The sequence below is a fragment of the Streptomyces sp. NPDC001985 genome (assembly GCF_040296845.1).
GTDB lineage: Bacteria > Actinomycetota > Actinomycetes > Streptomycetales > Streptomycetaceae > Streptomyces.
Window position 1 is genome coordinate 1 of the sequence record NZ_JBEOYB010000003.1, and the last position, 114,551, is coordinate 114,551.

Consider the following 114,551-nt stretch of genomic DNA (forward strand, 5'->3'; position numbering starts at 1 on the left):
CCCCTCCTCCACCACATGGTCAACGCCCACCTCCACGGCCGCAAAACCCACCAAGGCTTCTACCCCTACCCCTAAACCACACCCCACACAAACACACACCACAGAAAGCAAAAGCCACCGGAACAACAACCGGAAAAGAATCCGGAAAAGAAGGAGAAAGAGAATGACCCATCACCCCCCGCCCACCATCAACCACTACCTCACCGACACCTACCCCGGACTCGCCCTCGACGACAACGACGACATCTACGAACTCGGCGTGGCCAACTCCCTCTTCACCGTCCGGCTGATCACCCACATCGAAAAGGCCTACGAAATCACGATCCCGAACGATGAACTCCGTCCCGACAATTTCCGTACCATCACCGCCATCAACGAACTGATCCAACGGCTCACGCAGACGACCTCCCCATGACCGACCCCACCAGCGCGCAGAACGTCCGGCACACCACCCGCACCCAGGTCGAAGCCCATATCGCTCCCCATGCGACCGAATTCGACAGGAACCAGCGTGTTCCGCCCGACGTTCTCCAGCTCATCGGGGAGTTCGGCTGGTGGGGGGCGATTCTGCCCATCGCGCGCGGTGGTGCGGGGGTGGGCATGGAAGGGCTGGGTGTTCTGCACGAGGAAGTCGGCCGTGGGTGCTCGTCCGTGCGGAGTCTGCTCACCGCGCACACCATGGTGGTCTCGGCCGTCGCGCGCTGGGGCACTCCTGAGCAGCGGGAGCGCTGGCTTCCGGGGCTCGCTGCCGGGAGCACGACCGGGGCGTTGTGTCTCACCGAGACCGGGGCCGGGTCGAATCCGGCAGGGCTCAGGACCACCGCCACCCCGCGGTCTGCGGCCGGACACACCCTGCACGGGACCAAGCGCTGGGTGACCGGCGGACAGACGGCGGGGGTGCTGCTGGTGCTCGCCCGGACTCCGGCCGGCGTGACCGGCTTTCTCGTCGAGCCGTCGCACGCGACGGTTCATGTGCAGCCGCTCACCGGCCTTCTCGGCACCCGTGCCGCCATGCACGCCGATATCTCCTTCGACCACACACCCGTCTCCCCCGACGCGCTTCTCGGACCCGACGGGTTCGCCCTTCACACCGTCGTTCCCGCCGCCCTCGACATCGGCCGCTTCAGTGTGGCGTCCGGGACCACCGGGATTCTTCAGGCGTGCCTGGAGGCCTCGATCGCCCACACCGCCGATTCCCCTCTGAGGGAACATCAGCTCATCCAGCAGATGATCACCCGGATGGTCACGGACACCCAGGCGGCCAGGCTTCTCTGCGCCCGTGCCGGGCAGCTCAAGGACACCGACGATCCGCACCATCAGCAGGCCACGTGGATGGCGAAGTACTTCGCCGCTTCGGCGGCCTCGCAGGCCGCCGCCAACACCGTGCAGATCCATGGGGCACAGGGGTGCAGCCCCGCCCATTCCGCTCAGCGGCACTACCGCGACACGAAGATCATGGAGATCATCGAGGGCACCACCCAGCTCCACGAGATCACCATCGCCCAGGATGCCTACCAGTACCTCGGCGGAACACCGCGACCGTGAGACGGTGAGTCCGCCGCCCGGGCGGATCTGCGGCGTACGGACCGATCCCGGGCGTGGTGGAGCGTGGGTTCCCTCCCTCCCGGCCCGGGTCCGTACCGCCGGGGGCCGGTACGGACGGCCCGTCCCACTCGTCCCCCTCTCCGGCAGCCGGGCGACACCGGCATTCGGCCGTTCAGCGAGCCGTGGGCACGCGGGTCCGCGATTTCAGCCGGGGCGGAGACGGAACCCGGGTGCGGAGGCCCGGCGTCGGCGGGCAGGCGGGTCGGAGGGTGGGCGCAGGTCCGGCCGGTGTTCCCTCCTCTCGGGCCGTCGCCGCGTACCGGGAGGCAGGGCACGGCCATCAGCCGCGGAGCGGAATCCGGGATGTCCACCGGTCGGCAGGACAGGCAGGGCAGGCGGGACGGGAGGAGACAGAAGGGGTGGAGGGGGCTCCTGGGGCATCGGAGGGACGGCCGGAACAGATCCCCGGAGACAACGGGGTTGAACGGCTCGCGCTCGGGCCGCCGTGCAGTCGGTCAACGTCCTGAAGAGACAACCGAGCGACACCCGAGCGACACCCGAGCGGCATCCGAGCGACACCCGGGAAACACCCGGGAAACCCCCGAGCGGTAGCCGAGCGGCAGCCGAGAAATCTCCGGGAATCCTCCGGGAACCACCAGAGAGCCGGCTCGGAGACCCGGGAGTCCCCCTTCGCTTCAGAGGAGAAGACAGCAGATGCGTATCCGCGGACCCCTCGCATTCCTCGCCACAGCCGCCACCCTGCTGGGGTTGATGGCCGGCGGCTCGGCCGGCGCAACGGCCGCACCCGCCGACGCCCGGGGCACGGCGGCCAGTGCGGAGCCCACCTACTACGTCTCGCTGGGCGACTCGCTGGCCAGCGGCTTCCAGCCGGACGTGCAGCGGGACACCGACCAGGCCTATACGGACAAACTCTTCACCCAGTTGAAGAAGACGGATGCCAATCTGCGTCATATCAAGCTGGGTTGCACGGGCGAGACCACCGCGACGATGATCAATCGCGGTATCTGCGACTACAAGGACAGCGCCAACAAGACGGTGTCCCAGCTCGGCAAGGCGGTGGACTTCCTCAAGCAGAACGGCACCCGGGTGAAGTTCGTCTCGCTGAACATCGGCGGGAACGACATCGGTACGTGCTTCGTCAACGGCGCCATCGATGTGAGCTGCACCCTGCGGGCGCTCAAGACCCTCGACACCAACCTCGGCAGAATCACCAGTGCGATCAACACGGCGTCCAGCACGCAGACCCATCTCGCGGGTGCCAACTCCGTCAACCCCTTCCTGGTGACCTGGCTCACCGGAGCGCAGGGGCAGATCATCGCGCAGCAGTCGGCGGGTGTGCAGCAGGCCTTCAACGAGATCGTGGCCAAGCACTACCGGAACACGCACTTCACCCTGGCGGACTTCGCCACCGCCTATGAGTCCTTCGCCTTCACCCCCGACGTGGATGTCGCCGGTGTGGGGAAGGTTCCGACCAATGTGGCGCGCATCTGCCAGCTGACCTTCGTCTGCGGCGCGCTCCAGGACATCCACCCCAACCCCACCGGCCATCAGGTACTGGCGGATGCGATGAGGCCGGCTCTCTAGCGGCGTCCCTCTCCTCCCTCTCCGTACCAGCGCATTCCACGACGACCACGACGACCCATCCGGCGCGGCGCGCCGGATGGGTCGTCGTGCGCAGGTCGGGGCCCTCGCCCGGGCGCTACACCGAAAGATGTAGCGCCTCTTCGTCTGCGGTCATGACGTGGGTGGTCCGGCGGGGAGAAACGATGAAGACATGACCGAGACCATGACCTCCCCGACGACGACCGCGGGACCGCCGCCCCGCCGCCTGGCACTGCTGGACGTGCTGCGCGGGGCCGCGATTCTGGGCACTCTGATGACCAACGTCTGGATCTTCACCGGTCCCGGCGCGGAGTGGGGGGTACTGAGCGGCGAGGCGCAGCCGTCCTTCGACTCCTTCGCCGGCGCGGCCGAGGGTGTCGCACGGCTGCTGGCGAACGGCAAGTTCCTCTCGCTGCTCACGATTCTCTTCGGGGTGGGCCTGGCCATTCAGTACGGATCGGCGGTCCGGCGCGGTGAGCCGTGGCCGGGGCGCTACCGGTGGCGGGCCCTGCTTCTGTTCGCCGAGGGGACGGTGCACTTCGTGCTGGTCTTCGCGTGGGATGTGCTGATGGGGTACGCGGTGACCGCGCTCCTGGTCGCGTGGCTGCTGGCCCGTTCGCAGGTGGTGCAGAACCGGGTGATGTGGTGGGCGCTGGGGCTGCATCTGGCCCTGATCGGCCTGCTGACGGCGGCTCTGGCCGGGACCGGGGAACAGGGTGGCGGGTCGGTCTCGCGCGAGGTGACCGATCTGTACGCGTACGGGAGTTGGGGCGAGCAGATCGCCTTCCGGCTGGAGAACGCCCTCGCGCTCCGGCTGGAGCCGGTGCTCACCTTCTTCCTGCTGGTCTTCCTGTTCCTTCTCGGGGTGCGGCTCTTCCGGGCCGGGGCGTTCGGCGCCGAGCCCGTGGGGCGCCGTATCCGCGCCCGTCTGCTGGCGTGGGGGCTGGGTCTCGGGCTGCCGCTCAGTGTCGCCGCCTCGCTCGCCGGGCCGGAGCTGTTCCTGCTGGACCGGTACGTGGCCGGTCCGCTGACCGCGCTCGGCTACATCGGGCTGATCGGCGTTCTGGTGGACCGGATACGGCGGCCGGGGCCGCTGATGAACGGTCTCACCTCGGTCGGCAGGACCGCTCTGTCGGGGTATGTCCTTCAGAATGTGCTGTGTGTGCTGGTGTCGTACGGCTTCGGGCTCGGGCTGGCGCACCGGCTGGACGACTCGTGGCGGCCCTGGTGGGTGATGGGGCTGTGGCTGGTGGTGTGCGCGGTCCTGATGGCGGGTTCCGCACTGTGGCTGCGGCGCTTCCGGACGGGCCCACTGGAGTCCGTGCAGAGGTGGGCGCTGCGGCGCTGAGCGCACTCCCCCGCCGCTGTCCCGTCCCTCCCTCCTCCCTCCTCCCTCCTGCGTGCCGGTCCGGCGCCCGGAACCGAACCGTGGTTCCGGGCGTCGGACCGTCGTCACGGGCGGCGGAGAACCGTCACGTACGGCAGAGATCCGAGAGCGGACAGTGGTGGGGGAGACATGCGGGGAAGCAGAGTGGCCGGGTCGGCGGCGGCGGTCGTCATCGCGGTCGTGGCGGTCGGGTGCGACACCGGGCGGGGGGCGGGAGGCGGCGGCGCGAACGGGAGAGCCCCGGAGGGCCTCGTGGTCGCCGGGGAGCCGCCCGCCTCCCCGTACGGCGGCCCGCTGCTGGTACGGCACGGCAACGGCGGCCGGGAGATCGACAACGACACCCCGGAGGGTATGAGGCTCCTCTCGGGGGCGGCCGGCCGGGCGCTGGAGTGCGAGGGGGCCATCTATTCGGGCGGAGGCGGCGACACCTGGAGCGAGGGGGACGGCGGGGCGACCCCGGAGGAGGGGCTCGCGGCGTTCTTCGACATGCAACAGCCCGACCTGCCCCGGTACGGCTATCGCGTGGAGGCCGAGGCCGACGGACGCGTGCTGTACTCCTTCGATGTGAAGGGCAGGACCAGGATCGCCGTGGTGGTGGCCGAGGACCAGCCGGGGCGCCCGGGCTGGGGCCCGGACACCAGCGCCTCCTGCGATCCGGCGGAGCTTCCGGCCGCCTTCACCGACACCCGGGGCTATGAGATCTGGACCGACACCGACGGCAGACGGGTCCCGGTCACCAGGGTGACCGGATACTCCGGTGCCGAGCACTGCGCGTGGGAGAAGGCCCACTTCGTGGAGTTGGACGCGACCACGGACCGCGCCTCGTACGCCCGGGACCCGGAGGGGGTGCTGCCGGCGTCGATGCTCACCTCGCGGTACGACGGAAGCGCGGCCCTGCCCGATGACGCGCGGGACACGCGCTACCGGCTCGGCGACCGGGAGCTGTGGCTGGCGGCCGACGGGTCGAGGGCGTACGTGCGCACCCCCGCGGGCGTGGAGGCGTGGCCCGAGGTCAAGGACGGGATGGCCTGCGCGTGAACGGGCGGGGGAAGCGCGCGCCGGCCGTCGGCGGTGGGTGCGGTGGTGTGCGGCGCGTCAGCGTCCGGGAGGGGTGTCGTCCGTATCGGTGACGGCCGGGCCGGGCGCGGGTGCGGGCGTCCGGTGGTCCGTATCGTGCTCGCATGGCACGGGTACAGGTGCGGGTTTTCGAGTGCGACTGGCCGGGCTGTACGGCGGTGCTGCGCACCCCGTACACCACGGAGCGCAGGGCGAAGGCGTATGTGTGGAAGCGGGGGTGGCTGTGGACCGCGGACGAGTCCGAGATGCATTTCTGCGGCACCGCGCCGGCTCCGGGCCGCCGGGCCGGGCACGCGCAGCTGATTCTCGCCGAGCACCGGCCTTCGCTGACCCGGCTCACGGCCCCCTGTTCCGGTTGGTACGTGGCCTGTTGGTGCGGCTGGCCCGGGGCCGGTGAGCAGTTCGGGTTCCCGGCGGCGACGGCCGGCGAGGCGCGGGCGCGCTGGGCGAGACATCTCGTCCTGCCCTGCCGCTCGTCGCCCCGCCGTCCGCGGGACCACTCCGCCGTCCTGCCCGGGGGTCCGCCGTAGCACCCCGGCGGTGCCGGCCGGCCCGGGACCGCCGCGGCGGAGGTTCGCGTGCGCCTCTCCGTTCGGTGGGCCGCTCGGACGTACATTTCGCCCCGGGTCGGGGGATTTGGCCGAACTACGCGTAGACGGTTAGGTGCCCGAGGCATGTAATGAAGCGGCACATCGGACTCCCACCTCTGAGAGGCCCCCGTTGTCGGACACCGTCGCCTTCCCCCAGAGCCGCGCCTGCCCCTACACCCCTCCCACGGCCTACGAACCCCTGCGCGCGGCGGGGCCGATCAGCCGCGTATCGCTCTACGACGGCCGCTCGGTGTGGGCGGTCACCGGCCACGCGCTCGCGCGAGAGCTGCTGACCGATCCCCGGCTGTCCAGCGACCGGGAGCACCGGTCCTTCCCGGTCACCAATCCTCGTATCGCCGCCATCGGCCCGCGCCGGGTCGCGCTGCTCGGGGTCGACGATCCCGAGCACAACGCCCAGCGCCGGATGCTCATCCCCGGCTTCAGCCTCAAGCGGGTGGCCGCGCTCCGGCCGGCGATCCAGCGGACGGTGGACCGGCTGCTGGACGAGCTGGTGGAGAAGGGGCCGCCCGCCGAAATGGTGGGCGCCTTCGCCCTGCCGGTGCCGTCGATGGTGATCTGCGACCTCCTCGGAGTCCCCTACGCGGACCACGACTTCTTCGAGGAGCAGTCCCGCATCCTGCTGCGCGGCCGGTCCGGCGAGGACAGCGTGCGGGCACGGGACCGGCTGGACGCGTACATGGGCGGGCTGATCGACGAACGGGCCGCCGGCCCCTGCGACGGCGACGGGCTGCTCGACGAGCTGATCCGGCGCGGGCGGGCGGCGGGCCCGCTGGACCGCGAGGAACTGATCAGCCTGGCCATCATCCTGCTCATCGCGGGACATGAGACCACCGCGAACATGATCTCCCTGGGGGTCTTCACCCTGCTCCAGCATCCGGAGCGACTCGCCGAACTCCGGGCGGACGAGTCGCTGATGCCGGCGGCGATCGAGGAGCTGATGCGGTTTCTGTCGATCGCGGACGGCATGCTGCGGGTGGCGGTCGAGGACATCGAGGTCGAGGGCGGGGGGACGATCCGGGCGGACGACGGGGTCGTGTTCGCGACCTCGATGATCAACCGGGACGCCGACGCGTTCCCGGCGCCGGACGCCCTGGACTGGAGCCGCGCGGCGCGCCACCACATCGGCTTCGGCTACGGAGTGCACCAGTGCCTGGGGCAGAATCTGGCCCGTGCCGAGATGGAGATCGCCCTGCGGTCGCTGTTCGCGCGGCTGCCGGGGCTGCGGCTGACCGTCCCCGCCGACCAGGTCCCGTTCAAACCCGGCGACACCCTGCAGGGCATGCTGGAATTGCCGGTCGCCTGGTGACCGGCGGCGCGGCGGAGAGCCGGGAGGGTCTGCGCGTCGAGGTGGACAGGGAGGTCTGCATCGGGGCGGGCATGTGCGCGCTCACCGCGCCCGAGGTGTTCACCCAGGACGACGACGGGCTGAGCGAACTGCTCCCGTCCTGGACGGCGGCGCGCCAGGAGCACCGGGTGCGGGAGGCGGTACGGCTGTGTCCGGTGCGGGCGATCACCGTGACCGGCCGGGCGCCGTGACCGGGCCTGACCACCCTCCGGGCCGTGGTCTGGGGACGGGCCTCGTCGCCCTCCGGGCCGTGGCCTGCGGACCGGCCGCCGTGGCCCCTCCGGGCCGGGGGATCGGCGCCCGGGGAGAGGTCGTCCGTCCCCGAGCCGCCGGGTCCGGTGCCGCCGGAGGCGCGCGCGGCCGCTTCCTCCCGCCGGGCACGAGGGGGGACCCGGCCGCGGCGCGGCCGTTCGGCGGGGCCGGCTACAGGAATTCGCCGTGCCGGGTCTGCGGGCGGCGGGGGAAGGCGCCCTGTTCGGGGGGTCTGCGGAGCTGGATGGTCCGGTCCGGCTCGGACAGGGGTGCGCGGACGGGGGTCTGGGGCTTGACCGGGTGGTCACCGGCCGGGCGGCGGTCGGCCGGTGGCGGGGGCGGGGGAACGGTGTGCCGGTGCCGCGCGGTGACCTGGCGCGGCGGCCGGACCATGGTGATGAGCCGGACCAGTTGCTGGAAGCAGGCGAGCGCGGCGATGGACGGCAGCGCGGCGGCGGCCGCGGCGGTGAGGGTCCGGGGCGCCTGGGTGATGCAGAGCAGTGTGGCGACCGTGGAGAAGATGAGGACCACGGACCAGGAGTGCACGGCCCGGCGGCGGTGGAGCGAGGCCCGCAGGATGGAGAGGGAGGCGACGATCCAGGGGCCGTAGACCAGCAGCGGCCACCAGTGGATCAGGGTCTGGGGCAGCCGGGGGTCGGCGATGCTCCGCAGCGGGTCCAGGGCCACCATCCCGCCGAGCACGCTGACCATGGAGACGATGACGGCGGCGAGCGCGGCGATCGAGAAACTGATCGCCCGCGCGAGCAGGAACTTGGGACCCCGGTTGGGCGGCCGGCGCCGCCGGCGGTGCGGGGCCGGTGGTCTGGGGGGTGCCTCGGCGGGCGGCCCGAGGAGCCCCGTGCGCAGGGGCACGTCCATTGGTTCCGGTTTCCGGCCGTGTCCGGGGAGTCCGTCGAATTCATGGACTCCGGAGTTCTGGAGCAGTTGCTCCAGCTCTTCGGTGGGGTCCCACACCCCGTCGAGAGTCTCCATGACCGGCGGGCCCATCGGCTGATATGCGGCGACGGATTCCACCGGGGAGGGCACATACGTTTCCTCCCAGGGAACGTAACCGTGCTGATCGGGGTGGGGGGCCGGTGAACCGTAGGGGTCGTACTCCTCATACATGGACGATATTCCCCGTCCATTCGTCACGGCTGGCGGCGGACGGCGCGTACCCGGTGCCGGAGCGCCGGGCGAACTCGTCCTGAAGCCGGCCGATGGTCGTCAGCAGGTCCTCCACCACGGAGGACGAGTATCTGAGTTCGACACAGCGGCCCCCGTACTGGAGCGAGGCGTGACCGCCGTCCGGCACGGAACGGTCCATGCCGGGGACAAATGCCCACTGTCCCATCCTCACCGCGTCGGGGGCGATCGCACGGCGGGAGGCCGCCATGGCCGGGCTCTTTGTTGTCGTCATATTCCGAATAACGACGGTGCGGGCACCCCTGATGTGGAGCAATTGGGCGACATAATTAGGCCGCATGGGCGTTTCATCCGTGAATTCCATCGCCTTTTACGACGAACGCGGCGGTGCTGGACACCGGGTGACGGGGGTTCATGGGCGTCCGGGGGCGATGGCCGGCCGCCCGCGCGCGGAGGCGTGGACGTGGCGCCGCGCAGGGCGGATCGTGGTGCGCGTCACCGGTCCGCGCACCGCCACAGGAGGATGAGCATGACCAGTTCCGGCACCAGCGCCCCCGTGCCGCTCGGCAGCGACGGCGGCCCGGATCTGTACGAGCAGGTCGACCGGCTCCGTGCGGCGGGGCCCGCCGTCCGTGTCGGGCTGCCCGAAGGGGTGACGGCCTGGTCCGTCTCCCGGGGGGACGTGGTCAGAAGGCTGCTGACGCATCGGGGGGTCTCCCGGGACGCGCGGGCGGCCGTGCCCGGGTACCGGCCTGGGCGGGTGTCCTGGCTCTTCCCGTGGGTGGACACCGAGTCCATGTTCACCTCCGAGGGCGGCGACCACACCCGGCTGCGGAGGCTGATCGGCCCCGCGTTCTCACCCCGCCGGATCGAGGCGATGCGGCCGGGGGTCACCGCCGTCGTGGACGGTCTGCTCGACGCGCTGGAGGAGCGGCCGGGCGATGAACCGGTGGATCTGCGGGCCCTGTTCAGCTATCCGGTGCCGACCCGGGTGATCTGTGATCTCTTCGGGGTACCGGAGGATCAGCGCCCCGAGGTGCTGCGGGTCTTCGAGCGGGTGGCGGCGACGGGGGTCAGCGAGGAGGACGCCGCGGCCGTCCGTGACGGGCTGATGGCCACGATGAAGGCGCTGGTCGCGTTCCGGCGCCGGGAGCCCGGTGAGGACATGACCTCCCTGCTGCTCGCGGCCCGGGAGGACGGTGCGGACCGGCTCAGCGAGCAGGAGCTGGTCTCCACGCTGATTCTGATGCTCGGAGCCGGGAGCCAGACCACGATCGCCCTCATCGGCCAGGCCGTGCGGGCGCTGCTGACGGATCGCCGGCAGCTCGATGCCGTACGCGCCGATCCGGGGCGGTGGGGCGATGCGATCGAGGAGACCCTGCGGCTGCACGCGGCGGTGATGCATCTGCCGCTGCGGTGGGTGACGGAGGACATCGACCTCGGCGAGGGGGTGGTGCTGCGGCCCGGTGACGCGGTGCTCGTGGCCTTCGGGGCGCACGGCCGCGATCCCGGTGTCCACCGGGACGCGGACGCCTTCGACCTGGACCGCGCGGACAAGGAGCATCTGGCGTTCGGGCACGGGGTGCACTACTGCCTCGGGGCCCCTCTGGCGCGTCTGGAGGCCGGGGTGGCGCTGCCCGCCCTGTTCGCGCGGTTCCCGGGGATCGCCCTCGCGGGCGATCCCCGGTCGCTCGGGTTCCAGCGCTCGTTCATCGCCAATGACGTCGCCGCCCTGCCGGTGCTGCTGAACCACCGGGGGACGGGGAGGGGCTGAGCGCCGGGCCCGCCGTGTCAGCGCTTGCGCCCGACCCCGCCCAGGGCGATGACCTCGTCCCGGGGGGTGTCCTCGGCGGGGTCGGGGCGCCAGCGGTCCAGCGGTACGACCCCCGGCTCCAGCAGCTCCAGGCCGTCGAAGAACCCGGCGATCTCCTCGGGGCTGCGCAGATGGTAGGGGGCCGCGCCGCTGTCGTTGTAGCGGCGGGTGGCGGCGGCGTTGGCCTCGTTGGTGTCGACGCTGTCGTTGAACACCAGATAGCTGCCCGACGGCAGCGCGTCCATCAGCGCCCGCACGGTCGACCGCGCCTCGCCGTGGTCGGCGATGTGCCCGACGACCTGCATCAGGGTGAGGGCGACGGGCCGGGACAGGTCCAGGGTCCGCGCCGCCTGTTCGACGATGGCCGCGGGGTCGCCCAGGTCGGCGTCGATGTAGTCGGTGGCGCCTTCCGGGGTTCCCACCAGCAGGGCCCTGGCGTGGGCCAGGACCAGCGGGTCGTTGTCCACGTAGACGATGCGCGAGGAGGGGGCCGCCCGCTGGGCGATCTGGTGGGTGTTGTTGGCGGTGGGCAGGCCGGTGCCGACGTCCAGGAACTGCCGGATGCCCTCCTCCCGGGCCAGATGGTCGACGGCCCGGACGAGGAAGGCCCGTGAGTCGCGGGCGAGATCGACGACGCCGGGGAAGAACGCGCGGAACTCCTCCCCCACCTTCTGGTCGACGGGGTAGTTGTCCTTGCCGCCCAGCCAGTAGTTCCAGATCCGGGCCGAGTGCGGCAGGGAGGTGTCGAGCCCGGACTCCTGCCGCTTGCCGGATATGTCGCCGTTCACGCGTTCTGCCTCCTGGTGTGTGGTGCTCCAGTATCCCGTACGGCCCACCAGGCGGTCACCGGCCCCCGGGCGAACGCCGGTTGGCGGCCCGTGCCCCGGGTTCCCGGGGCACGGCGGCGCGGGTTCAGACCTCCAGGGTGGTGGTCAGGCGCGCGTCGTCGAGCGCGTGTGCCGCGTGGACCTCGTACGGACCGGGGACGAACTCCCAGGAGTGGCCGGACTCGTCCCAGATCTCGAAGGCGCGGCGGGACAGGACGATCTCGGCCTCGGCGGTCTCCCCCGGCGCGGCCTCGACGGAGGCGAAGCCCGCCAGCCAGCGGAGCGGACGCTCGTGCGGGCCCCCGGGGGCGGGCGCGAGATAGATCTGCACCGTCTCCCGGCCGGTCCGGGAACCGGTGTTGCGCACTCGCACCCGGACGGCGCCGGGGCGGGCCTCCAGGGATTCGTACGCCCAGGTGGTGTAGCCGAGGCCGTGGCCGAAGGGGTACGCGGGGACGGTACCGGCCCGGTCGTAGCCGCGGTAGCCGATGAAGAGGCCCTCGCTGTAGGGCAGTGCGCCGTCGGACGGGACGACCCGTGTGACGGGTGCGTCGTCGAGGGCGGCGGGCCAGGTGGTGGGGAGCCGGCCGCCGGGCTCCCGGGCGCCGAGCAGGACATCGGCGAGCGCGGCGCCGCCCTCCTGGCCGGGGAACCAGGTCAGCAGGATCGCCGCGACCTCCTCGCGCCAGGGCAGTTCCACCGGGGAGCCGGCGTTGACGACCACGACGGTGTCCGGGTTGGCGGCGGCGACCGCGCGCACCAGGTCGTTCTGGCGGCCGGGGAGCGACAGACCGGCGCGGTCGAAGCCCTCGGACTCCACGCTCTCGGTGGTGGCGACGACCACGACGGCGGTGTCGGCCGCGCGGGCGGCCTCGACGGCCTCCGCGATCAGCTCGTCGGCGTCACGGCGGGGTTCGGCGTGCAGCAGGGAGAAGACGACGGCGGGCATCGGTGTCCCGACGGTGCTGTCGATCACATGGCGCAGCGAGACCGTGGTGGGCTCGCCCCGGGTGAGGGGGACGCGGGCGCGCTCCCGCGGGGCGCCGAAGAAGGCGCCGAAGGGGTCGGATTCGTCGCCCATCGGCTGGGCGCCGTCCCACAGGACCCGGTCGCCGACGGTGAGCCGGAAGGCGCCGATGCCCCGGGTGCCGAAGGTGTGCTCGCCGCTCTCGCGGGGGATGTACCGGCCCCGGATCTCCACGGAGTGCAGGGTCTCGTGGGTGACTCCGGCGGGGAGGTCGGCGCTGATCCACTGGACGTGGCCGCCGGGCAGGGTGGCCTCGCCGATGGTCCGGCCGGCGCGGTCGCGGCAGATCGCGGTGAGGGTGAAGCCGGTTCCGGCGGGGCCGAGTTCGTCGTGGGGGTCGGCGCCGACCGCGTAGGTGAGGTCCGCGGGGGGCAGTACGGCGGCGAGGCCGGCGAGCGGGGAGACGACCCGCTCGGGGAAGACGGTGGCGGAGCCGCCGCCGAGGACGCGGGCGTCGCGGGCGGCGGCGCCGATGAGGGCGATCCGGCCGGTGCGGGCGGGGTCGAGGGGCAGCGCGGCGGCGCGGCCGGGCACGGCCGTGTTCCGGAGCAGGACGAAGGAGCGGTGGGCGATCTCGCGGGCCAGGGCCTGGCCGTCGATGCGGGCGGGGGGTTCGGTGACGGCCGGTTCCGCCCCGTCGAGCAGGCCGGCGCGGGCGGCGAGGAGCAGGACCCGGCGCACGGCGGTGTCCACGTCGGACTCCTGGACCAGGCCGTCGCGGACGGCGGCGGCCAGCGCCTCGCCGTAGACGGTGCGCGGGCCGGGCATGGCGACGTCGAGTCCGCCGGTGAGGGCACCGGCGGTGGAGCGGGCGGCGAGCCAGTCGGAGACGATGAAGCCGTCGAAGCCCCATTCGCCGCGCAGCACGGCGTTCTGGAGATAGCGGTGCTCCGTCATGGTGGAGCCGTTGACCTGGTTGTAGGCGGCCATGATGCCCCAGGGGTGGGCGTTCCTCACGATGGCCTCGAACGGCGCCAGATACAGCTCGCGCAGGGGGCGCGGGGCGATGAGGTTGTCGACGGTGAAGCGGTCGGTCTCGGCGTCGTTGCCGGTGAAGTGTTTGACGGTGGTGCCCACTCCCCCGTCCTGGACACCGAGGACATAGCCGGTGCCGATCTCGCCGGTGAGGTACGGGTCCTCCGAGTAGCACTCGAAGTGGCGCCCGCCGAGGGGGGAGCGGTGCAGATTGACGGTGGGCGCGAGCAGGACGTGGACCCCCTTGCGGCGGGCCTCCTGGGCGAGGAGCCGTCCGGTCCGGCGGGCCAGGGCGGGGTCCCAGGCGGCGGCGAGCGCGGTGGGGGACGGCAGGGCGATCGAGGGGTCGTCGGCGCTCCACCGGGTGCCCCGGACACCGACCGGACCGTCCGACATGACCAGGGACGCGAGTCCGATCTCCGGGAGGGCCGGGAGGGACCACATGTCCTGCCCGGCGAGGAGCGCGGCCTTGGCGTCGAGGCCGAGTTTCCCGAGGGCGGTCTCGACGGCTTCGGCGTGGTCGGGCGCGGGGGCGGGTGCGGGGGTGTCGGCCACGGCCGTGTCTCCTTCTGCGGGTGCGGGAACGGTGTCGTGGTGCCATGGTGGCCCGATTACCTGTAGACCGGTAGGGTTTGTTATCTGTCTGTAATATTTCCGATGACGTACGGTCCTTTCGGCAGGGAGTCGCGGGTGCGAGGGAGAGGGACCGAGGGTGATGGCCAGGGCCAGAAGCGGGGAGCGGCGTGCGGAGATTCTCCGCGCCGCCCTCGAAGTGATCGCGGAGCGCGGCTACCGGGGCGCGTCGCTGGGCGCGGTCGCCGAGCGGGTCGGCCTCACCCAGCAGGGCCTGCTGCACTACTTCCCCACCAAGGAGGCGCTGCTCGTCGCCGTTCTGGAGGAGCGCGACCAGTGGGACACCGGCGCCGCCGCGCGCTCCCCGGGCGCCTGGCGGCTGGAGCTGCTCGCCTCCCTCGTGGAGTACAACGCGATGCGGGGCGGCATCGTGCAGACCTTCTCGGCGCTGCTGGGCGAGAGCGTCACGGACGGCCATCCCGCCCGGGAGTACTTCACCCGCCGGTACGGCCAGGTGCGCGAGCAGATGGCCCAGGTGCTGCGCGCGGAGTACGGCGAGGAGCTGGCCGGCGGCCTCACCCCGGAGCAGGCGGCTCCCCTGCTGACGGCGGTGATGGACGGGCTCCAGTACCAGTGGCTGCTGGACCCGGAGGCCGTCGACATGCCGGACGCGTTCCGCGACTTCCTCGCGCTGCTGCGCCCGCGCGGCTGACCGCGCGGCGGCCCCGTCCCGTACGCCCGGGGTGTCGGTCCACCACGGCGGGCGCACCGGCATGGGACGCTCGGCGGGTGCCGCCCGGGGCGGCGCGGCGCCCGACGCAGGAGGCCCGGTGGATGTCAGTACGTTCTACGCGCTCTTCTCGGCCACCTGTTTCACCCTGGTCGGCCTCTGGTGGAACGTGGTGCAGAACCATGAGGAGTGGCTGCGCGAACCGGCCCGGCGGCGCGTGGTGGGCGGGGTCTACCTCTCCTTTCTGCTGCCCGCGCTGATGGGGCTGTTCGCGCAGGTGGGAGGGGTCGGGACACCGGGGATCTGGCGGGCCAGCTTCGTGGTGATCTCGGTGGTGGGCTGTCTGTCGACGCTGCGGCTGCTGGGGATGGGGTCCCGGGAGGGTGCCTTCCCCTCGCTGGTACTGCCCCAGCTGGGTGCGGCGGCCGTCTATCTGCTGATCGCGGTGGTGGGGCTGGCGCCCGGGATCGCGGGCGCCATCGGCCTCAGGCCGATCCAGGCCGAGGCGATCCTGCTGAGCCTGCTGGTGCTGCTCGGCCACGGGCTGGTGTGGCGGTTCATGGCGGGAGCGGGGCGGCCCGCCGGAACGGCTCCGTAGCCGCGGGCGGCGGTCTCCGGGCCGCCGCGCCGGCCGTTGGGGCGCCCCCCGGCCGGTGCCCGCGGGGGAAGGCCCCGAGGGCCCCGAGGACCCCGCGGACACCGGGCGGCCGGGCGGGGGCTCAGCCGGCCGGCTCTCCCACATAGGCGCGCAGATGCTGGGCCGTGAGTGTCTCCGCGTCCGCGACGAGCTGGGCGGGCGTCCCGGTGAACACCACCTGTCCTCCGTCGTGGCCACCGCCGGGACCGAGGTCGATCAGCCAGTCGGCGTGGGCCATCACGGCCTGGTGGTGCTCGATGACGACGACCGTGTTGCCCTCGTCGACCAGCCGGTCGAGCAGGGCGAGGAGCTTGTCCACATCGGCCATGTGGAGTCCGGTGGTCGGCTCGTCGAGGATGTAGACCGAGGACTTCTCGGCCATGTGGATCGCCAGCTTGAGGCGCTGCCGCTCGCCGCCGGAGAGCGTGTTCAGCGGCTGACCGAGCCGCAGATAGCTCAGCCCGACATCGGTGAGCCGCCCGAGGATGGTGTGCGCCTGCCCGGTCGGGAAGAAGGCGTGCGCCTCCGCCACCGACATCCCGAGGACCTCGCTGATGTTCCTGCCGCGCAGCAGATGGGTGAGCACCTCGGAGGTGAACCGCTTCCCCTCGCACTCCTCGCACGGGGAGGCGACACCCGACATCATCGCGAGGTCGGTGTAGACGAGCCCCAGCCCGTTGCACTTCGGGCAGGCACCCTCGGAGTTGGCGCTGAAGAGGGCGGCCTTCACGCCGTTGGCCTTGGCGAAGGCGGTACGGATCGGATTGAGCAGTCCGGTGTACGTGGCCGGGTTGGAGCGGCGCGAGCCCCGGATCGGGGACTGGTCGGCGACGACCACGCCCTCCCGGTCGGCGAGGTAGCCGTGGATCAGCGAGCTCTTGCCCGATCCCGCGACTCCGGTGACGACGGTGAGCACCCCGGTGGGGATGTCCACGCTGACGTCCCGGAGGTTGTGCAGATCGGCGTCCTTGATGGAGAGCTGCCCCCGGTGCGGGCGCACCCGCTCCCGCAGCCGGGCCCGGTGCTCCAGATGGCGGCCGGTGAGCGTGCCGGAGGCACGGAGTCCGGCGACGGTGCCGCTGAAGCAGATCTCGCCGCCGCCCTCGCCCGCGCCGGGCCCGAGGTCCACGACATGGTCGGCGATGGCGATCACCTCGGGCTTGTGCTCGACCACGAGCACGGTGTTGCCCTTGTCGCGCAGGAGCAGCAGGAGGTCGTTCATGCGCTGGATGTCGTGCGGGTGCAGCCCGATGGTCGGCTCGTCGAAGACGTAGGTCACATCGGTGAGGCTGGAACCGAGGTGGCGCACCATCTTGACGCGCTGGGCCTCGCCGCCGGAGAGGGTGGAGGCGGGCCGGTCGAGGCTGAGATAGCCGAGCCCGATCTCGGTCAGGGACTCCAGGAGGTGCCGGAGGCCGGCGAGCAGCGGGGCGACACCGGGGTCGTCGACACCGCGGACGAACTCGGCGAGATCGCTGATCTGCATCGCCGAGCACTCGGCGATGTTGACTCCATTGACGCGGGAGGAGAGGGCGGCCCGGGTGAGGCGGGTGCCCTCGCACTCGGGGCAGCGGGTGAAGACGACGGCACGGTCGACGAAGGCCCGGATGTGCGGCTGAAGCGCCTCGCGGTCCTTGACGAGCCAGGTCCGCTGGAGTTTGGCCGCCAGCCCTTCGTAGGTGAGGTTGCTGGTGCCGACCTTGACCTTGACCGGCGGCTTGTGGAGGAGGTCCTCCCACTCCTGGGGGGTGAAGTCACGGAGCCTGCGGTCGGGGTCGTGGAAGCCGGCGGAGACCATCACCGACCAGGGCCAGGAGTCCACGGCGTATCCGGGGACGGTGATCGCGCCCTCGTTGAGCGACTTGTCGCGGTCGACCAGCTGGTCGATGTCGATCTCGGAGGCCTCGCCGAGCCCCTCGCAGCGGGGGCACATGCCCTCGGGCAGATTGAAGCTGAAGGCGCCGGAGGTGCCGATGTGCGGGGTTCCGAGGCGGCTGAAGACGATCCTCAGCATGGTGTACGCGTCGGTGGCGGTGCCCACCGTGGAGCGGGAGTTGGCGCCCATCCGCTCCTGGTCCACGACGATCGCCGCGCTCAGATTGTGCAGCCCGTCGACATCGGGACGGCCCAGGCTCGGCATGAACGACTGGATGAAGGCGGTATAGGTCTCGTTGATCAGTCGCTGGGACTCCGCGGCGATGGTCCCGAAGACCAGGCTCGACTTGCCCGAGCCGGAGACCCCGGTGAAGACGGTGAGGCGGCGCTTGGGCAGATCGATGTCGATGTTCCGCAGATTGTTCTCCCGGGCTCCCCGGACTTGGATCACGGTGTGGCCGTCGGCGGGTATCGACGGCCGGCCGGGTTCGGCAGGGGTCATTCGGAAATCCCTTTTCCTTGATCGTCGCAGGTGGTGCTCTTCACCGGGGGCCGGGGCGGCACGGCGGCGGTCCGAGCTGGTGCGCGGCCCCCTCTCCCCCGGCGTCCATCTTCGCTCACCTGCGGCTTCGCCGACCCCGATTCGCCTGGTCCGGACCTATTGACGTGCTGGTCTAGTCCTTTTAATCTCTGCGTCACCTCCGCGGATTCGGTTCCGGGTGTGCGCACACCCGGGGACCAACACGCTCCACCCCCACGCATGTCGAGCGAGGCAGATCACCCCCAGCGCCCCCGGGCGACTGGGCCCCCCACCAGGAGGATCAGACCGTGCTGTCCCCCATCCGTACCAGAGCGACGCTGTTCGCGGCAGGCGCGGCCGTCGCCGCGCTGCTGACCGGCTCGCTCTCCGCGGGCGTCTCCCAGGCCGCCCCCGCGCCCCAGGCCGCGGTCCCGCATGAGTCCTGTCGCCCCGACGGTCTCTACGCGACGCCCGGCGTCGACGTCCCGTACTGCTCGGTCTACGACACCGAGGGCCGCGAGAAGATGGGCGCCGACCACCAGCGCCGCATCATCGGCTACTTCGCCAGCTGGCGCACCGGCAAGGACGGCCGGCCCGCCTACCTCGCCTCCGACATCCCGTGGGACAAGATCACCCACATCAACTACGCGTTCGGGGCCATCGACGGGGCGAACAAGCTGTCCGTCGGCAAGGACGGCCCGAACAACCCCTCCACCGGGATGACCTTCCCCGGCGTCCCCGGGGCCGAGATGGACCCGGCGGTGCCCTACAAGGGCCATTTCAATCTGCTGACGAAGTACAAGAAGCAGTACCCGAACGTGAAGACGCTGATCTCCGTCGGCGGCTGGTCGGACACCGGTGGCTACACCGATGACAACGGCAAGCGGGTGGACTCGGGCGGCTTCTACTCGATGACCACCAACCCCGACGGCTCGGTCAACCACGCCGGCATCAACACCTTCGCCGACTCGGCCGTCGAGTTCATGAAGAAGTACGGCTTCAACGGCGTCGACGTCGACTACGAGTACCCGACCACGATGAAGGACGCCGGCAACCCGCTCGACTGGCAGATCGCCAACGGGCGGCGCGCGGGTCTGGTCAAGAGCTACTCCGTGCTGATGAAGACGCTCCGCGAGAAGCTCGACCGCGCGGGTGCCGCCGACAACAAGCACTACCTGCTCACCGTGGCCGCGCCCTCCTCGGGGTATCTGCTGCGCGGCATGGAGACGTTCCAGATCCAGAAGTACCTGGACTACGTCAACATCATGTCGTACGACCTGCACGGCACCTGGAACGAGCACGTCGGCCCCAACGCCGCCCTCTTCGACGACGGCAAGGACTCCGAGCTGGCCGGGGCGGGTGTGTACTCCACCGCCCAGTACGGCGGCATCGGCTATCTCAACACCGACTGGGCCTACCACTACTTCCGCGGCTCGATGCCGGCCGGCCGCATCAACATCGGTCTGCCGTACTACTCGCGCGGCTGGAAGAACGTCCAGGGCGGCACCGACGGGCTGTGGGGCAAGTCGGCCGCCACGAGCTGCCCCGCCGGGTCGGGACTGACCAAGTGCGGTGACGGCGCGGTCGGGATCGACAACATCTGGCACGAGACCGACACCACGGGCCGGGAGGCCCCGGCGGGCTTCAACCCGATGTGGCACGCCAAGAACCTGGAGAAGGGGATCGTCGGGGACTACGTCACCAAGTTCGGTCTCCCCGCGAACACCCGGCTGACCGGCACCTACGCCCGCAAGTACGACTCGACGCTGGTCGCGCCGTGGCTGTGGAACGCGGAGAAGAAGGTCTTCCTCTCCACCGAGGACGAGCAGTCCATCGCCGCCAAGGCCGACTATGTGGTGTCCAAGGGCATCGGCGGCACCATGATCTGGGAGCTGGCCGGCGACTACCGCTGGAACGCGGCCAAGGGCCAGTACGAGCCCGGCGACACGCTGACCACGCTGATGTACGACAAGTACAAGGCCGCCGCCGGCTACGGCAACAAGAAGTCGAACATCGCGCTGCCCGCCGAGGCGGTCAATGTGGACGTCGACTTCGGGCAGTTCGCCCTCGGCGACTCCAACTACCCGATCAGCCCCAAGCTGAAGATCACCAACAACACCAAGACGGCTCTGCCCGGCGGCACGGAGTTCCAGTTCGACTACGCGACCTCCGCCCCCGGCAACGCCAAGGACCAGTCCGGCTTCGGCACCTCGATCATCCGCAGCGACCACACCGGTCCCAATGTGGGCGGTCTCAAGGGCGACTTCCACCGGGCCTCGCTGAAGCTGCCGGCCTGGCAGTCGCTGGCCCCGGGCGCCTCCGTCGAGCTGGACTTCGTCTACTACTCGCCGACCTCGACCCCCTCCAACTGGACGGTGACCTTCGGCGGCAAGTCGTACGCCATCGCCGCCGACCTGGCGCGCGGGGTGAAGCTGGTCGAGCCGGGCGACGGCGGCCCGGGTGGACCGGGCGGTCCCGGTGGCACCTGCACCGCGCCGGCGTGGAGCGCGGCCGGGGAGTTCGGCACCGGAGTGACCGTCTCGCACAAGTCCCGCAACTGGAAGGCCAAGTGGTGGACGAAGGGCGACGAGCCCGGCACCACCGGCCAGTGGGGTGTCTGGCAGGACCTCGGTCCCTGCTGATCCGGACAACCTCGGAGCACCCTCTGAGCCCCCGTTCTGAACACATGTTCTGAACACCCTCTGAGCACCTTCTGAACCCGAAGGCCCCCGGCGGCGGTGTCCCTGGCCTTGCCGCCGCCGGGGGCCTTCGTCATGCCCGGGCTCCCCCAGGGCCGGAGGGTGCCGGTCGGGCGGGGCGGTGCTCCCAGCCGCGCGCGGTCCGGGTCAGCTCGTGGAAGCCGTGCGCGGTCAGCGCGGCGATCTCACCGCCCTCAGCGCCCGCGTCGCTCTCGTCCGCGTAGGCGAGGACCCGGTCGCAGCCGCAGAGAGCCAGCCAGCGGCCCGCCTCGCCGAGGAGCCAGCCGAGGAGTCCCGGGTGCGGGTCGTCGGGCAGGACGAGATCGGCGATGTCGGCGACACCGCCGGAGCGGGCGTGCCGCTCGGGGCGCTCCAGGGTGGTGTCCAGCTCGACATGGGCGACGGGCTCGCCGGCGAGCCGGGCGGTGAGCCGGGTGCCCAGGTCACCGAGGGTCCGGTGGAGGGTCAGCCCGGGCAGCGGGGCCGGACCGGGCGCGGGCAGCTCCGCGACCGCGGCGATCAGCAGGATCTCGGTGTGCCCGGTGTGGACGAAACCGGCGCGCTCCAGCACGGCCCGCACATGGGGCCACTGCTCGGGGACTCCGGTGACACCGGGAGCGGGCAGCTGTCCGTCGGTGTGGCGGGCGCGGACATGCCAGCGGGTGAGCTGGGCGAGGCAGGCGGCCATCAGCAGATCGGCGGGGTGTTCGCCGTCCGGTCCGGCGAAGGCGCCGGGGTTGTGCACGAACCAGGCGATGTGGCCGGTGTCCCGGTAGTCCTCGCCGACATCGGGGTCGTTGCGGTAGCGCAGCAGATGGGCCGCGCCGACGATCTGCTGCCGGTGCTCGGCGACGAGGGTGGTGCGCTCGGCGATCCAGGGGTCGGTGATGTACTCGTCGGGGCAGCGCTCGAGGCTGCTGAGGACGGTGTTGACCGAGACGGTCGCGCCGGGCACGACCGCCGCGGCGTGCGCGTTGACCAGGGTGGTGAGCTGGTCGCGGTCCTCGCGGTGGAAGGGGCGCACCTGCGGATACGCGGACATGACAGTGCCTCCGTGGGAATACGGTTTGAGGGAGGCCGCCATGAGGTGCGGTATGCCGGAGACCCTAACATCCCCGGACACGTCCCCGCGTCCGGAAACCGGGAGGGGCGGGAGACGGCGTGACTAGGGTGAGGCTGTCGTACGCTCCCGGGCGGTGTGCCGCCGCGGGGGGCCCGCAGGTCTGGCCGAGAGGTGACGCATGAGCGTGATGAGTCCGGAGATCCGGGAGCGGGTCACGGGGGCCCATATCTGGTTTGTCGCGACCGTCAGTCCGGACGGCGCGCCGCATGTGAGTCCGATGTGGCTCGGCACCATGGGCGATCTGCTGCTGTTCAACACCGCCGTCGGCCGGGTCAAGGAACGGAATCTCCGCCATGACCCGCGGGTGTATCTCTCCCACGCGGCGAAGGACGACCCGTACGACCGGGTGCAGATTCGGGGGCGGGCGGTCCGGTTCGTGGAGGGGCCGGAGGCGGACCGGGACATCGATCTGCTGGCGCAGAGGTACCTCGGGACCGAGCGGTTCGAGATGCGGGTGCGGGGCGAGCGGCGGGTGAGTGTGCTGATCGAGCCGGAGCGGGTGCGCCGGATCGTCGGGGTGGAGAGCTTCCCGGCGGGGGTGCTGCCACCGGAGCCGGGGGCCGTCTGAGAGCGCGGCGCCCGCCCGGGACCGGTGGCGCGCGCCGGACCGCCCCCGGTCACGCGGTGCGGCCCGGGTGCCGCCGTCGAGGCCGGGTCCGGCGGCGAAGCGCCGGACCTGGCGCACCGTCTCGGCCGCCGCCGTGCCTCCGCGCAGGCCGATCCGGTCCGGCGGCGGGCGCCCGGGCCCTCCTCGCCGGGGCCGCCGGGGCCGGCCCTCACCCCGCCCGGGTGAATTCGCCGCCGGCCCCCGCGCATCAGGTGTGCCCGGCCCGGCGGGCGGGCAGGGCAGGGCTGTGGCGCCGCCGGGCCCCGCGTACGGTGCCGGGGCGGGGGCGGCCGGGACGGTGAGTGGACTGGTGACGGAGACCGGACAGACGGAGACCGGACAGACGGAATCCGGGCGGATGGCGGACGGGCCGGGGGCGGCCCGCGGGGCCCGTATCCGGACCGAGGGGGCGGGGCTGCGGCTGCGCGGCGGCCGGCAGGCGCTGCGCGGGATCACCCTGGACGTGGCCCCGGGGCGGATCACGGGAATCGCGGGCGGCAGCGGCGCGGGCAAGACCCTGCTGCTGGAAACGCTCGCCGGGCTGCGCCGGCCGACCGGCGGCCTGGTGCGCCACGACGGGCTCGAACCGGCCGCCGCGGCCGTGCCGTTCGGCTTCGTCCCGCAGGACGACATCCTCCACCGGGGCCTCGGCCTGCGGCGCAGTCTGGAGTACGCGGCCCGGCTGCGCGGCGCCCCGCCGGAGGCCGTCGGCCGGGTGCTGGGGGAACTGGCGCTCACCCCGGTCGCCGGACAGCCCGTGGGCACGCTCAGCGGCGGTGAGCGCAAACGGGCCGGGATCGCGGTGGAGCTGCTGGCCCGCCCCCGGGTGCTGTTCCTGGACGAACCGACCTCCGGACTCGACCCGGCGACCGGCGGCCGGCTGATGACCACCCTCGCCACACTCGCGGCCTCCGGCGTGACGGTGGTGCTGACCACCCACTCCCCCGCCGATCTGGCCCGTTGCGACCAGGTCGTCTTCCTCGCCCCGGACGGCTCCCGGGCCCACGCGGGGCCGCCCGCCGAGGTGCTGAGCCACTTCGGGGCGGCCGACTTCACCGAGGTGTACGCGGCGGTGGCGGAGCGCCCGGCGCCCGTTCCGGCGGTGGAGCCGGCGCCCCTGCCCCGGGTGCCCGCACGGCGGCGCCCCGGTCCCCGTCCCGGCCCCGGCGCGTTCGCCCAGTGGCTGCTGCTCACCCGGCGCTCCGCCGAACTGCTGCGGCGCGACCGGCTGTCGGCGGCGATCATGGTGGGCTCACCGGTGATGATCGTGGCGATGTTCGCGCTGCTGTTCCGGCCGGGGGTCTTCGATCCCGCGCGGCCCAGCCCTTCGTCCACGGCGATGGTGCTGTTCTGGATCGCGTTCGGCGCGTTCTTCTTCGGACTCGCCTACGGCCTGCTCCAGATCTGCGCCGAACTCGCCGTGGTCCGCCGGGAGCGCCTCACCACCCTGCGGCTCGGCCCCTATCTCGCCGCCAAGGTCACCCTGCTGCTCCCGGTGCTGGCGCTCGCCGACGCGCTGCTGCTCGCCGTGCTGCGCGCCGGGGACCGGCTGCCCGAGGCGGCGCCCGGGGTCTACGGGTCGCTCTTCGTCACCAGCGCTCTCGCGTCGGCCGCCGGTCTCGCGCTGGGGCTGCTCACCTCGGCGGCGGTCTCGGACCCGGGGCAGGCGGCGCTGACGCTGCCGCTGCTCTGCTTCCCGCAGGTGCTGTTCTCGGGGGCGTTCGTACCGGCGCCGCTGATGGCGTCGGCCGGTCAGTGGATCAGCGCGGCGATGACCAATCGCTGGGCGTTCGAGGCGCTGGGCGCCGCGGTGGATCTGGAGGGGCTCTGGGCCCGGGGAGCCTCCCCGCTGGGCCCGCCGCTGCTCTCCTCGTACGGGGACACCTTCGGCCATGCCCCCTGGACGCGCTGGCTGCTGCTCTGCGGTTTCACGGTGCTCTTCCTGGCGGCGGCGTGGTGGCTGCTCCGGCGGCGGTGCCCCACCCCGCACCGGCCGCTCACCGGCGGAGCGGGCGGGCGCTGAACTCCCGCGCCCGGCCGCTCCTCCGGTCCGTCAGCAGCTGGTGCGCGGGACCAGGCCGTCCGGGAGGGGCTCCCGGTCGCGGTAGGCGCTCTCCAGGAACCCCAGCAGCGCGTCCACGTCCCGGGGGCTGGAGGAGAGGCCCACCGATACCCGGACGGCGCCGCCCGACGGCAGGCCGAGCCGGGTGAGATAGTCCTCCATGGTCACCACCGTGCGGTCCCGGCCGGTGAGCCGCAGGGCCGGTGAGCCGATCGCGAAGGCCGCCTCGCCCGCGCCCGGATTGCAGAAGCAGCCCGTCCGCAGGGAGATCCGGGCGGCGGTGCTGTCCCGGGCGACCACCCGCTCGTCGACGATCCGGCCGCGGGCGTCCAGCACGTTCAGGGCCACGGTGCCGCCGCGCCGGTGGGGGGTGCGGGGCCCGTACAGCCGTACCAGCGGGCGGCCGTCGCTGTGGCGCAGCCGGGTGAGGCCCGTGAGCAGCCGGCCGGTGAGCCGGGCGACATGGCCGTGGATGGCGTCGACACCGACGGACTCGACCCAGTCGAGCCCGGTGCAGATCTCCGGGATGGCGTGGAAGTTGACCGTGCCGTCCTCGAACGCGGCCCCGCCGTCGGCGAGCCGGTGCCACTGGCCCTGGGCACTGACGACCTGGATGGTGCCGCCGGAGAACCAGGGCCGCCGCAGCAGTTCCAGCGCGCTGGTGCGGGCGATGAGACAGCCCACGCCGGTGGGGTAGCCGAACACCTTGTACCAGCTCAGTACGGTGAAGTCGGCGGGCCAGCGGCTGAGCCGCAGCCGGTTGGTGGCGGCGTACGCGGCGGCGTCGAGCAGCACGTGCCAGCCGCGCTCCCGGGCCCGGGGAATCCACTCCAGGGGGTGCTGGACCCCGGTGAAGTTGCTCTGTGCCGGGTAGGCGAAGAGGCCCCGCCCTCCTCTGCGGCCCCGCAGCGCCTGTCCGAGGTCGTCGTCGGCGACCCTCAGCTCGGGACCGGCGAGGGGGATGTAGGTGGTGGGGGCGCGCCGGGCGCGGGCGAACTCCCGCAGGCCGTTGACGGAGTTGTGGTTGTCGAGGGTGAGCAGCAGCTCCGCGCTCCGGCGCCGGAAGGGGTAGCCCTCACCGACGAGCCGGCAGGCGGCGGTGGCGTTGGCGGTGAAGACGACGGTGTACTCGGCCGGATCGGCGTCGGCGAAGTCCAGCACCCGTTCCCTGGCCCGCTCCACCAGGGCGGTGGTGGGGGTGGAGGCGGGGCTGTCGGTGTGCGGGTTGCCGTAGACGCCCCGGGCGAGCCGGTCGGCCTGGGCGCGCAGTTGCCGCCGGGCGGGCAGGCCGGACCCGGTGTGGTCGAGATATATGTGGCCGGTCTCGTCGAGGTAGCCGTACTCGGTGGCGCGTATGCGCGCGAACTCCGAGGCGGTGTCGGGGCGGTTCCCGGGTGTCGGTCGGTCGTCGGTCTCGGTGACGTTCTCGGTCATTCCATCCCCTGTCCGGCTCCCCGGCTCCCAGGATGCGGCCGGGCACACCGGGTCGGCAAGAACGCCGGGGCACGGAACGCCGCGCCACGGCCGGTGGTGACCGGCCCGGCCGCCACCCGCCGCCGGGCCGGGCGGGTCCCCGGAGCGGGGCCGCGGCATGCGGCCATCAGGGCGGTCCGGGGGTGTCCGGCGCGGAGGTTCCCCCGGGGCGGCCGGTCGCCGGGTCACGATGGGCGCGGCGGACAAGCAAGGGAGATTCCGTGGCGGAGAAGACCATGCGGGCTGTCGTCCTCGACGAGCCCGGCCCACCGGAGAATCTCCGGCTCCGGGACCTGCCGGTCCCGGAGCCGGAGCCGGGGTGGGTGCGGATCAGGGTGAGGGCGTTCGGCCTCAACCGCTCCGAGCTGCACACCCGGCTGGGGCTTGCCGAGGGGGTGACCCTGCCCCGGGTCCTCGGCATCGAGGCGACGGGCACGGTGGACGCCGACCCCGACGGGGTGCTGCGGCCGGGGCAGCAGGTCATGACGGTGATGGGGGGCATGGGGCGCACCTTCGACGGCGGCTACGCCGAGTACACCGTCGTACCGCGCGCCCAGGTGATCCCCTTCGCGTCCGATCTGCCGTGGGAGACGCTGGGCGCGGTGCCGGAGACTCTCCAGACCGCCTACGGCTCGCTGACCACCGGGCTGGATCTGCGGTCGGGGCAGACCCTGCTGATCCGGGGCGGGACCTCCGCGCTGGGTCTGGCCACCGCCGCGCTCGCAAAGGACATCGGAGCGGTGGTGCTGGCGACCACCCGCTCCGCGAAGCGGGCCGGTGCGCTCGCGGAGCACGGTGTCGACCATCCGCTGGTGGACGACGGCACCATCGCGCCGCGGGTGCGCGAGATCGTCCCCGAGGGAGTGGACGCCGCGCTGGAGCTGGTCGGGACACCGACGCTGCCGGACACTCTGGCGTCCACCCGGGTGCACGGCACGGTCTGTTTCACCGGCATGCTCTCCAACCAGTGGATCGTCCACGAGTTCTACCCGATCGAGTATCTGCCGCGCGGGGTCCGGCTGACCGCCTACGGCGGCGGCTCCGCCGATCTGCCCCCGGAGGTCCTCCAGCAGTCGCTGGACCGGATCGCGGCCGGGCGGCTGTCCCTCGGGCCGGTCCATGTCTACGCCCTGGACGAGATCACGGCCGCTCACCGGGATCTGGAGGAGGGCCGGAGGGCGGGCAAGCTCGTCGTCCGGATCTGAGGTCGGGTCTTCGGCCGCCGGTGGCACCGGCGGACCGGAGCGCGTCGGCGAGGGCGCCGCGCTGCTCGGCGGTCATCGCGCCGAAGAACGCCACCAGGGCACCGGCCGGCTCGTCGCTCCGGGACCAGGCCTCGTGCATCAGTTCCGCCGTGTGGCGGGCGCGGGTCGAGACGGGCGTGTACCGGTAGGCCCGGCCGTCGAGTTCCCGGCGCAGCAGGCCCTTGCGGTGCACCTTGTCCATCACGGTCATGACGGTGGTGTAGGCGATGGGGCGCTCCCGCTGGAGGTCCACCATGACCTCTCTGACCGTCACCGGCCGGTTCCACCGCCAGAGCCGGGTCATCACCGCGTCTTCGAGTTCTCCTAATTGGCCTCTCACGGGACCAGCCTAGGAGCGTGCCGGAGCGCGGGGGAAGCGGCCTCCCCCGGCGCGGCCGGCCCGGTGTCAGTTCCGCCGCGCCTCCAGGATCATGGGGACGTGGTCGGGGTGGGCCATCGCCGACGCCGCCTCGCGGGTGGTGTGGCCGGGAACCGGGCGCAGCCGCCAGCGGGCCAGGACGGTCGCGAGGGCGATGGTCGCCTCGGTCCAGGCGAAGGCCTCCCCGATGCACTTGCGGTTGCCCGCGCCGAAGGGGACGAACGCCTCGCGCGGAATCCTCTCGCGCCGGCCGGGGAGCCAGCGGTCGGGGTCGAAGACGTCGGGGTCCGGGTAAAGAGCCGGGTCGCGGTGGACGGCGTACAGGCTGAAGGCGATCTCGGCACCGGCGGGGAGGCGGTAGCCGCCGAGTTCGACCGGTTCGGTCGTGCGGCGCATCAGCAGGGTGACGCCGTGCAGCCGGATGGCCTCGTCCAGCACCCGCCGGATCGTGGTCAGCCGGGGAACGTCGTCGTAGGTGACGGGGCGGGTGCCGACGACCTCGTCGATCTCGGCCAGCACCTGGCGCTCGACCTCGGGGTGGCGGGCGAGTTCGTGGAAGGCCCAGCTGAGAGTGGAGGCGGTGGTCTCGGTTCCGGCGAAGAGGATCGTGACGAGTTCGTCCCCGATCTCCTGGTCGGTGAGTCCGGCGCCGGTGTCCTCGTCCCGGACGTCGAGCAGCAGCGATACCAGGTCGTGCCGTCCGCTCCAGCCCTCGCGCCGGGTGGTGGCCACCACCTCGTCGATGATGCCCCGCATGCTCGCCCTGGCCCGGTCGAAATCCCGGTTCGGCCGGATCGGCAGTCCGTCGAGGAACTTCGGGGAGGCCGCCCGTACCAGGACGTTCTTCAGGATGACGGGCAGGTCGCGGCGGACCGCGTCGACGGCGGGGCGCCCGAAGTCGCCGGAGAACATCGTCTCGCTGAGGGTGGCGATGGTGTAGTCGCTCATGGCCTCCTCGACGGCGACGCGCTGGCCGTCCGACCACGACGCGGTGAGCGCGGTGGCGTGCCGGCTCATCACCTCGGTGTAGCCGGCGATCCGGGTCCGGTGGAAGATCGGCTGGATCAGCCGGCGGTGGCTGCGGTGGTGTTCGCCGTTCGCGTTCGCGAGGCCGTTGCCGAAGAGCGGGCGGACCCGGTCGTAGAGCCGGCCCTTCTCGAAGGAACGGGACTGGGCGACGGTGACCTGGTGGATGAGTTCGGCGCTGGTGGCGACGTACACGGGCAGGGTGCCGAGGCCGACCCGGACCAGGGGTCCGGTCCGCCGGAGCGAGGTGAGGAAGCCGAGCGGGTCCCGCCAGAGCTTCAGGGCGTGGCCGAGAATCGGCAGCGCGCCGGGGGCGCCGGGTATCTGCTGCAAGCCAGCGGACAACTCGTGTACTCCTCTTCTGCTTCGGCCTGCCATCCGATCGCGGCGAGGTGTACGACGGCGCACGGCACACGATACGGCTGCACTACTACGCCGCATAGTACTCACCGGAATGCGCCATTCCCAGAGTCTGCCGTCTCTACTTCTGCCCCGGGGGAGCGGAAGAATGCCGGATGCCGGCGGGATCGTCTCCCCCCGGCATCCGTGGTGCGGTACGCGGTCGCGTCAGCGCCGGCGCGCCTTCCACCAGGGGCGCCGCCCGGACGCCGGTGCGGACGCGGGGGCGGGGCGGGAGTGCGCCGCGGGCAGCGGCTGCGCGCCGGCCGGGCTCTGCTGCTCGGCCTCGGCGGCCGGGCAGACCGGCTCGAACCGCACGGGCAGGGAGCCGACGCGCTCGCTCAGCCAGGCGGCGCTGGTGTCGAGGTCGCCGTGGGAGACGGCGAGTTCGAGTCCGGGCAGCATGGTGAGGAGGGTGTCGATGCCGGTGTCGGCGATGGCGCGGCCGATGTCCTGGCCCGGGCACTCGTGGGGGCCGCTGCTGAAGGAGAGGTGCGAGCGGTTGCCGTGGACGGGGGCCGAGAGGTCGGGCCGGATCTCCGGGTCGGTGTTGCCGGCGGCGAGGCCGAGCATCAACAGGTCGCCCGCCCTGATCTGGCGTCCGCCGAGCACGGTGTCGCCGATGGCCCAGCGCCCGGGGATCGTGGAGAGCGGCGGGGCGTCCCACAGCACCTGCTCCAGGGCGTCGGGCAGGGTCATCTGACCGCCCGAGAGGCTGGCGCGGAAGCGCCGGTCGGTGAGGACCAGCCGCAGGGTGTTGGCGATCAGATTGACGGTCGTCTCATTGGCGGCGACGAGGACCAGCCGCAGATGCTCGACCACCTCGTCCTCGGTGAGGGCCGACTCATGGCCTATCAGCCTGCTCGCGAGATCCCGGCCGGGGCGCTCCGCCTTGCGCCGCACCAGGTTGCGCAGGGTCTCCACCACGAAGTCATTGCTGGCCAGGGCGGTTTCGGTGCCCTTCATCAGGTCGAGGGACGCCTCGACCAGACGGGGCCCGTTCTCCTCGGGCATGCCGAGGAGCTGGGTCATCACCAGCATCGGCAGCTTCTCGGCGTAATCGCGGATGAGGTCGGCCTCACCGGTGGCGGCGAAGGCGTCCACCAGCTGACGCGTGTGCCGGGTGACATAGCGGCGCACCCCGTGGCGGTTGAACTGCGAGAGCCCGTCGGTGACGGCGATCCGGAGCCTGGCGTGCTCGTCGCCGTCGGTGAAGACGCACACCGGCTTCCAGGCGAGCATCGGCATCAGCGGGGAGTCCTGTGCCACCCGCCCCTGCTGGAACATCGTCCAGACGCGGGAGTCCCGGGTGAACAGCGACGGCGTACGCATCACTTCGAGGTTCTCCCGGTGTCCGAGCACCAGCCAGGCGGGCAGGTCGCCGTGGAGCAGCACCGGCGCGACCGGACCGTACTCCCGGCGCAGCATCTCGTACAGCCCCCGGGGATTGCCCTCCGCCACGGGCCCGTAGAGCCGGTGCAGCCCGTCGGGGCCCAGATTGTGCGCGGGGCAGCCGGGGGGCGGCACGGTGGCGTGGGCATCGCGGTGGACGTCTGGGCGCGGGGTGGTCACAAGGCCTCCGAAGCCATGGTGAGGAGCGCCGCGCGGGCGGACGCGGTCACGGAGGTTCCCGGCGGGGCGCTCACGAACAACTCTTCCGGCATCGGACCGCGGAGCCCGCACACCCTGCTGCGGTCCTACAAGATCCTGAGCCGCACGCAGCATATCCCTGTTCCGTTTCGGCCGGACACGCCGTCAGTCCGCTCCTCTGACCGACCGGTTGGGCCCGGACGGCCGCCGGGGGGCCGGCGGCCGGGACGGGCGGACACCCATGTCGGGCGAATCACCCGCTGTGACGGAATCCTCGCTCTCCGCACCGTCGGCTGGTGGCCGGGGCAGCCCTCGCGCCGGACGCGCGCCGCCGCCACCGGCGGACCGGTCCCGGGGAGCGGGACGATGTCACACTTCCGGTTCTCCCGCGCACTACAGATCCCCGGTGCCGCGCAGGGTGTGCGGCGGGGTGTCAGGAGGCTTCTGTGGATGTGGTGGTGTCAGGAGCGGCGGTGGTCGTGGTGCTCGGCGCCGTCTGGCGGATGGCGGAGTCCGCGCGCCGGGCTCTGAAGCGGCTGGTGGAGGAGGCCGTCATGGAGAAGCTCACGGAGCCGGACCGTGCGGAGCGCCGTGCCCCGGCGGCTGTCGGCCTCCGTGTCACCGGCCCGTTCGGCGGAGCAGGGGTGAGCCCTCATGGAGGACGCGGCGGGCGCTGAACTGCAGCTGACCGGTGTGCCGGTGCCGCCGTCACCGCAGCGCCCGGTGCCGGAGGGCGCGCCCTCCGGTATCGGTCTGGCGCAGGAGCTGCACGAGGCCGAGTACCCGGGTCTGGTCCGTTTTCTGCTGCTGAGCGGGGCGTCGTGGAACGAGGCGCAGGACGCGGCCCAGGACGCCTTCACGCAGATGTGCCGGCCCGGTGTCCACATCGCGCACCCCAAGGCGTGGCTGCGGACGGTGGCCTGGCGTTCGTGGCTGCGCCAGCAGGTGCGGCCCGAGGACCCGTGCGCGGAGGTCCCGGATGTGCGTTCGCCGCACTGGCAGACCCCGGCCCACGCGGCGGAGCTGAGCGCGGAGCAGCAGCGGGTGATCGAGCTGCTGCTGGCTCTGCCGGCCAAGCAGCGGGCCGCGATGGCGTGGAATCTGGACGGGTTCACCGCCCAGGAGAGCGCCGGGGCGATGGGGATCACCCCGGAGGCGGTGCGCCAGAACCTGGCGCGGGCCCGGGCCTCGCTCAAGGCGAGCCTCCGCCGGGGGCATCCGGGCGGGCCCGGGGAGCGGGAGGGGGACGGATGAGCGGGGCGGACGGGGGCGGTGACCGGCTCGACGCGCTGCTGGCGGACGCGCACCGGCAGGTGGGCATCGCGGTCTACGACTCGCTGATGAGCCAGGGGGGTCCGCCGGAGCCGTGCGATCCCGATCTGGCGCTGAGCCGGCTGCTGGCGGCGGCCCACCGGCGGACGCTGGCCGCCGTGGTGCGGCGGGCGGACCGGGTGCGCGAGGAGGTCCGGGTGCGCCGGGGCCCCTCGGCGGGGTGCGGGAGTGTGCTGATGCGGCATCCGGCGGCGGTCCGGCTCAAGTACCGCGAGGAGACCCTGCGGATGGCGCGGGCCTACTGGCCCCGGGAGCTGGAGGTGACGGTCCGCCGTGCGCTGGAGGCCGTGCTGGAGCTGGTCGCGCGGCTGGAGGAGGGACGGGTTCCCGAGGAGTCGGGCGCGGTGCCGGCGCGGGTGGCGGCGGCGCTCGGGGACGTGCTCTCCCTGCCGCAGGCACCGCCGCGGCCGCCCGCGCTGACGGGGTACGACTATCCGGAGGTGGCCCGGGCGCGGCTGGCGGCACGGGCCGGGCGGCTCATGGACGCGGCCCGGGGGGCGCGGGGGCTGCTGGAGGCGGAGCTGCTGCCCCGGCTCGGTGACGGCCCGGTCCCCTGGACGGGCGCGCTGGAGGTCGCGCGGGATCTCGCCGACGATCTGGAGGCGGCGGGGCAGTCGGCGCAGTCGCTGCTGGCGGCGGTGGTGGAGACGGAGGAGGCGGGTGATGACTTCCGGGGGGCGGATCTGTCCGCCGTGGCCCTGGAGGGGGTCCGGCTGGAGGGCATCCGCTGGGACGCGGGCACGGTCTGGCCGCCGGGGTGGGAGCGGCGGATCTGGCGGGTCTCGCTGGCCACCGGCGACGGTCCCGGTGTGCTGGTGGTGGGGCCGGAGCCGCACGACAGCGCGGTCGCGGCCGATATCTGACGGACCGCCGGCGGCCCGGGCCGCACGGTCTCAGCCGCCGGACGGCGGGGCCGTGGGGGCAGGGGGGCGCTCGTCGCCGAAGCCGGCCCCGGAGCCGGCGGGAGCGGAGTTCAGCACCCAGAGCCCGGCGAGGACGGCCAGGGTGAAGACGACGGCGACGAGGAGGGTGAGGGTCAGCCGTCGTCTGCGCTCGCGGCGGTGCCACTCCCCCCGTGCGGCGCGGTAGGCGCCGGGGGCGGGGTGCACCTGTCCGGCGAGGGCCTCCATGGCCTCGCGCAACTGCCGTTCGGTGCCGTGGCCGTGGACCGGCTCGGTGTCCTGGCCGTTCACCGGCGGTGCTCCAGCACCTGGGTGAGCGCGGCGATTCCGCGTGCGGTGTGGGTCTTGACCGAGCCGGTGGAGATTCCCATGGCCGTGGCTATCTCGCTTTCCTTGAGCCCCATCCAGTGGCGCAGCACGAGAGCCTCGCGCTGCCGGGGCGGCAACTGCCGCAGGGCGGTGATCAGGGCCCGCTGGTCGTCGTGGAGCAGAGCGGTGTGCTCGGCGGACGCCGTCCACTCGGCGGGCGGGGCTCCGGCGTGCTTGCGGACGATCTGGAGGTGGCGTATCCGCATCCGGGTCAGATTGCAGACGACGGAGCGCAGATAGGACTCGGCCCGGTCGGCGTCGCGCAGCTTCCGCCATTTGCGGTAGATCTCGTAGTAGGCCTCGGCGACGATGTTCTCGGGGTCGTCGGCGCCGAGCAGCGCGGCGAGCCGGAGCATCGAGGTGTAGTGCAGCTCGAAGAGACGGGCGAGCGCCGCTTCCCGCTCCGGCTCGGCGGGGCCGGTGTCCGTGCCGGGCCCCGGCCCGCCGGCCGCGGGCGCGCCCCCCTCCGGCTGTGGCGCCGGCGGGGCGAGGGTGGAGGTGGCGCGTGGTGTCCGTCTCATGGGGAGCTGGTTCCCGTCTCGGGCCGGGGTGTCGGATGGGGTCGCGCGGCGAGCGAGGTGGTGTCGGGACCGCCGGGTGTGCCGCACCGGCGCAGAACGGCGGTGCCCGCGGCGGCGACGGCCAGATTGAGCAGCAGGGCGGCGAGCCCGGCGTACATCTCCACGGAACGGCCGCCGAAGCCGAGGGGCACGACCGGGGAGAAGCCCTCCCGGACCACCAGGACCGTACCGGACACCATGCCCGCCGCCCAGCCCGTGAGCAGGGCCCGGTGGTGGAGCCGGCGGGTGTAGAGGCCGATGACGACGGCGGGGAGTATCTGGAGTATCCAGACCCCGCCGAGGAGCTGGAGGTTGACGGCGGCCTGGTCGCGCAGTCCGAGGACGAAGACGACCGCGCCGGCCTTGGCGGTGAGGGAGACCGCCCGGGCGACCCGTACCTGCCGCTTGGGGGTGGCGGTGGGGTGGAAGTACTCGACATACACGTTCCGCACGAAGGAGGTGGCCGCCGCGACCGACATCACCGCCGCGGGGACCAGCGCCCCCACGGTGATCGCCCCGAGGACGAGGCCCGCGAGCGGGGCGGGCATCAACTGGTCCACCAGCATCGGCACGGCGGACTCGGCGCCTCCGTCGGGGGTGCGTATCCCGGCGGCGACGGCGGCGATCCCGAGGAGCCCGAAGAGGGCGAGCACCGCCGTCCAGGCCGGCAGCGCCACACAGGCCCGGCGCAGGGCCGCGGGCCCGGAGGCGGCGAAGGCGGCGGTCAGGACGTGGGGGTAGAGCAGCAGGGCGAGCGCGGAGCCGAGGGCGAGGGTGGCGAAGGCGAACTGCTGGTCGTCGGCGAGCACCAGGGAGGCATCGGGGCCGCCGGGGTCCGCGAGCCGGACGGCGGCGGCGTCGAAGACCGCTCCGGGGCCGCCGAACCGCTCCAGGACCAGCCAGATCGCGGCGAGCACCGAGCAGAAGACGGCGACGCCCTTGAAGCCGGAGATGACGGCCGGGGCGCGCAGCCCGTGGCGGTAGGTGGCGATGGCGAGCCCGGCGAAGAGGACGGCCATGGCGGCGTCGCCGGTGAGCCAGGGGGAGGGGTCGGCACCGCCGGCCCGGAGCACGGCGCGGATGCCGAGGAGTTGGAGCGCGAGATACGGCATCGTCGCGAGGATGCCGGTGAGGGCGACGGCCAGGGCGAGCGCGGGTGAGCCGTAGCGGGCCCGGACGAAGTCGGCGACGGTGATGTGGCCGTCCGCGCGGGCCACGGCCCAGAGCCTGGGCAGCAGGACGAAGGCCAGCGGGCAGACGATCACCGTGTAGGGGACGGCGAAGAAGGCGGGCGCGCCATTGCCGTAGGCGAGCGCGGGTACGGCGGTGAAGGTGTACGCCGTGAACATGGTTCCGCCCAGCAGCAGCCAGGTCCAGCCGGGGCCCAGGCTCCGGCCGGCCAGCGCCCAGCCGTCCAGCGCCGGGAGGGCGTCGCCGGTGCGGAAGCGGCGGGCCCGTGCCGCGAGCAGCGAGGCAGCGCCGATGACGGCGAGGAACGCCGCGACTGCGGCTCCTTCGGTCATGCCTCACCGTCCGTGCTGCGCACCGGGCGCACATCACGCGCCGGTGGTCCCGGGTCTCGTTCTCGTCCCTCCGGGGAGGGTGGGCGGGAGCGGGCGGAAATCTTCCCGGCGTCCCGTGTCAACCAAACCGCGGAGATCGGCAACTCTTCCACAGACCAGCGGGAATCAGGGAACAGACGGGGACAGCAGTGGAGGAATCGATGGCCGCGGACGATCGCGGGACGGCATCCGGTACGGGACGAACCGTCCGCCGGGTGGCGGCCGGTGTCGCTCTGGCCGTGCCGGTGGCCGCCCTGCTGTGGGTGCCCTGGTACGCGCGGGAGGGGCCCCGGCTCGCGGGGGTGCCGTTCTTCTACTGGTACCAGCTCGCCTGGGTGCCCGGCGCGAGTCTCGCCCTGTTCGCGGCCCGGCTGCTGACCCGGCCCGCCCGGAGCCGTCCGCCCGAGCCCTGATCCGGCCCGGCCCCGGCCCGTACCGCACCCCGCCCCGTACCGACCGTTGTCCGATCCATCCACCGCCAACCGCCAAGGAGCCAGCGTGTCCCGGTCCTCCGCGCCCCTCTCACGGGCCCATCCGAAATCGATCCTCCTGTGGACGGCCGTCGCCCTGACCGGCGCGGTCTGCTGGGGTGTGCTGGCCCTGGCCCGGGGTGAGGAGATCTCCGCCGTCTGGCTGGTCGGCGCCGCTCTCGGGTCGTACGCCATCGCCTACCGCTTCTACTCGCGGTTCATCGCGAACCGGGTGCTCAAGCCCGATGACACCCGCGCGACCCCGGCCGAGCGGCTGGACGACGGGGTCGACTACCAGCCCACCGACCGCCGGGTGCTGCTCGGGCACCACTTCGCCGCCATCGCGGGCGCCGGGCCCCTGGTCGGTCCCGTGCTCGCGGTGCAGATGGGCTATCTGCCGGGCACGATCTGGATCGTCTTCGGTGTCATCTTCGCCGGCGCGGTGCAGGACATGGTCGTTCTCTTCCTCTCGATGCGCCGGGACGGCAAGAGCCTCGGGCAGATGGCCCGGGAGGAGATCGGCAAGGTCGGCGGCGCGGCGGCGCTCATCGCCGTCTTCATCATCATGATCATCCTCCTCGCGGTGCTGGCGCTGGTCGTGGTGAACGCGCTCGCGCACTCGCCGTGGGGCACCTTCTCGGTGGCCATGACGATCCCGATCGCCCTGTTCATGGGCTTCTATCTGCATGTCCTGCGGCCCGGAAAGGTCCTGGAGACCAGTCTGATCGGTGTCGTCCTGCTGCTGCTGGCGATCGTGGGCGGCGGCTGGGTCCAGAACTCCTCCCTGGCCGACACCTTCACCCTCAGCCCGACGACCCTGGTCTTCTGTCTCGTCGTCTACGGGTTCATCGCCTCGGTGCTGCCGGTGTGGATGCTGCTCGCGCCGCGCGACTACCTCTCCACCTTCATGAAGATCGGCACCATCGTGCTGCTGGCGCTCGGGGTGCTGTTCGCGGCGCCCGTGCTCCAGGCCGACGCGATCACCTCGTTCGCCTCCTCGGGAGACGGACCGGTCTTCGCGGGGTCGCTCTTCCCGTTCCTCTTCATCACCATCGCCTGCGGCGCGCTCTCCGGCTTCCACGCCCTGGTCTCCTCCGGCACCACGCCGAAGCTGATCGAGAAGGAGTCGCAGGTCCGGATGATCGGCTACGGGGCGATGCTCATGGAGTCGTTCGTCGCCGTGATGGCGCTGATCGCCGCCTCCGTGCTCGACCCCGGGCTGTACTACGCGATGAACTCCCCGGCCGGACTGCTCGGCTCCAGCGTCGAATCCGCCTCCCAGGCCGTCGCCAACCTCGGCTTCACCATCTCGCCCGAGGAGCTGACGGCGGCGGCCAAGGCGGTGGAGGAGAGCACCCTGGTCGCCAGGACCGGCGGTGCGCCGACCCTGGCCGTCGGGATGGCGCAGATCTTCTCCGATGTCATCGGCGGCGAGGGGATGAAGGCGTTCTGGTACCACTTCGCCATCATGTTCGAGGCACTCTTCATTCTGACCACCGTCGACGCCGGCACCCGGGTGGGGCGGTTCATGCTCCAGGACATGCTGGGCAATGTGTGGAAGCCGCTCGGCCGGGTCAACTGGAAGCCGGGCATCTGGCTGGCGAGCGCGCTGGTGGTCTCCGGGTGGGGCTACTTCCTCTACGCCGGAGCCACCGACCCGCTCGGCGGGATCAACCAGCTCTTCCCGCTCTTCGGCATCGCCAACCAGCTGCTCGCGGCGGTCGCCCTCACGGTGGCCACCACCCTGCTCGTCAAGTCGGGCCGGTTCCGCTGGGCCTGGGTGACCGGCGCTCCGCTCGCCTTCATCGTCGCCATCACCTTCACGGCGAGCTGGCAGAAGGTCTTCTCGCCCGACCCCCGGGTCGGCTTCTTCGCCCAGCGGGACAGGTTCGCGGACGCCATCGACGCGGGCACGGTGCTGCCGCCCGCCAAGAACATGGACGACATGCACACCATCGTCACCAACTCGACCGTGGACGGTGTGCTGATCATCGTGTTCGTGGTGCTGGTGGCGACCGTCATCGCCAACGCGGCCGTGGTGTGCGTGCGCGCCCGCCGCTCCCCCACTCCCCCGGCGACGAGCGAGACCCCCTATGTGGAGTCCACGCTCAACGCACCGAAGGCGGAGCCGCTGGCGGGGGTACGGGAGTGAGCGGCGCGGTCGCGTCCGGGGCGGCGGCGGTCCTGCGGGGGCTGCGCGCGGTCCACTGGTATCTGCGCGAACTCACCGGGGAGAGCGCCTACGACCGGCACTGCGAGCGCCACCTCCGCATGCATCCGGAGCTGCCGCCACCGTCGCCGCGCGAGTTCCAGCGGCTGCGCACCCGGCAGCTGGAGGAGCATCCGCAGTCCCGCTGCTGCTGACCGGGGCCCGCGCGCGGGCGTGCCGCCGCAGGACCGCGGTGGCACGCCCGCGCGGGGTCAGGGAGGGCCGGCGGCCCGTCCGTACCGCTGTTCGGCGGCGCGTACGGCCTCGGGCAGCAACGCGCGGAAGGTCGCCGCGCCCAGGGCGCTGAGCACGTCGGATTCGGCGGTCACGGTCTCCATCAGGCGCGGCATCGCCGACATCAGCCGCCGGTACAGCTCGGAACGCGACGGCCGGGGAGCGCCGGTGCCGCTCCACACGAGGAGGGGAAGGGTCCCGGCGCGCGGCAGCGCGTCGTAGGAGGCGAGGCGGTCGCGGAGCGGACCGTCCTCCAGTGCCCAGGTGTCGATGAGCAGGATTTCCGGCCCGGGGAACGGCGGGGCGTGCTCGTCGAAGGGTTCGACCGAGACCTCGCGGCCGAGCGAGCCGATCAGTTCCCGGGCCGTCTCCACCAGCGGGCGTCCCGACTCCGGGAAGAAGGGGTTCCAGTCGTGGGCGTGGGGGCCGTAGTGGCGGCCGTCCCGCCCCTCCGGCAGGTTCCAGACACTCGGGGCGACCACGGTGATCCGTACCGGACGCGCCCCGCCGGGGGGCTCAGCGAAGGCGTTCGGCACCCGCCCGTCGCCGGCCGGGCCGGCGGGGGCGACCTCGACGGACCCGGCGACGGAGACGATGCGCAGGGCCAGCCGGTGGACGGCCGCTTCGTACTGCTCCAGGAAGGCGCGCCGCGTGACCAGACCGTAGAGGCCGTCGGCGGCGTAGCGGTCGCCGATGGCCCGGTGGTCGAAGCCGAGCCGCTCGGCCGCCGCCGGCAGTCGGCCGGACGGGACCGGGACCCAGAGCGCGGGCACGATCGCCTCGCTGCCCCGACTGCTCCTGGTTCCCTTCCGGGCGGTCCGCCGGGCGAAGGCGGCCCACTCCCGGCCGCACAGCTCGCTGGCGAAGTACCGCGGGGAGTAGAGCGGGACGAGGACCCGGCAGCGGGCCAGCGCCTCGGCCGGCGGCTCCGCACGGTCCGCGCCGGGCTCCGGTCCTCGTTCCATCACCCCGGGCCGCATCCCGTCGGGCAGGTCGGCGACGGCCGCCACATGGGCGCAGAGATCCATGAACAGCCGCTCCACCCAGAGATTCGGGTCCGGGCCGCCGGCCCCGGGCGCGGGGGTGCGGGCGTAGCTCAGAAAGAAGTACGGGCGTTCGGGGCCGGTGTCCCGCACCGTCGCGGGCACCGGTTCCGGGAGGGGTGCGCGCCCGGCGGCGGCGGCCGGCGGCGGTGCGGGTTCCGCCACCGGCATCCCCAGCCTCCGCAGGGTCTCCGCCGACGCCGAGGCGAAGGGCGCGATCCCCGGGGCGACGGCCGACTCCCCCCGCTCGTCGGGGACCAGCGCGGGGAGACCGGCCGGGCCGGGGGCGCGCTCGGCGATGAAGCGGCTGACCGCGTCGTGGGTGCGCCGGGCGTCCCGGACGCCGAGGCGGTGGGCCAGCAGCTCCCGTACCCCCGGGCGGAACTCCAGCACGGGTCCGCCGCTGTCCGCCGGGCCCGCCCCGGTGATCTCCAGAAGGCCGCCGACGACGACCGTCGCGGCGTCGGCGGCCGTGGCGTCGGGGACGAGTTCCTGGCGGACCAGATGGAGCAGTCCCGTGGTCAGCCGGGGGTAGAGCGAGCAGAGCACGGCGAGCCGGAGGGCCGCGGGCGAGGCGCGGTGGAGGAAGGACTCGATCAGCCCGGCCGCGTCCGAGACCGCGGGCGGCGGCTGCGCGGGCCGCACCGCCGTCCCGGCAACCGGTACGAGCACGGCCTGACAGCCCGCCGGGTCCCCGCGCATCAGGGTGCGCGCCCAGCGCTCCACCGAGCGCGGCGAGAGTCCGATGACCGGGACGGGCAGCCACCGTGACCCGGGGCCGGACGGCTCCGGCTCCAGCAGCGGCGGTGTCGCGAAGGGGAGCCGGCCGTTGCGCGCGCCGGGGCCGGGCGGCGGGGCGACCCTGACCGCCGGGAGGTCGAGCCCGCAGTGGCGCCAGATGCCCGGCGGCAGCGGGTTGAGGAGGACGGTGGGCCCGGCGGTGGCCCATCGGTGGACCCGGGGCCACAGCCCGCCGTCGCCGGGGACGCAGTCCGAGACGACGAGCGTCAGCCGTCGGGGACGGTGGGGCGCGCCGGCGCCGGCGGGCTCCACCGTGTCGGTCCGCTGGACGCGCAGCGTCCGGAAGACCCCCGTCCGGGCCAGTACGGAGAGCAGTTCGCCGATGGTTTCGTCCCAGACCCTCATGGTGGGCGAGCGGTCGAGGGCGACGGTGAGATCGAACCAGCGCTCGGGGGCGGGCCGGAACGCGGGAACGAGTTCCCCGCCGCGCGCGTAGTCGGCGATGGTGGTGCCGATGTCGAGCCGCAGCTCCCGGCCGTCGCGCCAGGGGCGGCCGAGCGGCCTGAGAGCGGTGGCGATGCGCCGGGAACGGGGCAGCGCGGAGCCGGCCGGCACCTGCAGCCGGCGGGCGGGGACACGGGGCCCGCCGGGCTCGGCGACCGCGGGGAAGAGACGGCGGGCCGCGGGCCGCTCCCGGCCGGCCGGCTCGTCGGCGCCGGGGGCGGGCGCGCCGGCGGCGGCGCGGTCCGGGTCCGGTGGGGCGGCCGGGGGCGCGGGCGGGCGGCGGGCCGCCAGCCAGAGCAGTTCGGCGACGGCGACACCGTCCAGGTCCCGGCCGAGCCCGCCGAGCGCCCCGACCACGGTGGTCAGGGCGGACGGACGGGCCGGCGCCGCCTCGTCCGCCCGGTCGCCGTCAGGCACCGGAGAGGTCCCGCATCAGCAGGGCGATCAGCTGCTCGCGCTCCTGTCCGGAGGCGGGAGCGCCGTGGAGCAGATGGAGGGTGCCCAGCAGTTGGTCGACGGCGACGCTCTGGCCGGCGGCGACCCGCCGGACGAAGTCGTCGACCAGCTCCGCCTCCGGCCCCGACGCGCCCACCTCCAGCCGGAGATGGGCCCGGACCACCCGGCGGATCAGCTCCGCCGTCGGCCTCGGCATGGTGAAGCGGACACAGCGGCGCAGAAACGGGGCGGGCAGTTCCTGTTCGCCGTTGCTGGTCATCACGGTGAAGGGGAACTCGGTGCACTGGACGTGCCCCCGGTGCACCGATCCGCGCCGATCGCTGTCCCAGAGCCGCACCTCGGCCCGGTCCCCGCCCTCCCGGAGCAGCTCGGGGATGCGGAACTCACCCCGTTCCAGTACGTCGAGGAGATCGCCGGGGAGATCGAGGTCGGCCTTGTCGATCTCGTCGATGAGCAGGGCGCGCGGGCGCCCGGCGGGGAGCAGCGCGGTGCCGAGCTGGCCCAGGGTGAGGAAGTCGGCGATGTCGTCGGACCCCGTGGCGGGCGCGGCGGTGTCCGTGCGGGCCCGCTCCTGCTGGAGGCGGTGGGCGTGGATGCGGCCGAGCGCGTCGTACCGGTAGAGGGCGTCCGCCAGGGTGCTGCGGGAGGTGATGTGCCAGCGCAGCACCGGGCCGAGGTCCAGTTCCTCCGCGACCTGCTCGATCACGGTGGACTTGCCGGTTCCGGGGCCGCCGGTGATGAGCAGCGGGCGGCGCAGGGCCAGCGCCGCGTTCACGGCGGCGGCCAGGCCCTCGGGCGGCTGGAACGTATCGGCCGGGGAGTCCCGGGGGAAGGTCCGCCAGGGCGGTGGCTCGGGCAGCTCGGTCCCCGGTCGGGCGACTCCGTCGCCCCGGTAGTGGGCTTCCACCGTCATGCGCCCCCTTCGTCGGCCGCCGGCGCGCCCCCGGTGGGCGTCGAGCGGAAGTACCAGCAGAAACGGAGCCATTCCCGGTCGTCCCAGACGGCCCGCAGTTCGGCGAGATCGCCCGCGTCCGCGCCGCGCCAGCTCTCGCGGTAGGCGTGGAGCAGCGCTCCCGGCATGGCCCACCAGCGGGTGTCGAGACAGCCGTGGCGCTCCTCGGGGAAGCCGAGGTCGGTGCGGGGCCAGAGCAGGACCGGGGTGTAGGCGAGCAGGATCTCCAGCAGCCGGGGGTCGCCGCCCGGGTGCTGGGTCAGACCGATGCCCCGGGTGTAGCGGCCGGTGCGCAGCCGGCCGCGGAGCAGCTGCCGGTCGGCGAGGTCCTCGTGGGCCAGCCAGTCGACGGGCGCGCCCGACGCGGCGCCGGAGATCGTCTCCCAGCGTTCGGCGACGGTGGTGTCGACGCTGCGCAGCACGGCGTCGGGGGTGAGTCTGCTGCTCCAGTGGAGCCGGACGTCGAACCGCACTCCGAGGAGGAGCGCGGTGCCGGCCTCCTCGGGCCGCCACTCCAGCAGCAGGGCTCCGGGGACGGCGATGTCGAGGCGTTTCAGCGGCAGCAGGAGGGTTCTGGCGAGGTCCTCGGCCCAGAGGGCGGCCGCTTCGAGCGCGGCCTCGGCGCCCGGCCGGTCGGCCGGTTCGGCGGGGAACTGCTCGTGGTGGAGGACGGAGCCGTCCAGCAGCAGCCAGGCGTCGAGGGTCTCGGGCCACTCGCCGGCGAGGGAGGAGTGGAGGCTGACGACGAGGCCGAGCCGCTGCTCGTCGCCGCGGGCGGTGGCGTACCGGATGGCGTCGTTGACCTGGGCCGGTGCCTGGATGAGCCGGCCCCAGCCGAGGAGTTCGGGGTCGTCGGGGCGCTTGCCGCAGTGCAGGCCGAGGAGGGCGGTGAACCGGGCGAGGGCCGCGCGGCCGTCGGGCTCGGACGCGGGGTGGTTGAAGGCCAGTTCGTCGACGATCGCCACATCGGTGACGGCGGTCCCGGGCGCGGGGACGCGCTGTTCGGCGGCGAGCAGGGTGTGCAGGGCGTGCCGGAGGGCCTCGGTGGTGAGGCCGGCGCCGGTCCAGGAGCGGATGAAGGTGACGGTGCGCAGGGCGAGGAGGAGGCTGTCGAGGGCGCGCAGGGCGCGTTCGCGGGCGGGGCCCGCCGGGCGGGTGAGCACCTCGTCGCGGCAGCGCTCGGCGGCCGGCACGCCGGTGTCGGGCAGGGGCGGCGGCGGGTCCAGGGCGGCGAGGGCCTCGGTGAGTTCCTCGTGGGCGAGGGGGCCGCCGAGGCCGCCGGGGAGGGGTTCGCCGGCGCGGGTGTTGCGGGCGAACCACAGGGGTTCGCCGGCGGTGCCGTCGTAGTCCAGGCCGGTGACGCTCTGTCCGGTCAGGGTGGCGCGGAGCGCGGAGCGCAGGTCGGCGGTGGTGAGGGTGGGGCCGCGGCCGGGGATGCCGGAGCGCAGCAGGGCGGTCAGGCCCCGGGAGAAGGCCAGGTCGACGGCTTCCTCGTGGAGGGAGGCCCCCATGAGCAGGGCGATGCGGGTGTTGCCGAGGGTGGTGCCGGAGGTGAGGTCCTGGGCGGCGGGGAGGGCGCCGGCCGCGTGGCAGGTGTCGACGATGCCGAGGACTCCGGGGATCGCGGGGTGGTCGAGGGCGGTGGTGAGCAGGTCGGTGACTTTCACGGAGCGGTGTCTGAGGTCGTCGTGGGAGTCGGCGGCCATGAGGTGGAGGGTGCCGCTGCCGCCGGGGGTGAGCCCGTGGCCGAGGAAGGCCAGGACGAGGACCGCGCCGCGTTCGGCCGCGTACTGGATCGCCCGTTCGGCGGCGGCGGTGATCTCGGCGCTGGTGAGGTGGTCGCCGGTGAGGAGGGTGGTGGTCCCGTCCGGGAGGCCGGGCCGGCAGTCCCCCACCGAGGGGTCGGTGAGGACGGCGCCGAGTGCGGCGGCGGCCTTCTCCAGCCGGACCAGACGGCCCATGGAGGTGCACTGCGGTGCGATGACCAGGACGTGGCGCTCGGGGTGTCCGTGTCTCATGCCGTCCCGCCGCCCCGCTCAGCCGGGGCCGGTGGCGGAGTCCGTCAGCGCTTCGGCGACGGGTCCCGCGACATCGGGCCGGGCGAGGTAGGTGGTGGCGGAGTGGACCCACAGGCCGTCGGCGTCGGTGCGGGTGCTGACCGGCAGCACCCCGGTGGGGCCGGGCCTCAGCTCCCGCTCCAGACGGGGGCGGACGGCGATGAGGTCGTCGCGGTCCCAGAAGTTGAGCCAGCGGTGGACGCTGTCGGGCACGGACGGGGGCTGGGGCAGCAGCCGGGGCCAGACGACGGTGCGCATGGCGATCGGGGAGCCGAGGGTGGCGAAGAGCGGGACGGGCGCGGGGTGTTCGTGGAGGGTCTCCAGGGCCACGACGGTGCCGAGGGAGTGGGAGACGACGAGGGCGGGCCCCTCGCCCAGGGCTTCGGCGACGCGGGCGCGGGCACGCCGGTGGAGGGCGCGGCCGGTGGCGTCCTCCTCGCCCCGGGCCAGATAGCGGGCGACCTGGGCGAGGTGGTGGACCATCAGCCTGGGGGTGATCCAGCGGGCGGCCGGGCCCCAGGGGCGCAGCGAGAGCACGGTGGTGGCCACGTTGAGGGCGCGGCGCACGAGGGCGGGTCCGCCCTGGCTCTGGGCGCGGGGCTGTGCCTGGGCCCGGGCGTGGTCGAGCAGCGCGCGTTCGCGGGGGTCGTCGGTCGCCTCGGCGAGGGCGTCGACCCAGGCGATGAGGAGTTCGGCGAGGAGGGCCGCGCCGGGGTCGGCGGGGCCGGCGGGGAGGTGGCCGCCGCCCTGGCCCTGGGCCTGGTCGCGGCGGAAGAGGTCGCCGTAGTGCGCGAAGACGGTGTCGATGCCCCGGCCCCCGGTGAGTTCGGCCGCGAGGCGGCTGTGTCCGGCGGCGCGCATGCCCGTGGCGAGGGCCGCCGTCCACTCGGCTCGCTCCCGGGCGGGGTCGCGCGGCGGGCCGATGCCGTGGACGAGAACGAGCCTCGGTCGCATCCGCCGTCCTCCCCCCGGTCCCCGGCACTGCGCTGACGAGCAGATTAGCAACGGGAGGCGCGGCGCGGGGCCTGATCGTCGGGAAGGCCGGACGGCGGCGGAGGGACGGGGTGTGCCCACCCGGTGGGCGGGCACACCGTCACGGCCGGCGGCCGGTCAGCACGTCTTGGAGTCGACCCGGCTGGAGTTGTAGGCGCAGGTGTCCGCCGTGGAGCCGGAGGCCTTCTTCAGCGTGGCCGTGTCCCTGTCGTTGTTCCAGACGTAGGCGCCGCGGCCCTGGTAGCGGGTGGCCGCGGTGTTCTTGCCCTTGCCGGTGCGTATCGTCACCGTCTTGCCCTTGCCCAGGGTGTAGGCGCCGAAGGTGTACTTGTGGTTCGCCTTGTCGGTGAGGGTCCAGCCCTTGAGGCTGACGGCCGACTTGGTGGTGTTGCGGATCTGGACGTACTCGCCGTTCAGGCTGGAGTTGCTGCGGTTGTCCTTGCCCGGGCTGTCGTAGTGGATCTTGTACAGATGGACGGAGCCCTTGGCGGCCTGCGCGGGCGAGGGCAGCAGAACGGCACCGCCGAGACAGGCCGCGACGGCGGCGGCGGCGAGGGTACGCGTGTGGCGCATGAGCATCCTTCACAGATCAGGGCCGGGCACCCCCCACATGTGGGCCCGGCACGAGATCCGCAGCTTATGCCCAAAACACATTCCGTGAAGGAATCTCGCAGAGTGTGGATGATCCGCGAAGCTCCGTATCGCCCGGTCCCCCGGGCGCCTCTCTCATGCCGTCATGGGGACTCCCCGGGTGCGCCGAGCCAGCGCGCGACCGCCGCGGCGATCGGCTGTCCGGTCTCCAGCTCGACGAAGCCGAACTGGCCGCCCTGGTTGCACTCCAGGAACCACCAGGTCCCCTCGGTGTCCTCGGCGAAGTCGAAGGCGCCGTACGCGAGGCCCGCCGCGCGCCGGTACTGCTCGACGGCCCGCTGGACGCGGGGCGGGACCTCGACCGGCTCCCAGGTGTGGCCGGTGTCGCCGAACCGCCCGTCGACCTGCCCCGGCCCGGCGGCCTTCCGCGCCGCGAACGACTCCTCCCCGACCGCGGTGAGCCGGATGTCCGCGCGCTTGGCCACATACCGCTGGAGCAGCGTGGGACCGGCCGCCACATCCGAGAAGTCGGCGTCCGGCGGTACGAGCGTGGTGGGCAGCGCCATCGGCGGGTCGCCCGGCGGCCGGCCCGACACGGCCTTGACCACCACCTGCCGGTACTGGTCGGCGAACTGCTGGGCCACCTTCGGATAGGTGGTGATCACCGTGGCGGGCACGGGAAAGCCGCTCCGGTGGGCGAGGCGGAGCTGCCACGGCTTGAGCCGCGCCCTGGCCGCGGCGCACCGGTCGTTCATCCAGCGCGCCGCGGTGCAGTCGAGCATTCCGTACAGCGCCTGCCCGGTCTCGGCGGAGAGCCAGGCGGACGGTTCGGGGGCGTGCGCGGCCGGTTCGCCCGGCCGGCGCACCCAGATGGAGCGCAGGCCGTCCATGCTCACCACGCGCCCCCCCGTGGAGAGATAGCCGCGGAAGTCGCCCCGGACGTACTCCGCGGAGAGCGCGCTCTCGCCGGGGAGGTCGCCGGGGTCGAACCGGACCAGGGGGACGCCCTGCTCATGGAGTTGCGCCACCACCATGTCCGCGGTCACATCCTGCTCACAGGTCAGGATCAGCACCGTCATCGTGCGCGGCGTTCTCAGTCGTCGAAGTGGGTGGCGGAACCGGCTGTGGAGGTCGTGGTGCCGACCGCCGCCAGCAGAGCCCGGTCCATGATGGCGGGGCGCCCGTCGGCCAGCACATTGAGCTGGAGCGAGGCGTCGTACGAGTACTGGTCGATCACAGGCGCCAACTCGGCCGGACGTGCGTAGTTCCACGCGAACGGTTTCATGCTTTCTCCCTGGCCCACACGGGACTGTCTGGGGCCACTGTGTGGCCACACGAGAGCAATACGCGGAGTTGATGTAGTTGATTCATCACATACCGTCATGCTGCTGAAAAGAACGTGCCAGCCGGACGTCCCCGATCCGAGCAGCCGTATATCCGCACCGCTAACACATCCGCACACGCGGGTCGTTGACGTTTTACTGACACCTATGGAGACGCTCGAAACACGGAATCCGTGCACTCCCGCGGTAAGTGATGTCGGTCACCATCAGCCCCAGGCGTCCCACTGATCACTCTGGTACCGACGTTCACCCAGCACCTCCCATCACGCGGTGAACACGGCGTGATACCGCGTTCCTTGTCGGTGAGCCCGGCCGGCGCCCCGTCGAACGGGACACGGATACCGGGGGTCGTGGCCGTCACCGGAAGAACCCGGCAGGATCGGCACACTCAAAGAAATCGTACGAGGAAAGGCTGTGAATACCCATGACGAACGACCTCCCACCGGTCGCCGGCGTGCCCGTTCCGGACACCAAGCTCGCACAGGAGGCAACCGAGCTGGTACGAGACACGACGGGTTCCCTCATCTACGACCATTCACGCCGGGTTTACTTCTTCGGTGCCCTCCAGGGCCGCGCGCGGGGACTCTCGTTCGACCCCGAGCTGCTCTACATCGGGGCGATGTTCCACGACCTCGGCCTCGGCGAGCGCTTCCACGGCAGTGGACGGCGCTTCGAGGTGGACGGCGCGGACGAGGCCCGGCGCTTTCTGGCCGCCCGGGGCGTGCCCGAGGACAGCGTCCGCCGGGTGTGGACCGCCATCGCCCTGCACACCACCCCCGGTATTCCCGAGTTCATGGAGCCGGAAGTGGCGCTGGTCACCGCGGGAGTCGAGTACGACGTGCTCGGAATCGGGTTCGACGCCATCTCCGACACGGACCGTGCGGCAATCGTCACGCTCCATCCGCGCCCAGACTTCAAGCGGCGCATCCTGGAGGCGTTCACCGAGGGAATCCGCCCCAAGCCCGCGACCACATTCGGCAATGTGAAGGCGGATGTGCTCCAGCACTATGTCCCCGGTTTCGAACGAGGGGATTTCGTACGGACGATCCTGGACTCGCCCTGGCCCGAATGACGCACCGGGGGCGGGCCCGGCCGTTCATCGCTCGGTACGGCAACCGCCGTGGGCGGTCATCCCTCCGTGAGCCGTTCCAGAGTGGCCGAGAATCCCTCCCAGGCCAGAGCGGTGTCCGGGCCCTCGGCATGCGATGAGCGGAACCAGCCGAGAAAGGCGGTGACATCCTCCAGATCCCAGCGCAGTCGGTAGAGCGCGAGCGCGGCCGGATCGGGGGTGCGGCCGGTCTTTTCCGTCCAGCGGGCGTGATCGGCCGGTTCCCGGGCGACGAGCCACAGATCCCGCTCGGGCACCGCGAGACCCACGGTGTCCCAGTCCAGCAGCCGCGCCTCCTCCCCCTGCCACAGCAGATTGCCGGGGTGCGGCTCACCGTGGGTCACCACCGGCTCCGCGCCGCCCTCCCGGACCCGGCGCACCAGCCGGTCGAACTCCTCCAGCGGGGCCCGCAGCCCTCCGTCCGCGAGGAGTTCCCTGGCGGGCTCGGAGAACGGGCCACCGCTCCAGGGGCGTCCGGTCTCCCGCAGGGCCCTCTCCAGCCGGGCGCGCCCCGGCAGCTCGGGCCGGAGGACGGGCACGGCGGCCGGGGGCCGGGCGGTGTGCAGGGCCGCGAGCGTCTCCAGGGCGCGGACGCGCCGGGGCTCCGGCAACTCCTCGCCGAACCGGCCGGCGGAGCCCTCCAGATACGGGAAGACGCTGATGGCGTGGCGTCCGTCCGGGAGCGGGCGGAGCGACTCGCCGGCGGCCGTGCGCAGCGGCGCCACCACGAAGCCGAGGCCCGGGCGCCCGCCCAGCGCGACGGCCGTCTCCAGGGCACGGCCGAGCCCGCGCCGGGCGGCCTCGGTGCCGGTGCCGCAGTGCTCCTTGTCGGCGAGGTCGGCGACGGTCACGAACCAGCGGCCGGCGCCGCTCGCGATCCAGTGGTGGTCGCCGAAGCCGACCGGGGCGTAATCGAGGGTGCCGGGCTCGATGTCCCAGGCGCGCAGCGCGTCGCGCACCACCGTGTCGTCGATGGTGCCGGGCCGTTCTCTCATGGAACGGAACCCAATCATCCGCGGCGGGGGCGGCGCATCCGGTTATCGCGGTGGCCGCCGGACCCCGGCCGCCGCGCCGGCGGCGGTGGCCAGGACCACCCCGGCCACCGTCAGCAGGACCACGGGCGCGGCGACCTCCCGGCGCAGCAGCCACGCGCCGAGGAGGCCGCCGGCGAACATCGTGGCGACGGCCGCGGCCCGCCGGAGCCGGGCGGCGGTGTCCGGGGCCACCCGGGCGGTCCGTCCCGGCGGTGCCAGCAGGGCGGTGAGCGAGCGGGTCGCGACGGTGGTGGTCAGATCCGGCACCCCGGCGCGCAGGGTGGTGGCATTGCGCAGCCCCATCGCGGCGGCGACCACGGCGGTGACCGCCCCGTGGGCGCCGGACGCCGGCCCGGCCAGCAGCAGGGCCGCGAGCGCCAGGAGCGCCGCCTCGGTGCGGAGCGCCACGGTGAACCAGCGTCCGCCGCGCCGTTCGACGGCGGCCTCCAGCCGGGCGCCGAGCACCGCGCCCACCGTGAAGCCGGCCAGTGAGCCGGCCGGGGCGAGGAGGGAGAGTCCCTCCTCGCCGGCGACCGCGAAGCCGAGGAAGAGCAGATTCCCGGTCTGCACGGCGGTGAAGACCGGGCCCAGGACGAGGAAGCTCACCGCTTCGACCATCCCGGTGGTCAGGGTCAGCACCACCATCGCCACCGTCGGTGCCACCTGGGGCGTCGGCGCCACGGCTCAGCTCCTTCCGGGACCCCCTCCCGCACCCTATCGGCGGACTCCGTCCGTCATCGGCCGTCCGCCGCCGGTGTCGCGGGGGCGCCGAGGAAGTGGAAGCCGGGCCTGGGGTGCATCAGGAAGTCGTGGTGCGAGATGTTCCAGGCGTACGCCCCCGCCATCGCGAACACCACCCGGTCGCCCGCCCGCAGACCGTCCGGCACGGGGACGGAGCGGGCGAGGAGGTCCTTGGGCGTGCACAGCTGCCCGACGAGGGTGACCGGGCCGCCCCCGGTCCCCGGCCGGGGCCAGGGATGGTCCCACTCCTCGACGGGCAGGACGGCGCAGGGCTGGTCGTGGCCCTTGGTGGCGGGGGTGCGCAGATGATGGGTGCCGCCGCGGACCACCGCGAAGTCCTCGCCGTGGCTCCGCTTGGCGTCCAGCACCTCGGTGGCGTACCAGCCGCAGTGGACGGTGAGCGCCCGGCCCGGTTCGACGCGCAGCACCGTGCCGGGGTGGGCCGCGGCGATCCGGGCGAGACCGGAGCCGTAGCCGGCCCAGTCGAAGCGGGCCTCGGGGCGGGTGTAGTCGACGGACATCCCGCCGCCCAGGTTCACCTCGCGCAGCCGGACGCCGTGCCGGGCGGCGAGCGCCGCCGACCAGCCGGTCACGGACGCCGCGACGGCGAGGTGCTGCGGAGCGGTGAGTCCGCTGGCGAGGTGGGCGTGGACACCGAGGAACTCCAGCCGGGGCAGGCTCGGGCCGGTGAGCCGGCCGACCAGCGCGTCCGCGTCGGCGGGGTCGATGCCGAAGGGGGCGGGCCGCCCGCCCATGGCCAGGGCGCTGCCCCGGAGCAGCGCGCCGTCGACGGCGAGGTTGAAGCGGAGCAGCACCCGGGCGCGGGTGCCGAGGCGGTCGGCGAGGGCGGCGAGCACCGCGAGTTCATGGGCGCTCTCCACATGGAAGCGGTCCACGCCCAGCCGCAGCGCGGCCTCGATCTCGGCGGGTGTCTTGCCGGGTCCGGAGAGGGCCAGCGGACGGCCGGGCACCGCGCCGGCCACATGGGCGAGTTCACCGCCGGACGAGACCTCGTAGCCGTCGACATGGGGGGAGAGCGCGGTGAGGATCTCCGGTTCCGGGTTGGCCTTGGCCGCGTAGTACAGCTCGACCCGCTCCGGCAGGGCGGCCCGGACCGCGCGGGCGTGCTCGTCCAGGGCGGTGAGGTCGTACAGATAGGCGGGGAGCCGGCCGGGGGGCAGCGAGCGGGCGAGCCGGTGCACGGCGGGCGGGATCAACGGGGGCTCCGATCGGCTTCGGCGCGGGTCACCTGGGTGAGGACGTCCTCCGCGAGCGGGGAGGGCAGCCGGACGTATCCGGCGTGACGGTCGGCCGAGCGGTCCCAGCGGGCGAGCAGATTGGCCTTGGCGGGCAGCGGCACCCCGGCGAGCAGGGCCCGGAGCCGGGGCGGCCGGCCCGAGGACTCCGCGTACTCCTCGATGGTGCGGCGCACCGCGCTCCAGAGGGCGGGCTCGTGCCGGGGGTGCAGATCGGCGAGGGCGGCCAGCAGTTCGGCGATGTGGTTGACGAGCAGGCAGTAGACGACCCGGTCCCAGCCGTGCCGGGCGTCGTAGGCCAGCGGGCCCGCGACATCGGGGGGCAGCGAGGCGAGCGCCTCCTCGTGGTGGTCGGGCACCAGCTTGGTGCCCTCCAGGTCGCGAAAGAGGACCTGGGCGGGGAGCCCGTCGGCGCCGACGCAGACGATGACGTTCTGGAGGTGGGGTTCGAGGACCAGGCCGTGGTCGAAGTAGGCGGCGAGCACGGGCGGCACCAGCAGGCCGAGGTACCGCCGCCACCAGTCGAGCGCGGCCTCGGGCCCCTGCCCGGCGAGCCGGGAGACATGGCCGGGGCCGGTGGGGTACTCGTCGGCGACGGCCGCGGCCAGCAGCGGGGTGGTGCCCGGGGCGAGCTGTCCGCCGAGCCCTTCGCGCACGATCACCCCGAAGCCCTCCAGGACCCCGATGTCGGGGTGCCCGCCGGGGCCGGGGAGGGCGATGCTGCGGTAGGCGGGCTCGCGGAGCATCCCGGCGCCGGGAAAGCGGGCGGCGAGATCGGCGAGCGCGGGCGCCAGAATCCGGGTGAGGGCGACGGCGCCGGAGAGTTCGTAGTGGGCGTTCTTCCGGACGCAGTTGGTGATCCGGACATTGAGGCTGAACTTGAGGAAGGTGTCGCCGTCGTAGAGGGTGCGGACCGAGGCCGTCGGGGTGAAGATCCGGTTCCCGGCGCCCAGGTCGAGGAGGTCGCCCCGCTCCAGGGCCGCGCGCACGACGGGACGGTCGCGCAACTGCTCGTACTGCCAGGGGTGGGCGGGCAGCAGCCGGTACCCCTCGGGCACCGGCCGCATCCGGTCCAGGGGCGCGTCCGCGCCGGGTTCGGCGCACTCCCGGGCGATGAGGTGCTCCCGGACGGCGAGCAGCCGCAGCGGGAAGGCGGCGCGGGCCTCCGGCGCGTACGCGGACCAGGTGGCCGGGTCCGAGCTGTGGGCCTTGGGGGTGGGGTGGAAGCGGTGCCCGAGGACGAGGGACTGCTCGGACGCGAGATAGGCGGCGAGCGGGCCGGCCCCTTCCCGGGCGGGGCCCCCGTGGGCGGCGAGGGCCGCGGAGACCCCCTGGTGGCTGGCGGCGACCTGGGGCAGGAACTCGTCGTTCCGGGCCCCGGTCCGCAGCGACAGCTCCGTATGGGTGTAGGCGGCGAGCTGCCGCCAGTCCACCTCGGCCCAGCCGTGTCCGCGCCGTTCGGTGACCGGGCCGGTGAAGCGGTGGGAGCCCAGGAGCGAGGTGCGGCGCAGACCGATCCGGAGCAGCACGCCGCGCCGGGGCAGCCGGAGCATCAGATGGCCGCCGCCGACCGCGGTCTGGTGCTCGGGGGCCGAGACCTCCCGGAGCAGGCAGTTGAGGAGGGTGTGGGCGACGGCCTCGTCGGCCGTGGGGAGCCGGGAGGGCGGGCCCGCGGGGCCGGCGGGGCGGTCGGGGATGGTGCTGGTCATCGACTCCTCCTTCCCGGTGCCAGATAGTTGGGGCCGGTGCCGTAGTGCTTGTTGATGTCCTCTGCCCCTGATCTCTCCTTGGCGAGCAGCGTGCCCGCCGTGACCATGGCCTTGATGGGCAGCTCCGCCGCGTCCAGGACATGGGTGCGCAGCAGGGCGCCGCGCTCGGGTGCGAGCCGGCCGGCGGCCTCGTCGAGCCGGTTGCGCACCAGGGTGAGCAGCCGGCCGAGGGGCGCGTATCCGTGGCGGGCGAGCCCGAAGGCGAGCGCGCCCGCGCACAGATGGACCGTGATGGTGGTGAAGAGGTCGAGGACGGGTCCGTCGCCGTCGTGGAGTATCCGCCGGTCGTCGAAGGAGACGGCCCGGGGGCCGAGGGTGTCGCCGAGGCGGGTGGTGTTGACGCGGGGTCCGTCGTTGTCCTTGAGGAGCAGCCGCAGCCGAGTGCGCCCGCCGGGCCGGTCCAGCAGCAGGGAGATGTTCTGCTGGTGGGACTCCAGGGCGATGCCGTAGCCGAACAGGGTGGTCTGCCAGTCGAGGAGCAGGGTCAGCAGCGCGTCGAACAGGACGGCCGGATCGCCGCCGTGGAAGCGGTCGGCGAGGTGGGAGACGACGGGCCTGCCGTCGGGGGCGGGGGCGAGGAGGGCGGCGAGGGGGACGACGGCGGTGCCGTCGAGTCCGGCCGGCAGCCGGCGCAGCAGCACGGCGAGGAGGTCGTGCCCGGCGTGCGCGTACCGCGTCTCGTCCGCGTGCAGGACGGTGTCCCGGAAGCGGGGCTCGCGGGCGATGACCCGTTCCAGCAGCCGCTGGCCGGCCGCGCCGTCGGCGAGCGTGCCGGGCTTGACGGTGCGCCGGTTGAGCCGGCCGAGGGTGGAGGTGGCGAGGGGCAGTTTGAGGTGGACGGCGGGGTCGGCGGTGAGGGCGACGGTCCGCATCGACAGCGTGGGTACGGCGTCGGGCCCCGGTGCCGGGACGAGTTCGGCCGCGCGGTCGAGCCCGGTGGCGCGCAGCGCCTCGCGCAGGGCGTCCCCGGCGGTGAGCGGGTGGACGGGCAGCGCGATCCGGTCCTCGTCCGGGGCGGGGAGCGAGGGCACCAGGGCGGGGTCCCAGCCCCGGGCGGTGACGGCGTCCCGGGGCAGCAGGAGCAGACGCAGCGGGAAGCGGGGGTGGAACTCGGGCGCGTGGGCCCTGAGGTCGTCCTCGGTGAGGCCGGGCCTGCTGTGCGCGGTGGGGTAGACGGGGTGGTCGATGCGGGCGGCGAGGGTGTCGAAGGCGAGCGCGGCGGCCGGGCCCGTCCAGCGGGCCGGGTCGGCGCCGTAGCGGCTGGTGAGGCCGGTGGTGATGGGTTCGTGGGTGGCGGTGTGCAGCCGCCGGGCCGCCAGTTCCCGCCGGCACTCGGCGGCGAAGGCCTCGAAGCCGGTCTGGTCGCGGGGGTCGGCGAGTTCGCCGAGGGCGGCCAGTATCGCGCCGGCCGTGGTCAGCTCCGTGCCGTCGGACTCACGGCGCAGCAGGGGCAGCCGGGCCTCGGTGTCGCACTGGAATCCGGGGTCGGTGCGGCGGACGGGCAGCAGCCAGGCGTCCTCTTCCGGTGCGCCGGTGCCGAGGCGCAGCCAGGTGCCGTCGGGCCGCTCGTGGGGAGTGCTGCGGCTGCGCAGCCCGACGACATCCTCCCGCAGCAGGGTGCTGAGCACCGTGAGCAGCAGGCGGGTCTCATGGTCGGTGCGGGTCACCGTCACGGTGTGATCTCCCAGCTCAGCCCGGCGAGAAAGTCGTCCACTGCCTGGTCCACGGACTCCTGGTCCGGGCCGGTGGCGCGGACGATGCCGAGGAAGTCGCGGTTGGTGTGGTGGAGGTCGTGGCGCTCGCCGAGGGAGCGCGCCGGACGGTAGGTGAGTTTCACACCGTCGATTGTGAGATCGGCGGGTCCGGGCGCTGCGCTCAGGGTGCCCGCTCGGTCGGCCAGGGGGTAGGCGAGACGGGCCGCGACACCGGTGCGGACGGGCAGATCGGCCGGAAGCGGCTCACCGAGATGGGTGCGCAGGATGTGGTCGAACAGAGGGATGCCGAGGAGTTCCGCGAGAAGGAGATCGCACTGGTCGCCGATGGCGCGGTAGTTGACCTCGATCAGCCGCACCCGGCCCTCGTGGACGACGAACTCGGTGTGGCAGGCCCCGAATCCGACGCCGAGGGCGTCGAGCCGCTCCAGCACCTGGGCCAGGACGGGTGCGGGGTGGGCGGGGACGAACGCCATGCGTTCCTCGATGAAGTACGGCAGCGGGGAGAGCTCGGTGTGGAAGCCGCCGAGGACGTGCAGGCCGCGGCCGTCGCCGAGGGTCTCCAGGGTGTACAGCTCGCCGGGCAGATACTCCTCGGCGACCAGCGCGGCGCCGGGGCGGCGGGCGCGGACGCGGGCGCACTGCCGGACGAGTTCGCCGCGGTCCCCGACATGGACCACGTCCTCGCTGGCCACTCCCTCGCGGGGCTTGACCACACAGGGGATCGGGGGGTCGAGGGCGAGGATCTCCGCCGGGTCCCGGTGGCCCGCCAGCTCCACCGCGCGCACCCGGTCCGCGGGGAGGTGCCGGCGCATCTGGGCCTTGTCCTTGGTGCGCAGGGCCGCCTGCCAGCTCTTGGCGGGGAGGCCGAAGTACGCGGCGGCCAGCGCGGCCGGGGTCTGGAGGTGGTCGCTGTTGCTGAAGACGGCGTCCGGGGGGCGGTGCGCGGAGATCAGGGTGATGACCGCGTGGAAGTCGCGCACATCGCACGGGAGTATCTCGATGTCCGGGAGGATGTCCCGGTAGCGGTCGCGGTGCGCCCGGGGCTGGTCCGTCAGCAGGGTGACGGTGAGTCCGAGCCGTCGGGCGGCGGGAAGGAAGCCCTCGGTGACCGAATCGGTGGGATTGAGGGCGAGCACATACATCTGCATGGGTGAAATACTTCCGCGCGCACATTCACTGGGCAGGGGACAGGCAGGAACAGGACAGGGCCGACCGAGGCGGCCCGGCAGCGGCGCCCGCGACGAACTCCCAGGTCGCAGCGGTTGTGGTCGCTCCGGGTTACCCCGTCCGGAGCTTAGGTTAGGTGAGCCTAATAAAGCCAATTCACCTCACCACCGCCCCAGTTAACGATCTGGTCCGAAGATGTGGTTAAGGTGAGCCTTACCTTCTCCCCCCTCGCACTTTCCCTTTGAGGAGTACCCGTGACTCTGGCCCCGGCGCCTGCACCTGCCGGAGCTGCCCTCAGCTGCTCCACGCTGCTCGCCTCCGCCTACCACCGGCTCGCCCGGCTGTGCGCGGCCCTCGACGTGGTGGTGGCGGAGCCTCATACGCCCGCCGCCCAGGGCTGGGTCGACGGCGCGGAGCTGGCCTGCCGTCCCGAGCTGCTCGACGGCTTCCTCGCCGCCGAGGCCGGCCGCATCCAGAGCCGCTACGACCACACCGCACGGCCCGATGTCGTCGCCTCGCGGGCACTGCACGGCTTTCTCTGGTCGGCCTCGCTGCTGATCAGCGGCCCCTGGTATCTGGAGCGACGGGTTCCGCGGCTCCGTCCGGACCAGGTCAGAATCAGCCGTACGAGTGAGTCCTACGCGGTCGTGCCGGGCGCCTTCTCCTGTCTGCCCGACGATCCGGCGGCGGGGCTGCCGGGGGTGCGGGTCGTCGCCGGCGAGGAGGCGCTCCGCGCGGAGCTGCGCGCGGCGGTCGCCGACCATGTGCGGCCGGTGCTGGCGGCGATCGGCCCCCGGCTGCGGCGCGGACCCCGGGCGCTGTGGGGCATGGTCACCGACGATCTCGTCTCGGGGATCTGGTATCTGGGCCGGATGCTCGGCGACGAGGAGCGGGCCGTCCGGGAGGCCGGGGAGCTGCTGCCGGGCGCCGTGAGCCCCTACCCGGGCGGGGCCGCCTTCCGCGGGCTGGTGGACCGGGACGGCCGGTCCCACCCCACCCGCACCCGGATGGGCTGCTGCCTCTTCTACACGATCCGCCCGGCCGAGGCCTGCGCGACCTGCCCGCGCACGGGGGACGCCGAGCGGTTGCGGCGGCTGGAGGGGACCGCTCCGTGAACCGCCCCGGCGGACGGCCCGCGCCGCGCTCGGCGCGCGGCGTCAACCCGGGGCGGGGGGCCGTCACCCCGCGAACCGGGGCTTCGGCGGCGTTGGCGGCACGCCGCCGGGGCCGGTCGGCTACCGTCGTAACGGCCGGCCGAGCGGCGGGCCGGGCCAGTTCGGCTGATTAGCGTGCTGCGGGCGGCGACCGGGTCCAGCATCCTGGAGTGAGATGCCGTTCCGGCCGAGCCGCTGGCAACGGGAGGCAACGGTGGGTTTGGTCCAGGCGCCCGACCGCGACGGAAAGCTCGCCTACGACGAGTGGGGCGACGCACAGGGCTACCCGGTGTTCCTGCTGCACGGCACGCCCGGCAGCCGGCTCGGGCCCCGGCCCCGCACCTTCCATCTGCACAACCTCGGAATCCGTCTCATCGCCTACGACCGCCCCGGGTACGGCGACTCCGACCGGCACGCCGGCCGGAATGTCGCCGACGCGGCCCGTGATGTCACCGCCATCGCGGACGCGCTGGGGCTGCGGCGGTACTCGGTGGTGGGGCGCTCCGGCGGCGGTCCGCACGCGCTGGCCTGCGCGGCGCTCGCGCCCGAGCGGGTGGCGAGCGCCGCCGCCGTGGTCACCATCGCTCCCCCGGACGCCGAGGGGCTGGACTGGCTGGCCGGCATGGCCGAGTCCAATGTGATGACGTACACCCTGATGGCCGAGTCCCCCGATCTCTCGCGCGTCGGCGCGCTCCTCGCGCGCAGCGCCGACGCCATCCGCAGGAACCCCTCCTCGCTGCTGAACTCGCTCACCACCGAGATGCCCGTGGTGGACCGCAGGGTGGTGGAGGACGCCGGAATCCGCGATCTGCTGCTCCTCAACTACCTCTCCGCGGTCGGCGGGAGCGCCGAGCCGTCACCGGGCGGACCGGACGGGCCGCCGCGGCCCATGGGCTGGGTCGACGATCTGGTCTCCTTCCGCACTCCCTGGGGGTTCCGGCCGCAGAGCATCGACGGGGTGCCCGTGCTGCTCTGGCACGGGGAGCACGATGTGTTCGCGCCCGTGAGCCACTTCCACTGGCTCGCGGGCCGCATCCCGGGAGCCAGCGCGGTGCTCCAGCCCTCCGCCGCCCACTTCGCCGCCCTTCCGGCGCTGCCGCCGATCCTGGCCTGGGTCCGCGACAACGCCCGTACGCACACGGTCTGACCCCCTCCGGTCCACCGGCCGAGGGGGTCTCAGATGGGGTGCGGTTCGAGTTCCAGCGCGCTCCACCGCCACTCCTGGAGCGCCGCCGTCCTCGGGTGCTCGGTGCCGAGCCGTTTGACCATCTCGGCCAGGACCCCGTCCCGCATGGTCTCGGCGGCCCCGTGGTCGCCGAGATCGCGCAGCACGATCGCGAGGTTGCCCGCGCACACCAGCGTCGACGGATGGTTGGAGCGCAGCACCTCGCGCAACTGGTCGAAGGCCGACTCGTAGGTGCGCCGCGCCGCGTCGGGCCGGCCCCCCAGCGCCTGGGCGCTGCCGAGGTTGACCCGGCAGGCCAGTACGTGCGGATGGCTCTCGCCGAGCAGTTCGGTGTACGCGGTCACGGACCGTTCGAGGAGGGCCTCCCCCTCGGCCTGGTCGCCGGCGCGCAGCAGATGGACGGCGTAGTTGACCGCGCAGGCGATGGTGGAGGGGTGCCGGGCCCCGAGGCTGCGGCCGAGTCCGCCGAGCACCCCGCGCAGCAGTTCGAGACCCTCGTCGTCCTTCTCCAGGGCCATCAGATCGGCGGCGAGGTTCATCTCGATCAGCAGCCGCTCCGGGGAGTCTCCGGCGTCGCTGTCGGGCATGTGCTTGAGCACATGCCGGGTGAACTGCTCCGCCTCCCCCGGCCGTCCGGCGCCGCGCAGCGATCCGGCCAGGCCCTTGACGGTGTTGAGCACGGTCGGCGCGCCCTCGGTCAGTTCGACATTGCGCAGACAGCGTTCGTGGGCGCGCTTGAGCAGATTGACGGAGGCCGCGTAGTCGCCGCAGTCGCGCAGATCGCGGCCGAGGTTGACGGCGGACTCGATGGTCAGCGGATGGTCGGGGAGGAGGATCTCCTCCCTGGTCTCCAGGGTGCGGCGGTCCAGGTCACGGGCCCCGTAGTAGTCGCCTGACGCGCGCAGGGACACGGCGAGGTTGTTGGCGACGTTCAGGGTGCGCGGATGGTCCTCGCCGTAGACCTCGCTGTAGCGGCGATGGGTCTCCCGGTCGTACTGGAGTGCCTCGGCGAAGCGGCCGAGGCCGCGCAGATCGGCGGCGATGCTGCTGGTGGTCATCAGGACATGCTGGTCGTCCTTGTCGCCGAGGACGTCGAGCTGGCGCTCCAGCACCGCCGAGTTCAGGGCGAGCGACTCCTCGTACCGGCCCTGGGCGCGCAGGATGTTGCCGATCTGGAAGCGCATGTGGAGCGTCCACCGCTCGTCGGGGTCGCCGGCGGCGCTCCAGCCGGAGACACAGCGCTCGCTCAGCTCCAGGGCCTGGGTCAGCTCGCCCCGGCGGCGCAGCTGGCGCACCCGGTCCACGAGCAGCTCGCGGACGCCGTCGTCGGCGGTGACCATCGACCAGGGGGTGCCCAGGTGCGGCCAGATGATGCGGTACTGGTCCCAGGTGCTCGGGTCCTCGGGGTCGTCCTTGCCGGGCCGGGCGGCGATCAGCGCCCGGTAGACCATGTGGCGGGCGCTCTCCTGCTCCTGGGGGCTCATCCGGTTGCGCATGGAGCGCTGGATCAGCCGGTGCACCTGGACGCAGCGGGCCTTGCGGTCGACGCGGAGCAGGGCGAAGCGGCTCAGCTCCTGGTAGGCGCGGGAGACGGTCCGTCCGCCGCCGAGGGAGCGGGCGATCTCCACGCCCTGGAGCAGATCCATGGAGATGGGCTCGGGGCCGAAGTAGGAGCAGAGCTGGAGCAGCCGTACGGCGGGCGGGTAGTTCTCCCTGAGCCGGCCGATCGCGAAGTCCCAGGTGCCGCCGGTGGCCTTGGTGAGATCGGCGACCTCGTCGCCGTCGTGGGGCGCGCCGCTGCCCGCGGTGGGCTTCTGGAGGAGGCGGATGTACTCGCGGGCGTTGAGACCGGTCTGTTTGATCCCGGCGGCGGCCTGTTCGACGGCGATGGGCAGATCGCCGAGTTCGGCGGCGAGCTGGTCGGCCTCGTCGGGTCCGATGTCGGGCAGCCGGCGGCGCAGATGGCTGACGCTCTCGGAGCGGGTGAAGACCCCGACCTCGATCGTCTCGGCGTGGCGGCCCCAGCCCTCGGACCGCTGGCTGGTGACGATGATGTGGCCGGAGCGCCCCCGGGCGAGGAAGTCGGTGAGCCGGTCGGCCTCGTCGGCGTTGTCCAGGATCAGCAGCCAGCGGTGGTACGGCTCGCCCCGGTCGAGGGCGTCGCGGACCGCACGGGCCGCGTCGGTGGGGTTCTTGCGCTCGGGCAGTCCCAGTTCGGGGGCCATCGCGGCGTACTGCTCCACCGCGAGGTTGAGCTGTTCGGCCTGGATGTGCCAGACGACGTCGTAGTCCCCCTTGAAGCGGTGGGCGAACTCCTGCGCCAGCAGGGTCTTGCCCACGCCGCCCATCCCGCGCAGCAGGATCGTCTGGTTCCCGTTGCGCAGGCCCTCCCGGATGGCGTCGAGCAGTTCGGTGCGCCCGGTGAAGGAGGTGGTGCGCAGCGGGACCGACCAGACGGGCGGCTCGGCCCCGGGGTAGCGGGGGGCGCTGCGGTCGGCGCCGGTGTAGTGGGTGCGGGCGCGCGGCTCCGGGGTCACCTCGAAGACGCGCAGCAGGGCCTCCCGGGCGGAGTCCTCGGTGGGGCAGCGGGTGAGGTCGACCAGTTGCTCGGTGAAGGGGGCGCTCAGGGCGATCTCCTCGACGCGCACGGGCACCAGATTGCGGCGGTTGCCCAGCCGGTCGGGGGAGAAGACGGTCTCCCAGGTGGTGCGGAAGCGGGAGGAGCGCAGATAGGCGGCGGAGAGCACGGCGAGGGTGTGCGAGGTGGCCTCGACACCGCGCTCGGTCTCGGTCTTCAGCCGGCCGCCCTCGCCGGTGGCCTCCTGGGCGAGATGGACCCGGAAGTCGGCGGCCTCCAGCACGGAGCGAATCCACTCGGCCCAGGTGCGGTCCTGCGGGACATGGCTGATGTAGACGTCGGAGACGTCGAGCGGCCGGCGCCGGGTGAAGAGGTCGAGATAGCGCTGCCGGGTGTGCTCCTCCATGTGCGGCATGGCGGTGACGGCGCCGTCGGAGACGACGGCGGTGAGCCGTTCGTAGGCGGCGAGCAGGGAGGAGTGGCTCCCGGGGGTGTCGCGGAAGGGCGCGAGCAGTTCCTCGTAGGAGTACGCGGGGCGGTACGGGATCTCGACCCGGCCCCAGTAGTCGTGCGGGGCGATGGTGCTGTGCCGCTCCAGGAGCCGGCCGAACCGCAGCCGGATCTGGGCGCGGGCCGCGTCGAGCCGGTCGGCCTGGCCGTTGGTGTCCTCGACCCTCATGGGCACGGGGAGGATGCGGATGCTGCGGTTGCCGTACATCGCCTCGATCCGCTCGGCGACCGCGGCGGCTCCGTCGATGCTCTGGCTGCTGGGGGTGAAACAGGCGACCAGCGTATGCGGCAGATTGACCGTACAGATGTCCGAGATATCGCTGAGACCGGTACGACTGTCGATCAGCACATCATCATAATTCTGCACGAACTCCCGTTTGAGCGCCTCGATGAATTGGGTGGCGCTCCGGCCCTCCATGAACGGTTTCCAGTCGAACTGGGAGAAGGCGCTCAGATATCCCTTGTTCTTCGTGCCCGCCGGGACGAAATCGAGCCGTCCGTTCCGCGGGAATTCCCAGACCACCGGAATCACGCAGTGGTTGAAACGGGCCCGCTCGGCGACCCAGGCGTCGTCCACGGTCGGCCCGTCGCCGCTCCAGGCCGGGCCGCCGTGCACCTCCTCCAGCCGCAACTGCTCCAGCAGGCCCTGGTTGAAGCGGCTCACCAGGTCGAGGACGCCGGGCGTGGTGGCCAGCCGGTCCCGGTCCAGAAAGGGGTGGAGGAAGCGGTCGAGCCCGGGGGCGTCGAGATCCCAGTCGACCACGAGGACGCGCCGGCCCGACGACGCCAGAATCCAGGCGGTGTTGGCGAGCGCCATGGTGCGGCCCGTACCGCCCTTGTACGAATAGAACGTGATGATCCTGCCCGCGTTCTCGCCGGTCATGGCCTTGCCTCCGCGCCGCTTTCGTCGGTGCCGAGTCCGTCTTCGCCGGCCCCCGGCCCTCTCCCCCGGCCCGTGCTCCGCGGGGGCGATTGCGGCTGAATGTATCGCAGATATCTCATGTAGGCGGACTCGGCCAACTCCCCGAACCACAGGGCGAATGCGTCCGCCGTGACCAGGCCGCGAACGGCCGACTGCTGCCCGATTCTCCCCTCTCTCAGATAGCGGGGAAAAGTGGATTCCAGCAGTCCGCGGAGCCGTTCGGCGTGCTCCTTGGTCTGGGGGTCGTCGTCGGCGAGTGCGGTGAGGACAGCGGTCCAGGGCCGGCTCGCCGCGTCGAACGCCCGGGCGTCACGGGCCACCCCGGCGTCCTGGAGCGCCCAGGGGTCGACGATCAGAATCCAGGGCGCGGCCGGGGTGCCGCTCCCGCCCAGTTCGTCCAGGGCCTTGTCGAACGAGACCACCTCCGGGTCGAAGCCGAGGTTCCGGGCGAGTTCGGTGACCTGCTCGGCCACCGGACCGCCCGCCACCGGGCCGTACGGACTCCAGTCGAGGGGGCGCGGGCCGTAGCGGGCGGGCTCGCGTCCGATCGGCAGCCGCTCCTCGGACGGGGCGAGCACGGTGATCCGCAGCGGCGGGCTGGGCGGCAGCGTGGCGAAGGCGTCCGGCAGCCGGGCGAGGTCCGAGGGGGCCAGCTCGCCCGGCGCCCAGGACTCGGGGACGGAGTCCACGATCCGCCCGGCCAGCCACTCGATCACCTGGAGGGCCTGGTTCTCCTCCAGGTCGAGCAGTTGGTGCAGCCCCATGGCCGCGTAGCCGTCCTCCGCGTCGCCGGCGGTCTCCGGCAGGGCGGGGGTCTCCTGCACGGCCTCCGGCACCGAGGCCGCCGGATAGGGCGTCCACAGCACGGGCACGATCCGGGGACCGGGCGCCGGGGCCGCCCTGCGGGTGACCGCGGTCCACTGCCGGCCGCACTGGGAGTCGGTGAAGTACCGCTTGGAGTAGAGCGGGACGAACACCCGGCAGCCGGCGAGCGCCTCGGTCACCTCCTCCCCCGTGGTGCCGGGCAGTTCGACGAAGCCGGCCGAGACCCCGGCGACCCGGGCCCGGGCGGCGACCCGGTTGCGCAGCTTCATGTAGAAGTCGAAGACCAGCCGGTCGGGGTCGGGCCCGCTGCGCCGGTCACCGGGGATGCGGGCGTAGCTCAGGAAGAAGAGCGGCATCTCAGGGTCCCTCCTCGAAGACATTGCGGAGGTCTTCGAACAGCGCGGTGTCGCAGGCTTCGAGACGGGCCTGCTGGGCGACCTTGACGATCGTCTGGGCGATGCCCCACACCGCTCTGCGGTACTGGATGGCGTAGCCCGCCTCCCGCAGCCCGTACAGGCCCATCTTGAGATACGAGGCCCCGAGGTCGGGGTGGATGTACTGGACGGCCTGGGCGACCGGCGGCATGTCGAGATGCGCGGGGCTCAGCCAGAGCACGGGGACGATCGCGTTGACCGTGTACGGCCGGGTCAGATGCTGACGGGCCTGCCGCCGGGCGAAGGCGTCCCACTCCTTGCCGCACCACTCCCGGGAGAAGTACCGCTTGGTGTAGACGGGGACGAAGACCTGACAGGTCGCCAGGGCCTCCTTGAGATGGCGCTCCCAGTCGGCGCCGATGCCCATGCGCCGGTCCAGGAAACCCGGCGGCTCGGTGCCGTCGTGGTCGGTGAGCTGCATGATGTGACGGCATAACTCCCGGTGGAAATCGACCAGGTCCTGGTCGGGGTGGTCCCGGCTGCGCTCCTCCTCCCTGGAGGGGATGCGGGCGTAGCTGAGGAAGAAGTACGGGTCCCGGCTCACGGCCAGCGCCTGCGAAGAGGCAAAAGGATGGGTCATGGCATCGCCTCCCCCGCGATCACCACTCGCCGGTCCGGTGACACACGGTCGCCGGGCCGACGCTGAGAAGTCCATTGGAGCGCGAAAGGCGCGACGGGTACTAGTGGTTGGAGCCCGCGAGTTGCCGTGCGGGCCGGTTCCCGCTGCGCGGGGCCGGTGTGCTCCGGCGCGCGCCCCCGTGGGCCCGGTGGCCGGGCGGCGGCCCGCCCCGCCTTCCGCCCGGCTCACCCGGCCCCTCCGGCCGCCGGGACGCCCCGGCGCATGCCCCGCAGCAGTCGCTCGCCCACCGCGGTGGCGGCGCCGGACCGGTCCAGGGTGTCCAGCGCGCCGAGCACCGCGCCGTGCCAGTACGCCGCCCGCCGGGCCGCCGCCGGGCCGCTGAAACCGGCCGGACCCGACCGGGCGCCGCCGGTGCGGGCGAGGGCGCGGTGGGCGCCGGCCAGGGCCAGATGGACGTACGCCTCCTCCAGTACGGTCTCCAGCGGCTGGGGCCGGCTCCGCCAGGCGACCCGGCACCGGCCGGCGCCGGGCGCGAGCAGGTCGTACAGATCCGCCAGCGCGGCGAGCTTCATCCGCTGGAGCTGCTGGATCAGCAGCAGGGCGAACGCCTCGGAGGTGGGTGGCAGTGCCAGGGCCGGCGCCCCAAAGGTGTGCCGGGACATCCGGACGGCGGCGGGTCCCGGCGGCCCCGGCAGCGGGACCAGGCAGCGCAGCCCGGCGGCGAGTTCCCCGGCCTGCCGGGGGTGGCTCTCGCGCAGCACGCGCCAGGCGGCGCGGAAGGCGCTCTGCCAGGCGCGGTGCCGCGCGCGGGTGAGCCGGGGCACGGGCACCGGATACGGAGCGGTGTCCTCCAGCGCCACCCGTATCCCCTCGGCCGCCAGATACCGGAGCGGCTGCCAGCGGAACGGGGCGGGGAGGGCGTCCAGCGGGGTGCCGTCGACGGTGATCCGGCCGTGCTCGGTCGCGATGGCAAGGGAACCGGCCGCGGCGCCGGTGACCAGCCGGCCCAGGCCCGGGAGGTGGACGCTGCCCCCGCGCAGCGGGACGGTCAGGCGCAGCGGGGCTCCGGTGCGCGCGGCGGCGGACAGGGCGATCTCCGCCGGGCGCCCGGGGTCCGCGGCGCCGCTCTCGCAGACGCCGAGGGCCCAGGGACGCACTCCGGGGTCGGTGAGCGCGATGTCCAGGGCGGCCGGGGAGAGTCCGAGCACCGCCCGCCAGCCCGCCGCCTCCGCCTCCGCCTCGGTGGTCCTCTCGGTCGGGGTCTCCGGTCCGGCCGTCCCCGGGGCGGCGGCGCGGTGCGCGGCGGCGAGCAGGACCCGGCGCACCCCGTGCTGGGCCCGGGCCAGCGCGGCGACGGCGTCCGCTCCGCCGGCCCCGGCGGCGAGGGAGTCGAAGTGGGCGGGGCTCAGTCCGTGCACGGGGGTGCGGGCGTCGGACCGTTCGACGTGACGGATGAGTTTCAGCAGGTCGGCACAGTAGACCGAGGGGTGGTCGAAGCCGCCCGGCCGGCCGGGGGCGGGGGTGCGGAAGCGGTGGGCGTACAGGCCGCCGCCGCAGACGTCGACGGCGGGACAGGCCCGGCACTGCGCCGAGAGGCCGTCGAGGCCCTGTCGCTGGGCCAGGATGCCGGGGTGACCGGCCGCCCGGTCGAAGCTGTCACGGGCCACGTGGAAACCGGTCGCGGGGGCTCCCTCGGCGACGGTCTTCAGCCAGTCGGCCTGTTCGATCGCGCCATCGGTCTCCACGACGAGGAGGTCCGAGCTGCCCAGTCCCAGGGCCTCGGTCAGGCTCGTACCGCCGTGGGTGAGCCGGGTGATCGATTCGAACAGCCGGATGCGGACCGGCCGTCCGTCCGCGGTCCACCGCCGGTGGACGGCGATCAGCCAGTCCGCGTAGTCGGTGGGGCCGTGCGGGCGGGGCGGCGGCCGGTCCCAGGTGGCGTGCGGCAGCAGGAAGTCGATCCCGGGCGGGTCGAGACCGGAGAGCGAACGGTAGACAGCGACCGGGTCGTTGGCCACGTCGACGGTGCACAGCAGCCCGCCGAAGGCGCGCCGGTGCGCGGGCGCCCCCAGCCGCCGCACGGCGGCGACCACCTGGTCGTGGCTGCCCGATCCGTCGGCTCTGACGCGGTGCCGGTCGTTGGCGTCCCGGTCGCCGTCCAGGGAGACACCGGTGACGATGCGCTCCTCGGCGAGCATGGCGCAGAACGCGTCGTCCAGCCGCAGCCCGTTGGTCTGCATCCGCAGGTCGAGGTCGCAGACGCCGTCGAGCGCCGAGCGCAGTTCCCGGGCGAACCCGCGCAGTCTCTCCCGGCCCGCCAGCAGGGGTTCCCCGCCGTGCAGGACCACGTGGAGGCGGGGCAGTCCGTGCGCCGCCGCGTGCTCGGCCATCCGCGCGGCGGCGAGGGCGAAGGTGCGCGGTGACATCGTCACCGGGCGGCTCCGCCAGCTCTGGTCCGCGTGCCGGTAGACATAGCAGTGGTCACAGGCGAGATCGCACCGGCTGTGCACCTTGACCACGAACTGCCGGAAGGGTCGCGGGGCCGTGGGCACATGAGCTCCAGGGGCCTACGGCGCGGGCCGGACCGATCCCGAGGACTGGAAGGCGGAGGGGGTTTCTCGCGCCGAACCCGCCCGCGCCAGTACGGCGCAGCGATCCTCCTCGGGCACCCGGTCGAGTGGTGTGTCGCGGTGGTCGGGGAGCAGACCACGGATCGTCGGCGGCGGCTCTGGGCTGTCCATGGGGCCCTCCTCGGCTGCGCGGCTCCGGTCGGCCCTGTCATCGTGACGCCGGCGCCGGCGCCCGGACAAGGCGCATACCGGCCAGGCCGGCCGCTGCCGGGCGCCTCCTCCCCAGGCGCCGGGGGCGGGGCTGGGGAAGGATGGTGCCGGGCCGTACCCGTCCCCGGCGGCCGGCCCGCCGGGGGACGGGAGCGTGGGCGCGGGCCCACCCGGCCGGTGCGTGTGTCAGGAGATCCCATGGAGTACGCGGAGAGGTACGAGCTGGTCTTCCAGGCGTCGGGCGCGGAGGACGACGTGGTGGTCGTCCGGCGCACCGAGCGGGCGGGCGCCGGCGGCCATCCCGTCTACGAGGACGACACCGGTATCGTCCGGGCGGAGATCAGCGAGCGCGGTGAGGTGCGCATGCTGGCCAGCGGCGGCCACCAGGCCCCCGGACTGCCGGTGTCGGCGCGGGCGCTCGACCCCTGAGCGGGGTGCCCCCCAGGGGTGCCGTCCGCCTGTTCGGTTGCCGCCGGGCGGACACCGGCGCCGGCCGGGTGCTGCGGGAGACCGCCACGCGGCCGGCCCTGTCCGTGGCCGCCGTGGACCGGGTACGGGCGCGGGGCACCCCGGGCGCCTTTGTGGTGCGTGCGCCGGAGCCGACACGGGCTCGCGGGAGCTGCCGGCGGACGCCCTCGCCGTGCACGACGACCACCCTGCCGGGCGAGTGGGCCGAGGACGGGGCGGAGTTGCCGTACGAGCGGCTCCGGGCGGCACTGGCCGCGCGGACCGGACAGGAGCCGGCGCACCCCGGTGCGCACGGGCTCCGCCATCCCGGGCGCGGGGATGCGGCGGCCGACGGAGGGGATCGTGGAACTGCCGCCGGGCCGGAGCTTCCGGCGGGCCGCCGTCCTGCCGACACGCCCGGGTGCGGGGCCTGTGGGGAGGCGCCGCGCCCGGTGTGTATCGGTGCGCCCCCGCGCACGGGCTTGGCGATGACGAGGAGTGCGGGTTAGGTTAGGCATACCTAACTCTCACTGTTGTCCCGGTGTGCGGAGATGTGGAGACCCGGATGCGCCGACTGTTCAATGCCCCTCCCGTGCGACCGTCGAGCGCGGAACGCATCCGCTCGATCCTCACCGCCGCCGACTCGATGACCGTGGTCACCGACGCGGGGCGCACGGAGGTGTCGCGGCTGGACGGGCCCGGGGTCGCCGAGCACATCCATCTGCACCCGGCACTGTCCCGCGCCTGGGAGAGCGACGCGCCACCGGCGCCGGAGGGCGGACCCGTGCGCGCCTCGCTGGAGTTCACCGATGTCGCGCCCACCCCGGTCCGCGACCGCGTCCGGGCCAGGGTCCTGCTCGCGGGCTGGCTGCTGCCCCCCGCCGGGCACGCGACACCCGAGGGCAGCCGCTGCATGGAGTTCTCCCACGCGGTCCTGGACGCCGGGGGCGAGCGGATCACCGTGGGGCTCGACGAGTTGATGGACGCGGAGACCGACCCCCTGGCGACCTGCGAGGCCGGGATGCTCACCCATCTGACCGACGATCACGGCGATGTCGTCGGACTGCTGCTGCGGCTGGTGAAGCCGAGGGTGACGCTCGGGGTGCGGCGGGCGCTGCCGCTCGCCATCGACCGCTACGGCATCACCCTGCGGCTGGAGTACATCCGCAGCCACGAGGATGCGCGCCTCGCCTTCGCCTCGCCCGTCAAGGACGCCGACCAGGCAGGGGAGCGCATCCACGCCCTGCTCAACACCGCTCGTCAGCGCTCGCCGCGGAGTTGGCTGCTGAGCGACTCGTAGACCGGTTCATCCGGCGCCCCGGCCGCTTCTCATCGCCGCAGCCGTACAGACCACCCCCAGCACGAAGGTGAGGCCGCCGAGGATCACATTGGTCCAGATCACACCCGCGTCCGGGCTGCTGCCCACGATCCACGGCGCGACGACGAGCCACGCGCCCATCGCGCACATGGCCCAGCTCAGGCCGTACATCCTCTGCGGCATCACGGTGAATCCGAGCGCCAGCACGACAATCGCGACGCCCATGATCAGGTTGTGGGTCGCGAGGGCGGGCTGGCTCCCCGAGAAGTGGACGATCCACGGGGAGACCGCGCACGCGAGGCCGACCAGGAACACCGGGCCGTCCACGAGGGCGACATCGCGCCCTCCGAGCACGCGGGCATAGCGATCCCGCATCTCCGTGATGTCGGGATGCCCCGCCAGATCCTCCCGGTGCGAGACGTCTTCCCTGTGCGAGACGCCGGCCATACGAATCGCCTCCTTCAGCTCTCTGCCGATCGTGTCCGCGATCGTCCGGCCGAACCGCGCGCCGCGGGGGCGCGCCCTTTCATTCTGCGCTTATCTTTTCTTTATCGGTAGTCGAACGGACGGGAACATTCCGCTTTCTGGGACGGAGGAGCCCGGCCGGAATGGCCCGATCCCACGGGGCCGCGGGGCGGGCGGGGACCGACGCGGCCGACCGGCATCACCTCACTCACGGCCGGGAGCCCGGCGCGGAGGGCGGCCCCGGCGGCGAACAGAGCCATCGGCCGCACGGACATCCACGCGCGGAAGCCGGCGGCCGGCGCGCCCTGTCGCCGCACGCGCCCGGCCTCGCACATTCCTACCAGTAGGTAACCTTGGGGTCCGTCTCCGCTCCCGGCACCTCGGCCCCCGTTCCGGCCGGAGCGGCGGAAAGACACCGCCGGAGAGGAGTTGAATCCCGCTCCCGGGGCAAGGGCCCCGCACCAGCCTCCGCCCGCCACGAAGCCGCCACGCCCACACGAACCGGAGTCCTCCACCATGCCACGCACCCTGTCGGTCTCGGACTGCATCGTCATCCAGGCCGCACCGTCCACAATCTACGAGCAGGTCAGCGATCCGGCCCTGATGGGCCGCTGGAGCCCGGAGAATCTGGGTGCCACGGTGCGCGACAGCGGCGCGGGCGCCCATGTCGGCATGGAGTTCGACGGCCACAACAAGCGCGGTGGGCTGCGCTGGACCACGCGCTGCACGGTGACGGCGGCCGATCCGGGCCGGCGCTTCGCCTTCCGGGTGCACGCCATCGGCCTCCGCCGACCGCTGCTGCGGGGCCGGATCGCCACCTGGGAGTACCGCTTCGACGCGGTCGACGGCGGTACGCGGGTGACGGAGACCTGGCGGGACGACCGGCGGAGCTGGCCGGACGGCCTCGCCAACACCTTCGACCGGGCGGCCACCGGCGGCCAGACCTTCGCCGACTTCCAGCGCGGCAACATACGCCGGACGCTGCGCAATCTCAAACGGGCCGTGGAGGCGGCGTCAACCCCTTCATGAGGTTGCCTCAGGCAAGGCTTACATAGGCAAGACTGACTCCGTGTTGGGCAATCTCCCCGAGGAATCCACCAGTTTCGTGGGACGGAGCCGGGAGCTGTCCCGGCTGGACCGGGCGCTGGGGCACGACCGGCTGATCACGCTCGTCGGCAGCGGCGGCGTGGGCAAGTCGCGTCTGGCCCTGCGCGCCGCGAGACGGGCGGCCGGGGCGTTCTCCGACGGGGTGGCCTGGGCGGATCTGGCCCCGCTCCACGGCCACCGGCTGCTGACGGCGACGGTCTCGGACGCCTGCGCGCTCAACGACCACACCCCTCGGATGCCGGTCGACGCGCTCTGCGAGTGGCTGATGGACAAGCGGCTGCTGCTGGTGCTGGACTCGTGCGAACACCTCCTCGACCCCTGCCGGGCGCTGGTCGGCGATCTGCTGACGGTCGTCCCGGGGCTCCGTGTACTGGTCACCAGCAGGCAGCCGCTGGGCATGGCAGGCGAGCGGCTGATCGAGGTCGCCCCGCTGTCCGTGGACGAACCGGACGCGCTGGAGCTGTTCCGGCAGCGGGTGGCGGCGGCCGGAGCGGGACCGTCCGGAACCAAGTCCGGCGCCGGGCGGGGCTCACGGCCGGGCGGTGGAGGTTCCCCAACAGACGGGACTAATGGGGGCAAAGGGGATGATGGGGGCGATGAAGACGACGGAGGCGGAGGCGACGGGGAGGCCGCCGTGCGGATCTGCCGCCGGCTGGAGGGCATTCCGCTGGCCCTGGAACTGGCCGCCGCGCAGGCCGGCCGCACCGGACTCGACGAGATCGCCGAACGGCTCACCTCGCGCTTCGATGTGCTCAGGGCCACCGACGGCGCCCCGGCCCACCCCGAGCGGCACCGGACGATGCTTACCACGATCGGGTGGAGTCATGAGCTGTGCGCACCGCTGGAGCGGCTGCTGTGGGCACGGCTGACCGTCTTCCGCGGCGACTTCGAGGAGGAGGCCGCGCGCGCGGTGTGCGCGGGCGGCCCGCTCGGCGCCGGGGCGATCGGCCCCCTGCTCGACCGGCTGGTGGCCGCGTCGGTGATCCGGGCCGTCAAGGTGGAGGGCGGCAGCGGCGTCCGCTACCGGATGCTCGACACCATCCGGGAGTACGGGCGGATGTGGCTGCGCGCGCTGCACGAGGAGAGCGCGGTGGCCGAGCGGCACGCCGATCACTTCCTGCGCTTCGCGCACCGGGCCGACGAGCGGTGGCTCGGGCCGGAACAGGCCTACTGGTACCGCAGGATCGGCGAGGTCCACACCGATCTGTGCACCGCGCTGGACCATTTACTGACCGCGTCCCCCGGGCGGGCGCTGCGGCTGATGGGCCTGGTGGGATTCTTCTGGAGCTGCTGCGGCCATCTGCACGAGGCCCGGGACTATCTGGAACAGGCCCTGGCCGCCCATCCGCACGGCGGCCCCGACCGCACCCGGGGGCTGTGGGCACTCGGGGTCGCGGTCACTCTTCAGGGTGAGTACGGGACGGCCCGGCGGATCAGCGAGGCGTGCGCGGGGTCGGCGCGCCGGGACGGCATTCCGGAGGGGACGCTGGAGGCCGGGTATCTCGGCGGGCTGATCGCGCTGTTGACGGGCCGGCCGCTGGACGCGGACCGGATCGCGGCCGAGGCGCTCGGGGCGGCGTCGGCCGCTCCCTTCGACTCAGGCGCCGGGCTCCGCTGCCATCTGGTGCGGGTCTTCGCGCTGACCGGTCTCGGCCGGCTCACCGAGGCGCGGGAGCGGGCGCTGACGCTGCGGCGGGGCTGTGTGGAGCGGGGCGAGTCCTGGACCCGTGCCTATCTGGACTACCAGCTCAGTCTGATCGCGCTCTTCGCGGGGGAACCCCATGACGCCGCCGGCCACGCGCGGGCGATGCTGGAGGGCAAGCGGGGCATCGGGGACAGCTTCGGTATCGCGCTCGGACTGGATCTGCTGGCGGCGGCCATCGCCGCGGCCGGTGACGGCGAGCGCGCGGGGCAAGTGTACGGGACGGGGCAGGCGTTCTGGAGCACCGTCGGGCATCCGCAGCGCGGCACTCCGGAGCTGGCCGCGGTGCGTGAGCAGTGCGAGCGGGCCGCGCGCGCGGGCGTCGGCGACAGTGCCTACGAGAGGGCCTATCTGCGGGGCACGAACACCCCGCTGGAGACCGGGCTCAAGGAGGCCCTGGTGCCCCCGGCGGGCTGAGGCGTCCGTTTCAGCCCGCCGGGATGCGGGCCGCCGCCTTGGCCAGCGCTTCGAGCACCGGGCTGATCAGGGGGTGGTCCTCGGCGCCCCGGCGCACGGCGGCGAACACCCGCCGGGTCGCCGCCGGGCCGGACACGGGTCGGACGACCACGTTCTGGGGCACCGTGCCGCGCAGGGCCGAGCGCGGCACCAGCGCGACGCCGGCGCCCGCGACGGCGAGCGCCACCACAGCGTGGAAGTCGTCGGACGAGTGCACCAGACGGGGCTGGAAACCGGCCAGCTCACAGGCGAGCAGCACCATGTCGTGACACGGGTTGCCCGGGTAGGGGCCGATCCAGTCGCTGCCGGCCAACTCGGCGAGCGCGACCCGCCCGGACGCCGCCAGGGGGTGGTCCCGGTGCAGGACGGCGTCGAACGGCTCCGCGTACAGCGGTACGCGGGAGAGCCGCAGCCCGTCGTCGCCGGGGGCTCCCCGGTACTCGACCGCGACCGCGAGATCCGCTTCGCCGTCGAGGACGAGCGGCAGGCTCTCGTCCCCCTCGGCGTCCCGGACCCGAATCCGGATGCCGGGATGGCCGGCGGCGAGAACGCCCATGGCCGGGGCGACGACCTCGGCGATGCCGGTGGCGAAGGCGGCCACCGTCACCTCCCCGGCGGCCCCGCCCGCGTAGGCGGCCAGCTCGGCCTCCGCCCGCTCCAGCTGGGCCAGCACGGCATGGGTGTGGGTGAGCAGGATCTCCCCCGCCGCGGTCGGCCGGACCCCCTTGCCGCTGCGGATGAGCAGAGTGTGGCCGGTCTCCTGTTCCAGCGCGCTGAGCTGCTGGGAGACGGCCGAGGGGGTGAGATAGAGCGCGGAGGCCGCGGCGGTCACCGTACGGTGGTCCGCCACGGCCCGCAGGATGCGCAGCCGCCGGGGGTCGATCACCGGGTCATTCTGTCAGCCGGGGTCCGGCCGGCCCTCCGCCGGTCTCAGCCCCTCAGCTCCTCGCGTGCCCCGGTGAACGCGGCGACGGCCCGCTCCACGTCCTCGCGGGAGTGCGCGGCGGAGAGCTGGACCCGGATACGGGCCTTGCCCAGCGGGACCACGGGGTAGGAGAAGCCGATGACATAGACCCCGCGCTCCAGCAGCAGTTCCGCCATCCGGCCCGCCTCGGCCGCGTCGCCGATCATGACGGGGGCGATGGGGTGGTCGCCGGGGAGGATGTCGAAGCCGGCCTCGGTCATCAGCGAGCGGAACAGAGCGGTGTTCTCGCGCAGCCGCTCCCGCAGCTCCCCGGCCGACTCCAGCAGATCGAGCACCTTGAGGGAGGCGGCGGCGATCACCGGGGCGAGGGAGTTGGAGAAGAGGTAGGGGCGGGAGCGCTGGCGCAGCAGGGCGACGATCTCGGCGCGGGCGGCGACGTACCCGCCCGACGCGCCGCCGAGGGCCTTCCCGAGGGTGCCGGTGATGATGTCCACGCGGTCCATGACGCCCGCCAGCTCGGGGGTGCCGCGACCGCCGGGGCCGACGAAGCCGACGGCGTGGGAGTCGTCGACCATGACCAGGGCGTTGTAGCGGTCGGCGAGATCACAGATGTCGGCGAGCGGGGCGACATAGCCGTCCATGGAGAAGACACCGTCGGTGACGATCAGCCGCCGCCGGGCGTCCTGCGTCTCCTTGAGCTGCTGCTCCAGGTCGGCGAGATCGCGGTTGGCGTACCGGTGGCGGCGGGCCTTGGAGAGGCGGATGCCGTCGATGATGGAGGCGTGGTTCAGCGCGTCGGAGATGACCGCGTCCTCGGGGCCGAGGAGGGTCTCGAAGACTCCCCCGTTGGCGTCGAAGCAGGAGGAGTACAGGATGGTGTCCTCCTGGCCGAGGAAGGCCGAGAGCCGCGCCTCCAGCTCCTTGTGCACGTCCTGGGTGCCGCAGATGAACCGTACGGAGGCCATGCCGTAGCCCCAGCGGTCCAGCGCCTCCTTGGCCGCGCCGACGACCTCGGGGTGGTCGGCGAGCCCGAGGTAGTTGTTGGCGCAGAAGTTCAGCACCTCGCCGCCGGCGGCGACGGAGACCGTGGCGCTCTGCGGTGTGGTGATGACGCGCTCGGGCTTGTGGAGACCGGCTGCGCGGATCTCGTCCAGGGTGGTGCGGAGGTCGTCGCGGACGGACGCGTACATGGTGAGTGCTCCCTCGGGGGTGACGGCGGGCGGTGGACGGTGGGCCGGCCGATCGGCCGGTCGCTGGACGGCCCGGTCGTCAGACCGGGTCGGCCGGGGCAGGGGTCAGCGGGTCAACGGGTCCAGTCGAGGATGATCTTGCCGCTGCGGGCGGTGGCGGCCTCGTCGAAGGCGGCGTCGAAGTCCCGGAATCCATAGCTGCCGGTGATCACCGGAGTGAGATCGAGCCCGGCCTCCAGCAGCACCGTCATGGCGTACCAGGTCTCGTACATCTCCCGCCCGTAGATGCCCTTGATCGTGATCATCGAGGTGACGACCTTCGCCCAGTCGATCGCGAACTCCTGGGCGGGGAGGCCCAGCACGGCGATCCGCCCGCCGTGGGTCATGTTGTCGACCATGTCCCGCATGGCCTCGGCCCGGCCGGACATCTCCAGGCCGATGTCGAAGCCCTCCTTGAGCCCCAGCCGCCGCTGCGCCTCGTCGATGCCGTGGTCCGAGACATTCAGCGCGAGGGTGGCACCGGCCTTGCGGGCCAGTTCCAGACGGGACTCGCTGACATCGGTGATCACCACATTGCGCGCCCCGGCGTGCCGGGCGACCGCCGCGGCCATGATCCCGATCGGTCCGGCGCCCGTGATCAGCACATCCTCACCGACCAGGGGAAAGGTGAGCGCGGTGTGGACCGCGTTGCCGAAGGGGTCGAAGATCGCGGCGATGTCCAGGTCCACCCGGGTGCGGTGCACCCACACATTGGACGCGGGCAGGGCCACGTACTCGGCGAACGCGCCGTCACGCCCGACGCCGAGACCGATCGTGCTCCGGCACAGATGGCGGCGCCCGGCGAGACAGTTGCGGCACTTGCCGCAGACGAGGTGCCCCTCGCCGCTCACGGTGTCGCCGACCGCGATGTCCCGCACATCGGCGCCGACGGCCGCGACCTCTCCGACGAACTCGTGACCGAGGACCCGCGGGGTGGCGACCGTCTGCCGGGCCCAGGCGTCCCAGGAGCGGATGTGGAGGTCGGTGCCGCAGATCCCGGTGCGGAGCACCTTGATCAGCACATCGCCGGGACCGGTCTGCGGCTCCGGCACATCCATGAGCCACAGACCGGGCTCGGCGTGCTGCTTGACAAGTGCCTTCATCGGGGCCGCTCCAGGCATGACATCGAAGGTGATCACTCAGTGAATGACCGAACGGAACAATCGCACCATTCATCGCAGACTATGACAGCGGTGATCAGTGGACCGGCACCAATCTGCCCAGTGGGGCCGCCGGCGTCCATCGAGGATTTCTTAAGCGGTCCCACAGCGGAGCTTCATGCGGCGGCGCGGGGAACCCCTGGTGAGAGGCTGTTCCGGGGGTCCGGAGGACTTCGCTCGCATATTCGGCCCGGCGGTGCGAGCCTGGGAGGATGAGCTGGGCATCGTGGACGACCACCGGCGTGTACACCGGGCGCGGAGGGGTTCTCACCGATGAGGTGGGTGTGCTCACCGGGGATCTCAGCGTGCACACGACCTGGGCCGACGGTGAGGCGCGCGTCGCGGTCCAGTACAGCGGGGCGTCCGACTGGTTCACGCTGTCGGGCAGCCCCACGCCCTGCCCGTCCGAGGAGGAGAGCCGGGTTCTCCACCAGGCCGTGGTGCAGGCGGTCCAGGACGGCGGCGGGGCCACCGTCCCGTCCATGCCCCACGAAGCCGCCTAGGGGGTTTCTTTCGGATCGGGCCGGATCGGTGAGCGGGGTCCGGTGCCGGGGCTCGCGAGCCCGGCACGATCCGAAAGAGACGACCTAGGGTCTTTCCCGCGACGCCTCAGCCCGTGCCCCGCGCGGCCTCCACAGCCGCAGCCTCCCGAGCAGACCCCGCCCGGCGGGGCGGCGGACCGCGACACGCCGTCCGGTCCTGGTGCGGACGCCCGCCGGCCCCGGGTCCGCGCTCCCCGGCCCCGCCCCGCTCCCCACCGCTCCGGGACCCGGCCCGACAGCCCGCGCGGGCCGGGCGGACCCGGTGTGCGCGCGCTCCACCACTCCGGGACCCGGCGCCCCCGCGGCGCGGGGGTCGTCCCGGGGCGCCGGCATCGCCGGTCCCGACGCCGGGCACATCCGCCGGGCCTCCGCCAGCTCTCGCACCAGGCCCATGCGGTACCGGTGGATCTCCTCCGGCCGGTCCGCCGCCAGGAGCCGCTCCGCCACCTGCCGGGCCGCGGCCGACCGGGCCCGCACCGGGATGAACGCGGGGCGCAGCAGGAGCAGATGGGCCCGTTCGGCGGAATCCGGCACCAGCCCGGCCAGCGACGCGGGAGGGAGCACGGCCGCGAGGGCGGCGGCCCGCTGCCACGGTCCGGCGGCGGCCCGCACCAGCAGGTCCAGCCTGCGGGCGCGCCAGCCCCGGGGGCGGCGGTCCTCCCCCTGGCGCGGCAGCGCGCGCCGTCCGGCCGGCGCCCTGCCGAGGAGAGCCGGATGGTCCCGGGCGAAGCGCCTGAGCTCCTCGGCGAGGTAGAGCCAGACGACGGCGTGGTAGCGGTTGACGGAGAAGGTGACCGGGGTGAGATGACCGGCGCGGGCCAGCCGGGTGAAGCGCTCGGGGCTGATGGCGAGCAGCCCCGCTCCCTCCCTCGTACCCACGGTCCGCAGGCGCTCGCGCAGCTCGTCCGGCAGACCTCCGGCATCGCGGAGCCGGTCGACCTCCCGCCGGGGGACACGCGGCGGCCCCCCGGCGGAACCGGGTGCCGTGTCGATGTGTCCCAGCTGGAGCGCGAGATCCAGCTCGGTGGACTTCAGCTCCAGGAGCCGGGCGGCCCGGGCCGGAGTCAGTCCGTCGTCAATTGCCATGATGTCTCCCCCGTGAGCGGTGAATACTCTCGGTGACGACCATAGCCCGGCTCGGTGACACTCCGCCCGGCCTGTGGAAAACCTCGCGACGACAGGGACCCAGGCCCGGTCCGGCCGGAGTTCTCGCAGCTCAGCGACGCACCATACCGGGCTGCCTGGCCGCGACCCCCAGATGCTCGCCGACCCGGTTGACCATCAGCGTCATCTCGTAGGCGATCTGGCCGACATCCGCCTCGGCCTCGCTCAGCACGCAGAGACAGCTGCCCTCCCCCGCGGCGGTGACGAAGAGCAGCGCCTCGTCGAACTCGACCATGGTCTGGCGGGCCCGGCCCGCGCGGAAGTGCCGTCCGGAGCCCCGCGCCAGCGAGTGCAGCCCCGAGGAGACCGCGGCGAGATGCTCGGCGTCCTCGCGCGCCAGCGCGGTACTCGCCCCCGTCACCAGACCGTCGTTGGAGAGCACCAGTGCGTGCCTGATGTGCTCGATCCGCTTGGTCAGATCGTCGAGCAGCCAGTCAAGTCCTTTGTCCAACGCCATGGTTGATCCCTCCCCGCTCATACGTTCCCCGTGTTGCGGTAAGCCTTTCGCACCCGGGACGGCACGGCAAGGTGCAACCGGCACACCAAATGGAGCGACGATACAGGTACATTCGAGCGGCATATTCAAGAGGGCCTTTCGGCCCGTTGCGGCGGGAGTCGCGATCCCGGACGCTTTCCCCGGGAAATATCCCCTGGCATACGGGCGGGCCCTCGACAAGGATTTGATCATGGATGTGTTCCTCACCACCGAGCGTCTCGCCCTCCGCCCGGTCACCTCGGCGGACCTGGGCCACCTGGTCGGGCTGGACAGCGATCCGGAGGTGATGCGCTTCCTCAACGGCGGCCGTCCGACCACTCCGGAGGCGGTGCGGGAGGACTCCCTCCCCCGGCTGACCCGCCACTATCCCTGCATCGGCAATCCGGGATTCTGGGCCGCCGAGGAGCGGGCCACGGGGGATTTTCTGGGCTGGTTCGAGTTCCGGCCGCTCCGGGACGACAGCGCCGCGGTGACCGAACTCGGATACCGGCTGAACAGAGCCGCGTGGGGCCGCGGCTATGCCACCGAGGGCGCGCGGGCTCTCCTCCACAAGGGTTTCACCGGACCGGGGGTCCAGCGCGTCACCGCGAACACGATGGCGGTCAACACCCGTTCGCGCCGGGTCATGGAGAAAGCGGGCCTGCGGTTTGTCCGCTCCTACTTCGGCGACTGGCCGGAAGTCATCGCCGGCTCCGAACACGGAGAGGTGGAATACGCCCTGGCCAGGGAGGACTGGCGGCCGGACGGCTGAATCCGCCCGCCGCCCCGCCCGGAGCCGGACCCCACCCGTTCACGCCACCCGCCACCGCCGCCGTGCCCGGCCGGAGCGGGCTCAGCGGCCCAGCTCCTTGCGGGAGACCCTGCGCAGCCTGCGGCGCTGCCCGGGGTCGAGCATCAGATAGGCCACCGCGGGGACCCCGAGGACGACCAGCAGCGCCGCCCAGAACGGGATCACCGTCATCAGGAGCAGGCCGATGGCCACCCCTCCGATGACAATCTTTGTACGTGTCGACATTTCGACGCCTCCTCGTGCGGCTCTCGCCGTTCCTGCGGGGGGAACGTGCGGGCGTACCGCACAGTTCCACTATGCGCCCGGCCGGGCCCGCGGGGCCGTCATACGGGTGCTCCGCCGCGCAGCGGCTCCCCGACCTCGCGCATGTGCCCCAGCGCCTGCCGGTAGGAGTCGATGAGCCCGGTCTCGCTGTACGGCAGGGACAGGGCGCGGCAGTGGGCCCGTACCAGCGGCTGAGCCAGCCTGAGGTGCGGGCGGGGCATGCTCGGGAAGAGATGGTGCTCGATCTGGTAGTTCAGACCGCCCAGCAGCCAGTCGGTGACCGGGCCGCCACGGACATTGCGGGAGGTGAGGACCTGTCGGCGCAGATGCCCCCAGCCCTTCCCGCTCTCCTCGTCGGGCATCTCCATGCCCTTGTGGTTGGGCGCGAAGGCCATGCCCAGGTGGAGCCCGAGGAGCATCTGGTGGAGAAGGGCGAAGACCAGGGCCCGGCCGAGCGGCATGGCCGCCAGCAGGAGGGCCGCGTAACCGGCGACGTGCAGGACGAGCAGCAGGCCCTCCAGCAGGCGGCCCCGGGCCGGGAGGCGGGCGTCCCCCTCCGCCGGCCGGCGGAACACCGACTGGAAGCCGTACACCTTGAGCGCGATGCCCTCGAGAGTGGTCAGCGGGAAGAAGAGCCAGGCCTGGTGCCGGGTGAGCCAGCGGCGGAATCCGGCGCGGCCCACGGCCTGCTTTCGGGTGAAGACCAGGATGTCGGCCGCGACATCGGGGTCCTTCTCGATGTGGTTGGGGTTGGCGTGATGCCGGTTGTGCTTGTCGTTCCACCACTCCTGGCTCATGCCCAGCAGCAGATTGGCGTGGACCAGTTGAATGATCCTGCTCCGGCGGCGGTCGGTGGTGATCTGCGCGTGCCCCGCGTCATGGGCGAAGAAGGCGGTGCGGGTGGAGAACAGGGCCAGCAGAGGGGCGAGCGTCAGCACCCACCAGGACCCGCCGGCGAGGACCGTACCCGTGATCACGGCGGTGAGGGCGAGCAGATTGAGAACGATGCCCCGGGCGTACCAGCCGGTGCGGCGGCCCAGCAGCCCCTGTTCCCGAACGGTCCGCAGCAGGGGCGCGAACTCGGAACCGGGGCGCCGGGAGGGCTCCGGGGAGGGGCCGTCGGCGGAGCCCTGTGCGGCCGGCCCGGACGGTGCGTCCGGGAGGGTGGCGGTGGGGTGGGGCATGGCATTCTCCGGTCCTGGGCGTGTGCTGGCGTTCGCTCGTCCTGACCTGCTCAAACGTAGGCAGCGGCGGCACGCGCGGCCATGACGCCACCACCCGGAGCGCACGGGTGGTGGCCCCCCGCCCCCGGGGGTGGTGCTGGGTACACCCCGGGCCCGCACCGGGGAGAGTGGGGCGGATCACAGCTCCGGTGAGAAGCGCTCCGGCGCCGGATCGAGTACCCTCAGCGACTCCCACTTGTGCGCTAGTCAAATTTGAGGAATGCGTCATCGCTGTGCACCGGCCCCCCGCGGCAACGCCCTCCCCTGCCTCCCCCGACCCCTCCGCTCCCCCTCCGCCCTCCCCGGCTCTCCTCGCCCGCCGCTCCGTGGTGTTCCTTCCCGGGGACCCGGCCCGCACCGGCCGGGTCGCCTTCTGGCACCCCGGCGGAGCGACGGACCCGGACAGCGGCCCGGCCACGGACCGGGGTACCGGCCCGGACACGGGCCCGCTCCTGGACACGGACCGGCTGACGGTCGTCCAGGACGACGCGCGCCCGCGCGCCGTGCCCGCGCTGCTGCTGCCCGTCTCCGCCGCGCTGCCCGTCCTCACCAGGGCACGCACCGTCGAGGGCGCCTCCCCGTCCGCCGTCTTCTGGGGGTCGGCCGCCGTGCTCGCCCTGCACCTCGCCGCGCGCGGGCTGCTGCTCCCCGGTCTCACCCCCACCGACCACGACTCCTGGCGGATGGGCCCGCTGGCCGCCGAGGACCTGGAGCGGGTCCGTGTCCTCGCCGCCTCCATGCCCCCCAGCGCCCATGCCGTTCCCCTGGACGCCCCGGAGTCCGGCGTACCGCTGCTGCCGGAACCGGAAGGGCTGCTGCGGTCGTTTCTCGACGCGGTCGCGGACGGGCTGCCCCGCACCCCCGCGGCGCCCGCGGCCGCAGGGGACGCGGCGTTCACCGCGCAGGCACCGCGGCGACTGCCCGGGCACCGGGCGTGGGCGGCGGAGATCGCCGCCGGCCATGACGCGGGCGTACGCCTGTCCCTGCGGATCGACCTCACCGGCGACCTCGGCACCGATCCCGGTGACGGCGGGGACGAGCGTGCCCGGCCGGCCTTCCGCGCCGTGCTCCAGATGCACAGCGTCAGCGATCCGGCCGTGGTCGCGGACACCGCCGATGTGTGGGCCGGCGGGGACCGCCCGGGAAGCGCGTTCGGGCCGCGTGCCCGGATGGACGCGCTGCTGGCCCTCCGCCGGGCCGCCCGGGCCTGGCCCCCGCTCGGCCCGCTGCTGCACGCCGCCGTCCCCGACTCCCTGGACCTCGCGGACGAGGAGGTCACCGAGCTGCTCGGGGAGGCGGCCGGGGCGCTCGCGGCGTGCGGTGTCCAGATCCACTGGCCCCGGGAGCTGGCCCACCGGCTCACCGCCCGCGCCGTGATCGGCCCGCCCGACGACCACGGGACGGCGACCGGGTCGGGGCTGCCCTCCGTGCTGTCGGCCGACGCCCTGCTCGCCTTCGATTGGCGGTTCACCCTGGGCGACCGCCCGTTGACCCGCGAGGAGCTCGACCGGCTCGCCGAGACCGGCCGGCCGCTGGTGCGGCTGCGCGACCAGTGGGTGATCGTCGACCCCCGGGAGGTCCGGCGCGCCCAGGGGAGCCAGGACCGGAAGCTGACGCCGATCGACGCGCTGAGCGCCGTGCTGACCGGCACGGCCGAGGTCGACGGCCGTCAGGTGGAGGTCGAGGCGTCCGGCTGGGTGGCGCGGCTGCGCGACCGGCTCGCCGACCCGGAGGGCGGGGTTCAGGAGATCGGCCAGCCCTCCGCACTCGACGCGACCCTGCGCGACTACCAGCTCCGCGGCCTCAACTGGCTGCACCGGATGACGTCCCTGGGGCTCGGCGGCTGTCTCGCCGACGACATGGGCCTCGGCAAGACCATCACCCTCATCGCTCTCCATCTCCACCGGCAGACCGACGCGTCGGCCGCCGGGCCCACCCTGGTGGTCTGCCCGACCTCCCTGATGGGCAACTGGCAGCGGGAGATCGAGCGGTTCGCGCCCGGCACACCGGTCCGCAGGTTCCACGGCCCCTCCCGCGAACTCGGGAACCCGGCGGACGGGGAGTTCGTTCTGACGACATACGGCACGATGCGGCTCGACGCCGGGAGACTCGCCGGTGTGGCGTGGGGCATGGTCGTCGCCGATGAGGCACAGCACGTCAAGAATCCGTACTCGGCGACCGCCCGCCAACTGCGCACCCTCGGCGCGAAGGCACGGATCGCCCTGAGCGGCACCCCCGTGGAGAACAATCTGTCCGAGCTGTGGGCGATCCTCGACTGGACGACACCCGGTCTGCTCGGACGGCTCGGCACCTTCCGCACCCGCTACGCGAGCGCGGTGGAGGGAGGCGACGATCCCGCGGCGGCCCGGCGGCTGGCCACGCTGGTCGGCCCGTTCCTGCTGCGGCGGCGCAAGTCCGACCCGGGCATCGCCCCGGAGCTGCCGCCGAAGACGGAGACCGACCGGGCCGTCTCCCTCACCGCCGAACAGGCCGGACTGTACGAAGCGGTGGTGCGGGAGACGCTGGCCGCGATCTCCGGCGCGGACGGCATGGAGCGGCGCGGGCTGGTGATGAAGCTCCTCACGGCGCTCAAGCAGATCTGCAACCACCCGGCCCAGTATCTGAAGGAGGAACAGCCCCGGACGGGAGACCGTTCGGGCAAGGTCGAACTGCTGGACGAACTGCTGGACACGATCCTCGCCGAGGGCGCGAGCGTGCTGGTCTTCACCCAGTACGTCCGGATGGCGCGGCTGCTGGAGCGGCATCTCGCCGCCCGGGGCGTGCGGACACAGTTCCTGCACGGCGGTACGCCGGTGGCCGAGCGCGAGGCCATGGTGAACCGCTTCCAGAGCGGCGGTGCACCGGTCTTCCTGCTCTCCCTGAAAGCGGCGGGCACCGGGCTGAATCTGACCCGGGCCGAGCATGTCGTCCACTTCGACCGCTGGTGGAACCCGGCGGTCGAGGCCCAGGCCACGGACCGGGCGTACCGCATCGGGCAGACCCAGCCCGTGCAGGTCCACCGGCTCATCGCCGAGGGGACCATCGAGGACCGGATCGCGGACATGCTGGCGCGCAAGAGCCGGCTGGCGGACGCGGTCCTCGGTTCCGGCGAGGCCGCGCTGACCGAGTTGACCGACACCGAACTGGCGGATCTGGTGGAGCTGCGAGGGGGCGGCGGAACACGATGAACGACTTCAACGACCTGGACGAACACGAGGAACACGACGAACACGGGGAGCACGGGGAGCACCGGGAAGACGAGGAACACGAGGAATCGGACGACGCCGGCCACGGGAGCGGCCGGTCCGGTCACGGCGGTGCGGGGGAGGAGGTGCGGACCTTCCCCGCGCAGCCGCCGGCGCGCGGGCGCGGCTTCGCCGCCAGCTGGTGGGGCCAGACCTGGCTCAAGGCCCTTCAGGACACGGCACTCGACGGCGAGCAGCTGACCCGGGGCCGCCGCAGTGCGCGGGCCGGCGCGGTGGGGGCGGTCTCGGTGCGCCCCGGCCGGATCACCGCGGTCGTCAGGGACCGGGACGGCACCGGACACCGCTGCGATGTGCTGCTCACGGAGCTGACCGACACCGCCTGGGACCGGTTCCTCGACATGGCCGTCGACCGGGCGGAACACATCGCGGCGCTGCTGGACCGCGAGATGCCGCCGCACCTGGTCGAGGACGCGGCCACGACGGGGGTCGAACTCCTGCCGGGCATCGGCGATCTGGAGCCCGAGTGCGGCTGTGGGGCCTGGGATCTCTGTCCGCACACCGCGGCCCTCTGCTACGAGGTGGCCCGGCTGCTGGACCAGGACCCCTTCGTCCTCCTGCTGCTGCGGGGGCGCGGGGAGCGCCGGCTCCTCGACGAACTCCAGCTGCGCAGCGTCGCGCGGGCGGCCGGCTCCTCCCCCACCGCCGAGGCGGAGAGCGGACCGGCGGACCGCGGGGTGCGGGCGGACGAGGCCTTCGCCGCGCGGGACATCCTGCCGCCGCTGCCCGCTCCCCCGGCGGTACCCGCCGAGCCGGGCCGGCCGCCCGCGCTGGACAGCGGGAGCGAGCCCGCGCCCGGGATCGACCCCGACGCGCTGGAGTTCCTGGCCTCCGACGCCGCGGCCCGGGCCCATCGGCTGCTGGCGGAGGCGCTCGCGCCCGGCCATGGGCGCCAGCCCCCGGAGCCCGCGCTGACGGCCGGCGAGGACGCGGTCCGGCTGGCGGCCTCGGTGCCCGGGCCGGTGATCGCCCGCCGGCTGGCCGAGAGCACCGGGCGCGGACGCGCCGGACTGGACCGCGCGGTACGGGCCTGGCGCGCGGGCGGCGCGGCGGGGCTCGCCGTCCTGGACGAGGTGTGGGCGCCCGGCCAGGAGGAGCTGGCCCGGGCGGCGGCCGTGCTGGGTTCGGCCTGGGAGGGCGCGGCCCGGCCCCGGCTGCGCGCCTCCGGGCCCGGCCGCTGGACGGTCATCGGCGCCGAGACCCAGTTGCGGCTGGGCGGCGACGGCCGCTGGTGGCCCTACCGCCGGGAGCAGGGCCACTGGTGCCCGGCGGGCCCGGGCGCCCACGACCCGGCGGAAGCGCTCGCGGAGGCGCTGGGCGAAGCGGGCTGACGGAGAGCCGAGGCGGAGCCGGGGCCCGTGGGACACCCCACGGGCCCCGGGCGTATCAGGGCGCATCCCCCACCCCCCGTACCCCGTGGGGTGGCACGGGCACCAACAGAATCGGCGAAACGCGCCCCGGGGCGCGGGGTCGTCGGGCAGTCTTCATCCCGACGCCATCCGGCGTCCGGATGGGACGACCGGCCGAGCCCTTCCCCCCGGGCACGTCCGGTCCGCCGGAACCATCCACCTTGTCCCCACCAAGGAGGCCCGATGTCCCCCCGCACCCATCCCTCATCCGTACGGCGCCGCCGTCTCACCGCGGCCCTGCCGATCGCCCTGGTGACGGCGATCGCCGTGACCGGCACGGCCACCGGTGTCGCCCCCGCGCCGGGGAGCGAGCCCGAGGAGCGGCCGCGCCTGGTGGGTTCGGCCGTCCTCGACGAGATCCCCCTGGGCGAGTTCAGCAACGCGCTGCTGCCGGGCTCGGTCTCCGACGACCGCGGCGTCCGTCTCGGCGTCGGCAGCGATCTCCACCCGGCCGGCCGCGAGGGCGAGTTCTGGACCGTGACCGACCGCGGCCCCAATGGGCAGATCAGGGTCGACGGCACGAAGCGCCGCACCTTCCCGGTGCCGGAGTTCGACCCGGCGCTGGTGAAGATCCGGGTGTCCGGAGAGCGGGTGCGGGTGCTCAAGGCGATTCCCCTCACCACCTCCTCCGGCGCGCCGGTCACCGGCCTGCCCAACCAGGCGTCCCGCGACGAGGCACCGTACACGTACGACGCGCGGACCCCGCTCCCGTACAACCCGAGCGGTCTGGACACCGAGGGGATGGTGCGGGCGCCCGATGGCTCGTTCTGGCTCGCCGACGAGTACGGCCCCTCGCTGGTGCACGTCTCCCCCCGCGGGCGGGTGCTGGCCCGCTATGTGCCCGAGGGGCTGAAGCTGGAAGGGGCCGGCTATCCGGTGGTCGAGGCGCTGCCGGCGATTCTGCTCCAGCGCAAGCTCAACCGGGGCTTCGAGGGGCTGGCCGTGCTGCCCGGCGGCGATCTGGTCGCGGCGGTGCAGAGTCCGCTGTCGGTGCCGGACGTGGCCGCGGGCGAGGCGTCGCGCAATGTGCGGCTGGTGCGCTTCTCCCCGGCGGAGGGCGCCGTGACGGCGGAGTACGCCTACCGGTTCGACCCGGTGAACGTGGTCGACCCCGGCGAGAGCGACACATCGGAGCTGAAGATCTCCTCGCTCGTCGCACTGGACCGCCGCACCCTGCTGGTGCAGGAGCGCACGGACAAGTCGTCCCGGCTCCACCGGGTCACCCTGCCGCGCGGCGCGGGCATTCTGGGCAGCCGCTGGGACGACCCGGCGACCTCGCCCAGCTATGAGCAGACCGGTGACCCCTCGGCGGCGGGCGTGCCGGTGCTGAAGAAGTCCCTGGTCGTCGACTTCGGTACGGTCCCCGGGGTGCCCGGGAAGATCGAGGGGATCGCCCTGGCCGGCGAGCGCACTCTCGCGCTCGTCAACGACAACGACTTCGGGATGACGGACGGGCCCGGGGCCTTCGGCCCGGACGGACGGCTGATCGACAGCGGTGTCGACACCCATGTGGTCCAGGTGCGGCTGCCGCGGTCGCTGACGGACTGATCACGGGCCACGCGCTCCCGCCCCGCCGGAGCCGCCCGGGTCCGGTCCCCGGGCGGCTCCGCCCTCGGCACCCGCCCTACCACAGCTCTACTTGCTCTGCGCCGAGTTGCCAGAAAAATCCGCCGATGGCGCCCTGACGCCGTACGGTGAAGGGGACCCTGCCGGTCAGCCGTCTCCGTCCACTCGGTCCACTCCCTCCGCTGCGCCCCCTCCGCACCTTCCGTCACTTCAGCCCCTTCCGTTCGCGACACCGGATCACGCCACACCAGGACACCCGCGCCGGAACAGCGACATCAGCGCCACCGGGTCGGCGACACCGGCGCACCCGCCTCACCGGACATCCCCGGCGAACGACCGCCGACAGGAGATCCTCTCGGTGACCCCGGCGCCACCCGGCGGGGTCACCGACAGCCCCATCGGAAGAGAGGCCCCATGGACCGGAGAAAAGTGATCGGCGGAGCCGCCGCCGCGGCGGCCGCCGGCCTTCTGCTGCCGTCTGCCGCCGCCCGGGCCACCGACGCCCGGCCGGCGCCCGCCCCCAGGGCGGGCACCGACTACCCGGGCGCCCACTGGCTGCCCGCGTCGGCGTCCAACTACACCGCCGCCGGACGCCCTTCGTCCCACCGGATCGATGTCGTCGTCATCCATGTCACCCAGGAGACCTTCACCGACACCGTGAAGATCTTCCAGAACCCGGCGAGGAAGGTCTCCGCCCACTATGTGGTCCGCTCGTCCGACGGCTATGTGGCGCAGTGTGTGCGGGAGCGCGACATCGGATGGCACGCGGGCAACTGGGACCACAACACCCGCAGCGTCGGCATCGAGCACGAGGGCTGGGTGGACCGGCCCGCCTACTTCACCCATGCGCTCTACGAGCGGTCGGCGGCCCTCACCGCCTCGGTCTGCGAGCGGTACGGCATCCCCAAGGACCGAGCCCACATCATCGGTCACCACGAGGTCCCCGGCGCCACGCACACCGACCCCGGCCCCCTCTGGGACTGGACGCGCTACATCCGTCTCGTCAACTTCGCCTGACCCGGGCGCGCCTCCGTCCCGGCGGAGCCGCTCCGCCGGGACGGAGGCGGCGCCCGTACCCCATGTCACGCCCAGCGCCCCGTCCGCCGTACCGCCCGTTGCCGCACCCCGGCCGCCTCGGTCGCGCTGGAGGGCGGGGAGGCCGATGTGAACGACCCGTGGGTGGCCCTGGAACCGGGCGCGGACCCGGTCGAACGGCTCGCCGTGCTGCGCCGGGCGTACGACGCGTACCTCGCCGAGGGCCGGTCCGGACCTCCCGTGCGCTCCGTCGTGGCCGACTCCTGGCGGCGCTCCGCCCGGGCCCGGGTGAACCCCGACGGCACACCCGGCATCGACATGGACGACGACGCCGTCCTCGCCCACCGCGAGAGCCATCCGCTGGCCCCGGTGATGCCGCTGGTACGGGAACTGACGGGCAGCTACGCACGGGACGGCGACCATCTGGTGGCGGTCTGCGACGCGCAGGGACGGCTGCTGTGGGTCGAGGGGCCGCCCGGGGCGCGCCGGGCGGCGGGACGGATGAACTTCGTCCCGGGGGCCCGCTGGGCCGAGTCGGTCGCCGGGACCAACGCGCCCGGGACGGCGCTCACGGTCGGCAGACCCGTCCAGGTCTTCGCCGCCGAGCACTTCCGCCGCCCGGTGCACTCCTGGACCTGCGCCGCCGCCCCGGTCCGCGACCCGGCCAGCGGACGGGTACTGGGCGCCGTGGACATCACGGGCGGCGACCGGCTCGCCCATCCGCACAGCCTCGCCTTCGTGGGAGCCGTCGCCCGCGCCGCCGAGTCCCAGCTCGCGCTGCTCACGCCGGCCCCCCGCCCCGACCAGGTGCAGCTCTCCGCGCTCGGCCGGGACGAGGCACTGCTGACGGCGGGCGGGCGCAGGACCCGGCTGAGCCGCCGGCACAGCGAGATCCTGGTCGTGCTGGCCAACCGCCCGGAGGGCATCGGCGGTGACGAACTGCTGATCGAGCTGTACGAGGACGAGTCGGTCACCCCGGTCACCCTGCGGGCCGAACTGCACCGGCTGCGCGGTCTGCTGGGGCCGGGGCTGCTCTGCTCCCGGCCCTATCGGCTCGCCGCCCGGGTGGACACGGACTTCACCGCGGTCGCCCGGCGGCTGGCCTCGGGGGCGCTGACCGGCGCGATCGGCGCGTACGCCGGCCCGCTGCTGCCCGCCTCCCGGGCGCCCGCGGTGGTCCGGCTGCGCCGCAGACTCGCGGACCAGGTGCGCGCCGCCCTGTTGTCGCGGGCCGATCCCGGGCTGCTGATGGACTGGGCGCACAGCCCCTGGGGCGAGGACGACCTCCCGGTGTGGCGCGCCCTGGCCTCCGTGCTCCCCTCGTCCCAGCGGCCGTCCGCACTCGCCCGGGTCCGCGAACTCGACAGCTGGCAACGGGGGTGACGGCCTCGGCGACCACCAGCAGAGAAAGATCGACATCATGTGATTACCCGTGAGTAGCCCGGGTAGACGCCGCCGTGGCCGGCCGTCCGACACCAGGAGCGCACCTACATGCCCGAACTGTTCATCAATGGCGAGTGGACCACCTCCCGCGACGGAGGAGTGCGGGAGATCCGCTGCCCGGCGGACGGCACTCTCGTGGCGGCCGTGGACGAGGCCGGCCCCGCGGACGCGGCGGCGGCCGTCGCCGCCGCCCGGGAGGCCTTCGACCACGGCCCCTGGCCCCGCACCCCGGCAGCCGAGCGCGGCGCCCTGCTGCTGCGGGTCGCGAGCCTCCTGGAGCGCGACAAGGCGGCGCTCGCCCGGGCCGAGTCCCTGGACACGGGGAAGCGGCTGGTGGAGAGCGAGTACGACATGGACGACATCGCGGCCTGCTTCCGCTACTTCGGCGCGCTGACCGCGGCGGGCGGGGGCGGGCGGGTCGTCGACACCGGCGGCGCGGACGCCGACAGCCAGGTGGTGTACGAGCCGGTCGGGGTCTGCGCCCTGATCACCCCCTGGAACTATCCCCTGCTCCAGACGGCGTGGAAGGTGGCCCCGGCGCTCGGCGCGGGCAACACCTTCGTCCTCAAGCCCAGTGAACTGACCCCGCACACCGCGATGCTGCTGATGCGGCTGCTGGCCGAGGCGGGGCTGCCCGACGGGGTGGCCAATCTGGTGCTGGGGGCGGGGCCCCGGACCGGGGCGCCGCTCAGCGAGGACCCGGGGGTCGATCTGGTCTCCTTCACCGGCGGACTGGTGACCGGACGGCGGGTGATGGCCGCCGCCGCGCCCACGGTGAAGAAGGTCGCACTGGAGCTGGGCGGCAAGAATCCCAATATCGTCTTCGCGGACGCCGACTTCGAGACCGCCGTGGACTACGCGCTCACCGCGGTCTTCCTCCACTCGGGGCAGGTCTGCTCGGCGGGAGCACGGCTGCTGGTCCAGGACGAACTGCACGAGCGGTTCACGGACGCGGTCGTCGCGGGGGCGGAGCGCATCCGGCTGGGCGGTCCCTTCGACCCGGCCGCCCGCACCGGGCCGCTGATCTCCGCCGCGCACCGGGAGAAGGTCGAGGCGTATGTGGCGGCGGGGCTGGCCGAGGGCGCGGTGCTGCGCTGCGGTGGCCGGAGGCCGGAGGACCCGGCACTGAAGAACGGTTTCTTCTATCTGCCGACCGTGCTGGACGAGTGCACCGCACAGATGTCGGTGGTCCGTGAGGAATCGTTTGGCCCGGTGCTCACGGTGGAGCGCTTCCACAGCGAGGAGGAGGCCGTGGCGCTCGCCAACGACACGGTCTACGGTCTGGCCGGGGCGGTGTGGACGACGGACGAGGGACGGGCCCGGCGGGTGGCGTCCCGGCTGCGGGCCGGAACCGTGTGGATCAACGACTTCCACCCCTATGTGCCGCAGGCCGAGTGGGGTGGGATGAAACAGTCCGGTTTCGGGCGCGAGCTGGGTCCCTCCGGTCTCGCGGAGTACCAGGAAGCGAAGCACGTCTGGCGCAATCTCGCTCCCCGCCCGCAGGGCTGGTTCGCGTGACCGGGGAGCGCCCCGGGGGCGCCTCCGCATCCCCCGAGGGGCGGCCGGGGAGCAGCGCCGGGCCGGACGGAGGGATATCCTCCCCCGGGGGCGCCAAGGCCCCCGGGGACGACGACGCGCTCGGTCTGCTGGGCTACCGCCCCGAACTGAAGCGCACGCTGGGCACCTTCCACACCTTCGCCGCCGGCATCAGCTACATCTCCATCCTCACCGGCACCTTCCAGCTCTTCTACTTCGGTGTCTCCTTCGGCGGACCGTCCTACTGGTGGTCGTGGCCCCTGGTCTTCGCCGGTCAGTTGATGGTGGCCCTCTGCTTCTGCGAACTGGCGGCCCGCTACCCCGTCGCCGGGTCCGTCTACAACTGGGCCAAGTCCATGGGCGGTCCGCACACCGGCTGGCTCGGCGGCTGGATGATGCTCACGGCGACCATGGTGACCCTGGCCGCCGTGGCGCTCGCCTACCAGATCACGCTGCCGCAGATCGACGACTGGTTCCAGTTCGTCGGCGACGGCACCGGTACGTCCGACGCCGCCGCGAACGCGGTGCTCCTCGGCTCGGTGCTCATCCTCTTCTCCACCCTGGTGAACGCCTTCGGCGTCAAGCTGATGGCACGGATCAACTCGGCGGGCGTGTTCATCGAACTGATCGCCGCCGTCGCGCTGATCGTGCTGCTCGCCGCGAGCATCACCCGCGGTCCCGTCGAGACGCTCACCGAGACCCAGGGACTCGGCGGCGACCACTCCATCGGATACTTCGGCGCGTTCCTCACCGCATCGCTGGCCTCCGCCTATGTCATGTACGGCTTCGACACCGCGTCCTCGCTCGGCGAGGAGTCGCACAACCCGAGCCGCAACGCGCCCCGCGCGATCCTGCGCGCCCTGGTCGCCTCCTTCCTCATCGGCGGGCTCATTCTGCTCTTCGCGCTGATGGCGGTCCCCGATCTGGCGTCGGAGGAGCTGACCACCGGCGGACTGCAGTACGTGGTCCTGGAGACCCTGGGCTCCACGGTCGGCGAGATCGTGCTCTGGTGCGTCGTCGTCGCGATCACGGTCTGTGTGCTCGCCGTCCACGCGGCCGGGATTCGGCTGATGTTCGCCATGGCCCGCGACAACAATCTGCCGGCGGGTTCCCTGCTCGCCCGGGTCAGCCCCCGCTTCCGCACCCCCGTCGCCCCGGCCGTGGTGATCGGTCTGGTGGGGGTCGCCATCCTGGTGATCAACATCAATCAGCCGCAAATCTTCTCGGTGATCACCAGCATCGCGATCATCATGATCTATCTGGCCTATCTGCTGGTCACCGTGCCCATGCTGATCCAGCGGCTGCGCGGCACCTGGAAGCCCGCCGAGGGCGCCTTCTCGCTCGGCCGCTTCGGACTGCCCGTCAACATCGTCGCGGTCGTGTGGGGTGCGGCCATGTCGCTCAACCTCGCCTGGCCGCGCGCCGAGGTCTACAACGCCACCGGTGAGCAGCACTGGTATCTGCGCTGGGGCGCGTTCCTGTTCATCGGGATCGTCGCGGCGGGCGGCTTCGCCTACTACTGGTTCGTGCAGCGGCACCGTACCGGCGTGCTCGACGAGCACCGGGCCGAGGCGCCCGGCGACCGGCCGTCCTCCGTCTGACCCCCTTCCCCCTCCCCCTCCCCCTCCCCCTCTCCGACTCTCCCTCACCCTCCCTGGAGTTCCCCATGCCCTCTCGGAGCAGTTCCGTCCCTGCCTCCGGCCCCTCGTCCGTTCCCGTGTACGACTATGTGGTGGTCGGCGGCGGCACCGCGGGAGCCGTCATCGCCGCACGGCTCACCGAGGACCCGGGGGTGAGCGTCTGCGTCCTGGAGGCCGGACCCTCCGATGTCGGGGACGACAGCATTCTGCGGCTGGACCGGTGGATGGCGCTGCTGGACTCGGGGTACGACTGGGACTACCCCGTCGAACCACAGGACAACGGGAACAGCTTTATGCGCCACGCACGGGCCAAGGTGCTCGGCGGCTGCTCCTCGCACAACTCCTGTATCGCTTTCTGGGCGCCGGCGGAGGATCTCGACGAGTGGGCCGCGCTGGGCGCCTCCGGGTGGAGTGCCGAGGAGTGCTTCCCGCTCTACCGGCGTCTGGAGTCCAACGACGGCCCCGGTGAGCACCACGGCCGTTCCGGTCCGGTCACCATCCGGACCGTACCGCCGAACGACCCGTGCGGCAGGGCGCTGCTGTCGGCCTGCGCGGCGGCGGGTATCCCGACGACTCCCTTCAACAGCGGCTCGACGGTCGTGCGCGGTGCCCACTGGTTCCAGATCAACTGCCGTGAGGACGGCACCCGTTCCTCGGCCTCCGTGTCGTATCTGCATCCGGTCCTCGACCGGCCGAACCTCACCATACGCACCGGAGTGCAGGCCAAAGAGCTGCTCTTCGACGACGGCGGCCGGTGCGACGGAGTGGAGTTCCTGGAGCCGGACGCCCTGCACACCGGGTCGGTACGGGCCCGTCGCGAGGTGGTCGTCTCCTGCGGCGCCATCGACTCCCCGAAGCTCCTGATGCTCTCGGGGATCGGTCCCGCGGCGCATCTGCGGGAGGCCGGGGTGGAGATCCGGGTCGACGCCCCCGGAGTCGGCTCCCACCTCCAGGACCACCCCGAGGGTGTGATCATGTGGGAGGCGAAGCAGCCGATGGTCACCTCGTCCACCCAGTGGTGGGAGATCGGGGTCTTCGCGGACACCGAACCGGGTCTGGACCGGCCGGATCTGATGTTCCACTACGGCTCGGTGCCCTTCGATCTCAACACCTACCGGCGCGGCTACCCGACCTCGGACAACGCCTTCTGTCTCACTCCGAATGTCACCCGGGCCCGCTCCCGGGGCACGGTCCGGCTGCGGAGCCGGGACTTCCGGGACAAGCCGAGGGTCGATCCCCGCTACTTCACCCATGAGCACGACATCCGGGTGATGACACACGGGCTGCGGCTCGCCCGCGAGATCGTCGCCCAGCCGCAGATGGCGGGGTGGGCCGGCCGGGAGCTGGCCCCGGGGCCCGCGCTCGGTTCTGACGATGAGCTGTTCTCGTACATCCGCGACACCCACAACACCGTCTACCACCCGGCGGGAACCGTGCGCATGGGCGCGGTGGACGACGCGGACTCGCCGCTCGATCCGCAGCTGCGGGTCAAGGGGGTGCGCGGGCTGCGGGTGGCCGACGCCTCCGTGATGCCCACGCTGACCACCGTCAACCCCTGCATCACCACCATGATGATCGGCGAGCGGTGCGCCGATCTCCTCAGGGCCGGCTGACCCGCCGCGCCGGCGGGGGCGACGGGCGCGGCGCAACCTGATCGCAACGTCCGGGCTCCTAGCCTCCCGGTGACCGTCGTCCCGAGGTGGCGGCGGCGTCCGTCACCGGGAGGCTCTGGAGATGACCCGATACGCGGCACCGGGAAGCGACGGCGCGATCGTCTCGTACCAGCCCCGCTACGACCACTGGATCGGCGGGGCGTACGTACCGCCGGCCCGGGGTGCGTACTTCGAGAACCCGAGCCCGGTCAACGGCCGCCCGTTCACCGAGATCGCCCGTGGCACCGCGGAGGACGTCGAACGCGCCCTCGACGCGGCCCACGCCGCCGCACCGGCCTGGGGCCGTACCTCCGCGGGTGACCGGGCCGGTGTCCTGCTGCGGATCGCCGACCGGATGGAGGCCCGGCTGGAAGAGCTGGCGGTGGCGGAGAGCTGGGACAACGGCAAGCCGGTACGGGAGACCCTGGCCGCGGACATCCCGCTCGCGATCGACCACTTCCGCTACTTCGCCGGGGCGCTGCGCGCCCAGGAGGGGACGCTGAGCGAGATCGACGACGACACGGTCGCGTACCACTTCCACGAGCCGCTGGGGGTGGTCGCGCAGATCATTCCGTGGAACTTCCCGATCCTCATGGCGACCTGGAAACTCGCTCCGGCCCTGGCGGCGGGCAACGCGGTGGTGCTCAAGCCCGCCGAACAGACCCCGGCCTCGATCCACTTCTGGCTGAGCCTGGTCGCCGATCTGCTCCCGGACGGCGTGCTCAACATCGTCAATGGCTTCGGCGTGGAGGCGGGCAAGCCACTGGCGTCCAGCCCGCGCGTCGCGAAGATCGCCTTCACCGGGGAGACCACCACCGGGCGGCTGATCATGCAGTACGCCTCCGAGAACATCAAACCGGTCTCCCTGGAGCTCGGCGGGAAGTCGCCGAACATCTTCTTCGAGGACATCTGGGCCGCCGATGACGATCTGCGCGACAAGGCGCTCGAAGGCTTCACCATGTTCGCCCTCAACCAGGGCGAGGTCTGCACCTGTCCGTCCCGCGCCCTGATCCAGCGCGGTCACTACCACGAGTTCCTGGAGGCGGGCATCGCCCGCACCGAACAAATCGTCCCGGGCCACCCGCTGGACACGGACACGATGATCGGCGCCCAGGCGTCCAACGACCAGTTGCAGAAGATCCTCTCCTATCTGGACATCGGCCAGCAGGAGGGCGCGAAGGTGCTGACCGGCGGCCGGCGGATCGAGTACGACGGCGAGCTGGCCGGCGGGTACTACGTCCAGCCGACCGTCCTCGAGGGCGACAACCGGATGCGGGTCTTCCAGGAGGAGATCTTCGGCCCGGTCGTCGCCGTCACCTCCTTCTCCGACTTCGACGACGCGATCAGGACGGCGAACGACACGCTGTACGGCCTGGGAGCCGGGGTGTGGACGCGCGACGGCAACACCGCCTACAGGGCCGGCCGGGCCATTCAGGCGGGCAGGGTGTGGACGAACTGCTACCACGCGTATCCGGCGCATGCGGCTTTCGGCGGATACAAGTTGTCGGGGATCGGCCGTGAGACGCACCGGGTGCTGCTGGAGCACTACCAGCAGACGAAGAATCTCCTCGTGTCGTATTCGCCGAAGAAGCTGGGCTTCTTCTAGCCCCAGGAAAAGGGCGCCTGACCAGGGGTTTTCCCTGGCAGGCGCCCTTTGTGACGCGGTTCTGTGCGGCGATTCGAAACTCGGCGTTGCGCCCGATTTCTCCCACCCGTATCCCACTTCTGACCAGCTGTTCCGGGGCCATTCCGGGCCAGTGGCCGGTTAACTCGACCTCGGAGGCGCCCTCCCGGCTCCGCATGGAGTCCTCGATCAGCCGGTTGGCGTGGTCGCGTGTCTCGGCCAGGAATTTCGCGTAGTGCCGGAAGAGGACCTGGATGCTCTGTCCGGCGCGGCGTGCGCATTCAGCGGGTCGACGCCGCGCCAGTCAGCTACCAGCCCCGTCAGGCGACGGGCCATGACGGACCAAGCCGGGTGGGCCTCAGAGCGCTGAGGCAGCCTCTCGTAGCGCGGCAGCTCTGCGGGCTCTCACAATCCAGCCGGCAGGTTTCCCTCGGTCGCGGGCAGCCCGTACCGCTTCACCTGGTCGTAGGTCAGTAGCACCCGCTCGGTGTGGCTCCAGCAGCCCGTCCGGGCGACCCAGTCGCGTTCGATGTCCTCGCCGGAGCAGTCGAAGTCGCCCACCACCAGGAGCACGGCGTCGCGGGGGTCCGCGGTGGCGCGGTCGCGGACGACGCCGGCGGAGGACTGGGAGCCGAAGCCGCGGACCACCAGGACCGGGATGCCGGTCTGGTCGAGCCGGCCGGTCAGCTGCCGGCGCAGGGTGTCCTTCTCCGCCGCGACGTACAGCGCGTGCTCCTGGCCCTCGGTGCGGTCGAGGCGGAATCCAGCCGGGCATCCGGGCGACGAACGCGTCCGCGCCGTCCCAGGCCGGCGGGACGTGGACCTCGCGGACGGTGTCGATCAGGTCCGGGAACCGGCCCTCCCGCCGGGCGCGGGTCGGGTGCGCGAAGAGGCGGCGGCACATCGGTGCCGTGTGCGGCAGCGCCCCTTCCGGCACCAGCCGGTACATCACCTGCCGCGGCGTGACACCGCCGTCGTAGCTGTCCACGATCTCCCTCGCCCGGTCCACCACGGCCGGCCACCGCACCCGTACGCGCGCCATGGAGGTACATGTACCCAGCTCGCCGGAGGACTGGCGCCCGGGCGCCAACACCGGGCCGCCCGTGCACCGCGCCGAGGAGAACCGCCTGCTGCCGCGAACCAGCCACCGGCAAGAGCCCGGAACAGATTCTTCCGGCCATGTCGGGGAAGCGGGGCAACCTTCCCCCTGTCGACGCCATGTCACCAGATACACGAGGGAACCGCCTTCAGCGCAGTCCTGACGGTGCTTCACGGGGGTGGTCCGTCCATCCGCTCCGGGAAGTGCCGACCCGCGCCTCTGCCTCGCTCGTCCGGCTCTCGTCGGTGCGGCAGGGGCGACGGCGGGCCGTCGTGGGCTGTGACCCGACACCGATCCAGGAGTTTGCATGAATACGTCCCTTGCCCGCCGGGCGGCTCTCGCCGTCACGGCTCTGGCGCTGACCGGTACCACTCTGACCGGTTTCGCCCCGTCCGCTCGGGCCGCCTCGATGGAGGTCTGCGTCCTGGGGCAAAAAAGCCTGGGGGGAGCCAGGTTCTACTGCGAGTACGGCGTTTCCTGGGTCAATTACCCCAACGGTCACGACCAGGCCGTCGTCGTGGGAACGGACTATGCCGTCTGGACGAGTTGGGGCAAGCCAAACGAGTTCGGCGCCTGGAAGTCCATGGGCGGCGATGTTCGCAGCGCCGTTTATGTGACGAACAACGACACCGAGACTCCCAGGCTCACCGCGAAGGGCACGGACAACCGGTGGTGGTACATCCAGCGCCGCAACGACGGCTCCTGGAGCCCGTGGACGAGGACCTGACACAGGACTTCCGCGACCGTTGCCGCCGCACCTGAGCACTCGGCACGCGGCCGGGACGTGCGGTGTGACCGGCGATTCGAGCATCGACAACTTCGAAAGGCAATCACAGATGAGATTCTCCAGAACCGTGACAGCGATCGGGGCGACGCTGGCGCTCGCCCTCCCGCTGATTCCGGCGGGCGCGTACTCCGCCTCGGCGGGCGACAGGGGGCTCCCCGCCTCCGGGGCGTCCCCGGAGGCCGAGAAGAGGGCGGCCGCGAAAGCTCTGATGATGCGTCAGGCTCCGATCCTGGAGGCGGCGGACGAGATCACCGAACTGGTGGAGAAGGACCCTGCCGGCGGATACAACGACCTGACGATCTCCGTGGAGACGAACGGCTACACACTCCGCTGGAAGGGGAAGCCTCCCGAGGACGTCACCCGTGTGATCGCGTCGCATCGGAAGAAGGGACTGAACGTCAAGGTCGCCGCCACCCGCTACACCGCCGAAGAGCTGAAGAAGGCGATGCGCGCGATCGCCAAGTCCGGGGTCCGCGTGAGCGGTGCGAGAATCGTGAGCGTGGGAGCCGGGAAGGACGGGGACTCCCTCACTGTCGGAATCGACGTACCCGACACAGCCCCCCGTGCCGGTGTGAAACCGCTCAAGGCCGCCGAAGTGATCCCCTCGTCCCTGACACGGGGGATACCGGTCACCCTGAAGGCCGACAGCGCCGCCTCTCCCATCGGCGATGAGCGCATCGGCCTCCCGACAAGCCCGCAATTCGGCGGACAGGCCATCAGAACGGTGTCCGGCTCCAGATGTACCTCCGGATTTACCGCCTCCCAGCGTGGTACAAAAGACGACTTCATCATCACGGCAGAGCACTGCACTACGAAAGTCGGCCAGAGTTGGCAAACCGCCAATGACAGCCATCTGGGAACCGTTTCCCACATAGATGTGCAGAACGATGCGGCGCTCATAAAGCTTGAACCGAGGAAAATGTCAGGGGGTTCCATCGTGGGTGGCCTGCCCGTCAAGAACTCGTTCCAACCTGTACACCACGTGTACTCCGTGAAAGACGTTCTCAAGGGCCAGTACGTCTGTGTCAGCGGATCATTGACCGGAGAACGATGCGGTGTGCCCGTTGACGACGGCTACTACTGGAGGTGGTTCAACGGTACGGAGAAGTATACCGCTGTCACCGGTTACTCCCCTTGGGAGTACATCGCCGGCAAGGGGGACAGCGGCGGCCCCGTCTACAGCTACCGTCTGTCCGGCGGGGTCGTGGCCCACGGCCTCATGTCCGCGACCCAGAACGGCAGGACGTGCCCCAACCCGTTCGGCGGGACCCGGACAGCGTGCTCGAACACTCTCTACTTCACCAGCCTCTCGGCGGGACTCGGCATGATGCCAACGGGAACGTACCTCAACTGACGCAAGAGGGGGCGGCAGCGCGAGCGCCGTCGTGCCCCGGGGGAACTCCTCGCCGCCCAGTCCGCGGCGACACCGCGGGCGGCGAGGAGTTCCCCCGGAGGGGACCTGTCCGTCCTGGCCCAGGATCTTCCGGGCGGCCTGGTCCGCCTTCTCGCCCGCGATGCAGCGGCCGGTGACATCGACGACGATCCCGTACCCCTCGCCGGGTTCACGGATCTCCGCCGGAATCGGAACCGAGGCCACCATGAGGGACCAGGCGCCGTGGTCCAGCACCACGGTGACGTTCCCGTCCCAGGCCTGGAGCTTCCCGTGATCGGAGCCGCTCCAGCCCCGCCGGCGCGGGTGGTGTCAGTCGGCGGTCCAGCGGTGCGCGCCGATGCCGCGCCACTCCACCCAGGCGGGATGGTCGAGGATCAGTTCCGGGTCGGTGATGCCCGCGGCTTCCAGAAAGACCTGGAGATCCGTATCGGAGAACGCGAGGGCCTCGGCGGTCTCCGGGCTGATCTGCGAGAGGGCGGCGGTGCGGCACGTCCCGGTCGGGGAATCGAGGGTCCAGCGGAAGGACGGGCAGCGGTCGTGGACGATCGTGCGGCCCGAGGGAACGCAGCACCCTGAGACGGACCGGTTCCCGCGTGAGCACGAGGGCTCGGGTACGCAGAGGACCTGCGTGTACTACCTGGTGGACCGCCTCATCCGTGGTGAGGAGCGTTCCACCGGGGCGAGCAGTCCGGCAGGCCGTTCGCGTGGTGGTGGCCGCAATCGGAGACAACCGGCGACGATGCGCGGGGGCCTGCGCCTTGACGTCCTGCCCGGCCTCACTGCCGCAGGCGTCGCGACGGTCACGCGGACTGACGCGCATCCGCCCAGCGGTAGGCAGCTCGGCCACTGCCGCCGGCACGGCCATCACAGTGACGCGGCAGTGGCCATCCCCGCTCTGCCCGGCAAGGTGGGCGCGATGGCCGCATGCCCCTCTTCCACACGCTGCGCGACGATCCCCGGGCCATCGCCGGAATCATCGGGCTCACCGCGGTGGCGCTGCGTGAAGGGACCGGCCGGCGCTCCGGCCCGGCAGTTGGAGTGACGGCCCCGCACCGGCAAGCTCGCGGGGCGGGCACCGGCGCCGACAGGGGGTCGTACCCAGGCCGGACTCCCGGCGGAGGCGGGAGGGCCGCATCCGCTCCGCGGCCTACTGCCGAGGACGTGGCCCAAAGCCTCGGCGCATTGCCGGACCGGCGGCCGCCGCGCTGCCCGCGTGCCGGGTTCAGCTCTGCGGGGCCGGCATCGGCATCGGAAACGACGGGGCTGTCGTACGGGCGGCACGGCGCGTGGATCGCGGAGTGCTGTCGAGCGTTGAGCGGCGGGGCCCCGGGATGATCCCCGGGGCTCCCGGAGAGGTCCTGGCGACCGGATTCCTTGCGGCAGGAGAAGTACGCCGGCTTTCTCCGCGTCCGCTGACCGGAGAGATCCTCACCCACCGTCTGTTCCTGGCAGGGGCCCGGTCCTGTTCAGGGCGGGCACAGAGATACAATCAGCCGTAATGCCCAAGTGTCAGACGCTCGGTCGTGCCGGCTTCAGCAAGCGGGTCACCCTCGCCCCGTGACCGATGTCAGTGGCTCCTGGAACCATGTATTCGTCCGGGACAGCCGTATCAGGAGCCATGCGTGGGAACGTGGGGAACCGGCCCGTTCGACAGCGGCCTCGTCGTGGACTTCGTCGATGAACTCGCGGGCCAGCAGGTCATGGACGTGCTGGGGCGGGCATTCCAGCGTGTCACCGACTCGGGAGAACGCGTCGACGGCCAGAACGCCGTGGCTTCGTTCACTTCAAGCAGGAGCGTTTGCCTTCTGGTTTGAGCAGCAGTTTGCGATCTTGAGCCTCGTGGATGTTCACGAGAAATTGACGTCACTGCCGGAGCGCGTGGCGGCCGGCAGAGTCACTCGACCGCGATCGGGGACTGCTCGATCCGCTGCCGTATCCTTCTGCCGTGGCGAACAGGCCGCGAAATTGGGCAGGGGGTTGGGGTGTCACGAGACCCGAGGGGCGATTTCCTTGATGGCCCGGCTTGGATGTGCTTGAGCATCCTGTTCTTCGGGTGGACGGCGGCCAGTAGCGGCACCGCGCCCTGGGTGAGGGTCGCCGCGACGCTGATGCTGGTGGCCTGGGTGGTGTTGCTGGCGAGGCGCCTTCTGCGACGTGCCCGCGGCCGTAAGTCCTCTGATTCGGATGAATCGGCATCCTGAAGGGCACCGAGACCGGGGCCGTCTCTCAGTTCGGCTGCTCTCCGCTGTCCGGTGTGAGGATGGTGGCGAGGCGTTCGTGGAAGTCACGCACGGCAGGGGGTGGCCTCGTGGCTGTCGCGGACCGAGCCCGGCCGCGAGTTCATCAACTCCCTCGGCGTGCCCGACCTGGCCTACCTGGCCAAACACAGCCTGGCAATCCTCGGGATCTGCGTCCTCCTGAAGTACGTGACCGCCGTCCATCAGGACGCCCGACGCAGCCACCTCGGCGTCGCGGCACGCCCGAACCGCCACCCGGGTCCACCGGATCGCGACCCGCGCCTCGCTGGGCACCATCGTGATCATGGCCCTCGCATTCTTCACCGGGCTGAGCACCCCGCACCCGGATGCCACCGCCCATTTCATGGCCCGGCACGCCGGCGAGGTGGCGCTTGCCATCTGCATGGGGCTCTTCTAACGGCTACACCGCCTCGGCCTGCCGTGTGCGCGGTTCAGTGGGGTTCCGCCCGGTGCCATGCCCCGATAAGGTCCTTGCGCGTCGGCCTGGGCATGATGTCCGTCGGGATGATCGTCCTGGTTCTCTACGCCCTGGCACGCGTCACCTATGTCGTGCTGATCACAGTCGATCCGGTGAGCGACGAGTTCGCCGAAGCACAGGCGGCGGTGACCGACTCGCTCCTGTACCTGGGCTTCCTCCTGTGGGTAGTGGGCTCCATCGCCCCGGCCGTCCACGCGGGGACCGCCCTTTACCGCACGTATCGCGGCCTGATCGACCTGCATCCGCTCTGGCGCGACCTGGCGCTGGTCACCCCGGACGTCGTCCACCATCAGCCGAGCCGTCTCCTCGACGGCCACCGCTTCGGCCCCGCCCTCAGTCTGGTCCGTGATCCCGCCGGGCGGGCCGGCGAGTCGTGCACCACACAGCTCGGCCGGTACGTCACCGAGGTCAGGGACTCGATCCACGAGCTGCGCCGGCACGCTCCCGCCGACCTGGCGGATCGGGCACTGCGTTTCGCCCGGCGCGACGAAATCCACGCGGAGGCGTACTGGAACCGCGCGGCCCGGACCACTCTGGGCACAGAGCCGGGCTGCCCGGCCCCCCTCCCCTTCCACCCGGGCGGCGACCTGGCCGCCGAGATCCCCCATCTGCGGGCGGTCGCCTCCGCGTACACCCGCGCCAGCGACCAGGCTGCCCAGCAGCTCCTCGGCCGCCATCCCGCCACAGCCACTGCCTGAGCCCGATTGAGACCGGAGAGCATCATGGAGAACGAGACACACGCCCGCCCGCAGGTATCCGCCGGTGCCCTCATCGGGGACGGGAAGGACGGTTTCCTGATCGTCAAGCCCGGCTACAAGGCGGGATGGAATCTGCCCGGCGGGCGGGTGAACAGCGGCGAGACACCGTCGGCGGGATGCCGGCGGGAGATCGCCGAGGAACTGGGCCTCGACCTCGCGGTGCAGCGGCTTCTGGTGAGCGCCTACATCGTGAAGCCCGAGGGCGGTTCCCACATCTATTACGTGTACGACGCGGGTGAGCTGACGGCCGGGCAGCAGGGCTCCGTACGGGTTCAGGAGGGGGAGATCGAGGCGTACCGGTTCGCCGCGCCGGAGGCCATCGAGCCGCACGAGATCCCGGCAACTGTCCGGCCGCTGTGGCAGGCCGCGCTCGCTGCGTTGGGGGACGGCACTCCCCGGCACATCGAACTGCAGCCCTGACGATGCGAGGGCCGTCGCACCGTGCGGCGGCCCTCGTCTCATCGGCCGCCGGGGGGATCGGGGTCGAGGATGCCGGCGAACGTGTCGGTGACGAAATCGAGCAGTTCGGCCGGGAGACCGTCCTCGCCGGCCCCTCGTGCCGCCATCACCGTGAGGCCCGCCTGGGCCGCCCTCACCGCAGCGACGACCTGGGCGACCTCAGCGCTGTCGCTCCGAAAGAACACCGGGGAGGCGTCGAGGGCCCGGGCGAGGGCGTCGAGCACGTCGTCGGACGCATCGGTCTGGGCGCCTGTGCGCAGGGCCCGGACGAGGTCGGCGTCAAGGACGCCGGGGCGTTCGCGGTTGCCCGCTTCCGCGAACCGGGCGTCGGTGGGACGGTCGCGGCCATAGGTCTCTTCCAGCAGCTTCTGGCCCTGCTCGACAAACTCGGCCTGGTTGAGCCGGGCGGCGGCGGTGGCGAGCATCGCACCGGCCCTCGGGTCACCCTCTCCAGCCCCGGCCAGAAGGCGCAGATCCACCACTGCCCGATGGACTCCGTCACCCCCCGGGTGAACGGCCTTCGCGTCCGTGTCGGCGACGTCACGGTGCCCCAGGCGTTCCCGCTGCTGCGCCTGATGGGCGGGACCAGGCCCGGCTACTTCCGTCAGGACCGCTGGCAGCACATCCACGACCTCGCCGGCATGCTGCGCACCCGGCTGCGAAGCGTCCCCGCCGGGAATCACCGTGACCGGCAACCTGGTGTGCGGCAACTCCCGGGACTACCGGAAACCCCGCATCAAGACGAGGACGCGCCGGAGGGCGAAGTGAACGCCCGGCACCTGCCCGCCCTCGTCCACACCTGCGTCGGCGACGGCCAGCGCCTGCTGGTGCCACCGGTTCTCGTCCAGGAGGCCGCGCGGGCGCCGCTACCGGGTTCTGGGCGCGGCTGCCGACAGCGACACGCGGCTCGCGCCGGACCGGCGGCCGGGCCGGCGGCATCTGGGGCCGCTGCTCGGCTGCGGCCGGCTCATCGTCCCTGCCGCCTCGGAGCTCGGCCCCAACGCGACACAGTACCGCGGGTGCTGCGGATGCTCGCGACCCGGTCGGTCGTGGTGGAAGAAGCCGGCCTGCCGGCGGAGGCCCGGCCCGCTTCTGCGGAGCACCGGGCCGGGGAGGGTGGGCCGCTGTGTCACGTCGTCCTCCCCGCCGATGCGGTTCATCTGCCCTCGGTGACCGGGGTGACCCGCGGTTTCCTTCTCCGGGGCGCCTGGAGCCGGGCGCAGGGGCTGGTGGAGGCCGTGACGGCGTGGGTCGCCCAAGCCATCGACCACCGGCAGTCCCCAACGGGCCGGTCACCGTGGGCCTCACGGCCCGGCCGGGGCTGATCCACGCGGATGTCACCAGCTGCTTCTCCCGCCCTCTGGCCGTGCCCGCCGTCACCAGACCCGCGCAGGCCCTGCGATGGCACTACGAACTCGGTCCCCGCCGCACCCGCACCACTCGGATGCGGTTCGTCCAGCGCCGCTGACCCGCTCCGCCCGCCCGGCGGGCGCCCCTGTTCCGTTCCAGCTACCCGCGAGGAATCCCTTGCCAGGTCACGCATAACGGACCACGCCCTGACCGGCGACCTCCAAACCTCCGCCCTGGTGGACCGGAACGGCACCGGCGACTGGCTGTGCCTGCCCCGCTCCGGCTCGCCCTCCATCCTCACCGGGCCGCTGTGCGCCGACGACCACGGAGCCTGGCGCCCGGCCCCGGCCGGGGCGTCGGGCCCGGCCACCCGGTGGCGCTACCGCCGGGACACCTCCTGTGCTCGTTCCGGCTCGTCGAGGTCCTCGTGTTCATCGGTCGCCGCGACGAGGCCGAGACGCTGTTCGGCCGACTCCTCGCGCTGAGCAGCGCCCTCGGTCTCCAGGAATGGGACCTCGTCTGAAGTACCGGGTCGGGAACTTTCCGCTAGCGTTCGCCCACGCCGGGCTGGTCGTGGGTGCACACGCCCCGGGGCGGTCCGGACCGGAGACGCCGTGACGGGCTGTGGGATCTCCTTCCTCGTGTCGGATTCCGCGCGGATGTGTCGTAGCCGTGCCAGAGAGGAACACATGAGCGGGATTCGTTCCTCTGAACCGGGTAGATCCCCTCTTGGTGAATCGTTCCAGGCGTCATCAGGCAGGTGACCCGGGGCAGCCCATGGCTCAACATCTTCTGCCGGCAACTCAAGCGTCTGGAAGCGGCCGGCTGGACCACGGGCCGCCTCGAATCCCGACCCGAAAGGCCTGGCGCGGCACGCCAACGCATTTACCACGTACCGACGGCCACAGTCCGCCAGGTCGCCCCGTCTCAGTCCGGGGTGCCCAGTAGTCTCAACCCGGGGAACAGGCAGAAGAAGGAGCTCCAAGTTGTCCGCTGAAGAACAGGATCAGATCCGGGAACACCCGCTCGGCTCCTCCGCCGCGATCGGCGACTTCCGCACAGGAACGACCTCGGTGCGCGACCTCCCCGGTGATGTGAAGCCTCTGCTTGCACGCTTCACGTCCGATGTCGGAGGCGTAGTGCCTCTGGCCGCTCTCTGGGCGCATGGATCGCTGGCTCTGGGGGACTACCAGCACGGGCGGAGTGATCTGGATCTGGTGGCGCTGGTCGGTACGGAACTCCATGACGTGCAGCAAGAGGAACTGCGAGTTGTGCATGGGCGTTTGATCGCCGACGTCCCTCTTGCCCGGGCCCTGCACTGCACCTATGTGCCCCGGGGGCGCGAGTCCGATACGGCGCAGGAACATCCGACCTGGGCTCAGGGCGAGTGGTTCGAGCGTCCCGTCTCTCCTGTGAGCCGGCGCGAACTGGCCCTGGGGGCGGTTGTCCTGAGCGGACCGCCACCGGCCGGCCTGCTGCCCAGGGTTAGCGATCAAGAGCTCGCCGAGTTCATCCGGGCCGAGCTGGAGGACTACTGGCTGCCTGTGACAGGCAGCGCCAAGGCCGGACTGTGGCTCCAGGACATCTGGGTGGACCTGGGGATGCTGACCTTCGCGAGAGCATCGGTGACCCTGCGCAATGGCCAGTTGATCACCAAAGGACAAGCCCTCGAAGAACTGCGCTCCATGGGAGCACCGGCAGGAGTCGTGGATGACATCCGCCAACGCAGATACGGGAAGGACCGCCAGAAGGACCCGTCTGCCTCTGCCGACTGGCGGGCCCAACGCGCCGAGCAGGCACGAGAGTTCGTCCGTGCAGGGATCACCAGTCTGCTGGCACAACACGAGAATCCGCCGCACGGGCCGTCCTCGGACCCAGGTCGTGCGCGTTGATCCCTCTCGGGCCATCCACTCGAGTCTTCAGCGCGCCGGGGCCTGTCCCAGCTCCGGCCAGCCGGACGGCGCCGGTGCGGGTGACGGCGGGCGCGGCGGCGATGGCGGCGATGGTGGCCAGGACGATGCCCTGGGCGATCCCGGCGGCGTCCCCGGTGACGTAGCGGGGCAGGGAGTTTCTTTCGGATCGGGCCGGACCGGTGAGCGGGGTCCGGTGCCGTGGATCGCGAGGCGGAGGAGGGAGCCCACGCGGAGCGTCGGCGACCGACGACAGCGCGGCGGGGCGCGGCACCAGGGCTCGCGAGCCCGGCACGATCCGAAAGAGACGACCCAGGCCGCCGGGGATGCGGAAGCCGGCGCGTCGAGCGGCGGGGTGGCCCGCAGGGACTCCAGCTCGGGCCGGACGACGAGGATGTCGTCGAGACCGGCGCCGGGCATTTCGTGCCTCTCACGATGCACGGCGCCCGTTGTGCGCGCAGATTCCTACGGCGCCGATCCGGTATGACGATACGTCGGTACGCGGTCATCCCGTTCGCCGCCTGCGGCTGGCGACTTCACGGAGGGGAGGTCGTGCGGCAGGTGCTGTCGCCGTGCGCGCGGTGGATGTCCCCCGAGGCCCGGCGGGCCTTGGCCGACCAGGTGGAGGAGGCGGCCACGGCATTCGGCGGTGATGAGAATCCGTCTCCAATCCCGAAAAGCCGCCTCAGGCGGCTTGCCGGGAAGCGCTCGACTGGCCATGCCCTGAGGGGCGGTTCGCCCTCCTCCACCGCATGTGTCCGCCGGGACGATGGCCGCCACGGGGAGGGCCGCGCCCCGCATGCCCAGCGCCTCCAGGCGGTCGCGCTGTTCGGGCAGGAGCCGCGCCCAGGTGCCCGGTTCCTGCAGCCGCCACCTCCAGGTGTCGATGTCGTCGCCGTCGAGCATGACGCTGGGGGCGATGTGGGAGAGGTGGCCGTCGGCGTCGACCAGGTCGGCGAGCACCTGGTAGTGCCGTTGCCGGCTCGCACAGCACGGGCAGTTCCAGTCCCGTGCTGTGCGAGCCGGCCGCCCTGGGCGACGCCTCGCCGGCGCCGCGCGCCCTGCGCTGCCACCAGTCGCTGAGCACCTGGCCATCCGCGACGGGCATCAGTGGCGCGCGTGCCCGGGGTGGTGTGCCGGGCGCGGAAATCGATGAAGGGATGGCGTGTGCGCCGTCGATGTGGAAGTAGCCATTCGGTTGACCGATCGGGCGCCGCGCGTCAGGGAACCAGCGGATGCCGGAGATCAATCAGCCTTCGCACAGGGGTGATTCCCAGATGTGAGGCATTGACATCCGTCGCGGGCAGCCCTTGATCCAAAGGCTGTTTTCCCCGGCCGGAAGGGGCTTCCGTATGTCCGCCATAGTCATACAAGCGCATTTTATCGCTCGGACGAGTGATGCGTCCGATCGAGGGCTATCGGCGCGGCGCGGGGGCTGGTGTGCTCTGGGCGGCCCTTCATCAGTCGGGCCGTTGGCCCTGGCACGGACATGTCCTCCGTGCGGGGAATGTGAAGGAGTACGCCATGATCCGTACGTCGAGGACGAGGGCCGTAACGGCCATCGCGAGCGCCGTCGGCGCCGTCGTGCTGGCTCTCGGTGCGACCGCCGCCCCGGCCCAGTCCGCCCCGGCCGGGAGCGACACTCCGGTCAAGGCCGCCGTGTCCGTCCTGCCCGCCGGTGCCATCGCCCTGCCGAGCGGCGCGCGGGGGCCGGAGCAGTGTCCTGACGGCGCGATGTGCTTCTGGGAGGGCGCGAACTTCTCCGGGAACGGCTGGGCCCTGGCCAAGCCGTCCAACGGTCTGCAGTGCCAGGGCGCGGTGCCGCAGGGGGCTTCCGCGCCGCGCAGCGCCTACAACCGGACCAACGGGAACATGGCCCTGTACCGGGGCGGTTCCTGCATCGGCGTGTGGCAGATCGGGGTCCTCAGCCCCGGCTACGCGTACGGCGATGTCAACCCGAACCGCATCTACGCCTGGAACTGGACCCTGTGACCGTCCGGGCGCCCCTCTGACGGACGCGTCCGGGCCCGCTCCGTGAGGCCCCGGACACCATCCCCGCCGCAGCTGCCCCCGGTACGGGTCCGGTGAAGCGGTCCAATGAGCCCGCGCCCCCCTCCCGTGGGCCCCGCGTCCCGCCCCACCGACCGGCCGTGCGACCGCTCTCCGCCGAGGGGCACGGCCCGGCGAAGCCTCCGCTGTCCGGCCCGGTACGCCTGCGTATCCGGCCGGCACCGGAGGCTTCGCCAGTTCCGCAGGAACCCGTCCTTGAACCTGACGGGGTCGCGCTCCAGTGCTGGTTCTCGCACCAGCCGTGCCGCTGAGGTGCCGCTCCGGCGACCGATGAGGCGGTCGTTCTGTGCACGGTTGAACAGATGCCTGGCCGTGTCATCGGCCGCGGCTCGTTCGGCTACCGCCGGGCGGCGCAGCAGGTCGGCGGCCACCCGGACCGCGACCTGCTCATCGGCCGCCAGGTCGTGGATGGCCTCGGCTTTCTCCTGCGCCGACTGCGCGGCACCCACTCGCCATAGTGACGGGCCAAGCCGGCCCCTGCATCGTGTATGACGGATGTTCAGAAGCTCTCGTGGGGCCCGAGTTGCGTGATGTGGTGAGTGTCGGGGTTGCCGGCCCGGGTGCATCCGGCGGGCCCGCGCATTCCGTGGCGCCGGCTCAGCGTCGGTTCAGCGCTGGAGTGCGGCGGCCGTGACCGCTTCGGCGACAGGGGTGGTGCCGGAGACCAGTTCCAGGGTCAGCCCGGCCGTGGCGGGGGTGTCGAGCAGCGCGGCGAGGACGGCGGCGGCATCGGCGCGGTCGATCTCGCCGGGGCCGGTGGTGGTGGCGAGGCGGACGAGTCCGGCGCCGGGGCCGTCCCGGAACCAGGCGGGCCGTAGGACGGTGCAGTCCAGGGCGGGCCGGGCCAGTAGCTCCTCGTCGACCTCGCCCTTGGCCCGCAGGTACGTCTCGACCAGCGGGTTCCTGGGGTAGTGGGCGGCGGGGCCGGGGGCCATGGAGGAGAGCATGACGCAGCGCCGGACACCCGTGAGCCGCGCCGCGTCCGCGAGCGTCAGGGCCGCCACGCCGTCGACGGGGTTCGCCCGGCCCGGGGCGTCGCCGAGACCGACGCCTGCGGCGAAGACCACTGCGTCCGCGCCGTCGAGTCGTTCCGCCAGCCGCTCCGCCGGGGTGTCGGACAGATCCAGGAGCACGGCCCCGGCGCCGGCCGCGTGGACCGTGTTCGCCTGCTCCGGGTGGCGGATGATCCCGGAGACCTGGTGTTCCCGGCCCACGAGCAGCCGGGAAAGGATGAGGCCGACCCGGCTATGGGCACCTGCGATGACGATATGCGCGTTGCCACGCTATTCGTCCGCGGTCTTTTCCGTAGACGGATCCGGAGTGAGTCCCACCAAAGCTCTACGTCGTGCCATCTCGTGAGCTGAGAGGCTCGTTCGGCTGGTGGGAGGTTGAAGCTGCGCGGTGGTGTGGAGTGTTCGCGTTCGCCGGGTTTCTTGATGAGGGAGCCGCAGATGATGCGTTTGATGGCGCGCGGGGGCGTCCGGTTCGCCGGGGTGGATTGAGGTTGGCGAGGAGTTCGTCGAGCATCAGTCGGAGTGGGCGGCGGTGGCGAGGGGAAGAGTCCGCCGGCGGCGTCAGGGCGACGCGCAGGCAGGTGGTGAAGGACAGGCGGCCGGGGGCGAGCACGTCGGCGTTGGCGCGGGTGGCTTCGAGCATGTGCACGCGCGGTACCGAGTGCACGAACAGGTGGCCCCAGATCCATCGCCGTGCGTGTCCCCTCGCGAGCCCCGACCTGTCCTGGCTGCTCAACGGAACGGTCAGCCAGGCTTCTCGGGCTGTGGTTCAGGGCCCGGGGGGTGCTGTGGTCGCCTACTTCGGGTGGGGGTAGAAGCGGCGTGCCCAGTGTCTGAAAGGGCCGATCGGTCCGTCGCCCTGGGCGAGGCGGGGTGGCTGCCGGTACTGCTTGTGGTGCCAGATGGGGAAGTCCGCGGCGGTGAATTCGCAGCTGGCACGGAAGACCGTACGGTTCAGCAGCCGTGCGGCAGTCCGGCTCACCGCCCGGGAGAGCGGGCCCGGCAGCCGTCCCGGTTGGCTGAACGCGAGCCGGTTCAGCTGCCGGAACTGCATCCGGTTGGGGCCGATCGCGGTCGGCATCACCGTCGTGCACACCCGTAGACCCACCTGCGGTGTGTACACATCGGCGTGCAGACACCCCAGCCCGTATCCGTCCACCTCCACCTCGACCGTGAAGTCTCCCAGCAGCGGCGCCGACTCATGTGCCCGTAGCGACACATGGAAGCCGGCTCCGTCATAGGCGACGGGCCCGCCGACGTCTGCCTTCTTCCAGCCGTGGAGCGTGGCGAAGTGCCCGACGTCCACCGAGTTCTCGATCACCTCCTGCACATGCCCCGCCAGTTCCCACACAGCGCTGCGGGCGGGCAGGTGGCCGATCACATGCCAGTCGGGGATCGACCAGTCCGGGGCACGTCCGTCGTGGTGCCGCCACACGAAGACGGCCCCGTTGGCTTCGCGCACCGGCAGCGTGTCCAGCTCCGACCTGGGCGGTGGGGTGCCGTAGCCCGTCCGCACGCACGCTCCGTCGGGGCCGAACGCGAAGAGATGGAACGGACACACCAGATCGTCCCCCTCCATCCGCCCCAGACCGAGATGCGCACCCAGGTGCGGACAGTAGGGACGCACGGCCCGAACCGTCCCCGTCCGCAACCGGTACAGCACCACGTCCTCACCCGCGAGCGGCCGGGTCAGGACAACGCCCGCCCGCACCTCGGTGGAGAACGCCAGCGCGGACCAGCCGCTCGGATACGGCAGAACAGGCACCCCCGCCCTGTCCGCCGGAGTCGGCCCCTCACTGATCCCGTGCCCGTACTCACGTGAAAATCCCACCATTTCACCTCACGGATTCGGCTCCGTGAAGCCTGCCCGCCCAGAACCGGTATCGTCCCGGCACAGCGCAAATCACCCGAACGAGTAGCTGCGGCCGATCTGCCCGGCTCTCGCAGGCGTGACACCGCGGCCCGGTCCGCGTATCCAGGGCCATGCCGTGGCCATGTGGGGCCTCCGCCGGGCCGGATGGACTCCGCTGGAACCGTGGCGAGCAGCATCAGCGTTCTGCCGGGGGTGTCCGACGCGGAAGGGTTCGGTCACCGGGGACGTTTCTCCTGCGGGGTCGGGGCTGGGGCGGGGCCTGACGGTCGGCCATCTGGTCGAAGTCGTCGAACAGAGGCGGCCAGCCGTCACCGGGCTTCAGTACGTGGCCGGGCGGAAGGCCGCGCGCCGGGGCGTGACGCACGGTCAGATGCTGGTTCCCGGCGACGGCGAGCCAGCCCGCGCACGCGACATCGTTCTCCTTGATCATGTGGCAGGCGAACAGCCCCTGCGCGAGGCAAGCGGCAGAGCTCTCGACGATCTCCGGCTGCCGCGGGGTGTGTCGCAAAGGAGTCGTAGCGCTCTCTGGTGAACTTCCCGGGCCCCACGTCTCGGCGCCAGGGGCAGTCGCCGTATGGTCTCTTCGCGCGCCGGATCAGCCCTCCTCGTCCGCTTCGCCCCCTGTCCGGGGGCGGTTGTCCTGCGCAGTCGGCGGGCAGGGGGCTTCTTGGGGTCTGATGCCTCCCCGATGTGCCCGTTGATCGCCTCACGCGGCCGGTTCGGGGACGGCGGAATCCGGGTGACGGCCGGGTTGCAGACACAGGCGGTGCACGGGCCGCAGTCCACGGGACGCAGCACTCAGCTCGCGGACCGCGCTCTGGGGCCACAGCGGGACCCGGGCCCGCCGACGAGGACGGTCCGGAGGAACTGACCAGCGGCGGGCCCCGCTGAGGTCGGCACCCCGTAGCCGCCAGCGTCTGCCAGGGTACGGCGCGGATGACTCAGTCCACATCCTTGAGAATGCGTTCGATCCTGGCCATCCGGGCATCCATGCTGGCCAGGTCGTGCTGAGTGGCTTCCTGGGCTGCGACTGCCCGCTCCGCGATCGTGCGGTAGCCGGTGTCCCTGGCCAGCTCTGCCTTCGAGCGCTCCTTGACCGCCATCAGCCAGATCGCGGCCACCAGCACGGCGCCGACCACGAGGAAGAGGGCCAACTCTTCGATGAGCCAATCGGACATGTGCTTCAGTTCTCCTTCTCTGCGGTTTCGCCGCGGTCGGCATTGCCGGTCAGCGACTCGGACGCGGTGGCGAGTGTCCGCGGCGTGAGGCACAGCGCGAACGGCACCACTTCGTAGAACTTCATCGCCTTGCCGTCATCCGACACCTCGATGCGGTCCGAGACCAGGCCGGCCGCCTGCAGCCGTTTGAGGTGCACCTGGAGCAGCGCCCTGCTGATCCCCAGGTCCCGAGCCAGTTGGCTCACGTAGGTGGGGCCTGTTGCCAGGGCGGCGAGTACACGCGTCCGGTGCGGACTGGCGAGGGCCGCCAGGACTTTCACCAGGCTGTCGCCCGTCAGATCAGATGTTTCCATGGACCCCCTCAGCACATGCAATGAAGTATTGGCACGTGCCTCATGCATGTCACCTCGCATGTCGCGCAACGTACTTGGCGCGGGTGAGTGCGGCAGTATGCCGCTGAGCCCTCGCCGACCCCGGATGCGTTCTCAGCATCCGTTCTGACCCGAAAGTCAGACGGACTCCCTTCCGGGACGTGCGTGGCGCCGAGATCCCGGCCGTGAAGCCGGGCGGCGCGAGGCCCGCGGTACATCCCGCAGGCGCAGGGTGTGGAGGCGGGACGGCCTGTTGGTGGGCTCATGCGTGTGGGTGAGCGAGGCGCCGCGACACAGGGCCTCCGCCCAGGGCAGAGGTCCCCGGGTTGCCGCTTCCGCCCACAGCTCTCGCCCTGGAGCGGCATGCCGGCGGGGAGCACCGCCCCGCGACCGGGGAGTCTTTGATGAGTACCGTGCCGGCCACCGACCATCCGGCCTGGACCGAGGATGCCGACGGGACCTGGGCGCGTGCCCTGCGGTCGGGAGGCGGGACGTGGATGGCCGTCTCCGGGCCGGCCGGGCCGTCGCTCAGGTGCGTGTCGGGTGGCGAGGATGTCAAGCCGCAAGCTGTCAGCGCGGACCCGGCAGTCCTCCCGGCGGGTGTCCCGGCCGCGCTCCGCACCGGGCTCATCGGTCTGGGGCCGGTCGTGCGGCTGTCCGCGCCGTCGTTGTGGGACGCGGTCACCACAGCGGTGCCGCGGCAGATCGTGCGTGCCGGCCAAGCGCGCGCTCTACCGGCGCTGGTGCGAGAGCTACGGTGCCCCGGTGTCCGCGGGCGGTCGGACCCGGCATCCCGCACCGGGCCCGGAGCCGGTCCCGGGTCTGACCGATGAGGAGTTCGCGACGGTGGGAGCCAGGCTCCACCGGCCCATGCTGCGGGCCGCCGCGGAAGCGATCCCGCGCCACGGACAGGAGCGGGAGCGGCTCGCGCCCGCCGGGCTCGTCGCGGAGGCGCTCGGCACGATCCCGGGGGTGGGGCCCTGGACGGCCCAGACAATGGGCCCCGCACGCCGCGGCCGACTTCACCGGTGACTCCGCCGTCCACCCGCACGCAGACCTCGCTGTGCGGACCTGGGCGGCGCGCATCGCGCCGTCCTGCGACTGGCCTCTCGGCGACAGGACCGGCAGGTCCTTCGAGGAGGAGTGGCGCCGCATCGCGGGCCTGAGGCCGGCGCTCTGCACGCTCTCACCCTGACGACACTCACCTGGGGGTCCCAGGCCCGTACCTCAGAACACGCCGGCCGGTGACCACGACCTGATCGCCGGAGCCGAACCGGACCGGCTGCTCGGCTGCCTGTTCGTCAACGCGCCCCTGCGGGGCTACGACCGGCGGGCCCGCGTCAACGACTGCACGCTGCCGGTCCTCGGCATGGGCTACATCGCCACCTTCGCCCGGCAGGCCGGGCACAACGTCGGCGTCCTGGACGCCGAAGCACACGGCTTCGGCATCCGGCGCACCGCGGAGCTCGTCAACCCGCTCCGTCCGCGCTGGGTCGGGTTCAACCTGCGCGGCCCCGACCCACTGTCCGACCGCAAGGATCGCGGCCGGGCTCGACCCCGGCATCCGGGTCATGGCAGGCGGACACCACTCGGCTTGCAGCACGGGGACAGCGTCACCCGGACCGTCACCGCCCAACTCCGCACCCACCTCGAGCAGCACCGCAAGGGCAAGGCGCTATCCCTGCTCGATGTCCGGCCCGGGGACATCGCCTTCGCCTGGTGCACCACCCACCGGCGCTGGAACCACGCGGGGGTCGTCTCCAAGATCGACGGCTGGACCATCCACATCGCCCAGCACGGCGGACGCAACCGCACCACCGTCCAGAGCTGGACCGGGGACCCGGACAGCGGGTTCGGGGCCGCGGCCCGTCCGCGCGGCCTCCGCCACCAGGCGCGGGCTCGCAGATCCCGTCGCGGCCACCCGGGCATCGCTCGAACGGGCCGTGGGCCACAACGACACCGCCACCCGGCAATGACGGGCGGACAGTACGGCGGACCCGGCCACCCCTGCCCCCACCGATCGCTCAGGCCGCCTCATGAATGACGAGCTTGAACTCCGCGAGGATCAGATTCCGCGGGCTGGCGTCGTTGTGCATCACCCGCAGGGCGATCGGCACGCCGGGGGTGACGAACATGCCGTGGCCCTTGGTGAAGTACTGGCCGCCGGGCGTCGGCGCGCGATGATCGGTCGCCGTGGTGTCGGGGGCGGTGAGCGGGCTGCGGACGAATTGGTCCCGCAGCTCGGTGTAGCCGCCCGCAGGGCTCGCGGCCTCCCACTGGATCATCGCGTAGAGCTGGCCCCACCCGGATCGTGACGGCCAGATGAGGCCGCTGCGGTCGTCCCCCGCCCAATTGCCCACGCTCTGGCCGTCCGGCTGCAGTTCCTCGTGCATCTGGAACCGGTCCGAGGACTCGTCCGCGCCAAAGGGGAATCGGACGATCCTGTACGTGGTCCC

Annotated in this window: 98 protein-coding genes (1 of these 98 running past the window's edge); 50 read left to right on the forward strand and 48 right to left on the reverse strand. The window is 72.6% G+C overall.

All coding sequences use genetic code 11. The annotated features are described in order from the left end of the window. Positions 1-163 precede the first annotated feature (163 nt). The 8 genes from ABT122_RS01670 to ABT122_RS01705 all read left to right on the forward strand — a co-directional run bounded on the left by ABT122_RS01670 (position 164) and on the right by ABT122_RS01705 (position 7,779). Positions 164-415, forward strand: a complete 252-nt coding sequence (locus ABT122_RS01670) for a phosphopantetheine-binding protein (protein WP_351543666.1) — start codon at positions 164-166, stop codon at positions 413-415. Then, positions 412-1,545 (forward strand): acyl-CoA dehydrogenase family protein, encoded by a 1,134-nt coding sequence (locus ABT122_RS01675; protein ID WP_351543669.1) that lies wholly within the window; start codon positions 412-414, stop codon positions 1,543-1,545. Before ABT122_RS01670 ends, ABT122_RS01675 begins: the two co-directional genes overlap by 4 nt. 714 nt (positions 1,546-2,259) lie before the next feature. Next, the gene (locus ABT122_RS01680; RefSeq protein ID WP_351543672.1) at positions 2,260-3,150 is read left to right on the forward strand and encodes an SGNH/GDSL hydrolase family protein; all 891 of its coding nucleotides are present in this window, start codon (positions 2,260-2,262) and stop codon (positions 3,148-3,150) included. A gap of 190 nt (positions 3,151-3,340) precedes the next feature. Continuing rightward, positions 3,341-4,516, forward strand: coding sequence for a DUF418 domain-containing protein (locus tag ABT122_RS01685; protein WP_351543675.1), 1,176 nt, complete (start codon positions 3,341-3,343; stop codon positions 4,514-4,516). Positions 4,517-4,684: 168 nt separating this feature from the next. After that, complete coding sequence (locus ABT122_RS01690) at positions 4,685-5,593, forward strand: hypothetical protein (RefSeq protein WP_351543678.1); 909 nt, start codon at positions 4,685-4,687, stop codon at positions 5,591-5,593. A 143-nt stretch (positions 5,594-5,736) separates the two neighbouring features. Further along, complete coding sequence (locus ABT122_RS01695; protein WP_351543681.1) at positions 5,737-6,162, forward strand: hypothetical protein; 426 nt, start codon at positions 5,737-5,739, stop codon at positions 6,160-6,162. A gap of 190 nt (positions 6,163-6,352) precedes the next feature. Beyond that, entirely contained in the window at positions 6,353-7,549 is a 1,197-nt protein-coding gene (locus ABT122_RS01700; RefSeq protein WP_351543684.1) for a cytochrome P450, read from the forward strand. Next, positions 7,546-7,779, forward strand: a complete 234-nt coding sequence (locus tag ABT122_RS01705) for a ferredoxin (protein WP_351543687.1) — start codon at positions 7,546-7,548, stop codon at positions 7,777-7,779. The genes ABT122_RS01700 and ABT122_RS01705 overlap by 4 nt, the downstream gene beginning before the upstream one ends. A 232-nt stretch (positions 7,780-8,011) precedes the next feature. On the opposite strand, the gene ABT122_RS01710 is transcribed toward ABT122_RS01705, so the two are convergent. Both ABT122_RS01710 and ABT122_RS01715 read right to left on the reverse strand, forming a co-directional pair. Next, entirely contained in the window at positions 8,012-8,968 is a 957-nt protein-coding gene (locus ABT122_RS01710) for a hypothetical protein (protein ID WP_351543689.1), read from the reverse strand. After that, positions 8,961-9,260 (reverse strand): hypothetical protein, encoded by a 300-nt coding sequence (locus tag ABT122_RS01715; protein ID WP_351543691.1) that lies wholly within the window; start codon positions 9,258-9,260, stop codon positions 8,961-8,963. The genes ABT122_RS01710 and ABT122_RS01715 overlap by 8 nt, the downstream gene beginning before the upstream one ends. Positions 9,261-9,515: 255 nt before the next feature. On the opposite strand from ABT122_RS01715, the gene ABT122_RS01720 reads away from it, so the two are divergent. Further along, positions 9,516-10,760 (forward strand): cytochrome P450 family protein, encoded by a 1,245-nt coding sequence (locus ABT122_RS01720; protein ID WP_351543693.1) that lies wholly within the window; start codon positions 9,516-9,518, stop codon positions 10,758-10,760. Between the two features lie 17 nt (positions 10,761-10,777). On the opposite strand, the gene ABT122_RS01725 is transcribed toward ABT122_RS01720, so the two are convergent. Both ABT122_RS01725 and ABT122_RS01730 read right to left on the reverse strand, forming a co-directional pair. Next, positions 10,778-11,587, reverse strand: a complete 810-nt coding sequence (locus tag ABT122_RS01725; protein ID WP_351543696.1) for an SAM-dependent methyltransferase — start codon at positions 11,585-11,587, stop codon at positions 10,778-10,780. 124 nt (positions 11,588-11,711) lie between these two features. After that, entirely contained in the window at positions 11,712-14,183 is a 2,472-nt protein-coding gene (locus ABT122_RS01730; protein WP_351543699.1) for a beta-glucosidase, read from the reverse strand. Between the two features lie 160 nt (positions 14,184-14,343). Here ABT122_RS01730 and ABT122_RS01735 point away from each other — a divergent pair, with 160 nt between their 5' ends. Continuing rightward, a complete protein-coding gene (locus ABT122_RS01735; RefSeq protein ID WP_351543702.1) occupies positions 14,344-14,913 on the forward strand; it encodes a TetR/AcrR family transcriptional regulator in 570 nt (189 codons plus the stop codon). 118 nt (positions 14,914-15,031) lie between these two features. Then, positions 15,032-15,529, forward strand: coding sequence for a hypothetical protein (locus ABT122_RS01740; protein WP_351543705.1), 498 nt, complete (start codon positions 15,032-15,034; stop codon positions 15,527-15,529). A 121-nt stretch (positions 15,530-15,650) separates the two neighbouring features. Here the strand turns inward: ABT122_RS01740 and ABT122_RS01745 are convergent, their stop codons facing one another. Beyond that, positions 15,651-17,945, reverse strand: a complete 2,295-nt coding sequence (locus tag ABT122_RS01745; protein WP_351543708.1) for an ATP-binding cassette domain-containing protein — start codon at positions 17,943-17,945, stop codon at positions 15,651-15,653. 326 nt (positions 17,946-18,271) lie between these two features. Here ABT122_RS01745 and ABT122_RS01750 point away from each other — a divergent pair, with 326 nt between their 5' ends. Further along, positions 18,272-20,605, forward strand: coding sequence for a chitinase C-terminal domain-containing protein (locus ABT122_RS01750; protein WP_351543711.1), 2,334 nt, complete (start codon positions 18,272-18,274; stop codon positions 20,603-20,605). A 130-nt stretch (positions 20,606-20,735) separates the two neighbouring features. Here the strand turns inward: ABT122_RS01750 and ABT122_RS01755 are convergent, their stop codons facing one another. After that, positions 20,736-21,704, reverse strand: a complete 969-nt coding sequence (locus ABT122_RS01755; protein ID WP_351543714.1) for a GNAT family N-acetyltransferase — start codon at positions 21,702-21,704, stop codon at positions 20,736-20,738. 199 nt (positions 21,705-21,903) lie between these two features. Here ABT122_RS01755 and ABT122_RS01760 point away from each other — a divergent pair, with 199 nt between their 5' ends. Then, entirely contained in the window at positions 21,904-22,353 is a 450-nt protein-coding gene (locus ABT122_RS01760; protein ID WP_351543717.1) for a PPOX class F420-dependent oxidoreductase, read from the forward strand. A gap of 349 nt (positions 22,354-22,702) precedes the next feature. After that, a complete protein-coding gene (locus tag ABT122_RS01765; RefSeq protein ID WP_351543720.1) occupies positions 22,703-24,415 on the forward strand; it encodes an ATP-binding cassette domain-containing protein in 1,713 nt (570 codons plus the stop codon). A 30-nt stretch (positions 24,416-24,445) separates the two neighbouring features. On the opposite strand, the gene ABT122_RS01770 is transcribed toward ABT122_RS01765, so the two are convergent. Next, the gene (locus ABT122_RS01770) at positions 24,446-25,888 is read right to left on the reverse strand and encodes an aminotransferase class V-fold PLP-dependent enzyme (RefSeq protein WP_351543723.1); all 1,443 of its coding nucleotides are present in this window, start codon (positions 25,886-25,888) and stop codon (positions 24,446-24,448) included. A 275-nt stretch (positions 25,889-26,163) separates the two neighbouring features. Here ABT122_RS01770 and ABT122_RS01775 point away from each other — a divergent pair, with 275 nt between their 5' ends. After that, positions 26,164-27,132: a zinc-binding dehydrogenase gene (locus tag ABT122_RS01775; protein WP_351544031.1), complete on the forward strand. Its 969-nt coding sequence runs from the start codon at positions 26,164-26,166 to the stop codon at positions 27,130-27,132. Here the strand turns inward: ABT122_RS01775 and ABT122_RS01780 are convergent. The 3 genes from ABT122_RS01780 to ABT122_RS01790 all read right to left on the reverse strand — a co-directional run bounded on the left by ABT122_RS01780 (position 27,068) and on the right by ABT122_RS01790 (position 30,547). Then, positions 27,068-27,511, reverse strand: coding sequence for a BlaI/MecI/CopY family transcriptional regulator (locus tag ABT122_RS01780; RefSeq protein ID WP_351543725.1), 444 nt, complete (start codon positions 27,509-27,511; stop codon positions 27,068-27,070). The genes ABT122_RS01775 and ABT122_RS01780 overlap by 65 nt on opposite strands. A gap of 66 nt (positions 27,512-27,577) precedes the next feature. After that, positions 27,578-28,921 carry a cytochrome P450 gene (locus ABT122_RS01785; protein WP_351543727.1) on the reverse strand — a complete coding sequence of 448 codons (1,344 nt, stop codon included), beginning with the start codon at positions 28,919-28,921 and terminating at the stop codon, positions 27,578-27,580. Positions 28,922-29,143: 222 nt separating this feature from the next. Further along, positions 29,144-30,547, reverse strand: coding sequence for a cytochrome P450 (locus tag ABT122_RS01790; protein WP_351543730.1), 1,404 nt, complete (start codon positions 30,545-30,547; stop codon positions 29,144-29,146). Between the two features lie 470 nt (positions 30,548-31,017). Between ABT122_RS01790 and ABT122_RS01795 the strand changes: the two genes are divergently transcribed. Genes ABT122_RS01795 through ABT122_RS01805 form a run of 3 tightly spaced genes read left to right on the forward strand, consistent with a single transcriptional unit; the run spans position 31,018 to position 32,760 of the window. After that, positions 31,018-31,242, forward strand: a complete 225-nt coding sequence (locus ABT122_RS01795; RefSeq protein ID WP_351543733.1) for a hypothetical protein — start codon at positions 31,018-31,020, stop codon at positions 31,240-31,242. After that, the gene (locus ABT122_RS01800) at positions 31,220-31,819 is read left to right on the forward strand and encodes an RNA polymerase sigma factor (protein ID WP_351543736.1); all 600 of its coding nucleotides are present in this window, start codon (positions 31,220-31,222) and stop codon (positions 31,817-31,819) included. Before ABT122_RS01795 ends, ABT122_RS01800 begins: the two co-directional genes overlap by 23 nt. Then, positions 31,816-32,760, forward strand: a complete 945-nt coding sequence (locus tag ABT122_RS01805) for a hypothetical protein (protein ID WP_351543739.1) — start codon at positions 31,816-31,818, stop codon at positions 32,758-32,760. The genes ABT122_RS01800 and ABT122_RS01805 overlap by 4 nt, the downstream gene beginning before the upstream one ends. Before the next feature lie 30 nt (positions 32,761-32,790). Here the strand turns inward: ABT122_RS01805 and ABT122_RS01810 are convergent, their stop codons facing one another. From ABT122_RS01810 to ABT122_RS01820, 3 genes are read right to left on the reverse strand one after another with little or no spacing between them, the layout of a single operon-like run. After that, complete coding sequence (locus ABT122_RS01810; protein ID WP_451067719.1) at positions 32,791-33,090, reverse strand: hypothetical protein; 300 nt, start codon at positions 33,088-33,090, stop codon at positions 32,791-32,793. Next, entirely contained in the window at positions 33,087-33,689 is a 603-nt protein-coding gene (locus ABT122_RS01815) for a sigma-70 family RNA polymerase sigma factor (RefSeq protein WP_351543742.1), read from the reverse strand. Before ABT122_RS01815 ends, ABT122_RS01810 begins: the two co-directional genes overlap by 4 nt. Beyond that, positions 33,686-35,251 carry a sodium:solute symporter family protein gene (locus ABT122_RS01820; RefSeq protein ID WP_351543745.1) on the reverse strand — a complete coding sequence of 522 codons (1,566 nt, stop codon included), beginning with the start codon at positions 35,249-35,251 and terminating at the stop codon, positions 33,686-33,688. Before ABT122_RS01820 ends, ABT122_RS01815 begins: the two co-directional genes overlap by 4 nt. Positions 35,252-35,451: 200 nt before the next feature. Between ABT122_RS01820 and ABT122_RS01825 the strand changes: the two genes are divergently transcribed. From ABT122_RS01825 to ABT122_RS01835, 3 genes are all read left to right on the forward strand, one after another. Continuing rightward, positions 35,452-35,703, forward strand: coding sequence for a DUF3311 domain-containing protein (locus ABT122_RS01825; RefSeq protein WP_351543747.1), 252 nt, complete (start codon positions 35,452-35,454; stop codon positions 35,701-35,703). Positions 35,704-35,788: 85 nt separating this feature from the next. After that, the gene (locus ABT122_RS01830) at positions 35,789-37,912 is read left to right on the forward strand and encodes a carbon starvation CstA family protein (RefSeq protein WP_351543750.1); all 2,124 of its coding nucleotides are present in this window, start codon (positions 35,789-35,791) and stop codon (positions 37,910-37,912) included. Then, complete coding sequence (locus ABT122_RS01835; RefSeq protein WP_351543753.1) at positions 37,909-38,124, forward strand: YbdD/YjiX family protein; 216 nt, start codon at positions 37,909-37,911, stop codon at positions 38,122-38,124. Before ABT122_RS01830 ends, ABT122_RS01835 begins: the two co-directional genes overlap by 4 nt. A 57-nt stretch (positions 38,125-38,181) precedes the next feature. On the opposite strand, the gene ABT122_RS01840 is transcribed toward ABT122_RS01835, so the two are convergent. From ABT122_RS01840 to tgmA, 7 genes are all read right to left on the reverse strand, one after another. Beyond that, a complete protein-coding gene (locus ABT122_RS01840) occupies positions 38,182-40,908 on the reverse strand; it encodes a TIR-like protein FxsC (RefSeq protein ID WP_351543756.1) in 2,727 nt (908 codons plus the stop codon). Further along, the gene (locus ABT122_RS01845) at positions 40,901-41,860 is read right to left on the reverse strand and encodes an AAA family ATPase (RefSeq protein ID WP_351543759.1); all 960 of its coding nucleotides are present in this window, start codon (positions 41,858-41,860) and stop codon (positions 40,901-40,903) included. Before ABT122_RS01845 ends, ABT122_RS01840 begins: the two co-directional genes overlap by 8 nt. Beyond that, on the reverse strand, positions 41,857-43,917 hold the full coding sequence (locus ABT122_RS01850; RefSeq protein ID WP_351543762.1) for a vWA-MoxR associated conflict system protein: 2,061 nt from the start codon (positions 43,915-43,917) through the stop codon (positions 41,857-41,859). Before ABT122_RS01850 ends, ABT122_RS01845 begins: the two co-directional genes overlap by 4 nt. A gap of 18 nt (positions 43,918-43,935) precedes the next feature. Further along, a complete protein-coding gene (locus ABT122_RS01855) occupies positions 43,936-44,910 on the reverse strand; it encodes a hypothetical protein (protein WP_351543765.1) in 975 nt (324 codons plus the stop codon). A gap of 156 nt (positions 44,911-45,066) precedes the next feature. Continuing rightward, positions 45,067-45,522, reverse strand: coding sequence for a lamin tail domain-containing protein (locus ABT122_RS01860; protein ID WP_351543768.1), 456 nt, complete (start codon positions 45,520-45,522; stop codon positions 45,067-45,069). A gap of 161 nt (positions 45,523-45,683) precedes the next feature. Next, positions 45,684-46,619, reverse strand: coding sequence for an ATP-grasp ribosomal peptide maturase (gene tgmB / locus ABT122_RS01865; RefSeq protein WP_351543771.1), 936 nt, complete (start codon positions 46,617-46,619; stop codon positions 45,684-45,686). A gap of 14 nt (positions 46,620-46,633) precedes the next feature. Then, the gene (gene tgmA / locus ABT122_RS01870) at positions 46,634-46,825 is read right to left on the reverse strand and encodes a putative ATP-grasp-modified RiPP (protein WP_351543774.1); all 192 of its coding nucleotides are present in this window, start codon (positions 46,823-46,825) and stop codon (positions 46,634-46,636) included. A gap of 482 nt (positions 46,826-47,307) precedes the next feature. Between tgmA and ABT122_RS01875 the strand changes: the two genes are divergently transcribed. Then, positions 47,308-47,955, forward strand: coding sequence for an HD domain-containing protein (locus ABT122_RS01875; protein ID WP_351543777.1), 648 nt, complete (start codon positions 47,308-47,310; stop codon positions 47,953-47,955). 56 nt (positions 47,956-48,011) lie between these two features. Here the strand turns inward: ABT122_RS01875 and ABT122_RS01880 are convergent, their stop codons facing one another. The 6 genes from ABT122_RS01880 to ABT122_RS01905 are packed head-to-tail and all read right to left on the reverse strand — an operon-like array spanning position 48,012 to position 55,654. Beyond that, positions 48,012-48,986: a phosphotransferase gene (locus ABT122_RS01880; RefSeq protein ID WP_351543779.1), complete on the reverse strand. Its 975-nt coding sequence runs from the start codon at positions 48,984-48,986 to the stop codon at positions 48,012-48,014. Between the two features lie 42 nt (positions 48,987-49,028). Next, entirely contained in the window at positions 49,029-49,706 is a 678-nt protein-coding gene (locus ABT122_RS01885; RefSeq protein WP_351543782.1) for a YoaK family protein, read from the reverse strand. A gap of 53 nt (positions 49,707-49,759) precedes the next feature. Continuing rightward, positions 49,760-50,983 carry a type III PLP-dependent enzyme gene (locus ABT122_RS01890; protein WP_351543785.1) on the reverse strand — a complete coding sequence of 408 codons (1,224 nt, stop codon included), beginning with the start codon at positions 50,981-50,983 and terminating at the stop codon, positions 49,760-49,762. Next, positions 50,980-52,731, reverse strand: a complete 1,752-nt coding sequence (locus tag ABT122_RS01895) for an IucA/IucC family protein (RefSeq protein ID WP_351543787.1) — start codon at positions 52,729-52,731, stop codon at positions 50,980-50,982. Before ABT122_RS01895 ends, ABT122_RS01890 begins: the two co-directional genes overlap by 4 nt. Further along, on the reverse strand, positions 52,728-54,464 hold the full coding sequence (locus ABT122_RS01900; protein ID WP_351543790.1) for an IucA/IucC family protein: 1,737 nt from the start codon (positions 54,462-54,464) through the stop codon (positions 52,728-52,730). Before ABT122_RS01900 ends, ABT122_RS01895 begins: the two co-directional genes overlap by 4 nt. After that, a complete protein-coding gene (locus ABT122_RS01905; protein ID WP_351543793.1) occupies positions 54,461-55,654 on the reverse strand; it encodes an ATP-grasp domain-containing protein in 1,194 nt (397 codons plus the stop codon). The genes ABT122_RS01900 and ABT122_RS01905 overlap by 4 nt, the downstream gene beginning before the upstream one ends. A 273-nt stretch (positions 55,655-55,927) precedes the next feature. On the opposite strand from ABT122_RS01905, the gene ABT122_RS01910 reads away from it, so the two are divergent. Continuing rightward, entirely contained in the window at positions 55,928-56,788 is an 861-nt protein-coding gene (locus ABT122_RS01910) for a (2Fe-2S)-binding protein (protein ID WP_351543796.1), read from the forward strand. A gap of 214 nt (positions 56,789-57,002) precedes the next feature. Next, positions 57,003-57,974 (forward strand): alpha/beta fold hydrolase, encoded by a 972-nt coding sequence (locus ABT122_RS01915; RefSeq protein WP_502976077.1) that lies wholly within the window; start codon positions 57,003-57,005, stop codon positions 57,972-57,974. A gap of 29 nt (positions 57,975-58,003) precedes the next feature. Here the strand turns inward: ABT122_RS01915 and fxsT are convergent, their stop codons facing one another. From fxsT to ABT122_RS01940, 5 genes are all read right to left on the reverse strand, one after another. Beyond that, positions 58,004-61,984 carry an FxSxx-COOH system tetratricopeptide repeat protein gene (gene fxsT / locus ABT122_RS01920; RefSeq protein WP_351543802.1) on the reverse strand — a complete coding sequence of 1,327 codons (3,981 nt, stop codon included), beginning with the start codon at positions 61,982-61,984 and terminating at the stop codon, positions 58,004-58,006. Beyond that, positions 61,981-63,204, reverse strand: coding sequence for an FxsC protein (gene fsxC, locus ABT122_RS01925; RefSeq protein WP_351543805.1), 1,224 nt, complete (start codon positions 63,202-63,204; stop codon positions 61,981-61,983). The genes fxsT and fsxC overlap by 4 nt, the downstream gene beginning before the upstream one ends. 1 nt (position 63,205) lies before the next feature. Continuing rightward, on the reverse strand, positions 63,206-63,862 hold the full coding sequence (locus tag ABT122_RS01930) for a TIR-like protein FxsC (RefSeq protein ID WP_351543808.1): 657 nt from the start codon (positions 63,860-63,862) through the stop codon (positions 63,206-63,208). 224 nt (positions 63,863-64,086) lie between these two features. Further along, on the reverse strand, positions 64,087-66,414 hold the full coding sequence (locus ABT122_RS01935) for an FxsB family cyclophane-forming radical SAM/SPASM peptide maturase (protein ID WP_351543811.1): 2,328 nt from the start codon (positions 66,412-66,414) through the stop codon (positions 64,087-64,089). A gap of 15 nt (positions 66,415-66,429) precedes the next feature. Further along, entirely contained in the window at positions 66,430-66,603 is a 174-nt protein-coding gene (locus ABT122_RS01940; RefSeq protein ID WP_351543814.1) for an FXSXX-COOH protein, read from the reverse strand. Positions 66,604-66,840: 237 nt separating this feature from the next. Between ABT122_RS01940 and ABT122_RS01945 the strand changes: the two genes are divergently transcribed. Further along, positions 66,841-67,071: a DUF6296 family protein gene (locus ABT122_RS01945; RefSeq protein ID WP_351543817.1), complete on the forward strand. Its 231-nt coding sequence runs from the start codon at positions 66,841-66,843 to the stop codon at positions 67,069-67,071. A gap of 583 nt (positions 67,072-67,654) precedes the next feature. Then, the gene (locus tag ABT122_RS01950; protein WP_351543819.1) at positions 67,655-68,389 is read left to right on the forward strand and encodes a DUF2470 domain-containing protein; all 735 of its coding nucleotides are present in this window, start codon (positions 67,655-67,657) and stop codon (positions 68,387-68,389) included. Positions 68,390-68,395: 6 nt separating this feature from the next. Here the strand turns inward: ABT122_RS01950 and ABT122_RS01955 are convergent, their stop codons facing one another. Beyond that, entirely contained in the window at positions 68,396-68,854 is a 459-nt protein-coding gene (locus tag ABT122_RS01955; protein WP_351543822.1) for an SPW repeat protein, read from the reverse strand. A 534-nt stretch (positions 68,855-69,388) separates the two neighbouring features. On the opposite strand from ABT122_RS01955, the gene ABT122_RS01960 reads away from it, so the two are divergent. Further along, positions 69,389-69,901, forward strand: a complete 513-nt coding sequence (locus ABT122_RS01960) for an SRPBCC family protein (protein ID WP_351543825.1) — start codon at positions 69,389-69,391, stop codon at positions 69,899-69,901. Positions 69,902-69,941: 40 nt separating this feature from the next. Then, complete coding sequence (locus ABT122_RS01965) at positions 69,942-72,098, forward strand: ATP-binding protein (protein ID WP_351543828.1); 2,157 nt, start codon at positions 69,942-69,944, stop codon at positions 72,096-72,098. Between the two features lie 10 nt (positions 72,099-72,108). Here ABT122_RS01965 and ABT122_RS01970 read toward each other — a convergent pair whose 3' ends face one another. The 3 genes from ABT122_RS01970 to tdh form a co-directional block, all read right to left on the reverse strand. Further along, positions 72,109-73,023, reverse strand: coding sequence for a LysR family transcriptional regulator (locus tag ABT122_RS01970; RefSeq protein WP_351543831.1), 915 nt, complete (start codon positions 73,021-73,023; stop codon positions 72,109-72,111). A gap of 44 nt (positions 73,024-73,067) precedes the next feature. Further along, on the reverse strand, positions 73,068-74,252 hold the full coding sequence (locus ABT122_RS01975; protein ID WP_351543833.1) for a glycine C-acetyltransferase: 1,185 nt from the start codon (positions 74,250-74,252) through the stop codon (positions 73,068-73,070). A gap of 113 nt (positions 74,253-74,365) precedes the next feature. Further along, positions 74,366-75,394, reverse strand: coding sequence for an L-threonine 3-dehydrogenase (gene tdh / locus ABT122_RS01980; protein WP_351543835.1), 1,029 nt, complete (start codon positions 75,392-75,394; stop codon positions 74,366-74,368). A gap of 269 nt (positions 75,395-75,663) precedes the next feature. Here tdh and ABT122_RS01985 point away from each other — a divergent pair, with 269 nt between their 5' ends. Next, positions 75,664-75,954 (forward strand): hypothetical protein, encoded by a 291-nt coding sequence (locus ABT122_RS01985; protein WP_351543838.1) that lies wholly within the window; start codon positions 75,664-75,666, stop codon positions 75,952-75,954. Between the two features lie 84 nt (positions 75,955-76,038). Here ABT122_RS01985 and ABT122_RS01990 read toward each other — a convergent pair whose 3' ends face one another. Both ABT122_RS01990 and ABT122_RS01995 read right to left on the reverse strand, forming a co-directional pair. Then, positions 76,039-77,079, reverse strand: coding sequence for a DUF6397 family protein (locus ABT122_RS01990; protein WP_351543840.1), 1,041 nt, complete (start codon positions 77,077-77,079; stop codon positions 76,039-76,041). A gap of 130 nt (positions 77,080-77,209) precedes the next feature. After that, positions 77,210-77,614, reverse strand: a complete 405-nt coding sequence (locus ABT122_RS01995) for a roadblock/LC7 domain-containing protein (protein WP_351543842.1) — start codon at positions 77,612-77,614, stop codon at positions 77,210-77,212. 229 nt (positions 77,615-77,843) lie between these two features. Here ABT122_RS01995 and ABT122_RS02000 point away from each other — a divergent pair, with 229 nt between their 5' ends. Beyond that, positions 77,844-78,404 carry a GNAT family N-acetyltransferase gene (locus tag ABT122_RS02000; RefSeq protein ID WP_351543845.1) on the forward strand — a complete coding sequence of 187 codons (561 nt, stop codon included), beginning with the start codon at positions 77,844-77,846 and terminating at the stop codon, positions 78,402-78,404. Positions 78,405-78,485: 81 nt separating this feature from the next. Here ABT122_RS02000 and ABT122_RS02005 read toward each other — a convergent pair whose 3' ends face one another. Continuing rightward, positions 78,486-78,668 carry a tail-anchor membrane protein gene (locus ABT122_RS02005; protein WP_351543848.1) on the reverse strand — a complete coding sequence of 61 codons (183 nt, stop codon included), beginning with the start codon at positions 78,666-78,668 and terminating at the stop codon, positions 78,486-78,488. A gap of 98 nt (positions 78,669-78,766) precedes the next feature. Further along, a complete protein-coding gene (locus tag ABT122_RS02010; protein ID WP_351543851.1) occupies positions 78,767-79,891 on the reverse strand; it encodes an acyl-CoA desaturase in 1,125 nt (374 codons plus the stop codon). Positions 79,892-80,163: 272 nt separating this feature from the next. Here ABT122_RS02010 and ABT122_RS02015 point away from each other — a divergent pair, with 272 nt between their 5' ends. From ABT122_RS02015 to exaC, 9 genes are all read left to right on the forward strand, one after another. Then, positions 80,164-83,118 carry an SCO1167/SCO6262 family helicase gene (locus ABT122_RS02015; protein WP_502976079.1) on the forward strand — a complete coding sequence of 985 codons (2,955 nt, stop codon included), beginning with the start codon at positions 80,164-80,166 and terminating at the stop codon, positions 83,116-83,118. After that, on the forward strand, positions 83,115-84,524 hold the full coding sequence (locus ABT122_RS02020) for an SWIM zinc finger family protein (protein WP_351543857.1): 1,410 nt from the start codon (positions 83,115-83,117) through the stop codon (positions 84,522-84,524). The genes ABT122_RS02015 and ABT122_RS02020 overlap by 4 nt, the downstream gene beginning before the upstream one ends. A gap of 261 nt (positions 84,525-84,785) precedes the next feature. Continuing rightward, positions 84,786-86,150, forward strand: a complete 1,365-nt coding sequence (locus ABT122_RS02025; RefSeq protein WP_351543860.1) for an esterase-like activity of phytase family protein — start codon at positions 84,786-84,788, stop codon at positions 86,148-86,150. A gap of 432 nt (positions 86,151-86,582) precedes the next feature. Further along, on the forward strand, positions 86,583-87,185 hold the full coding sequence (locus ABT122_RS02030) for an N-acetylmuramoyl-L-alanine amidase (protein ID WP_351543863.1): 603 nt from the start codon (positions 86,583-86,585) through the stop codon (positions 87,183-87,185). Between the two features lie 147 nt (positions 87,186-87,332). After that, positions 87,333-88,586, forward strand: a complete 1,254-nt coding sequence (locus ABT122_RS02035) for a GAF domain-containing protein (protein ID WP_351543866.1) — start codon at positions 87,333-87,335, stop codon at positions 88,584-88,586. 108 nt (positions 88,587-88,694) lie between these two features. Beyond that, positions 88,695-90,164 (forward strand): aldehyde dehydrogenase family protein, encoded by a 1,470-nt coding sequence (locus ABT122_RS02040; RefSeq protein WP_351543869.1) that lies wholly within the window; start codon positions 88,695-88,697, stop codon positions 90,162-90,164. Positions 90,165-90,238: 74 nt separating this feature from the next. Further along, entirely contained in the window at positions 90,239-91,783 is a 1,545-nt protein-coding gene (locus ABT122_RS02045; protein ID WP_351544037.1) for an APC family permease, read from the forward strand. A 65-nt stretch (positions 91,784-91,848) separates the two neighbouring features. Next, positions 91,849-93,435 (forward strand): GMC family oxidoreductase, encoded by a 1,587-nt coding sequence (locus ABT122_RS02050; protein ID WP_351543871.1) that lies wholly within the window; start codon positions 91,849-91,851, stop codon positions 93,433-93,435. Positions 93,436-93,556: 121 nt separating this feature from the next. Continuing rightward, positions 93,557-95,080, forward strand: coding sequence for an acetaldehyde dehydrogenase ExaC (gene exaC, locus ABT122_RS02055; protein WP_351543873.1), 1,524 nt, complete (start codon positions 93,557-93,559; stop codon positions 95,078-95,080). 423 nt (positions 95,081-95,503) lie between these two features. Here exaC and ABT122_RS02060 read toward each other — a convergent pair whose 3' ends face one another. Next, the gene (locus ABT122_RS02060) at positions 95,504-95,746 is read right to left on the reverse strand and encodes a hypothetical protein (protein ID WP_351543876.1); all 243 of its coding nucleotides are present in this window, start codon (positions 95,744-95,746) and stop codon (positions 95,504-95,506) included. 758 nt (positions 95,747-96,504) lie between these two features. Between ABT122_RS02060 and ABT122_RS02065 the strand changes: the two genes are divergently transcribed. From ABT122_RS02065 to ABT122_RS02085, 5 genes are all read left to right on the forward strand, one after another. Beyond that, on the forward strand, positions 96,505-96,924 hold the full coding sequence (locus ABT122_RS02065) for a DUF8189 domain-containing protein (RefSeq protein ID WP_351543879.1): 420 nt from the start codon (positions 96,505-96,507) through the stop codon (positions 96,922-96,924). Positions 96,925-96,988: 64 nt separating this feature from the next. Continuing rightward, entirely contained in the window at positions 96,989-98,338 is a 1,350-nt protein-coding gene (locus ABT122_RS02070; protein ID WP_351543881.1) for a chymotrypsin family serine protease, read from the forward strand. A 1,661-nt stretch (positions 98,339-99,999) separates the two neighbouring features. Beyond that, a complete protein-coding gene (locus ABT122_RS02075; protein WP_351543884.1) occupies positions 100,000-100,191 on the forward strand; it encodes a DUF4259 domain-containing protein in 192 nt (63 codons plus the stop codon). A gap of 915 nt (positions 100,192-101,106) precedes the next feature. Beyond that, a complete protein-coding gene (locus ABT122_RS02080; protein WP_351543886.1) occupies positions 101,107-101,811 on the forward strand; it encodes a DUF6545 domain-containing protein in 705 nt (234 codons plus the stop codon). 24 nt (positions 101,812-101,835) lie between these two features. Continuing rightward, a complete protein-coding gene (locus ABT122_RS02085; protein ID WP_351543889.1) occupies positions 101,836-102,291 on the forward strand; it encodes an NUDIX domain-containing protein in 456 nt (151 codons plus the stop codon). A gap of 38 nt (positions 102,292-102,329) precedes the next feature. On the opposite strand, the gene ABT122_RS02090 is transcribed toward ABT122_RS02085, so the two are convergent. Then, positions 102,330-102,812 (reverse strand): hypothetical protein, encoded by a 483-nt coding sequence (locus ABT122_RS02090; protein WP_351543892.1) that lies wholly within the window; start codon positions 102,810-102,812, stop codon positions 102,330-102,332. An 815-nt stretch (positions 102,813-103,627) separates the two neighbouring features. On the opposite strand from ABT122_RS02090, the gene ABT122_RS02095 reads away from it, so the two are divergent. The 4 genes from ABT122_RS02095 (at position 103,628) to ABT122_RS02115 (ending at position 107,582) form a co-directional block, all read left to right on the forward strand. After that, complete coding sequence (locus tag ABT122_RS02095) at positions 103,628-103,798, forward strand: hypothetical protein (RefSeq protein ID WP_351543895.1); 171 nt, start codon at positions 103,628-103,630, stop codon at positions 103,796-103,798. Between the two features lie 192 nt (positions 103,799-103,990). Next, positions 103,991-104,203, forward strand: coding sequence for a hypothetical protein (locus ABT122_RS02100; RefSeq protein ID WP_351543898.1), 213 nt, complete (start codon positions 103,991-103,993; stop codon positions 104,201-104,203). 463 nt (positions 104,204-104,666) lie between these two features. Continuing rightward, complete coding sequence (locus tag ABT122_RS02105; protein WP_351543901.1) at positions 104,667-105,572, forward strand: hypothetical protein; 906 nt, start codon at positions 104,667-104,669, stop codon at positions 105,570-105,572. A 1,542-nt stretch (positions 105,573-107,114) separates the two neighbouring features. Continuing rightward, positions 107,115-107,582 carry a peptidase inhibitor family I36 protein gene (locus tag ABT122_RS02115; RefSeq protein WP_351543903.1) on the forward strand — a complete coding sequence of 156 codons (468 nt, stop codon included), beginning with the start codon at positions 107,115-107,117 and terminating at the stop codon, positions 107,580-107,582. Here the strand turns inward: ABT122_RS02115 and ABT122_RS02120 are convergent. From ABT122_RS02120 to ABT122_RS02145, 6 genes are all read right to left on the reverse strand, one after another. Continuing rightward, positions 107,558-108,226, reverse strand: coding sequence for a DUF6192 family protein (locus ABT122_RS02120; protein ID WP_351543906.1), 669 nt, complete (start codon positions 108,224-108,226; stop codon positions 107,558-107,560). The two genes, ABT122_RS02115 and ABT122_RS02120, sit on opposite strands and share 25 nt — an antisense overlap. A gap of 42 nt (positions 108,227-108,268) precedes the next feature. Next, positions 108,269-108,928, reverse strand: a complete 660-nt coding sequence (locus ABT122_RS02125) for an NAD(P)H-binding protein (protein WP_351544040.1) — start codon at positions 108,926-108,928, stop codon at positions 108,269-108,271. A 541-nt stretch (positions 108,929-109,469) separates the two neighbouring features. After that, the gene (locus ABT122_RS02130; protein WP_351543908.1) at positions 109,470-110,504 is read right to left on the reverse strand and encodes a Rieske 2Fe-2S domain-containing protein; all 1,035 of its coding nucleotides are present in this window, start codon (positions 110,502-110,504) and stop codon (positions 109,470-109,472) included. 217 nt (positions 110,505-110,721) lie between these two features. Next, a complete protein-coding gene (locus tag ABT122_RS02135; protein WP_351543911.1) occupies positions 110,722-111,054 on the reverse strand; it encodes a DUF6283 family protein in 333 nt (110 codons plus the stop codon). 433 nt (positions 111,055-111,487) lie between these two features. Beyond that, on the reverse strand, positions 111,488-111,724 hold the full coding sequence (locus tag ABT122_RS02140; protein WP_351543914.1) for a hypothetical protein: 237 nt from the start codon (positions 111,722-111,724) through the stop codon (positions 111,488-111,490). 5 nt (positions 111,725-111,729) lie between these two features. Beyond that, positions 111,730-112,137: an ArsR/SmtB family transcription factor gene (locus ABT122_RS02145; protein WP_502976080.1), complete on the reverse strand. Its 408-nt coding sequence runs from the start codon at positions 112,135-112,137 to the stop codon at positions 111,730-111,732. Between the two features lie 804 nt (positions 112,138-112,941). Between ABT122_RS02145 and ABT122_RS02150 the strand changes: the two genes are divergently transcribed. Further along, positions 112,942-113,127 carry an HhH-GDP family DNA glycosylase gene (locus ABT122_RS02150; protein ID WP_351543917.1) on the forward strand — a complete coding sequence of 62 codons (186 nt, stop codon included), beginning with the start codon at positions 112,942-112,944 and terminating at the stop codon, positions 113,125-113,127. Between the two features lie 337 nt (positions 113,128-113,464). Beyond that, positions 113,465-114,139: a hypothetical protein gene (locus ABT122_RS02155; protein ID WP_351543920.1), complete on the forward strand. Its 675-nt coding sequence runs from the start codon at positions 113,465-113,467 to the stop codon at positions 114,137-114,139. Here ABT122_RS02155 and ABT122_RS02160 read toward each other — a convergent pair. Continuing rightward, positions 114,120-114,551, reverse strand: the 3' portion of a protein-coding gene (locus tag ABT122_RS02160) for a hypothetical protein (RefSeq protein WP_351543923.1). It continues 81 nt past the right edge of the window; 432 of the gene's 513 nt are visible here — the last part of the coding sequence; the start codon falls outside the window, past its right edge — the gene reads right to left on this strand; the stop codon is at positions 114,120-114,122. The two genes, ABT122_RS02155 and ABT122_RS02160, sit on opposite strands and share 20 nt — an antisense overlap.

Excerpts from the sequence above, each read along its gene's own strand:
- ABT122_RS01945 (WP_351543817.1), top strand. The coding sequence starts at position 66,841 with ATGGAGTACGCGGAGAGGTACGAGCTGGTCTTCCAGGCGTCGGGCGCG.
- ABT122_RS01975 (WP_351543833.1), bottom strand. The coding sequence starts at position 74,252 with ATGTACGCGTCCGTCCGCGACGACCTCCGCACCACCCTGGACGAGATC.
- ABT122_RS01775 (WP_351544031.1), top strand. The coding sequence starts at position 26,164 with ATGCGGGCTGTCGTCCTCGACGAGCCCGGCCCACCGGAGAATCTCCGG.
- ABT122_RS01855 (WP_351543765.1), bottom strand. The coding sequence starts at position 44,910 with ATGCGACCGAGGCTCGTTCTCGTCCACGGCATCGGCCCGCCGCGCGAC.
- ABT122_RS01845 (WP_351543759.1), bottom strand. The coding sequence starts at position 41,860 with ATGACGGTGGAAGCCCACTACCGGGGCGACGGAGTCGCCCGACCGGGG.
- ABT122_RS02120 (WP_351543906.1), bottom strand. The coding sequence starts at position 108,226 with ATGCACCCGGGCCGGCAACCCCGACACTCACCACATCACGCAACTCGG.
- ABT122_RS01690 (WP_351543678.1), top strand. The coding sequence starts at position 4,685 with ATGCGGGGAAGCAGAGTGGCCGGGTCGGCGGCGGCGGTCGTCATCGCG.
- exaC (WP_351543873.1), top strand. The coding sequence starts at position 93,557 with ATGACCCGATACGCGGCACCGGGAAGCGACGGCGCGATCGTCTCGTAC.
- ABT122_RS01735 (WP_351543702.1), top strand. The coding sequence starts at position 14,344 with ATGGCCAGGGCCAGAAGCGGGGAGCGGCGTGCGGAGATTCTCCGCGCC.
- ABT122_RS01960 (WP_351543825.1), top strand. The coding sequence starts at position 69,389 with ATGCCACGCACCCTGTCGGTCTCGGACTGCATCGTCATCCAGGCCGCA.
- ABT122_RS02005 (WP_351543848.1), bottom strand. The coding sequence starts at position 78,668 with ATGTCGACACGTACAAAGATTGTCATCGGAGGGGTGGCCATCGGCCTG.
- ABT122_RS01955 (WP_351543822.1), bottom strand. The coding sequence starts at position 68,854 with ATGGCCGGCGTCTCGCACAGGGAAGACGTCTCGCACCGGGAGGATCTG.
- ABT122_RS02065 (WP_351543879.1), top strand. The coding sequence starts at position 96,505 with ATGAATACGTCCCTTGCCCGCCGGGCGGCTCTCGCCGTCACGGCTCTG.
- ABT122_RS01860 (WP_351543768.1), bottom strand. The coding sequence starts at position 45,522 with ATGCGCCACACGCGTACCCTCGCCGCCGCCGCCGTCGCGGCCTGTCTC.
- ABT122_RS01680 (WP_351543672.1), top strand. The coding sequence starts at position 2,260 with ATGCGTATCCGCGGACCCCTCGCATTCCTCGCCACAGCCGCCACCCTG.
- ABT122_RS01710 (WP_351543689.1), bottom strand. The coding sequence starts at position 8,968 with ATGTATGAGGAGTACGACCCCTACGGTTCACCGGCCCCCCACCCCGAT.
- ABT122_RS01745 (WP_351543708.1), bottom strand. The coding sequence starts at position 17,945 with ATGACCCCTGCCGAACCCGGCCGGCCGTCGATACCCGCCGACGGCCAC.
- ABT122_RS02145 (WP_502976080.1), bottom strand. The coding sequence starts at position 112,137 with ATGCGAGGTGACATGCATGAGGCACGTGCCAATACTTCATTGCATGTG.
- ABT122_RS02020 (WP_351543857.1), top strand. The coding sequence starts at position 83,115 with ATGAACGACTTCAACGACCTGGACGAACACGAGGAACACGACGAACAC.
- ABT122_RS02025 (WP_351543860.1), top strand. The coding sequence starts at position 84,786 with ATGTCCCCCCGCACCCATCCCTCATCCGTACGGCGCCGCCGTCTCACC.
- ABT122_RS01760 (WP_351543717.1), top strand. The coding sequence starts at position 21,904 with ATGAGCGTGATGAGTCCGGAGATCCGGGAGCGGGTCACGGGGGCCCAT.
- ABT122_RS01875 (WP_351543777.1), top strand. The coding sequence starts at position 47,308 with ATGACGAACGACCTCCCACCGGTCGCCGGCGTGCCCGTTCCGGACACC.
- ABT122_RS01850 (WP_351543762.1), bottom strand. The coding sequence starts at position 43,917 with ATGAGACACGGACACCCCGAGCGCCACGTCCTGGTCATCGCACCGCAG.
- tgmB (WP_351543771.1), bottom strand. The coding sequence starts at position 46,619 with ATGACGGTGCTGATCCTGACCTGTGAGCAGGATGTGACCGCGGACATG.
- ABT122_RS02140 (WP_351543914.1), bottom strand. The coding sequence starts at position 111,724 with ATGTCCGATTGGCTCATCGAAGAGTTGGCCCTCTTCCTCGTGGTCGGC.
- ABT122_RS01675 (WP_351543669.1), top strand. The coding sequence starts at position 412 with ATGACCGACCCCACCAGCGCGCAGAACGTCCGGCACACCACCCGCACC.
- ABT122_RS01990 (WP_351543840.1), bottom strand. The coding sequence starts at position 77,079 with ATGGCAATTGACGACGGACTGACTCCGGCCCGGGCCGCCCGGCTCCTG.
- ABT122_RS01985 (WP_351543838.1), top strand. The coding sequence starts at position 75,664 with ATGAGCTGGGCATCGTGGACGACCACCGGCGTGTACACCGGGCGCGGA.
- ABT122_RS01720 (WP_351543693.1), top strand. The coding sequence starts at position 9,516 with ATGACCAGTTCCGGCACCAGCGCCCCCGTGCCGCTCGGCAGCGACGGC.
- ABT122_RS01695 (WP_351543681.1), top strand. The coding sequence starts at position 5,737 with ATGGCACGGGTACAGGTGCGGGTTTTCGAGTGCGACTGGCCGGGCTGT.
- ABT122_RS02085 (WP_351543889.1), top strand. The coding sequence starts at position 101,836 with ATGGAGAACGAGACACACGCCCGCCCGCAGGTATCCGCCGGTGCCCTC.
- ABT122_RS01820 (WP_351543745.1), bottom strand. The coding sequence starts at position 35,251 with ATGACCGAAGGAGCCGCAGTCGCGGCGTTCCTCGCCGTCATCGGCGCT.
- ABT122_RS01805 (WP_351543739.1), top strand. The coding sequence starts at position 31,816 with ATGAGCGGGGCGGACGGGGGCGGTGACCGGCTCGACGCGCTGCTGGCG.
- ABT122_RS01880 (WP_351543779.1), bottom strand. The coding sequence starts at position 48,986 with ATGAGAGAACGGCCCGGCACCATCGACGACACGGTGGTGCGCGACGCG.
- ABT122_RS01930 (WP_351543808.1), bottom strand. The coding sequence starts at position 63,862 with ATGACCCATCCTTTTGCCTCTTCGCAGGCGCTGGCCGTGAGCCGGGAC.
- ABT122_RS02115 (WP_351543903.1), top strand. The coding sequence starts at position 107,115 with ATGATCCGTACGTCGAGGACGAGGGCCGTAACGGCCATCGCGAGCGCC.
- ABT122_RS01755 (WP_351543714.1), bottom strand. The coding sequence starts at position 21,704 with ATGTCCGCGTATCCGCAGGTGCGCCCCTTCCACCGCGAGGACCGCGAC.
- ABT122_RS02155 (WP_351543920.1), top strand. The coding sequence starts at position 113,465 with ATGGGCTACATCGCCACCTTCGCCCGGCAGGCCGGGCACAACGTCGGC.
- ABT122_RS01915 (WP_502976077.1), top strand. The coding sequence starts at position 57,003 with ATGCCGTTCCGGCCGAGCCGCTGGCAACGGGAGGCAACGGTGGGTTTG.
- ABT122_RS01940 (WP_351543814.1), bottom strand. The coding sequence starts at position 66,603 with ATGGACAGCCCAGAGCCGCCGCCGACGATCCGTGGTCTGCTCCCCGAC.
- tdh (WP_351543835.1), bottom strand. The coding sequence starts at position 75,394 with ATGAAGGCACTTGTCAAGCAGCACGCCGAGCCCGGTCTGTGGCTCATG.
- ABT122_RS01770 (WP_351543723.1), bottom strand. The coding sequence starts at position 25,888 with ATGACCGAGAACGTCACCGAGACCGACGACCGACCGACACCCGGGAAC.
- tgmA (WP_351543774.1), bottom strand. The coding sequence starts at position 46,825 with ATGAAACCGTTCGCGTGGAACTACGCACGTCCGGCCGAGTTGGCGCCT.
- fxsT (WP_351543802.1), bottom strand. The coding sequence starts at position 61,984 with ATGACCGGCGAGAACGCGGGCAGGATCATCACGTTCTATTCGTACAAG.
- ABT122_RS02030 (WP_351543863.1), top strand. The coding sequence starts at position 86,583 with ATGGACCGGAGAAAAGTGATCGGCGGAGCCGCCGCCGCGGCGGCCGCC.
- fsxC (WP_351543805.1), bottom strand. The coding sequence starts at position 63,204 with ATGCCGCTCTTCTTCCTGAGCTACGCCCGCATCCCCGGTGACCGGCGC.
- ABT122_RS01905 (WP_351543793.1), bottom strand. The coding sequence starts at position 55,654 with ATGCAGATGTATGTGCTCGCCCTCAATCCCACCGATTCGGTCACCGAG.
- ABT122_RS01670 (WP_351543666.1), top strand. The coding sequence starts at position 164 with ATGACCCATCACCCCCCGCCCACCATCAACCACTACCTCACCGACACC.
- ABT122_RS01715 (WP_351543691.1), bottom strand. The coding sequence starts at position 9,260 with ATGACGACAACAAAGAGCCCGGCCATGGCGGCCTCCCGCCGTGCGATC.
- ABT122_RS01685 (WP_351543675.1), top strand. The coding sequence starts at position 3,341 with ATGACCGAGACCATGACCTCCCCGACGACGACCGCGGGACCGCCGCCC.
- ABT122_RS01995 (WP_351543842.1), bottom strand. The coding sequence starts at position 77,614 with ATGGCGTTGGACAAAGGACTTGACTGGCTGCTCGACGATCTGACCAAG.
- ABT122_RS01825 (WP_351543747.1), top strand. The coding sequence starts at position 35,452 with ATGGCCGCGGACGATCGCGGGACGGCATCCGGTACGGGACGAACCGTC.
- ABT122_RS02040 (WP_351543869.1), top strand. The coding sequence starts at position 88,695 with ATGCCCGAACTGTTCATCAATGGCGAGTGGACCACCTCCCGCGACGGA.
- ABT122_RS02050 (WP_351543871.1), top strand. The coding sequence starts at position 91,849 with ATGCCCTCTCGGAGCAGTTCCGTCCCTGCCTCCGGCCCCTCGTCCGTT.
- ABT122_RS01950 (WP_351543819.1), top strand. The coding sequence starts at position 67,655 with ATGCGCCGACTGTTCAATGCCCCTCCCGTGCGACCGTCGAGCGCGGAA.
- ABT122_RS01815 (WP_351543742.1), bottom strand. The coding sequence starts at position 33,689 with ATGAGACGGACACCACGCGCCACCTCCACCCTCGCCCCGCCGGCGCCA.
- ABT122_RS02000 (WP_351543845.1), top strand. The coding sequence starts at position 77,844 with ATGGATGTGTTCCTCACCACCGAGCGTCTCGCCCTCCGCCCGGTCACC.
- ABT122_RS01800 (WP_351543736.1), top strand. The coding sequence starts at position 31,220 with ATGGAGGACGCGGCGGGCGCTGAACTGCAGCTGACCGGTGTGCCGGTG.
- ABT122_RS02010 (WP_351543851.1), bottom strand. The coding sequence starts at position 79,891 with ATGCCCCACCCCACCGCCACCCTCCCGGACGCACCGTCCGGGCCGGCC.
- ABT122_RS01895 (WP_351543787.1), bottom strand. The coding sequence starts at position 52,731 with ATGACCAGCACCATCCCCGACCGCCCCGCCGGCCCCGCGGGCCCGCCC.